At 71.1% G+C, this 115,343-nt stretch carries 54 protein-coding genes (2 of these 54 only partly in view); 37 read left to right on the top strand and 17 right to left on the bottom strand.

Annotated elements, in window-relative coordinates; all coding sequences use genetic code 11:
* The 3 genes in view from ABEA24_RS08635 to ABEA24_RS08625 are tightly spaced (at most 3 nt apart) and all read left to right on the top strand, a layout consistent with a single transcriptional unit that may run on beyond the window.
* A protein-coding gene (locus ABEA24_RS08635; protein WP_345430149.1) for a PadR family transcriptional regulator crosses the window boundary here: on the top strand, window positions 1–372 show its 3' portion. Its footprint begins 300 nt before the window's first position; only the last 372 of its 672 coding nucleotides appear in the window; the start codon falls outside the window, past its left edge; it ends in the stop codon at window positions 370–372.
* On the top strand, window positions 369–1,349 hold the full coding sequence (locus ABEA24_RS08630) for an ATP-binding cassette domain-containing protein (RefSeq protein ID WP_345430148.1): 981 nt from the start codon (window positions 369–371) through the stop codon (window positions 1,347–1,349). Before ABEA24_RS08635 ends, ABEA24_RS08630 begins: the two co-directional genes overlap by 4 nt.
* Before the next feature lie 3 nt (window positions 1,350–1,352).
* Window positions 1,353–2,222, top strand: a complete 870-nt coding sequence (locus ABEA24_RS08625; protein ID WP_345430147.1) for an ABC transporter permease — start codon at window positions 1,353–1,355, stop codon at window positions 2,220–2,222.
* Window positions 2,223–2,280: 58 nt separating this feature from the next.
* On the opposite strand, the gene ABEA24_RS08620 is transcribed toward ABEA24_RS08625, so the two are convergent.
* A complete protein-coding gene (locus ABEA24_RS08620) occupies window positions 2,281–5,376 on the bottom strand; it encodes an AfsR/SARP family transcriptional regulator (protein WP_345430146.1) in 3,096 nt (1,031 codons plus the stop codon).
* Between ABEA24_RS08620 and ABEA24_RS08615 the strand changes: the two genes are divergently transcribed.
* Both ABEA24_RS08615 and ABEA24_RS08610 read left to right on the top strand, forming a co-directional pair.
* On the top strand, window positions 5,361–6,287 hold the full coding sequence (locus ABEA24_RS08615; RefSeq protein WP_345430145.1) for an AfsR/SARP family transcriptional regulator: 927 nt from the start codon (window positions 5,361–5,363) through the stop codon (window positions 6,285–6,287). The two genes, ABEA24_RS08620 and ABEA24_RS08615, sit on opposite strands and share 16 nt — an antisense overlap.
* Window positions 6,265–6,777 carry a flavin reductase family protein gene (locus tag ABEA24_RS08610; protein WP_345430144.1) on the top strand — a complete coding sequence of 171 codons (513 nt, stop codon included), beginning with the start codon at window positions 6,265–6,267 and terminating at the stop codon, window positions 6,775–6,777. Before ABEA24_RS08615 ends, ABEA24_RS08610 begins: the two co-directional genes overlap by 23 nt.
* Window positions 6,778–6,809: 32 nt before the next feature.
* On the opposite strand, the gene ABEA24_RS08605 is transcribed toward ABEA24_RS08610, so the two are convergent.
* Window positions 6,810–7,865 (bottom strand): LLM class flavin-dependent oxidoreductase, encoded by a 1,056-nt coding sequence (locus ABEA24_RS08605; protein WP_345430143.1) that lies wholly within the window; start codon window positions 7,863–7,865, stop codon window positions 6,810–6,812.
* Window positions 7,866–8,118: 253 nt separating this feature from the next.
* On the opposite strand from ABEA24_RS08605, the gene ABEA24_RS08600 reads away from it, so the two are divergent.
* The 8 genes from ABEA24_RS08600 to ABEA24_RS08565 all read left to right on the top strand — a co-directional run bounded on the left by ABEA24_RS08600 (window position 8,119) and on the right by ABEA24_RS08565 (window position 14,093).
* The gene (locus ABEA24_RS08600) at window positions 8,119–8,244 is read left to right on the top strand and encodes a lasso RiPP family leader peptide-containing protein (protein ID WP_345430142.1); all 126 of its coding nucleotides are present in this window, start codon (window positions 8,119–8,121) and stop codon (window positions 8,242–8,244) included.
* A 127-nt stretch (window positions 8,245–8,371) separates the two neighbouring features.
* Window positions 8,372–10,201, top strand: a complete 1,830-nt coding sequence (locus tag ABEA24_RS08595; protein WP_345430141.1) for an asparagine synthase-related protein — start codon at window positions 8,372–8,374, stop codon at window positions 10,199–10,201.
* On the top strand, window positions 10,198–10,455 hold the full coding sequence (locus ABEA24_RS08590; RefSeq protein ID WP_345430140.1) for a lasso peptide biosynthesis PqqD family chaperone: 258 nt from the start codon (window positions 10,198–10,200) through the stop codon (window positions 10,453–10,455). Before ABEA24_RS08595 ends, ABEA24_RS08590 begins: the two co-directional genes overlap by 4 nt.
* A complete protein-coding gene (locus tag ABEA24_RS08585) occupies window positions 10,452–10,895 on the top strand; it encodes a lasso peptide biosynthesis B2 protein (RefSeq protein ID WP_345430139.1) in 444 nt (147 codons plus the stop codon). The genes ABEA24_RS08590 and ABEA24_RS08585 overlap by 4 nt, the downstream gene beginning before the upstream one ends.
* An 8-nt stretch (window positions 10,896–10,903) precedes the next feature.
* Window positions 10,904–11,455, top strand: a complete 552-nt coding sequence (locus ABEA24_RS08580; RefSeq protein ID WP_345430138.1) for a MauE/DoxX family redox-associated membrane protein — start codon at window positions 10,904–10,906, stop codon at window positions 11,453–11,455.
* Window positions 11,456–11,475: 20 nt separating this feature from the next.
* Complete coding sequence (locus ABEA24_RS08575) at window positions 11,476–12,429, top strand: ATP-binding cassette domain-containing protein (protein ID WP_345430136.1); 954 nt, start codon at window positions 11,476–11,478, stop codon at window positions 12,427–12,429.
* Window positions 12,426–13,283 (top strand): ABC transporter permease, encoded by an 858-nt coding sequence (locus tag ABEA24_RS08570; RefSeq protein ID WP_345430134.1) that lies wholly within the window; start codon window positions 12,426–12,428, stop codon window positions 13,281–13,283. Before ABEA24_RS08575 ends, ABEA24_RS08570 begins: the two co-directional genes overlap by 4 nt.
* Before the next feature lie 210 nt (window positions 13,284–13,493).
* Complete coding sequence (locus ABEA24_RS08565) at window positions 13,494–14,093, top strand: hypothetical protein (RefSeq protein WP_345430133.1); 600 nt, start codon at window positions 13,494–13,496, stop codon at window positions 14,091–14,093.
* Between the two features lie 97 nt (window positions 14,094–14,190).
* On the opposite strand, the gene ABEA24_RS08560 is transcribed toward ABEA24_RS08565, so the two are convergent.
* Window positions 14,191–15,438 carry an ankyrin repeat domain-containing protein gene (locus tag ABEA24_RS08560; protein WP_345430132.1) on the bottom strand — a complete coding sequence of 416 codons (1,248 nt, stop codon included), beginning with the start codon at window positions 15,436–15,438 and terminating at the stop codon, window positions 14,191–14,193.
* 180 nt (window positions 15,439–15,618) lie between these two features.
* Between ABEA24_RS08560 and ABEA24_RS08555 the strand changes: the two genes are divergently transcribed.
* On the top strand, window positions 15,619–16,212 hold the full coding sequence (locus ABEA24_RS08555; RefSeq protein ID WP_345430131.1) for a hypothetical protein: 594 nt from the start codon (window positions 15,619–15,621) through the stop codon (window positions 16,210–16,212).
* Between the two features lie 6 nt (window positions 16,213–16,218).
* Here the strand turns inward: ABEA24_RS08555 and ABEA24_RS08550 are convergent, their stop codons facing one another.
* Complete coding sequence (locus ABEA24_RS08550; protein WP_345430130.1) at window positions 16,219–16,623, bottom strand: VOC family protein; 405 nt, start codon at window positions 16,621–16,623, stop codon at window positions 16,219–16,221.
* A 59-nt stretch (window positions 16,624–16,682) separates the two neighbouring features.
* Here ABEA24_RS08550 and ABEA24_RS08545 point away from each other — a divergent pair, with 59 nt between their 5' ends.
* A complete protein-coding gene (locus ABEA24_RS08545; RefSeq protein ID WP_345430129.1) occupies window positions 16,683–17,138 on the top strand; it encodes a MarR family winged helix-turn-helix transcriptional regulator in 456 nt (151 codons plus the stop codon).
* On the opposite strand, the gene ABEA24_RS08540 is transcribed toward ABEA24_RS08545, so the two are convergent.
* The 3 genes from ABEA24_RS08540 to ABEA24_RS08530 are packed head-to-tail and all read right to left on the bottom strand — an operon-like array spanning window position 17,125 to window position 20,524.
* Complete coding sequence (locus ABEA24_RS08540; RefSeq protein WP_345430128.1) at window positions 17,125–18,159, bottom strand: alcohol dehydrogenase catalytic domain-containing protein; 1,035 nt, start codon at window positions 18,157–18,159, stop codon at window positions 17,125–17,127. The genes ABEA24_RS08545 and ABEA24_RS08540 overlap by 14 nt on opposite strands.
* Window positions 18,160–18,199: 40 nt before the next feature.
* On the bottom strand, window positions 18,200–19,360 hold the full coding sequence (locus ABEA24_RS08535; protein WP_345430127.1) for an ArgE/DapE family deacylase: 1,161 nt from the start codon (window positions 19,358–19,360) through the stop codon (window positions 18,200–18,202).
* A gap of 39 nt (window positions 19,361–19,399) precedes the next feature.
* Window positions 19,400–20,524, bottom strand: coding sequence for a diaminopropionate ammonia-lyase (locus ABEA24_RS08530; RefSeq protein WP_345430126.1), 1,125 nt, complete (start codon window positions 20,522–20,524; stop codon window positions 19,400–19,402).
* Between the two features lie 100 nt (window positions 20,525–20,624).
* Here ABEA24_RS08530 and ABEA24_RS08525 point away from each other — a divergent pair, with 100 nt between their 5' ends.
* Window positions 20,625–21,557 (top strand): LysR substrate-binding domain-containing protein, encoded by a 933-nt coding sequence (locus tag ABEA24_RS08525; RefSeq protein ID WP_345430125.1) that lies wholly within the window; start codon window positions 20,625–20,627, stop codon window positions 21,555–21,557.
* Window positions 21,558–21,673: 116 nt separating this feature from the next.
* On the opposite strand, the gene ABEA24_RS08520 is transcribed toward ABEA24_RS08525, so the two are convergent.
* The 5 genes from ABEA24_RS08520 to ABEA24_RS08500 form a co-directional block, all read right to left on the bottom strand.
* On the bottom strand, window positions 21,674–22,699 hold the full coding sequence (locus ABEA24_RS08520) for a Gfo/Idh/MocA family protein (protein ID WP_345430124.1): 1,026 nt from the start codon (window positions 22,697–22,699) through the stop codon (window positions 21,674–21,676).
* 22 nt (window positions 22,700–22,721) lie between these two features.
* Window positions 22,722–22,844 carry a hypothetical protein gene (locus ABEA24_RS08515; protein WP_345430123.1) on the bottom strand — a complete coding sequence of 41 codons (123 nt, stop codon included), beginning with the start codon at window positions 22,842–22,844 and terminating at the stop codon, window positions 22,722–22,724.
* 86 nt (window positions 22,845–22,930) lie between these two features.
* Window positions 22,931–24,937: a beta-galactosidase gene (locus ABEA24_RS08510; protein WP_345430122.1), complete on the bottom strand. Its 2,007-nt coding sequence runs from the start codon at window positions 24,935–24,937 to the stop codon at window positions 22,931–22,933.
* Between the two features lie 252 nt (window positions 24,938–25,189).
* The gene (locus tag ABEA24_RS08505; RefSeq protein ID WP_345430121.1) at window positions 25,190–25,942 is read right to left on the bottom strand and encodes a FadR/GntR family transcriptional regulator; all 753 of its coding nucleotides are present in this window, start codon (window positions 25,940–25,942) and stop codon (window positions 25,190–25,192) included.
* A 151-nt stretch (window positions 25,943–26,093) separates the two neighbouring features.
* The gene (locus tag ABEA24_RS08500; RefSeq protein ID WP_345430120.1) at window positions 26,094–26,876 is read right to left on the bottom strand and encodes an SAM-dependent methyltransferase; all 783 of its coding nucleotides are present in this window, start codon (window positions 26,874–26,876) and stop codon (window positions 26,094–26,096) included.
* Window positions 26,877–27,025: 149 nt separating this feature from the next.
* On the opposite strand from ABEA24_RS08500, the gene ABEA24_RS08495 reads away from it, so the two are divergent.
* The gene (locus ABEA24_RS08495; RefSeq protein ID WP_345430119.1) at window positions 27,026–27,550 is read left to right on the top strand and encodes an ArsR family transcriptional regulator; all 525 of its coding nucleotides are present in this window, start codon (window positions 27,026–27,028) and stop codon (window positions 27,548–27,550) included.
* A gap of 23 nt (window positions 27,551–27,573) precedes the next feature.
* Complete coding sequence (locus ABEA24_RS08490; RefSeq protein WP_345430118.1) at window positions 27,574–28,467, top strand: peptidoglycan DD-metalloendopeptidase family protein; 894 nt, start codon at window positions 27,574–27,576, stop codon at window positions 28,465–28,467.
* A gap of 23 nt (window positions 28,468–28,490) precedes the next feature.
* Here the strand turns inward: ABEA24_RS08490 and ABEA24_RS08485 are convergent, their stop codons facing one another.
* Window positions 28,491–29,291: a class I SAM-dependent methyltransferase gene (locus tag ABEA24_RS08485; protein ID WP_345430117.1), complete on the bottom strand. Its 801-nt coding sequence runs from the start codon at window positions 29,289–29,291 to the stop codon at window positions 28,491–28,493.
* Window positions 29,292–29,343: 52 nt separating this feature from the next.
* Window positions 29,344–32,031: an ATP-binding protein gene (locus ABEA24_RS08480; RefSeq protein ID WP_345430116.1), complete on the bottom strand. Its 2,688-nt coding sequence runs from the start codon at window positions 32,029–32,031 to the stop codon at window positions 29,344–29,346.
* Window positions 32,032–32,124: 93 nt separating this feature from the next.
* On the opposite strand from ABEA24_RS08480, the gene ABEA24_RS08475 reads away from it, so the two are divergent.
* From ABEA24_RS08475 to ABEA24_RS08455, 5 genes are read left to right on the top strand one after another with little or no spacing between them, the layout of a single operon-like run.
* Window positions 32,125–33,426 carry an MFS transporter gene (locus ABEA24_RS08475; RefSeq protein WP_345430115.1) on the top strand — a complete coding sequence of 434 codons (1,302 nt, stop codon included), beginning with the start codon at window positions 32,125–32,127 and terminating at the stop codon, window positions 33,424–33,426.
* Between the two features lie 17 nt (window positions 33,427–33,443).
* On the top strand, window positions 33,444–34,901 hold the full coding sequence (locus ABEA24_RS08470; RefSeq protein WP_345430114.1) for an aldehyde dehydrogenase family protein: 1,458 nt from the start codon (window positions 33,444–33,446) through the stop codon (window positions 34,899–34,901).
* A 27-nt stretch (window positions 34,902–34,928) separates the two neighbouring features.
* A complete protein-coding gene (locus ABEA24_RS08465) occupies window positions 34,929–36,047 on the top strand; it encodes an alkene reductase (RefSeq protein ID WP_345430113.1) in 1,119 nt (372 codons plus the stop codon).
* A gap of 54 nt (window positions 36,048–36,101) precedes the next feature.
* Window positions 36,102–36,419: an ArsR/SmtB family transcription factor gene (locus ABEA24_RS08460; RefSeq protein ID WP_345430112.1), complete on the top strand. Its 318-nt coding sequence runs from the start codon at window positions 36,102–36,104 to the stop codon at window positions 36,417–36,419.
* Window positions 36,416–37,354: an SRPBCC family protein gene (locus ABEA24_RS08455; RefSeq protein ID WP_345430111.1), complete on the top strand. Its 939-nt coding sequence runs from the start codon at window positions 36,416–36,418 to the stop codon at window positions 37,352–37,354. Before ABEA24_RS08460 ends, ABEA24_RS08455 begins: the two co-directional genes overlap by 4 nt.
* Here the strand turns inward: ABEA24_RS08455 and ABEA24_RS08450 are convergent.
* A complete protein-coding gene (locus ABEA24_RS08450) occupies window positions 37,327–37,974 on the bottom strand; it encodes a spermine/spermidine synthase domain-containing protein (RefSeq protein WP_345430110.1) in 648 nt (215 codons plus the stop codon). The two genes, ABEA24_RS08455 and ABEA24_RS08450, sit on opposite strands and share 28 nt — an antisense overlap.
* Before the next feature lie 116 nt (window positions 37,975–38,090).
* Here ABEA24_RS08450 and ABEA24_RS08445 point away from each other — a divergent pair, with 116 nt between their 5' ends.
* The gene (locus ABEA24_RS08445; RefSeq protein ID WP_345430109.1) at window positions 38,091–38,327 is read left to right on the top strand and encodes a CsbD family protein; all 237 of its coding nucleotides are present in this window, start codon (window positions 38,091–38,093) and stop codon (window positions 38,325–38,327) included.
* 69 nt (window positions 38,328–38,396) lie between these two features.
* Here the strand turns inward: ABEA24_RS08445 and ABEA24_RS08440 are convergent, their stop codons facing one another.
* Window positions 38,397–41,714: a right-handed parallel beta-helix repeat-containing protein gene (locus tag ABEA24_RS08440; protein ID WP_345430108.1), complete on the bottom strand. Its 3,318-nt coding sequence runs from the start codon at window positions 41,712–41,714 to the stop codon at window positions 38,397–38,399.
* Window positions 41,715–41,872: 158 nt separating this feature from the next.
* Between ABEA24_RS08440 and ABEA24_RS08435 the strand changes: the two genes are divergently transcribed.
* On the top strand, window positions 41,873–43,096 hold the full coding sequence (locus tag ABEA24_RS08435; RefSeq protein WP_345430107.1) for a S8 family serine peptidase: 1,224 nt from the start codon (window positions 41,873–41,875) through the stop codon (window positions 43,094–43,096).
* A 319-nt stretch (window positions 43,097–43,415) separates the two neighbouring features.
* A complete protein-coding gene (locus ABEA24_RS08430) occupies window positions 43,416–44,027 on the top strand; it encodes a sigma-70 family RNA polymerase sigma factor (protein ID WP_345430106.1) in 612 nt (203 codons plus the stop codon).
* An 82-nt stretch (window positions 44,028–44,109) separates the two neighbouring features.
* Here ABEA24_RS08430 and eccCa read toward each other — a convergent pair whose 3' ends face one another.
* The gene (gene eccCa / locus ABEA24_RS08425) at window positions 44,110–48,048 is read right to left on the bottom strand and encodes a type VII secretion protein EccCa (RefSeq protein ID WP_425551167.1); all 3,939 of its coding nucleotides are present in this window, start codon (window positions 48,046–48,048) and stop codon (window positions 44,110–44,112) included.
* Between the two features lie 343 nt (window positions 48,049–48,391).
* Between eccCa and eccD the strand changes: the two genes are divergently transcribed.
* The 11 genes from eccD to ABEA24_RS08370 all read left to right on the top strand — a co-directional run.
* Window positions 48,392–49,789 carry a type VII secretion integral membrane protein EccD gene (gene eccD, locus ABEA24_RS08420; RefSeq protein WP_345430104.1) on the top strand — a complete coding sequence of 466 codons (1,398 nt, stop codon included), beginning with the start codon at window positions 48,392–48,394 and terminating at the stop codon, window positions 49,787–49,789.
* A 33-nt stretch (window positions 49,790–49,822) separates the two neighbouring features.
* The gene (gene eccB / locus ABEA24_RS08415; RefSeq protein WP_345430103.1) at window positions 49,823–51,358 is read left to right on the top strand and encodes a type VII secretion protein EccB; all 1,536 of its coding nucleotides are present in this window, start codon (window positions 49,823–49,825) and stop codon (window positions 51,356–51,358) included.
* Between the two features lie 161 nt (window positions 51,359–51,519).
* Complete coding sequence (locus tag ABEA24_RS08410) at window positions 51,520–51,846, top strand: WXG100 family type VII secretion target (RefSeq protein ID WP_345430102.1); 327 nt, start codon at window positions 51,520–51,522, stop codon at window positions 51,844–51,846.
* Between the two features lie 52 nt (window positions 51,847–51,898).
* Window positions 51,899–52,222 (top strand): WXG100 family type VII secretion target, encoded by a 324-nt coding sequence (locus ABEA24_RS08405; protein WP_252844808.1) that lies wholly within the window; start codon window positions 51,899–51,901, stop codon window positions 52,220–52,222.
* A gap of 124 nt (window positions 52,223–52,346) precedes the next feature.
* Window positions 52,347–52,811 (top strand): type VII secretion system-associated protein, encoded by a 465-nt coding sequence (locus ABEA24_RS08400; RefSeq protein ID WP_345430101.1) that lies wholly within the window; start codon window positions 52,347–52,349, stop codon window positions 52,809–52,811.
* 54 nt (window positions 52,812–52,865) lie between these two features.
* Entirely contained in the window at window positions 52,866–56,177 is a 3,312-nt protein-coding gene (locus ABEA24_RS08395; RefSeq protein ID WP_345430100.1) for an AAWKG family protein, read from the top strand.
* A gap of 53 nt (window positions 56,178–56,230) precedes the next feature.
* Window positions 56,231–56,701 (top strand): YbaB/EbfC family nucleoid-associated protein, encoded by a 471-nt coding sequence (locus ABEA24_RS08390; RefSeq protein ID WP_345430099.1) that lies wholly within the window; start codon window positions 56,231–56,233, stop codon window positions 56,699–56,701.
* Entirely contained in the window at window positions 56,694–57,053 is a 360-nt protein-coding gene (locus tag ABEA24_RS08385; protein ID WP_345430098.1) for a hypothetical protein, read from the top strand. Before ABEA24_RS08390 ends, ABEA24_RS08385 begins: the two co-directional genes overlap by 8 nt.
* A 9-nt stretch (window positions 57,054–57,062) precedes the next feature.
* On the top strand, window positions 57,063–114,494 hold the full coding sequence (locus ABEA24_RS08380; RefSeq protein ID WP_345430097.1) for a WXG100-like domain-containing protein: 57,432 nt from the start codon (window positions 57,063–57,065) through the stop codon (window positions 114,492–114,494).
* 8 nt (window positions 114,495–114,502) lie between these two features.
* Window positions 114,503–114,757, top strand: coding sequence for a DUF6406 domain-containing protein (locus ABEA24_RS08375; protein ID WP_345430096.1), 255 nt, complete (start codon window positions 114,503–114,505; stop codon window positions 114,755–114,757).
* Window positions 114,758–114,789: 32 nt separating this feature from the next.
* On the top strand, window positions 114,790–115,343 hold the 5' portion of the coding sequence (locus ABEA24_RS08370) for a type VII secretion system-associated protein (RefSeq protein WP_345430095.1). Its footprint extends 178 nt past the window's final position; only the first 554 of its 732 coding nucleotides appear in the window; its start codon is at window positions 114,790–114,792; its stop codon lies beyond the right edge, outside the window.

The following is a 115,343-nucleotide window of genomic DNA, read 5'->3' as shown; positions in this document are numbered from 1 at the left end:
GCCGAGCGCAGTCAGGGGATCTGGCGGCCGAGCCCCGGCTCGGTCTACCCGGCGCTGCAGCAGCTGGAGGACGAGGGGCTGGTCCGGTCGGAGGAGGACGGCGGGCGCCGCACGTACCACCTGACCGAGGCCGGATTCGCCCACGTGCGCGAGCGCAGCGAGGGCGCCGCCGACCCGTGGGAGGAGGTCGCCGACTCGGTCAGCGAGGAGATGGTGGACCTGCACCGCCAGCTGGCCCAGGTCGGCATGGCCATGCGCCAGGTGATGATGGCCGGCACTCCCGGCCAGCGCGACAGCGCCCGGAAGATCCTCGCCGACACCCGCCGTGCCCTGTACCGCCTGCTCGCCGAGGACCCCGAGGAGGATTCGTGACCTCGACCGACGGAAGAGGCCCCGCCGTCGCGGTGGACGGCCTGGTGAAGAGATACGGCGACCTCGACGCCGTCAAGGGCATCGACTTCGAGGTGAAGCCGGGGGAGGTCTTCGGCTTCCTCGGCCCCAACGGCGCGGGCAAGACGACGACGATCAGCATGCTGTGCACGCTCGTCCGGCCGAGCGGTGGCACCGCGCGGGTCGCCGGCCACGACATCGTCGCCGAACGCGACGAGGTCCGGCGCAACATCGGTCTGGTGTTCCAGGACCCCACCGTCGACGCCTACCTGACGGCGGAGCAGAACCTCCGCTTCCACGGCGAGCTGTACGGCGTGCCGAAGGAGGCGATGAAGGAGCGCATCACCCAGGTCCTCACCATGGTCGACCTGCTCGACCGCAAGGACGGCAAGGTCGAGACGTTCTCCGGCGGCATGAAGCGGCGGCTGGAGATCGCCCGGGGACTGCTCCACTCGCCGCGCGTGCTCTTCCTCGACGAGCCGACCGTCGGCCTGGACCCGCAGACCCGCGCCGCGATCTGGGGCTACATCAAACAGCTGAAGGACACCGAGGACATCACGATCTTCCTCACGACGCATTACATGGAGGAGGCCGAGTACTGCGACCGCATCGCGATCATCGATCACGGTGAGATCGTCGTCCTCGACACCCCGGAGAACCTCAAGGCCGGCGTCGGCAAGGACCGCGTGCAGATCACCACGGCCGACGACGAGGCCGCGATCGCCGCGCTCAAGGAGCGCTTCGCGATCGACGCCGGGATCCACGAGCGCACCGTCACCTTCGCGGTGCCCTCCGGCGAGGAGTTCGTGCCGCGCCTGTTCGCCGAGCTCGGCGTGCCGATCCGGTCGGTGCACGTCGCGCGCCCCTCGCTCGACGACGTGTTCCTCAGCTACACCGGCAGCACGATCCGCGACGCCGAGGCCGGTGCGAACGACTGGATGCGGATGATGAGGAGATGACCGATGGCCGTTGACACCCATCCGGTCGCCGACGTCGCCCAGGTACGGGTGGCGCGGCGCAGCATGCGCCACGACCTGCGCGCGGTCAAGATCGTGCTGCACCGGGAACTGCTCCGCTTCATCTACGACCGCACCCGCATGATCTCCCAGCTGGTCCAGCCGGTGCTGTGGCTGCTGGTCATGGGCACCGGCCTGTCCTCGCTCGTGGCGAGCGGCAACGGCGTGAACCTCAAAACGTTCATCTTCCCCGGCGTCGTCGCCATGTCGGTGATGTTCACCGCGATGTTCTCCGCCGCCTCGATCGTCTGGGACCGGGAGTTCGGTTTCCTGCGGGAGATGCTCGTCGCGCCGGTCAGCCGGGCCGCCATCGTCGTCGGCAAGGTGCTGGGCGGCGCGATCGTCGCGACGTTCCAGGGCATCGTGCTCCTCGCCCTGGCCGGGCTGGCCGGCGTGCCGTACGACCCGGCGATGCTCCTCCTGCTCGTGCTGGTGATGTTCATCGGCGCGTTCACGATCACCGCGTTCGGCGTGGTGCTGGCCGCCCGGATTCGGAAGATGCAGTCCTTCTTCGGCATCATGCAGATGGCGATGATGCCGATGCTGTTCCTGTCCGGCGCGCTGTTCCCGCTGTCGGGACTGCCGAGCTGGCTGAGCGTCCTGACTCGGATCAACCCCCTCACCTACGCCGTCGACCCGCTGCGGCACGTGGTGTTCGCCCACATCACCGCCAGCCCCGCGCTGCTGCACCGGTTCAACCCCGGGGTCACCTGGTTCGGCTGGCAGGTGCCACCCGCGCTGGAGGTCCTCCTCGTCCTTGCGCTGGGCGCGGTCCTGCTGGGCGCCGCCGTTCTGCAGTTCAAACGGACCGACTGAACGGCACCACGGAGTCGCCTTGGGGAGCAAAGAGTCCAGGCCGGCGCGTGGTCCCCTCTCAGAACTCCGGGCCGGGGCCGTCAGTGCCGTGATCGTTCTTCGGTGAGCGGAGCTCTTCGTAGAGCCTGAGGGACCACGCTCGGTTCTCCCGCGCGGCGTCGGTCTCACCGACGGCCTCGAGATGGGACGCCAGTGACTCAAGAGCTCGGGCCTGCCAGAGCGGGGTGCCGATCTCCTCGAAGATGGCAACGGCCTCGGTGAGCGCCCCGAGGGCCTCAGGGCGGCGCCCGTGTTCATGGTGGCATTCGCCGAGGGTGAGCAGAGTCCTGGCCTCGAGGAGGCGTTCAGCGGTATCGCGGGCGATCGACAGGGCTTCTTGGAGCAGCTTTTCGGCTTCGTCCAGAGCGCCCTGCCGATGGCGGACGTTGCCCAGTCCGTAGAGTGCGAAAGCCTCGCTTCGCGGGTCATGGTGCTCGCGTGCGACCTCTGCGAGCCGGTCGAACGACCGTTCGGCGCGCTCCACTTCTCCGCGATCCAGGTCAAGCTCGCCGACCAGGTGGATGAGCTGCGGATGGACGTGTTCCATCGGTTCGCCACCGGCGACGGCTCGCGCGGCCACGAGGTAGGGTTCGGCGAGATGCGGATGCCGCAGGTCGATGTGCACCTGACCGATACACCGCAGCACGATCACTTCGACGCCGCGGTCGCCGACCCGGCGCAGCACGTCAATGGCCTCTTCGTAGTCGGCCAAGGCGATGTCGTAACGACCGCCCAGGTGGCGGACGTACGCCAGCGCGGTCAGGGCGAGGGCACGGCCGTGGAGATCGGCGACCTCCGTGAACAGCCGCATCGCCTCCGTCAACTCGGCTTCGGCCCGCTCGTGCCGATGCCGGGCGATCCCGAGCAGACCCGACGCGGTCAGCATCGTCGCCTGCCCGCGGCGGTCGGCCACTCGCCGGGTGACGGCGAGGCCGTACTCGACGGTGACACGCCACTCGTCATGGTGACTGAGCGCTTCGAACAGGCAGACGAGCGTCCCTACGAGGTCCCAGCAGAGTTCGGCCATGTCCAGGCAGGCGGACTGGCGGACCACCGCGAGCAGTGCGGCGCGCTCGGATTGGTACCAGGCGAAAGGCTCGGTCTCCGCACCCGTGCCCTCATGGAGTCGCCGACGAGGAGCACTGCCGTGCACCACCGCGAAATCCCCCTCCCACACCGTGATGTGGGCCTGCTCGGCGAGTGCGAGCCAGGCACCGAATGCGCGGGTGAGGGCCGCTCGCCGGTCCTCCTCGCCGTCCTCCCGGTCGGCCAGTTCGCGGGCGTAGAGGCGGATCAGGTCGTGGAACCGGTAACGGCCCGCAGCCGCGCTGCCGATGATCCGGGCGTCGAGGAGTTCTCCGAGGTGGCGATCGGCCTGGGCGGGGGTGGTGTCGAGAAGGTCGACCGCTACCCAGGCGGCGAAATCGGGGGTTTCAAGCAGGCCGAGAAGCCGGAACAGCCGCCGGGCCCCGGGGGACAGCCCGGTGTAACTGAGGGCCAGGCATGCCCGCACGGCGAGGTCACCGGTGGCCAGTTCGTCCAGACGGCGTCGTTGGTCGCGCAGGCGCTCGGCGAGATCACTGAGCCGCCAGTCCGGTCGGGAGGCCAAGCGGGCGCCCGCGATTCGAACGGCGAGCGGCAACCTGCCGCACAGTTCCACGATCTCGGCCGCCGCGTCGGGCTCGGCCTCCACCAGGTCCGTCCCGGCGATCTGCGCCAGCAGCCGCACGGCCTGACGGGGTTCGAACACGTCCAGGTCGACCCGGTGGACGCTCTCGAGCCCGGACAGTCGCCGACGGCTGGTCAGCAGCACGGCGCACGTGGGGGAACCCGGCAGCAGCGCTCGCACCTGCGCCTCGTCATAGGCGTTGTCGAGCACCACGAGGATCCGTCGTGTGGCCAGCACGCTGCGGTACATGGCCGCACGCTCGTCGAGCGTCTCCGGAATGCTCGAACCGTCGACTCCCAGATCCCGGAGGAAGCGGTCCAGAACCCAGGTCGCCTCCAGCGGCATCTCGGCACCCCCTAGATCGACGTACAGCTGGCCGTGCGGGAACTCCTCGATCAGCTGTGAGGCCACGTGCACGGCGAGTGTCGTCTTGCCGATACCGCCCAATCCCGCGATCGCCGAGATCACGATCGCCGGGCCGCCGTCGGCCAGCACCCGAGTCAGCTCTTCGACATGGGCCTCGTGCCCGGTGAAGTCCGCGATGTCTCTGGGCAGCTGCGCCGGACCACTCGGCATGCGCGGGACATCGAGCTCGGGATCCGGGACATCGAGCTCGGGATCTCCCGCCAGAATGGCCTCCTCGATGCGCCGGAGGTGCACCCCTGGATCGACGCCCAGCTCGCGCTTGAGCAGCTCACGTCCGTCGTGGTAGAGCTCGAGGGCCTCGGCGGATCGTCCGCATCGGTGGAGCGCGAGCATGAGGTGGGCGCGCAGGCGTTCGCGAAACGGATGCTCGGTGACGAGAGCCGACAGTTCACCGATGAGCTCGGTGTGACGCCCCATGGCAAGTTCGGCCTCGATGCGTTTCTCTGTCGCCACCTGGCGGAGCTCGGTGAGACGAACCGACTCCTCATGGACTAACGAGATCTCATCCTGGTCCTCGAGCATGGGACCGCGCCACTGTTCGCCCGCCTGACGAAGCAGGTCTGCGCCCTCGGTGAACCGCCCCTCGGCGACCGCCCGCGTGCCCTGCTCGAAAAGCTCCTCGAACCGAACCGCGTCCAGTTCACCGCATCGCACGGCCAGCAGGTAACCGGGCGGGCGGTGGGCGATCCGCCCCTCGTCCCTCAGCGCCCTGCGCAGATGGTGGACGTAGCCCTGGAGGGTCTTGGCGGCGGTCCGCGGTGGGTCGCCGCCCCACAACGCATCGATCAGTTGGTCCGCCGAGATGACGCTGTTCGCCCTACAGAGAAGGGTGACGAGAAGCGCTCGGAGCTTTGGAGGAAGATCAACAACACACTCATCAACGCGGACCTCGAGCGGCCCGAGAACGCGGAACTCGACAGACTCCCCCATAGCTGCCCTTCCTCGCAGGTCAACCAGTCCGTCAGGACAAACGTCAACCACTTCTAAACCGTTCCACAACTTCGATGCGTACGGTGGCACAGGAGTCACAAGGGAAGGTAGAGAGTTCGGCTTTTTCGGTAATCTTTCGAGGGCAGATTCCGATGAATCGAGTGTATTTTTTCCGAAGAAGCACCAACCGCGTCCAGTTCCAGGTCCTGGGCCCGTTGGCCATCACCGTTGACGATCGTCCGATATCCCTACCAGGGGGTAAACAACGAACGCTGCTCGCCGCGTTGCTGCTCAATGCGAACAGGACCGTGACGAATGAGGAGATCATCGAGCAGGTGTGGGGTGAGATCCCGCCGCACCGGCCACGCAACGCGCTGCACACCTGCGTGGGGCGTCTCCGTCAGGCACTCGCCCGGCAGTGTGGCGACGCGCACCGAATGCTGCGGACGTCGGCGGCCGGCTATGAGATGAGGATCGACACGGAATGCCTCGACCTCGAGCGGTTCCGCGCCCTCGACAGAGCGGCGCGGAAGGCGGGCGCGCGAGGAGATCTGGCCGCGGAGGCGGCGCGACTGTCCGAGGCGCTCGCGTTGTGGCGCGGGCCGGCGTTGCCCGACGTGCGCTCCGAGGTGCTCCATCGGGACTTCGTTCCCGGGCTGAACGAGGAGCGGCTGCTGGCTCTCGAGCGCAGTCACGAGGTCGGCCTGGCGCTCGGCCGTCATGACGAGCTGGTCGGCGAGCTGCGCATTCTCACCGTGAGGCATCCGTTCCGCGAGCGGTTCTGGCGGCAGCTCATGCTCGCGCTCTACCGCTCGGGCCGCCAGGCGGAGGCGCTCCGGGCGTACGAGAGGGTGAGTGTCCGCCTCCGCGACGAGCTGGGCATCGATCCGAGCCCCGAGCTCCAGCGGATCCACCTGGCCATGTTGCGCAGTGAGCCGGGACTACGCCTGGCGGAGACCGGAGCGAGAGGAGGCGAGAGTGCAGTCCTTTCCGGCTACTGACGCACACGCGTTCCGCCGGGTCCTCGGTCACTTCTGTACGGGTGTCACCGTCATAACGACGTCACTGCACGGGGACCCTGCGGGGTTCACCTGTCAGGCGTTCAGCACTCTCTCCCTGGACCCGCCGCTGGTGCTGTTCTGTGTCTCCACGGCTTCGACCACGTGGCCGAAGATCCGGGACGCCGGATTCTTCTGCGTCAACGTCCTGGCCGCCGGTCAGGAGGATCTCGGGCGGCGGTTCGCCCGGCGCGGGTGCCGGCGCTTCGACGGAATGGTCAATGCCGAATCGCCCGGTGGAGCCCCGATGATCTCCGGTGCGGCGGCCTGGATCGACTGCACACTTGAAGACCGCCATGAGGCGGGAGATCACAACATCGTCATCGGTAAGGCACGCCACCTGTCGACGGATACGGCGAAAGAACCGCTGCTGTTCTTTCGCGGGGAGTGGGCGACGCTCGGCCCCCTTTCAGGCCGGGCGGCCGGCCGCTGAGGCGGTCTCGCCGTATCCGCCGCCTCCCCAGGTCAGCGCACCCCTGCGGAGCCGGAGAGCGATTCGGGATCCGCACACGCCACGGCGTCGGCGAGGATCTCATAGGAACGGACGCGGTCGCTCAGGTCCTGGATCAACGTGATGGCCATGAGCTCGTCGGCGCCGGTCGCCCGGAGGAGTTCGGCCACCCTGCCGCGTATCGTCGCCGGTCCGCCGATCAGATGATCGCTGAGCCCCTTTCGTACACGCGCCCGCTCGGCCTCGGAGTAACGGTAGACCGCCGCTTCGCTCGGCGTGAGGTTGGGCCGGTTCCTCCGTCCTTCCAGCGACTCGTGGATGATGACGCCGACCGGTCCGGCGAGCCACTCCGCGTGATCATCGCTGTCCGCGGCGATCACGGACGCGGCGACCATCGCGTACGGCCGGTCGGACCAGGCGGAGGGACGGAACGCCTCCCGGTAAGCGGCCATCGCGGAGACCGCGTTCTGCGGTCTGACATGGTGGGCGAACGCGAACGGTAGCCCCAGTGAGCCGGCGAGCCTGGCGCTGTGGGCACTCGATCCGAGCAACCAGATCTGCGGCCGGTTCTCTTGGGCGGGCACGGCGACGACCGTCTCCGCCGTCCCGGCGTCACCGGACCGCTCGAAATATCCCACCAGCTCGGCGACCATTCCGGGGAAGACGTCCGATCCGGGAGGACTGCTGATGCGGGACAGGGCGCGAGCCGTCGTAAGGTCGGTGCCCGGCGACCGGCCTATCCCAAGATCAACGCGCCCTGGATTGAGCGCCTCGAGAGTGCCGAACTGTTCGGCGACCACCAGGGGTGCGTGATTGGGCAGCATGACGCCGCCGGATCCGACCCGAATCGTCGAGGTGACGCCGGCGATCTGGCCGGCGAGCACCGGCGGCGCGCAACTCGCGATGAAGGGGGCGTTGTGGTGCTCGGCAACCCAGTAACGCAGATACCCGAGCGCTTCGACCCGGCGAGCCAGTTCGAGTGCGCCGCGCAGAGCCGCGGTCGGTGAGGAACCCTGCCATACCGGCGCGGTTTCAAGTACCGAAACCGCGCACGTACGCATGTGGGACATCTTCTCTCCTTTGGGTTTCGGGATCACCTTCGTCGATCCATACTTCGGCGGCCCCATTGGAGTTCGACTCTCTCCCGACCGGCGAAACAATGCAAGACCGGAACGTATTCATCGCCATTGATGAGAGCAGATTGGAAGTGAAGTGTGAGTGCAGTGTGAGCGGTCGGCGTTAGCTTGAACTCGTTGGTCGAAGACCCCATGAAATTCGTCACGGGGACTTCAGAGAATCGTTTCGAGAGGGAGGTGTTCGCAAATGCAGAAGGAGACCGTCACGTACGAGCCCCCGGTGCTGGCCGAGGCGGGTGACTTCGCGGAGGTGACCCTCGGCCGCCCCAATTGGGGCTTCGAGGCCGACTGGTCATGCGTGATGCTCTGCTGATCGTTCAGACGGAGTGCCACATCGCTCGCAAGCAGATGTGACACGCATCGCATCAGAAGGTGTGCCGGCACCGGTCCCGACCGGTGTCGGCACACCTTGACTTTGCGCCGAAAATACGGAGAACAACGTGCAATTCCTGGTGTTTCCGGACTCCGTGGCGGGTGCGGCCGTCGCAGACGCCGTTCCCGACCGAACGCACCAGACGGTGATCGTTCATCCTTCGGGACGTCCGTGGATCATCGGCCGGTGGCGGGACGGGGAGATCGTCCTCGCCGCCGAGGGGCCGCGACGGCTGGCGCTCCTCGGCCACACCTCGGTGACCCCGCAGCGGCTCTCCACATCGCTCCAACGCATCCGTACGGTGAGCGATCTCGACGCCCTGGCCGGGACCGTCCCGGGCAGCTTTCACCTCGTGGCCGCGCTGGACGGCGTGGTGCGGGTCCAGGGCAGTATCTCGAGCGCGCGCCAGGTCTTCTACGGCTCGATCGCCGGGACGACCGTGGCCGCGGACCGACCGCAGTGCCTGTCCGCGCTCACCGGATCGGGCATCGCCGAGGAACTCCTGCCGGTGCGCCTCCTGGCACCGTGGCCGCCGTGGCCGCTGAGCGAACGGTGCCTGTGGCGAGGGATCGATGCGCTCGGCATGGGCCACTACCTGGAGATGTCCCAGGACGGCCGCGCGCGAACGGTGCGGTGGTGGTCGCCGCCGGAGCCGAGCCTTCCTCTGGAGGCCGCGGCTGAACGCGTCCGTGCCGCGCTGAGTGACGCCGTCGCCGCGCGCGCCGGGTCCGCCCGTACCATCAGCGCGGACCTTTCCGGAGGCATGGATTCCACCAGCCTCTGCTTTCTGGCGGCCGATCGCACTGATCACCTGGTGACGACGCGATGGGAGGCAGCGGATCCGGCGGACGAGGACCAAGCGTGGGCCGGCCGGGCCGCCGCCGCGCTCCCGGACGCCCGGCATCTCGTACTGGCCCGGAGCAGCGCGCCCGTGTGGTTCGCGGGACTGACCGAGCCGGACCCGGACATCGAGGCGCCGTTCGCCTGGATCCGCACCCGCGCCCGGCTCGCGTACATGGCCCGGCAGGTCGCCGAACATGGATCCGCGACGCACCTGACCGGTCACGGCGGAGACGAACTGTTCTCCAATACACCTCTCTACCTGCACACGCTGGCCCGGACGAATCCCCTGCGGGCCGTCCGATACCTGAGGGCCAACCGGGCCATCTATCGTTGGCCGGCTGGAGCCACCGTCCGCGCGCTCCTCAACCGGTCGTCCTTCGGACACTGGCTGGCCACCTCGGCGGAGTCGCTGATCGCACCCGTGCGGGAGTTCGGCGTGGCCCCCGAGTTCGGCTGGGGAATCAGCTATCGAAGCGCGCCCTGGGCGTCCGGCGACGCGATCGCCGCAGCCCGCCGTCAGCTGCGCGAGGCGGCGCTGAGCGACCCCGAGCCGCTCGCCCCGCTACGCGCTCAGCATGCTGCCCTGCAAGACGTCCGCCTGTGCGGAGACACCCTGCGCCGAGTCGATCGTCACACCTGCCGGTTCGGTGTCTCATGGCACGCGCCCTTCGTCGACGATCGGGTGGTCGAGGCCGCCCTGAGCGTCAGGTTCGAGGACTGCGCGATGCCGGACCGCTACAAGCCGGTGCTGACGGCGGCCATGCGCGGCATCGTCCCGGATCACGTTCTGGGACGTTCGACGAAGTCCGAATACAGCGCGGACGCCTATGCCGGTCTGCGCCGGCACCGCACGGAACTGCTCGACCTGTGCGACGACATGCGGCTCGCCCGCCTGGGCCTGGTCGACGCCCGCGTTCTCCGGTCCACCCTCGAAAGTCTCCCGCACTCATCGATCACCCTCATGCCCCTCATCAGCACCTTCGCCTGTGAGATCTGGCTCCGCTCGCTGCCGGCCACGAGCCGCGTGGCCGATTTGTCCGGAGGACGACGATGACCTTCTCTCTCGCCGCGAACGTGTCCGCGACCGACGCGGACGGCGGCATGGTCCTGCTCGACGAGCACACCGGCCGCTACTGGGCGCTGAACACCACAGGAGCGACCGTCCTGCGCGTTCTCCTCGACGGCGGAACACCCGAGCAGGCGGTCGAAGGACTGTGCCGTACGCACCCGTCGGCGTCCGCGCGAATACCCGCGGACGTCGCGGCGCTCATGCGATCGCTCGAAGACGCCGAGGTGGTCGTGTCATGACGATGCCCGTCACCCTCGAGCCGTCGGTCCGGGTGCCCTATCGCAGGCGCGTCGCCGCCCGGCTCTCCGTCGCCGCGGCGCGGATCCTCATCCGCGCGTCTCCCGGACGCCTCCGGCGGATCCTCACCGCGGCCGGTCGCGGTGCCCGCCCCGCCACGGAACAGGAGACGTTGACGGCACGACAGGCAGTGATCTCCGTAAGCGTTCAGTGCGCGGGCCAAGGCTGCCTGCAGCGCTCCGTCGCGACCGCACTGCTGTGCCGGCTGACCGGATGCTGGCCGACCTGGTGCACCGGAGTGCGCATGGAGCCGTTCCGCGCCCACGCCTGGGTCGAGGTGAGCGGCAGGCCGATCGGCGAACGCGATGAGATCCGCTTTTACAGCAAGGTCATGACAGTGCCTCCGTCGGACGGACGACGCCGCCGGACGGATCACGGATAGGAGGCGCAATGATCCACCTGGTGCTCGCCCAGAGATACTTCCTTGCCACCGTGTTCGCGATCGCGTTCTTTGGCAAGGTCCGCCACATTTCCAGATTCCGGCAGTTCACGGTCTCGATACACAAGCTGGCCATCATTCCGGAACGGACGGCGCGTTATGCGGCATCGGTCATCGTCGTCGGCGAAGGAACGGCGACCGTACTACTGATCCTGCCGTTCTTCCCGCGGGCCGGACTCGCTCTGGCGGCCGCGCTGCTGGCGGTCTTCGTCGGAGTGGTGATCCGTTCCGTCAGAGGCGGCATCTTCGCCGAATGCAGATGCTTCGGCGGGGCCGGAGCGATAATGAGCAATGCCATGATCGTCCGTAATCTGCTGCTGATGGCGTGCGCGATTCCCGGTCTCGTGATCGACTCGGCGTCCATGGTCACGCGTCCGATCATCGACATTCCGGTCGTGGTCTGTGCACTGGGCGCCGCCGTGGCATTCGTTCGTTACTACGATGTGGCCGTCCGGGCGCTGCTCGTCAGGTGGCGGACCTCGTCGGCGCACCAGCAGGGATAGGCGGCGAGATGCCGAAGAACATGATCGAAGTCGTCGGGATGAGCAAACGTTTCGGTCCGCTGACGGCGCTGGACGACGTCCACCTCGCGGCACCGGCGGGTGCGATCCTGGGTCTCCTCGGCCACAACGGGGCCGGCAAATCGACGCTGGTCAACATCCTCGCGACCCTCTCGCCGCCGAGCGGCGGAACGGCCACCGTCGCCGGTTACGACATCGTGCGCCAAGCCCGGCAGGTGCGCCGGAGGATCGGGCTGACCGGTCAGTTCGCGACCGTCGACCAGGAGATATCGGGCCGGGACAACCTCGTCCTGATCGCCAGACTTCTGGGTGCCGGCGCCCATGCGGCTCGGGCCCGCGCCCGTGAACTGCTGACGCTGTTCGGGCTGACGGACGCCGCGAACCGGCGGGTCCGTACCTACTCAGGTGGAATGCGCCGGCGACTGGACCTTGCCGCGAGCCTGGTGGGGCGGCCTCCGGTGCTCTTCCTGGACGAGCCCACCACGGGACTGGACCCGGTCAGCCGGCTGAACATGTGGCAGATCCTGAGGCGGCTCGTCGAGGACGGCACCACGGTTCTGCTGACGACCCAGCACCTGGAGGAGGCCGACCGGCTCGCCGACTCGATCGCCGTGCTGTCGGAGGGCAGAGTCATCGCCTCCGGCACACCCGCGGAGCTGAAGGCGCGGGTCGGTGAGCGCACGGTCACCGCCAGGCTCTCCGATCCCGCGGACCTGGCGCGCGCCGTCATGGCGCTGGACCGGGAAGGTCTCCGGCCCGTCCACGACGAGAAGGAACGATCGGTGACCGTCCCGGTCGCCGGATCCCGGGATGTCGCGGTGATCGTACGCCTGCTCGACGCCGTCGGCGTCGAGGCGCGTGAACTGACCTTCGCCGAGCCGGGCATCGACGAGGTGTACCTCACCCTCGTACGGCACTCGGCCACGCCGGGACTTGTGGGGAGCCGGGATACATGACGGCGACGACACGCACGACCACCGGCCAGAACGAGCCGTTCCGAAGGGCCGCGCCGCCTGACATCTGGAACGGAAGCACACCGGCGACGCAGATTCTCGTGCTCACGATGAGGTCGTTGCGAGCGCTGGTCATCGATCCTCGCATGTTGCTGATCAGCATGCTCGGGCCACTGCTCATGCTGGTGGTGTTCGGCCAGATCTTCGCCGGTATGGCCCATGCGCCGGGCTTCCCGGAGCACATGCGGTACATCGACTTCCTGGTGCCCGCGATCATGATGACGACCGCACTGCAGTCCGCGCTGAACACGGCCACGGGACTGATCCAGGAAATGAAGAGCGGCATCATCTCGCGCTTCCTGTCGCTGCCCATATGGCCCGGCTCGGTGCTTCTCGCGCGCAGCCTCGCCGACCTCACACGGACTTCGCTGCAGTTGTCCTTCCTGGTGCTCATTTCGTTCCTCGCCTTCGGATTCACGCCTCCGGGCGGGGCGGTCGGAACATTCGCCGCACTGGGAATGGCGCTCATCGTCGGCGGATGCCTCGGCTGGATCTTCATCGCCCTCGCCTGCCACGTGCGCAGGGTCGAGGTGATGCAGGGCATCGCCGGCCTGGTGACGTTCCCGCTCATGTTCGCGTCCAACGCGTTCGCGCCGGTGAGCGGCCTTCCGCCCTGGCTGCGAGCGGTGGCATGCGTCAACCCCATGACGTATGGGATCGACACGGCCAGGAACCTCACGCTCGGGCGGCCGGTCGGCGGGAGCGCGATCTCCGCCATCTCCATCAGCCTGGCGATCGTGGTCGTCTCGGTCATACTCGCGGTCAGCGGCTTCCGGCGGGCCGGCGCCCCGCGATGACGCGATCGGAGCGCCCGGCCGCGGACATCGCAGGACCACCCCCTGGCAGTCCTTATCGTCCTGGCGCCGGGAACGGTCTGCTGGGCGCGGCGGTCGCCCAGTTCCGCCGTACCGACTGACCGGACACCGGGATCGCCGCCGGCCGTAGGATGCCCACGGCCGGCGGCGACCCGTCCCCGCCGGTATAGACGGCACTTCCGGAAGGACGAGATGTCAGAGACAGGAGCCCGGCCGGCCGCCGTCGAGATCGGCTACACCTGGCGAGGTCTGCGGGATTCGGCCGTCTTCGCCCTGATCGCGATCCTCGTGACGACCTCTCTGGCGTTCCGTGCGACGGATAAGGGAAGCTTCCATCAGATCCCTGCGGTGATGTCCGTCGTCTGCGGTCTGTGGACCGTATGGCTGGGCGGGCTCGTCGTGCGAGCGGCATGGCGCGCCGCGCGGCGGCTCCCTTTTCTCACCCTGGACTCCGACGGGGTAATGCTGCACTCGGCGCGAGTGGCGCTGCCGTGGTCGAACGTCGCCGAGGTCCGGATCGTGAGCCGGTCGCCGGACGGCCGGACCGCGAAGCTGATCGTCTTCGTGCCCGTCGACACCGACCGGGCCGTCGCGGGACTGCGCGGCATGCCCCGCCGTTTCGCCCGTAGCGGCATCAAGCGCGTCGGCGGTCCGATCTTCGTGCGCCCCTACGCCCTGGCGATGCCGTTCGAGGAGGTCCTGGCCACCGCCCGGACGCTGACCACCGTTCCCATCCGCCCCGCCGTCGATCCGAGGTCGGGGCCGCCGCGATCGTGGTTCCGGCACTCCTGATACAGGACGTCGGTGGCACGCAGGACGACCGCTTTCGGCCCCCGCGAACGGGGGCATCCCCGCAGGTGATCACGCCCTCCCCGCAGCCATCGTGCATTCACTCTTCGGTGGCCGAGGCTTGCGGGGTGAGCCGGTGGTGACGGCGCACGTCGTAGAGCAGCCAGTGGTACGGGGAGTTCTCGTCAGCGGGGTCGAGGGCACGCAGGATCTCGTCGCCACGCGGATCGTCGCGCAGCGCCAGTTGCGCCGCAGCCGTGACCCGTACGTTCTCGTCCTCGTCGGAGAGGCATGCGGCAAGCGCGTCCAAGGCGGCCGTGGATTGCGTCGGAGTGGAGGCGAGCGCCGTACAGGCCGCCCGACGGACCGCGGCGTCCTCGTCCCGGGTGCGCTCCATGACGGCGACCAGCGCCTCGGAGTTCCCCGCCCCGACTGCACTGTGCAGGCCGGAGACCGCCCGCTGCCGGACTTTGCCGTCGCGGTGGCGGGTGAGCGCCGGCAGCGGATCCTCTGCGCGGGGGTCCATGGCGTCGCTCAGTCCGGCGGTGAGAGTCCATGTCACACGCGGATCCGGCTCCCGCGCCACCCAGGGCAGGAAAAGGTCGACGAGTAGCCTGTCGAACGGCGCATCGTCGCTCTCGTCGAAGAGGTTGACCAGGCGGAGCACCTCCGCACCGAAGTACCGTTCCAACGGGTCCTGCCTGTCCCGAAGGGCGGCGGCCGCCTCCCAGATAGCGGGATCGTGGCGCTGCTGGAGCACGGACGTCGTCACCCACCACACCTCGTGGTCGACGTCCGGTTCGGCCAGGGCACGGGACATCAACTCGTCGAAGGATGGCGTGATCCCGTACCGTGGCTCCAGCGCGGTGAGGATCGCAGTATGTCCGGTCCGGACGGTCAGGCCGCCCAGCGACAGCTCCTCACAGGTGATCCCGAACTCGCTCCGGACAGTCTTACATTCGACCGGCTCCGACACCCCACTCCTGCGACGCAACTCGGCCACGACGCCCGTCTCGTGCCAATGCCGGGCGAGCGTCAGGGCATCACGCCCCTGGGTTACCGTGAGCCACAGCTTCGCTCCGTGGTTGATGAGCGCGTCCGTGATCTCGTACGCGCCGCGGTCGATCGCGCGCAGCAGGGGGGTACGGCCGTCGGCGGCAACGCAATCCAACTGGGCCGACGCCATCAGGACCTCGACGACCGGCAAGTCGAAGGCATCCACCGCCAGGCACAATACGGGCGTGCCGTCCCCGTCGACAGTGTCGGGGTCAGCGCCCGCTTCGAGTAGCGCGGTCACCGCCTTCACGTCTCTGCTCTGTACCGCCGCTATGAGTGGCTCGCTGCCCATGTCCCTCTCCCCGCTCCGCACACCGCACCGCCGACTCGTCGAGTAACGGGACAGGCCGAGGGGAGCGTAATCGAACAGGTCGAGATCAGCCCAGCAGGGGCACCTGCGTCGGCCGTAGGATGCGCACGGCCGGGGGCGGTCCGCCCTCGGCGGTGAGGACGGCACTCTCGGAAGGACGTCATGTCGGAGACAGGATTCCGGCCCGCCGCAGTCGAGATCGGCTATGCCTGGCCGGGGCTGCGCGAGATCGTCGCCCTCCCCCTGATCGGGCTCCTCGCGACGGTCTGCCTGGGGCTCTGGGCGACGAACGAGGGCAGCGCCAACCTCATCCCCGCGGTCCTCTGCGTCTTCTGCGGAGTGGGGACCGCGTGGCTGGGCGGGAGCGTCGCGCGGGCGGCGTGGCGCGCCACGCGAGGGCGCCCCCTCCTGACCCTCGACTCCGAACAAGTTGTGTTGCACTCGGCGCGGGTGGCGCTGCCGTGGTCGAACGTCGCCGAGATCCGGATCGTGAACCGGTCGCCGGACGGCCAGACGGCGAAGCTGATCGTCTTCGTTCCCGTCGACGCCGACCGGGCCGTCGCGGGGCTGCGCGGCATGTCACGCCGGTTCGCCCGTAGCGGGATGAAGCACGTCGGCGGTCCGATCTTCGTCCGCCCGGAGGACATGACGTCGCCGTTCGGCGAGTTCCTGAACGCCGTCCGGGCACTGACCACCGTCCCCGTCCGCCCCGCCATCGATCCGCGGACGGCCGGCCGGATCATCGGGCGGCGCTGACCGGCGTCAGTAGGACTGCAGCTCGAGCAGGGTGCCGTCCGGGTCGCGGACCAGGGCGTTGCGGAGGGTCGGGCCCCACTCCGGGCGGTCGGCCGGGGCCGACACCGCCTCGGCGCCGTGGCGCAGGCAGAACGCGAACGCCTCGTCGACGTCGGTGACCCGGCTGACGAACATGGCGCGGTCCTGGGCCGGCGCCTCGGCGGGCAGCCCCGCGGTGCCCGCGGCGGCCGCCATCGCGGCGCGGTCGAAGAGCGCCAGCAGGCCCTCCTCGCCGACGTCCCAGCTCGCGTACGGCCCGGTCGCGCCGCCGCGCGCCAGTCGCGCGCCCGCCAGTTCGGGGAGGACGGCGTCATAGAAGGCGAAGCACTCGGCGAACCGGGTCACGAGCAGGCGCGGATGCAGGACGTCCATGTCTTCTCCAATTCATAGGTGCAAACCCATTATTGGTGCAGACCTTACACTGTGGTGGCATGCACGAGACCCCGCCCAGCCTGCTGGCGCTCACCACCTACCTGCTGTCCCGGGTGGGCAAGACGGCGCGCACGCGCATCACCGAGCGGCTCGCGGCGCGCGACGTCCGCCTGTGGCACATGGCCGTCCTCGCGGCGCTGGCCGACTTCGGCCCGCACGCCCAGCGGGACCTCGCCGCCCGGCTGACCATCGATCCGAGCGACGTGGTGAAGATCCTCGATGAACTGGCCGCCGCGGGCCACGTCGAGCGCGCCCGCGACCCGGCGGACCGGCGGCGTGTCGTGGTCACGATCACTTCGGCGGGCCGTACGGCCCTGGCCGATCTGACCACCGACGCGTCGGCCGTCCAGGAGGATGTCCTCGCGCCCCTCGACGAGGAGGAACGCGCCCGGCTGCACGACCTGCTGCTGCGGTTGTTCGCCCACCTGCACGAGGGAACGGTCAGGGAACGATGACCGTGGCCCCCGCCGGCGGCGCGGTGCCCATCGCCGCCAGGGCGGCCGGGGCGTCGGCGAGGCCGATCGTGCGCGTGATGAGCAGGTCGGGCCGCAGGGTCCCGGCCGCGACCATCGCCATCATCGGCCCGTAGGCGTGCGCGGCCATCCCGTGGCTGCCCACGACCTCCAGCTCCAGGGCGATGACGCGATGCATCGGCACCGCGGCCGGGCCGGCGGCCGGCGGCAGCAGGCCCACCTGGACGTGACGTCCCCGGCGGCGCAGGCTCTCCACGGACGCCGCGCAGGTCGCCGGGCTGCCGAGCGCGTCCAGGGACACGTCGGCGCCGCCTCCGGTGATCTCGCGTACGGCGTCCGCCACGCCGTCCGGGCCCTCGACACAGGCGGCGGCGCCGAAACGACGGGCCAGGTCCAGCGCGGCGGGGGAGACGTCGACGGCGACGACCCGCGCCCCGCACGCCGCGGCGATCATCACCGCCGACAGGCCGACCCCGCCGCACCCGTGCACCGCAACCCACGCGCCCGGCCCGACGCGCCCCTGCGCGGTCACGGCCCGGAACGCCGTCGCGAACCGGCAGCCCAGCGCCGCCGCCGTGGTGGCCGCCAGGTCGTCGGGGAGGGCCACCAGGTTGACGTCGGCGTCGTCGATGACGACGTACTCCGCGAACGAACCCCAGTGGGTGAAGCCGGGCTGGGTCTGGCGTTCGCAGACCTGCTGGTCACCGGCCGCGCACGCCGCGCACCGGCCGCACGCGCACACGAACGGCACCGTCACCCGGTCGCCGGGCCGCCACCCGGTCACCTCCGGTCCGGCGGCCGCGACGACACCGGCCAGCTCGTGCCCCGGCACGTGCGGGAACCGCGTGATGTCGGGGTCGTGGCCCATCCAGCCGTGCCAGTCGCTGCGGCACAGCCCGGTCGCCTCGACCCGGATCACCACGCCGGCGCGCGGCGGCTCCGGATCGGGCACCTCCCGCACCTCCGGCATCCGCCCGAACCCGTCGTACACCACCGCCCGCACGGCCCGCTCCTTCCGTCAGCTCGGCCAACCGTATCGGCGCTCAGGAACAGAAGTCGGCCACGGTGCCGGTGAGGATCCGCGTGAGGTGGCGCAGCGAGGCGATGTCGGCCCATTCGGTGGCCGCGTGGGCGCCCTCACCGGCGACGCCGAAGAGCAGGCAGGGGATGCCCGCGCGGGCGAAGAGGGCGCAGTCGGTCCAGAACGGCTCGGCGCGGATCACGGGCGGGTGCCCGAGGACCGGTTCGGCGTGGCGGGTGAGGGTGCGCACGATGGGCGTGTCCGGGTCGGCCTGGAAGGGCTCCCGGTGCAGGCCGGGGATGAGACGGTAACGGAAGTCCGTGACGGTGGCGGCGAGGTCCTCGAGGACCGCGGTCAGCTCCGTGTGGACGGTGCCCGCGTCCTCGCCGGGGACCGTGCGGCGCTCCAGCGTGATCCGGCAGCGCGCCGGGTAGGTGGAGGGCTCCTCGCCGCCGTGGATGACGCCGGCGTGCACGGTCCCGGTGCCCAGGAGCGGATGCGCCGGGCCTCCGGCCAGACGGTGGCCCAGGTCCTCCAGGGCGACGAGGAAGTGACCGGCCTTGGTGATGGCGTCGACACCCAGGTCGGGGCGCGAGCCGTGGGCCGCCCGCCCCTCGATCTCCACGTCGAACCAGGCGAACCCTTTGTGGGCGAGAGTCAGCTGCAGCTGGCTCGGCTCGGTGACGATCGCGGCGTCGGCGCCGAAGGACCCCAGGACCTCCTCGGTGCCGAGGCTGCCGTGCTCCTCGTCGGCGACGCAGGCCACGAGCACGTCTCCGCGCAGCGGCCCCCGCCGTGTGGCCCGGGCCGCCGCGACCATCATGGCCGCGACGCCGCCCTTCATGTCGAAGGCCCCACGCCCGAACATCCTGCCGTCGCTGATCCGCGGAGCGAGCGGATCACCGTCGTAGCCGGCGAGGCCGACGGTATCGAGGTGACCGTTGAGCATCAGTGAGCGGCCGCCCCCCGTGCCGCGGGCGATCGCGACCAGCGAGGGACGACCCGGGCGCTTCTCCAGCCGGTGCACGTCGAAGCCGTGATCGGTCAGCCACCGGCCGCAGAAGTCGGCGATCGCGGTCTCGCCCGCGCCACCCGGGATGAGGCCCGGGTTGACGGAGTCGATGGCGATGAGCTCGCCCAGGAGCTGAACCGGGTCCAGAGATTCGGGCGTTTCGTCGGGCATGGCGACCTTTCGCTGGAGATGCGCTCGGGAACGGCGTCGTCAGATGTCAGGGTGTCCGGCGACCGGAGCCGGGTTGGCGTCGGCGCCTTCCGTACCGAGCAGGACGAGGGCCGATGCGGGGCCGAGCCCCAGGGCGGTGCGGCGCAGGGCGGCGCCGTCGCCGGTGAGGGCGGCGCGGACTCCCGCCAGTGCCGCGGCGCCGCACGGCCCGCAGGACACGCCCAGGGCGGCGAGGTCACCGGCGGCGCGGGCGCTCTCGGCGTCGGTGACGACGATGGCGGCGTCGAGCCCGTCGCGCAGGAAGGGCCACGCGAGGCCGGACGGGGTACCGCAGTTCAGGCCCGCCATGATGGTCTCGCCCGTGGTGACGCTGACCGGCTCGCCGCCGAGGAGGCTGTCGAGGACGCAGGGCGCGGCCTCGGGCTCGACCGACAGCAGCGCCGGCGCCCGGTCGGTGACGCGGCTGCGGTAGTGGGTGACGGCCGCCTGGGCCAGCGAGCCCACGCCCACCGGCACGGCGACGAGGTCGGGCAGGCCGGTTCCCGCCGCGGTCAGCTGGGCGTCGATCTCGGTGAAGAGGGTGGAGTAGCCCTCGACGATCCAGCCGGGGATCCGTTCGTAGCCGGGCCAGGCGGTGTCCTGGACGAGGACCGCGCCGGGCGCGGCGGCCGCCTCGGCCGCCCGGCGGACGGCGCCGTCGTACGGGCCCGCGACCTCGGTGACCTCGGCCCCTTCGCCGGCGATGGCGGCCACGGCCAGCGGGTGAACGCCCTCAGGCACGAAGACGTGGGCGCGCCCGCCGGCCAGGCGTGCCGCGCGGGCCAGGGCCCGGCCGTGGTTGCCATCGGTGGCGGTCACGAACGTGAGCGGACCGGACGGCGCACGGCCGTTCGCCGCCCGCTCGGCCAGAACGCGACGCACCGCCCAGAACGCGCCGAGCGCCTTGAACGCCGGCAGTCCCAGACGCGACGACTCGTCCTTGACGAAGACCCGGCCCACCCCCAGCTCGGCGGCGATGGCGGGGACCTCGGTCAGCGGGGTGGGCGCGTAGCCGGGCAGCGCGGCGTGGAAGTCCCGCACTTCGGCGGGCGCGGGTGCGCACGTCCACGACCGGTCCGCCGGCCGGGAGAACCACGGCACCGTACGCGCAGAGGAATCAGGCATGGAAACCAGCGTGCTGCACCGCGTTCCATCGGTCCAGCGAATGTTTTCAACGTATATTCGTCGGAAAAGCCGACCAATCGCCACGTGAAACGGTCCACCGATGTTCGACCTTCACCGGCTGCGCCTGCTGCGCGAGCTCAAGCACCGGGGCACGCTCGCGGCCGTCGCCACGGCCCTCTCCTACAGCCCCTCGTCCGTCTCACAACAGCTCTCGCAGCTGGAGGCGGAAGCCGGCGTCCCGTTGCTGGAACCGGTGGGCCGCCGGGTACGGCTCACCCCCCAGGCCGAGATCCTCGTCGCCCACACCGAGGCGGTACTGGAACGCCTGGAGCGCGCCGAGGCGGACATCGCCGCCTCACTGACCGACCTGACCGGAACCCTCCGCATCGCGTCGTTCCAGACCGCGGCTCTCGCCCTGATGCCGACGGCGCTGAGCCTGTTGCGCGACACCCACCCCGGCCTGCGCGTCCACGTCACCCAGATGGAGCCGGAGGAGGCGCTTCCGGCCCTGCAGGCGCGTGACTTCGATCTGGTCATCGCCGAGGAGTACCCCGGCAACCCGAACCCTCGCGCCGCCGAGCTGGAGCAGGAGGACCTGCTCGAAGACCCATTGCGCCTCGCGCTGCCCGAGCCGGACGACGGCACGACGGGACCGACGGCGGCGCTGCGCACGGCGGCGGGCCGCCCGTGGGCGATGGAACCCGAGGGCACGGCCGCCCGGCACTGGGCCATGACGTTGTGCCGTGACGCCGGCTTCGAGCCCGACGTACGGTTCGAGTCCGCCGATCTCCTGCTCCACCTGCGCCTCGTCGAACAGGGCCACGCTGTCGCCCTGCTGCCGGACCTCATCTGGAGCGGGCGTGAACCGACCGTCCCCCTACGGCTCCTTCCCCGGGGCCGGCGGGCGCGCCGGGTCTTCACCGCGGTGCGCCGGGGCCGCGGCCCGCATCCCGCGATCCAGGCCTGCCGCCGGGCGCTCCGCCTGGCCGCCGGCGAGCGGCACCCGGCCGACGACGCGACCCCGGACCGCTGACGGACATCGGCACACCCAGGTCACCGACCGGAGAACGCGCTGCGGGAGCGGCCGGCCGACGTCGCCGTGCGGTCGGCCGGTCGCCCTCGCACGGGAGTGCGCCGGGTACGCGTCGTTCAGGACAGAGGGACGACCTGACCACCCGTCGCGCTGGTGCGCGCCGCGTCGAGGACCGTCGCGGTCGCGACCGCGTCCCAGGGGTCGACGGGCAGTGGTCCGGTCCCGCGCACGGCCGCCGCGAACGCCGGGTAGAACAGGTCCCACCGGCCGCGCTCCGACGGGACCGGCTCGGCGTGGTCACCGCGCTGCACCTGTCCCCAGCGCTCCTCCGGCTCGGTGCCCCAGCGGTCGCCCTCCGAGGCCGGGGAGGCGCCGGCGATCAGCAGCGCCTCCTGCCCGTCCACGCCGTCGACGACGTACGCGCCGGCGGTGCCGCTCGCGCGGAATCGTGGGCCCGGCGCTCCCTGCCGCCAGCTGCCCGACAGGTGGGACCGCGCACCGTCGCGGTGGGTCAGCGCGACGAACACGTCGTCGTCGAGCCCGCCGTCGCCGACGTGCCATTCGGCGTACACGCTCTCGACCGGGCCGCACAGGACGAGCGCCTGGTCGACGAGGTGGCTGCCGAAGTCCAGCAGCGTGCCGCCGCCCGCCGCCGGCGGCCCCGGGTCGGGCGCGAACCGCTCGAACCGCGACTCGAACCGCGTCAGCGTGCCGAGCGTCCCCGCGTCGACGAGCCGCCGCAGCGTACGGAAGTCGGAGTCCCAGCGGCGGTTCTGGTACACCGTCAGGGCCACACCGAGCCGTTCGGCCAGTTCGACGGTCTCCCGCGCGGCGTCCGCGTCCAGCGCGAACGGCTTGTCGCAGACCACCGCGAGGCCGAGTTCGAGCGCCTGCCGCGTCAGCGGGATGTGCGTGTCCGCCGGTGTCGAGATCGCCACCGCCTCGGCGCCGGCGGCGGCCAGCTCCTCCAGCGAGGCGAACGCCGGCCGGTCCAGCTCGGCGGCGACCTGTTTCCGGCGTTCCGGGGAGGCCGTGACGACCCCCAGGAACGCGCACTCCGGGGCCGAGGCGAGCAGCGGCGCGTGGAAGTACCGGCCGCCGAAGCCGTATCCGACGAGGCCGATGCGCAGCGGTTCGGTCATCGTGGGTCCGTCCTTTCTCGGGTCACTGGAAACGACCGGGGCGGAACGCCTCGAGCAGAGGGTGGGCCTCCCCGGTCACGATCTCGTCGGCGAACAGCTCACCGGCGATCAGTCCCAGCGTCGCACCACTGTGCGTGAACGCCACGCGCAGGCTCTGAACCTGGTCGAGCTCGCCGAACGGCCACCGGCCCTCTCCCCGATTCGGGAGAGGGCCGGTGGAAGGCCGTGTCGTCAGCCGGCCGGGCGGAGGACCGCGACGCCGCGCGGCGCGAGCCGTACGGTACCGGCGGCGTCAGCGCCGCCCAGGAGGTCGGTCATCGGGCCGGGGAGATCGACCGTCACGGGGGTGGTCCGATGGTTCAGGAGGATGTAGCACGGCCCGTCGCCGGTGACCCGGGCCCGCGCCTGGACGCCCTCCGGCAGCCCCGGCAGGACTGGACGCGCGCCCGCCTCCTCGCGGATCCGGTCGATGAGGCGGCGCATCGTCGCCGGGTCGGGCCGGGTGGCCAGGTACCACGCGGTGCCTCGGCCGAACCGATGCCGGGTGACCGCCGGCCGCCCGGCCGGCTCGCCCGTCGTGAAGTGCTCGACGGCCTCGGCGCCCTCCAGGTGCACGTCCTCGGACCAGACGGTGCCGGTGCCCTGGGACAGCCCGATCGTCCCGGACTCCGGCAGCGGCCGGAACTCCTCGACGCGCAGCCCCAGCATCCTCCGGAACGGAGCGGGATAACCACCGAGGTGGACCCGGTCGCAGGAGTCGACGATGCCGGAGAAGAACGACATCACCAGCGTGCCGCCGTCCTCCACGTACCGTTCGAGGCCCCGCGCGGCCTCCTCGGCGACCAGGTAGAGGTTGGGAACGACGACGAGCCGGTAGGCGGACAGATCGGCGTCCGGGCGGACGACGTCGCAGGCGACGCTCGCGTCGTACAGCGGACCGTGGAGCGCCCAGGCGGCGTCCAGGAACCGTACGTCCGCGCTCGGGTGGGCGTCCTGCTCGAGCGCCCACCAGTTCGGCCAGTCCAGCACCATGGCGACGTCCGCGCGCGGCGCCCGTGCGCCCGGCAGCGCCGTCGTGGCGGCGAACTCGTGCCCGAGCTCACGGACCTCTTCGAAGACGCGGCCGGTCGGCCCGCCGTGCGGGACCATCGCCGAGTGGAACTTCTCGGCGCCGCCCCGGGACTGCCGCCACTGGAAGAACATCACCGCGTCCGCCCCGTGGGCGACGGCCTGCCAGCTCCACAGCCGCATGGCGCCCGCGGGCTTCGCGGCGTTGCGGGCGCGCCAGTTGACCGCGCTCGGCGCCTGCTCCATCAGCAGCCAGGGCTCCCCGTCGCCCAGCGAGCGCATGACGTCGTAGGAGAACGCGATCTTGGCATCGGCAGCGGGGTCGAACGGGTCGGGGTAGGCGTCGTAGGCGACGACGTCCAGGTGCGGCGCCCACGTCCACAGGTCGGCGGGCCGCAGCGACGGCGGGAAGTTCGTGGTCACGGGGACGTCGGGGCTCACCCGCCGCAGGACCTCCTTCTCGACCAGGTAGCAGGCGAGCAGCTCGTCGGAGGAGAACCGCGCGTAGTCGACGGCGTGGGCGGGGTTGGCGAACGGCGCCGGGCTGCGCGGCGGCAGCACCTCGTCGAAGGAGGCGTACCGCTGCGACCAGAACGTCGTCGACCAGGCGTCGTTGAGGGCGTCCACCGAGCCGTACCGCTCGCGCAGCCAGCGCCGGAACGCGTCGGCGGAGACGTCGCAGTAGCAGGGGGCGACGTTGCCGTACTCGTTGCCGACGTGCCAGAGCGCCAGAGCGGGGTGGCCGGCGTAGCGGGTCGCGACCTGCTCGGCCAGGCCGGCGGCGTGCTCGCGGTAGACCGGGCTGGACGGGCAGTAGTGCTGCCGCCCGCCCGGCCACATGCGCGTGCCGTCGGCGCCGGTCGGCAGCATCTCGGGATGCCGTGCGGTGAGCCAGGGCGGTGGCGAGGCCGTCATCGTGGCCAGGCACGCGGCGACGCCGCTGTCGGCGAGCAGGTCCATGACGCGGTCCAGCCAGCCGAAGTCGTACGTGCCGGGCTCGGGCTCCACGGTGGCCCAGGAGAAGATCCCGACGCTGACCAGCGAGACGCCGGCCTCCTTCATCAGCCGGAGGTCCTCTTCCCAGACCTGCTCGGGCCACTGCTCGGGGTTGTAGTCACCGCCGTAGGCGATGCGCCCCAGACGGTCCCGGAGGCTGCCGATCCTGTTCACGTTCCCGCCGTTCCTTGTCGTGGTTCCCGGCCCGGCTGCCCGGCCGCCGTCTGCCTGTCACGACATGGGACGTCCTATCCGGACATAGGACGTCCCACGTCCGCGTAACATAACCGCAAGCCCAAAATGGGGTCAAGGGGTCCGGCCGCAACCGGCACCGGCGAGGCCCCGGTGCACGGGCCTGCCGGCCGATCCCGCCGGCGGTGATCCGCCGCCCGGGCCGGGGCCTCGAACTGCGGCCGCCCCGCCTGGTCAGCGGTGGTCGGGCTCGTCGGTGGGCCGGTCGCGGCGGGCGGCCTTCTCCACTCGGGTGTCGATGTTGCGGAAGTGCTTGCTCAGAGCCTGTTCGGCCGCTTCGACGTCCCGTCGCCGCAGCGCGGTGACGATCGCGCGGTGCCGCCGGACGGTGCCGATGGGGGAGGGGTCGTGGTTCCAGCCGCGGATGCCCGACACGCGGTCGAAGACCTTCCAGAACACCTCGAGGAACTGTGGGACGAGGGCGTTGCCGAGCGAGCGGTACAGCAGCTCGTGGAACTGCCGGTCCTCCTCCGCGAAGGTCTCGCCCGCCCGTGCCCGCGTCTCCATCCGGCGGACGACGGCGTCCAGCGCGGCGAGGTCGTCCTCGGGGATGGTGGTGGCGACGCGCCTGATCAGCCCCGCCTCGAGGATCTCCCGGACCTGGAGGATCTCGCTCAGCGCGCGGACGTCGCTGCCCAGCTCGTGCAGCGTGCGGAAGGTCAGGCCGTCGGCGAGGGGGGTGAGCGACAGCTGCCCGACGTAGGTGCCGTAGCCGTGGCGGACCTCGACGATGTCGAGCGCCTGCAGGCCCTTCAGCGCCTCGCGGATGGAGTTGCGGCTGACGCCGAGCTCCTCCATCAGCTCCGTCTCGGTGGGGAGAGGGTCGCCGGACCGCAGGCGCCGGTCGAGGATCAGCTGCATGATCTCATGCTGGACCTGTCCGCCGACCCGCCGCGCAAGGCCGCGCGGGGCCTGCCTGTCCGTCACTCGCACCTCCCGGCAACGCGCGGGATCATAAGCTCCCACCCTACGTCCGGATGTGCCCGTCGCCGCGCCCTCCGGAGCATCGTACGCGTCCTGTCGTCGTTACATCCCACGTCCGACCTTCCCACCATGGCGCGATGATCGCGGGGTGGCCTCACAGGCGCGCCACGCCGCCGAGTACCCGCAGCGGGCCCGGGGTCCGGGGCTGCGCGGTCCGCCAGCAGGCGACGTCGACCAGTCCCGGGGGGAGCGGCGTCCGGCCGCGGAACGCCGCCTCGATCTCCTCGGGCGTGCGCGTGATGAGCGGTGCCGGCGCGTCGGCGTACGTCCGGGCGAGCCGCTCGCGGAACGCGGGGTCCATGTCCGCCGAGGTGGTATGGGCGATCACCAGGTGGCTGCCGGGAGGCAGCGCCGCGATGAGGCGGTCGACGATGCCGCGCGGGTCCTCGGCGACGAAGTGCAGGACCGCCACGAGCAGCAGCGCGACGGGCCGGTCCAGGTCGAGGAGGCTCCGCGTGCGCTCGATGATCGCCTCCGGCCGGCGGACGTCCCCGGAGAGGAAGACGGCGTTCGGATCGCCGTCGAGCAGGACTTCCGCGTGGAGCCGGACCGTGGGGTCGTTGTCGACGTAGACGACCTGGGCGCGCGGGTTCGCCCTGCGGGCGACCTGGTGCACGTTGTCCGCCGTCGGCAGGCCGGCGCCGATGTCGAGGAACTGGTCGATCCCGGCCTCGTCGGCCAGGAACCGGACCGCGCGGATCAGGAATCCGCGACTGTCCCGGGCGAGTTGCCGCGTCTCCGGCGCGACGCGCCACACCTCCTCCGCCGCCTGCCGGTCGACCGGGTAATTGGCCGAGCCGCCGAGCGCGTAGTCGTACACGCGTGCCGGGGACGGTCGGGTGATGTCGACGCCGGGCGGCGCGGACTCGAGTGCCAAGGTCTGTCTCCTCATGGGGGCGGAAGGTCCGACGATACGGTCCAAGATCATCAAATGCGCGCATCCAGGCCTCGGGTCGGGGGCGCTCGGCGACGGTGAGAGTTCTATATCGGATAGACGTAATTACGTTCTTTCGTAATAATCGCGGTATGAGTGATGAGTCGCTGGAAGAGCCCTCCCTGGCCGAGCGGCTGGCGCGGCTCGAGGAGCGCGTGGCCCGGCTCGAGGAGGGAGGGGCACCCGTCGAGCCGGTCGGTGCCTCCGCCGAAGCCGGCGCCCTGTGGGCGCTCGCCGGGCTGAAGGACCGCATGCCGGCACCGGGCGCGGTGCTGTTCACCGGCACCGTCGACCTGCCCACCGGCGAGCACTACGAGTGGCAGGAGGGCAGGACCACCGAGGACCTGATAGGAGCCGACTGGACGCAGGGCGCGGCCGCGCTGGCCGCGCTGGCGCATCCGGTCCGGCTGCTGCTCCTGCGGGAGGTCCTCCTCGGCACCCGTACGACCGCCGCGCTGGGCGAGCACGAGCAGCTCGGCACCAGCGGGCAGCTGTACCACCACCTGCGGCAACTGGTCGCGGCGGGCTGGCTGCGCGCCGAGGGCCGGGGGGAGTACGCCGTCCCCGGTGAACGCGTCGTGCCGCTGCTCGCCCTGCTCCAGGCGGCGCGCCGGTGACCCACGACGACAGGGAGGATGCGATGTCGACGGGAGTGCGGCGCGTCGTCGCGCTGTGCCGGTTGTTCGTTCTGCCCGGGACGGTGCTCATGCTCGCCGGGGGGTTCACGGACGCCGACGTGCTGTTGCCGATCGGCCTGGCCGCCTGGCTCGCGGGCGTGGCCGCGCTGTTCGTGCGCGTTCGTCCCGCCGAGCGCGAACCGGTCGAGGTGAGCCCGCCGGTGCGGGGGAGATGGGTCGCGGTGAACAGTCCCGCCGACCGGGTCCCGAGCCACGGCGTGCACGCCTACGGCCAGACGTACGCCATCGACCTGGTCCACCACCCCGACACCGAGCGGGAATGGCAGGGCGTGCGGGCCGCGTGGCCGCCGGCCCGCCGCCCCGAGCGCTTCCCCGGCTTCGGCCGGCCGGTGTTCGCGCCGGTCGACGGCGTCGTGGTGCGGGTACGCCGCCGAAGCCGCGATCACTGGAGCCGCGACTCCGTGCCGGGGGTCATCTACCTCCTCGTCGAAGGCATGGTCCGGGAGCTGTTCGGGCCCGGCCGGCTCCTGGGCAACCACATCGTCATCGCGATGGACGGCGGCGGCTACGCCGTCCTGGCGCACCTGCGCCGCGGGTCGGCCCGGGTGACCGCCGGGCAACGCGTCACGGCCGGGGAGCAGATCGCCGAGTGCGGCAACTCGGGGAACTCCAGCGAGCCGCACGTCCACTTCCAGCTCATGGACGTCCCGCACTTCCTGGGCGCGGTCGGCGTGCCGTTCCGATTCGACCGCTTCGAGATCGACGGAGGCCCCGAGACGGGGATCCCCGGCGGGCGGCGGCCTTTCACCTACTCCTCCGGAGGATGCCCCGGCCTTCAGGCCGGGGAGGAATCCGGACTCCGTCAGGAGCGGCCCGGCGTAGCCGGGACGGCCTGAGAGCCCGTGTGGAAGCCCTCGGCTCAGCGGACGCCGCGTGCCAGCAGCGCGTGCGCGGGCACGCGCACCGTCCCGTTCCCGGCGGCGTACGGGCGGAGGATGCGGTCGTAGGCGTCCTTGACCCGTGCGATGGTCGCCGGGTCCTGGCGCGCGAGGACGACGCCGTTCGACCCGACCCTGGCCAGCGCCCCGGTCCGCCACCAGTCCTCCGGCTCGAACTCGAACTCCCAGTCGAGCTCCTCGACCGACGCGTCGCGGAACACTCCGCCGACGAGAGCGCCGAAGGCGTCCGGCCGCCCGTACTCCATGAACGGGCCCACCGGAATATCGTCCGGCCAGGGGACGCCGACCTCGTCCATCGCGTCCCGGACGAGAGCAAGCACACCACTGCCGGGCATCGTCCAGCAGGTCAGCGCCAGGACTCCGCCGGTCCGCAGCACCCGGCGCAGTTCCGCGAGGGCCGTCTCCGGCTCGCCGACATGGTTGATCACGAAGTTGCCGACCACCGCGTCGAACGACGCGTCGCCGTAGGGCAGGTCGGGCAGGACGGCGACGCGTACCTCGGCCTCGGGCACGTTGCGGGCCGCGGTCTCGGCCATCTCCGGCTCGGCGTCCACGGCCGACACCTGCGCGCCCCGCCGCACCGCCGCGGCGGACACGGGACCGGGGCCGGTCCCCACGTCGAGTAGCCGGTCGCCCGCTCGCACCCCGGCGGCGTCCAGCAGCCGCTCGACGGTGCACCCGGACAGCCGTGCGAAGCCTCGCTCGTACGCCTCGGCTCGTCCCGCCCACAGTTCGCGCTCGTACGCGTCGAAGGTCGTCATGTCCCGAAGCGTACGCACCGGCGGAGTCCGCGGCCGCCGCCTTCGCGGAGGGTCACAGGGCCGCCGTCACCAACTCGGCCCGCGAGGTGATGCCCAGCTTCTGGTACGCCTTGCTCAGGTGGTAGCCGACCGTGCGGGGGCTGAGGAACAGCCGCGCGGCGATCTCCCGGTTCGACAGTCCCTCGGCGGCCAGCCTGGTGATCTGCCGTTCCTGCGCGGTCAGTCCGGGGCCGGCAGCCGCCTCCGGTGACCGGCGCGCCTCGGCCGCGCCGAGTTCGCCGCGTACGCGTTCCGCCCATGGCCGCGCGCCGAGCGCCTCGAGCGCGCCGAGCGCGGCGGACAGGTACGGCCTGGCCTCGGCCTTACGGCGGCTGCGGCGCAGCCATTCCCCGTACAGCAGGGAGGTCCGCGCCTCGTCGAAGGGCCGCAGGTCCGCCCGGTGCAGTTCGAGGGCGGCGCGGTAGTGGTCCTCCGCCTCCGCGCCCGGAGCCGTCAGCGCCCGGCACCGCAGGACCAGCGCGTCGGCGCTCGGCCGGTGGACCTGTCCGGCCCACTCCTCCAGCCTGGCCAGCGGGGCCGCGGTGTCCGCCGGCCGCCCGGCGCGCACCAGCGCCTCGATCACGTCGGGAATGCCCCGCATGATCGGCGGGCCGAACCGGACGGGCCCGGTGGCGGACACGTCCAGGCGGCCCGCAGCCGACTCCGCGCGGCCGGCCCCCAGGTCGAGCAGGGTGAGGGCCCAGTGCGCCCAGGTCCCGCCCGGCGACGTGAACTCCGAGACCGGGCCGCCCAAGGCCTGGGCGGCGAGAGTCCGGCAGCCGTCGTCGTCGCCTTCGACGGCCGCGAGGTAGGCGAGGATCCCGGCCGAGTGCCGGATCCAGCGGACCTGCCCGGTGTCCGTGGCGAGCCGTAGCGCCTCCTGCGCGCTGGTGCGGGAGTCACGGTGCTCGCCGAGGAGGGTCTCGGCCGCCGCGCGCAGGCTGAGCATCGCGGTGAGCCAGCCGAGCCGCCCGCGCATCCGGCTGTCGGCGGCCATGGCCTCGGTGATGTCGCGCGTCTCCCGGTCGTGTCCCGCCGCCAGGCCGCCGATGGCGATGAGCGACAGGTCGTGCGGGCAGCGCACCGACGCCTCCCGCGCCTCCGCGACGACCCGGCCGAGCGGTGGCAGTTCGCCGCCCGGACGGTCCAGCGCGAAGGAGGTCATCCAGACCAGGAAGGCGCGCACCGGCGTCATCGGGTCGTCCGGCGGCAGTCGCAGCGCGTCCAGCCGCGCGGCGGTCGTCGCGAGCAGGCTCGCGTCGTCGGCGACCCACGCGGCGTTCACGGCGGTGAGCTGCATCCGCAGCTCCTGGTGCGGGTCGGCGTCCGCGATCCGGTGAGCGCTCTCGGTCAGCAACGCGTGGGCCGAGCGCGGACGTCCCTGCTTGAAATCGGCCGTCGCGCGCACCCGCGCGATCCTCGCCGCCAGCGTCGGGTCGCCCGGCAGCCGGGCGGCCTGTTCGGCGGCGGTCCGTGCCTCGTTCAGCCGGGCCGTCTCGGCCGCCATCTCCCCGGCCAGCACCAGCCGCCGAGCCTGATCGTCGAGGGCGGGGCTGAGCCTCGCCGCCTGCGCGTAGGCCGCGAGGGCGGCCTCGTAGCCGCCCCGGGCCCGCGCCCGGAGCGCGGTCGTTTCCAGCTCGGCCGCGACCTTCTCATCCGTCCCGCTCGCGGCCTTGGCGAGGTGCCAGGCCCGGCGGTCGGCGTCCTCCGGATCCGTCAGGGCGTCCGCGAGCGCGGAATGGGCGGCGATCCGCTCGGATCGCGTCGCGGACTGGTACACGGCCGCCCGTACGAGCGGATGCCGGAACGCGATCTCCGTCTCGGTGACGCGGACGAGGGCGGCCCCTTCGGCGGGTTCCAGGTCACCGAGGGACAGCGCGTGACCCGCCACCGCACGGAGCACGACGCCCAGGTCACCGGTGCCCTCGGCCGCCGCGAGCAGCAGCAGCCGCCGGGTCGTGTCCGGCAGCCGCCGGACCCGGCCGAGGAAGGCTTCCCGGAGCCGGTCGGTCAGCGACAGGGCGTCACCGTCGGGGCGCACCTCGAGGAGGGCCAGTGGATTGCCGGCCGCTCCGGCCACCAGACGCTCCCGGTCCGCGCCGGACAACTCGGTGCGCGCGGCCCGTACCAGGATGTCCGCGGCCTCCCGGTCGAGACCGTCGAGCCGCACCGTGCGCAGTCCCGCGGCGGGGAAGGCGTGCGTCTCGTCGTCGCGGACCGCGAAGACCATCGCGATCGGCTCCGCGTGGAGGCGGCGGGCGACGAACAGCAGCGTCTCCGCCGACACGTCGTCCAGCCACTGCGCGTCGTCGATCAGGCACAGCAGCGGGCCCTCCGCGGCCGCCTCCGTCAGCAGCGACAGAGTGGCCAGGGCGACGAGGAACCGCGCGTCCGGATCGATCGCGCCCAGGCCGAGGGCGGCGCGCAGCGCGTCCCGCTGGGTCTCGGGGAGGCGGTCCGTCAGGTGCAGGACCGGCCGGAGGAACAGGTGCAGGCCCGCGTAGGGCAGATCGGTCTCGGTCTCGACGCCGCCCCCGCGGATCACCTGAGCGCCCGACGCCGCACCCGCGGCGTGGTCGAGGAGGGCCGTCTTGCCGATTCCGGGCTCGCCGCGCAGTACGAGGACGCCGCTGCGCCCGCCGAGCGCCGTTTGGACGAGTTCGTCGAGGACCGTCTGCTCGGTCCGGCGGCCGTAGAGCACGGTGCAGATCATACGGAACTACCTAATGCATGACAGATTCGAGTTGATCATGCGATTCGTAGCTTCGTGACCAGCACGAGGAAAGGATCGTTCATGGTCACTGAGGTCCGTGTGGGGCCCGCGACCCGGCGGATCGGGCTGCCGGGCACCGTGGCGTTCTGGTCGCTGGCGGCGATGCTGTGCCTGCTGCAGTTCGCCTCCGCCGCACCGTCGCCGATGTACGGGGTCTACCAGCACGCCTGGCACTTCTCCCCGGTCACGCTGACCGCGGTCTACGCCGCCAACGCCTTGGCGCTGCTGGTGACGTTGCTGTTCGTCGGCTCGCTGTCGGACCATGTCGGGCGGCGTCCGGTGCTGCTCGTCGCGGCGCTGACCGAGGTGGCGGCGATGACCGCGTTCGTCATGGCCGACGGCGTCGGCTGGCTGGTCGCCGGGCGCGTCCTGCAGGGCGTCGCGACCGGGACGGCGTCCGGCGCGATCAGCGCGATGCTGATCGATCTGCAGAGACCCGGCTCCCGCCTCGGCGCGCTGATGACGAACGTGGCCGCCTCGGGCGGGATCGCGCTCGGCGCGCTGGGCTCCGGCCTGCTGGTGCAGTACGGGCCCGCGCCGACCCGGCTCGTGTACGTGCTGCTCCTGACGTCCTTCGCCGGGTTGCTGCTGTTCGTTCTCGCGATGCCGGAGACGGTGACGGCCGACGGCGCCTGGCGGAGTTCGCTGCGGCCGCGGGCGGCGGTGCCGCCCTCCGTCCGCGGCGCGTATGTCGCGCTGCTGCCCTCGATCGTGGCCGCCTGGGCGCTCGCCGGCCTCTACCTGTCGCTCGGCCCGTCCGTGGTGGCCACGCTGTCGCACTCGACCGACCATCTCGTCGGCGGACTGGTCATCGGGGCGCTGAACGGCACCGCGGTGGTGCTGTCCGTGCTCGGCCGAGGCTGGTCCGCCGAGCGTGCCCTCTACCTCGGCTCCGGCCTCCTGATGGCGGGCGTCGCAGTCGCCATGCTCGCCCTGAACGCACACGTCACCGCGCTGTTCTTCGCCGGAACCATGGTCGCCGGGGCCGGATTCGGGCCCTCCTTCTCCGGGGCGCTGCGGACCCTGACCGGTCTCGCCCCCGCCGAGCGGCGGGCCGAGGTCGTCACCGCCATCTACCTCGCCGCCTACCTGGGGCTGAGCGTCCCCGCGGTCGTCGCCGGCGTCGCCGTGACCCACGCCGGCCTGTTCGCCACCGCCTACGGATACGGCGTCGGCGTCATCGCGCTCACCGGCCTGGCGGTCCTCGCCTCGCTGCGCGGTCGTCGCCGCGCGGCGGCCGCCCGGGCCGCCGCCCCGCTGAGCCCGCACCACCAACTTCCTCCGTGCCCGGGCGGAACCCCCGCCCTGGCCCGGCACCGCTGAGACGACAGGAGACGACGATGACCGTCAAGCGCGCACTTCTGATCGACGGCCGTGACGTCCCGGCACGGTCCGGCCGTACGGCCGAAGACCGGAGTCCCTACACGGGCGAGGTGTACGCCCTGGTGGCCGCGGCGGACGCCGAGGACGTACGGGCGGCCGTCGGCGCGGCGCACGCGGCATTTCCCCATTGGGCCGCGACACCGCCTTCGGCCCGCCGCGCCCTGCTGATGAGGGCCGCGGACCTGCTGGAGTCCCGGCTGGCCGAGTTCTCCGACGTCATGCTGAACGAGACGGGCGGCACCCGTGCCTGGGCCCGCGTCAACGTCAAGGTCACCGCTGACCAGATGCGGCAGGCCGCCACCGCGGCCATGGCCCCGGCCGGGCACCTGCCCGCGACCGACCGGACCGGGCAGTGGTCCCTCGCGGTCCGCGAACCCGCCGGCGTGGTCGCCGCCGTCGTGCCGTGGAACGCCCCGCTCATCCTGTGCGCCCGCACCATCATGGTCGCGCTCGCGGTCGGCGACACGGTCGTGCTGCGGCCGAGCGAGGACGCCCCGATCACCTCCGGCCTGTTCCTGGCCGACGTGCTGCGGGACGCGGGGCTGCCCGACGGAGCGCTCAACGTGGTCACCAACGACCGCGGCGACGCGCCCGCCGTCATCGAGGCGCTCATCGCCGACCCGCGGGTACGCCGGGTCGCCTTCACCGGCTCCACCGCGGTCGGCCGAATCGTCGGACGGCTGGCGGGGGAGTACCTCAAACCGGCCGCCCTCGAACTCGGCGGCAAGAACCCGATCATCGTCTGCGAGGACGCCGACCTCGACCACGCCGTCTCCGCGATCGCGTACGCGAAGTTCCAGAACTCCGGGCAGGTCTGCCTGGCGGTCGACCGCATCATCCTGAACCGCGCGATCGCCGGGGAGTTCACCGCCCGGTTCGTCGAGAAGGCGGCGGGCCTCCGGCAGGGCGATCCCGCTGATCCGGCCACCGTCGTCGGACCGTTGATCAACGAGCGCGCCGTCGAACGGGTCGCCGCCCTCGTCGACGATGCCGTCGGCAAAGGAGCTCGGATGCTGCTCGGCGGCGGGGCCGACGGCCGGAACCACCCGGTGACGGTCCTGGACGGGCTGACGCCGGAGATGCGGGTGTACCACGAGGAGACGTTCGGCCCGGTCGCCTCGCTCTACACCGTCGCGGACGACGACGCGGCGGTCGCGCTCGCCAACGACACCGGCTACGGCCTCACCAGCGCGGTCTTCACGCGGGACACCACCCGCGCGCTGTCGATCGCCCGCCGGCTGCGCCACGGCTCCACGCACGTCAACGCGCACACCATCCAGGAGGAGCCGCAGGCCCCGATCGGCGGGATCAAGGACAGCGGGTTCGGCGCCTTCGGCGGCCCCCAGGAGATCGACTTCTTCACGCAGACCCGCTGGATCACCCTCGCCGAGCAGCCCGAGCCCCTTCCCTTCTGACCCCGACGAACCGAGAGGCGAACGCCCATGTCCTTGTACGAACCGTACGATCTCGGCTCGCTGAGGCTGGCGAACCGGATCGTCATGTCCTCGATGACCCGCAACCGAGCGCGCTGGCCGGAGGCCACGGCGACCGAGCCGACCGCGGAGTACTTCGCGCAGCGCGCCACCGCTGGGCTGATGGTCACCGGCTCCACCGCGGTCTCCCCGCAGGGCCGCGGCTACCTGTGGACCGAAGGGCTCCACACCGACGAGCAGGCCGCGGCGTGGCGGACGGTGACCGACGCCGTCCACGGGCGTGGCGGGCACATCGCCGTCCAGCTCATCCACACCGGCCGGGTCTCCCACGCCTCTCTGCAGCCCGGTGGCACGCCGCCTCCCGGGGCCAGTGAGGTCCCCGCGCGCGCCGAGGTGCTCGCCTGGACCACGGACGGCACCCCGGGGCTGGTCCCGGCCGGAGCCCCCCGGGCCATGACCACGGAGGAGGTGCGGTCGGTGGCGGCCGACTTCGGCGCGGCGGCCGAGCGGGCGGTCGCGGCCGGCTTCGACGCCGTGGAGATCCAGGCGGCCAACGGGTTCCTGTTCGACCAGTTCTTCGACCCGAACGTCAACGACCGCACCGACGCGTACGGAGGGTCGGCGGCGAACCGGATCCGCCTCCTGCTGGAGGTGACGGAGGCGGCCGCCGAAGCGGGACTGCCGGTCGGCGTGAAGGTCACCCCGAACGGCGTCGTCAACGGCGCCGCGCCGTTCGACGACTGGCGGCCGCTCTACCTTCGCGTCGCGGCGGAGCTGGCCCGTCTCGGGGCGGCGTACCTCAACGTCACCGCGCAGGCGAGCTTCCGTGAACGCAACGGGCTCGGTCCCGCCTTCGGCGGCGACTTCCTCGCCGACGTCCGCGAGGCCTACCACGGCACGCTGATCCTCGGCGGCGGGTACGACGGCCCGTCGGCGGAGAAGGCCGTCGCGGACGGCACGGCGGACATGGTCGCTTTCGCCCGTTCCTATGTGGCCAACCCGGACCTGGTGGACCGGCTGCGCACCGGTCATCCGCTCGCGGAGGCGGATCTGACCAAGCTGTACGGCGGCGGCGCCGAGGGGTACACCGACTATCCGACCATGGCCGAGGAGGCGGCGGCCCACTGAGCGATCTCGCTGTATTCCTTGACGGCAATATGCAGCTATGGTTATGTTCCCAGCGTGACCACTACCTTCGACGTACTGGCGGAACCGGCCCGCCGCCGCATCCTCGATCTGCTGCTCGAGCGCCCCCGCCTGGTCGGCGAGCTGACCGAGCAGCTCGGCCTGACCCAGCCCGGCACTTCGAAGCACCTTCGGGTCCTGCGGGAGGCGGGCCTGGTCCGGGCGCGCCCCGAGGCGCAGCGGCGGTGGTACGAGCTCCGTCCTGAGCCGCTCGCCGAGATCGACGCCTGGCTGGCGCCCTACCGGAGGCTGTGGACGGACTCGCTCGACGCCCTGGAGCGTCACCTGGACACGATGGAGGACGACGAGGAATGAACCCGACTCTGGACACCGCCGACGGCCGCAACGTCCTGCGGATCGAGCGCCGGTTCGCGCACCCGATGGAGAAGGTCTGGCGAGCCCTGACCGACCCCGTCCACCTCGCCCACTGGTTCCCCTCGCCGGTGGAGGAGATCGACCTCCGGCCCGGCGGGAAGATCCGGTTCGGCGGGACGCATCCGGAGCTCCCGATCGGCACGGGTGAGATCACGGAGTTCGATCCGCCACGCGTGCTCGCGTTCACCTGGTACGACGATCCGCTGCGCTGGGAGCTGCGCCCCGACGGGCCGGGCTGCGTCTTCGTTCTCACCCACACCTTCGCCGACCGGCCCATGGCCGGCAGCTTCGCCGCCGGCTGGGAGAGCTGCCTGTCGGCGCTCGAGTCGGCCCTGGCCGGGAACCCGACGGAGCTGAAGCCGGCGCCCGACGGCTACGCCGGGCGGCACGACGCGTACGCGGAGGCGTTCGGCCTGGACGAAGGCGAACTGAGCGAGGACGCCGACGGCTGGACCATCCGGTTCGAACGGAACATCCCGCATCCGATCGAGAAGGTCTGGCCGGCGCTCGGGGGGTCCACGGCGCCAGAGGCCGGCGGCTTCCCGCCTCCCGGGGCGGTCGTCGACGCGGTGCCCGCCGGCGAGGTGACGGCGGTCGCCGCTCCGGAGCTCCTGGAGTACGCCTGGCCGTCCGGCGGCGAGCCCCTCGGGCGGGTGCGCTGGGAGCTGACCGGGGGCCATCCGGCGGGCACCCGCGTGGTGCTCACCCAGACCGGCTCGGCAGGGGAGCGGGAGCGGTGCGCCGCGGCCCTGACCGCCTGGCACCTGCGGCTGGAGCTGCTGGCCGACCGGCTGCGGGACGCCGAGCGTCCCGATCGCGGCGAGCGGGCCGCGGACCTGGAGCGGCGTTACGCGGCGCGCGTCGAGGCCAGGTAGACGACGTCGGGTTCGCCGCGGGCCACCTCGACCGGGCAGGCGCCGACCTCGGCGAACCTCTGCCGCAGCCGGTCCTCGAACGCCGGGACGGCGGCGGCGCTCCACACCGCGAGGACGCCGCCGGGCCGCGTCCGGCGGGCCAGCAGGTCCAGGCCCTCGTCCCCGTACAGAGCGGCGTTCGCCTCGCTGACCGTCCAGTCCGGCCCGTTGTCGATGTCCAGGCACAGCGCGTCGTACGCCTCGGGCGTCTCACGCAGCCAGGCGAGGAGGTCGGCGCACTCCACGCGGACACGCGGGTCGTCCAGCGCGCCTTCGGAGTAGGGGCGCAGCGGGCCGCCATGCCAGTCGATCACCGCGGGCTCGCACTCGACGACGGTCACGCGGCGCGTGTACGGGGAGCGCAGCGCCTCGGCGAGGGAGAAGCCGACGCCGAGCCCGCCGATGAGCACGTCGGCGGGCCGGGCCAGCCGGTCGAGCGCCGCCCGGACCAGGAGCCGCTCGGACGCGCCGGCCCGGGTGTCCATCAGGAACACGCCGTTGCTGATGATCTCGTAGTGCTCGCCGTCGCCGCGCAGCACCAGCTCCCCGTGCGGGCCCCTCCGCTGATCGAGAACCTCCACGGGCCGCCAGCCTACCTCTTTCAAGATCGTCACCGGGCGCGAGCACCCGTGAATGCGATGTCACCGAGGGTGATTTCCGGAGGTCCGGCGGCCGAATAGGTCGTCAATGAAAGGGAATGACCAGCCCGTACAGCTTCGTACGGAAGGGGGAGCCGATGGGTCTCCTGGACAAGCTGAAGAACAGCATGCAGAAGGCGAAGGGCCGCGGCAAGGAGGCGGCGGGCCGGTCCGCCGGCGACCCGTACCTCGAGGGTGAGGGGCGCAAGGACCGCATGGCGGGCGGCGCCAAGCAGGTCGGCGAGCAGGCCAAGGACGCCGCGAAGGAGGTCCGTCGCACCTTCGAAGACCGGTAAAGACAACCAAGGGAGGCCGCCGCAGACCGCTGACGGCGGTCTTCCCTACGCCACCTTCAGGCGGCGGGCTCAGCGTGCGCTGGGGGTGTTCGCCCGAGGCAGATCCCCGGGCAGCAGGAGGCGCAGGTCCGTCACGCCGGGCGACCGCATCGTGCCGAGCCGTCTCGCCTGATGCGTGATCATCGTCTCCAGCAACTGCCGGACGAGACGCGCGTTGCCGAAGGTCCGGTCTCGTGGCAGGGCATCGAGGTGCTCGCGTAGCACCGCGAGCGTCTCGGGAGCGCACTCGTAGCCCGCGGCGGCGGCCTGGTTGCGCATGATGGCGACGAGCTCGTCGGTGCTGTAGTCCTCGAACTCCACCTGCCGCGAGAACCGGGAGTCGAGCCCGGGGTTGGAGGCCAAGAACCGTCGCATCTCGTCGGTGTAGCCGGCGACGATGACGACGATCTCGTCGCGGTGGTCCTCCATCAGCTTCAGCAGGGTCTCGACCGCCTCCTGACCGAAGTCGTTGGACGCCCCCTCGGGGGTCAGGGTGTACGCCTCGTCGATGAACAGGACGCCGCCCAGCGCGCGCTGGAAGATCTCCTTGGTGAGCTGCGCCGTGTGGCCCACGTAGCGGCCCACGAGGTCGGCGCGCGCCACCTCCACGAGCTGACCGCGCGGCAGCACGCCCAGGCTGTGCAGCAGCTCCGCGTAGAGCCGGGCGACGGTGGTCTTGCCGGTGCCGGGCGACCCGGTGAAGACGAGATGCCGGCTGAGCCGGGGCACGGGCAGCCCGGCGGCCTCCCGCTGCCGGGCCGTCGCGAGGAGGTCGACGATGTCCTTCACCTCGCGTTTCACGCCGGCCAGGCCGATCATGTCCGACAGCCGGGCCAGCAGCGTCTCGCGCTCCTCGCCCACGGCGCCGTCCGTGGCCGCGGCGTCGCTGACGTCCTCCGGCAGCAACAGGCTGAGGTCGCTCTCCGCCGGGTCGATCATGGACGCGAGCCGGAACGCCTGCCGCTCGATCATCTCTTCGAAGACCAGGCGCGCCGTACGGCCGTTGCCGAAGGTGGCGTCCCGCGGCATCCGCTCGTAGTGCGCGGCGAGCGCCTGACGGGTGGTCGGGTCCAGTTCGTAGCGGTGGCTCTCGCATATCTTCTCGGTGATCGTGACGAGCTCGTCGACCGAGTAGTTGGTGAACTCGATGGTCCGGCTGAACCGCGAGGCCATGCCCGGGTTGGCGGACAGGAAGCCCTGCATCTCGGCGGTGTAACCCGCCGCCACCACGACGACCTCGTCGCGGTGGTCCTCCATCAGCTTCACGAGGGTGTCGATGGCCTCGCGGCCGAAGTCGTGTGAGCCGCCCTTGCCCTCGGTGACCAGGGTGTACGCCTCGTCGATGAACAAGACGCCGCCGATCGCCTCGTTGAACGCCTCCGTCGTCTTGATGGCCGTGGCGCCGACGTACTGGGCGACCAGGTCTGCGCGGGAGACCTCCACCAGGTGCCCGGAGGGCAGCAGACCGAGGGAGGCGAGGATCCCGCCGTACAACCGGGCGACCGTGGTCTTGCCGGTGCCGGGCGGGCCCGCGAAGATCAGATGGCGGCTCATCGGGGGTACCGGCATGCCGAGCCGGGCCCTGCGCTGCGAGAGCTGGTTCAGGTTGACGAGCGCGCGCACCTGGCGTTTCACGCCGTCGAGGCCGATGAGGGACTCCAGCTCCTCCAGCGGGCCGGCGGACGCGGGCGCGCGGGTGCCCTTGCCGTCCGGCGCGCCGGCGGCCTCCACGGCGACCTCGTCGCCCCAGGAGTCGGGGACGGCGTTCCCGGAGCCGTCCAGGTCGCGCACCGTCAGCCGACCGCCGGGGCGGGACTGCCGCAGCCCGGCACCGCGGTTGTCGCGCACGGCACAGCCGGTGACGGAGACGGCCTCCGCGGTGTCGACCCGGACGCCGTCGCCGGCGCTCCCGGTGATCTCGCAGGCGTCGAGCGTCGCCCGCGCGCCGGCCGTGAGGAGCACGCCGTGGGCGCCGGAGCCGCTGATCCGCGCCCGGGTGAGGTTCAGGTCGCCGCCCTCGCGTACGACCACGCCGGAGGCGTCGCTCCCGGAGATCGCGCAGTCCTGCATCGTGGCCATCCCGTCGGAGTCGACGGCGACCCCGGCGTCGCCGGGGGAGCGGAGTTCGCAGTCGCGGAAGGAGACGTTGGCCCCGCCGGCGATGCGCACGGCGGCGCCGCCGGCCCTCTCGACGACGCAGTGCTCCAGCCGCCCGCGCCCGTCCTCGGTGACCTCGACGCCGGTCCCGCCGGGCACGGTGACCGTCGCGTTGCGGACCAGCGGGTTGGCGCCGGTCCGGATGGCGATCGCGGTACCGGCGGCGTCCACGACCTCCAGCCGGTCGAACTCCGCGACGGAGTCCTCCGCCAGCAGCACGGACGCGGACGCGTCGGCGCACTCGCGCACCGTCGCGCCGATCAGCGTCGGCGAGCTGGTCCCCACGACGCTGATCGCGGGCGCGGCCGACCCGGCGAACTCGCACTCCTCGAAGGTGCCGCGCGAGCGTTCGGTGACGGACAGCCCGCTGTCCTTCGTACGGGCCGTCCGGCAGCGCCGCAGCAGCGGATCCGCGCCTCCGGCCAGCACGATGCCGGAACCGGCGGTGATGTCGGTGACCGAAACCTCCTCCAGCGTAGGACGCGACCCGCTGGTCACGTACACGCCGACCGCGCAGTCGCGCACGCTCGTCCGCACGATCCGGGTGGCGCTGTCGCCCTCGAGGGCGATGGCCGGCTTCGAGGTCGTGGAGATCTCGCAGTCCTCGATCGTGCCCTGGGCCTCGCCGTTGGCGAGCACGCCGTTGCCGCGGGCGTCCCGCAGCCGGCAGCCCCGGATCGTCGACCGGGACTTCTCACCGAGCACGACGGCGGAGGTGCCGAGGTTCTCGATGAGACAGTCCTCGACGACGCTGGCCGCATCCGCGGTGTCGACGATGCCCGCGCCCTCGGCGTTGGTGATCCGGCAGCCACGCATCGCGAGCGAACCGGACCCGCGGGCCAGCACGGCCGTCCAGCCGGAACCGGCCACGGTGCAGCCCTCCATCGCGACCTGCCCGCGCGCCGCGTCCACGACCGGCACGTCGTCGCCGCCACCGCGCAGCGTGAGGTCCGTGAGCATCACGGCGTCCGCCACGAGCATCACCGCGGTACCGCTCCGCGGACAGATCTCGACGCTGCCCCGGTCCCCGTCGGCCACGATCGTGACCCGGGTCCGGATGAACAGGCTCTCGGCGTACCGGCCGGGCCGGATACGGATCACCGACCCGGTACGTGCCGCCGCCAGCGCCTCCTCGATTGTCCGGAAAGCGCCTGGCTCTTCCGGGGAGACCGTGAGCAACTGCCGAGACACGCTTGAACCCTCCTCGGGTCGGTGGGGGTGCCGACGAGACATCCATCATGCCGTTCGCGCGGGCCGCTTGACACCCTTGCCCGCAAGGGCTCTGACCAGCGGGGACCCTTGTCCCGGACGACAAGAGAACGACAAGATCGGGTCTCTACGCTGAGCGCATGCGACGTGTCCCCCGGCGCCTGCGCGCCATGGCGTCGGTGGTCGCCGCCACGGCCTCGTTTCTCGTCTCCGGCCTCCCCGGAGCCGCAGCGGCCACGGCGTACGAACGGCCGCCCGGCGCCGCACCCGGCCCTGTGGGCCTGCCCGTCATACCGTCGGCGCTCGCGTCCGGCCGATCGTGCACTGGCTCGTCCTCCACCGCGGCCCGTGCGCAGCCGTGGACGGTGAGCACGCTCGGGATGTCCCGGGTCCGCGAGCTCAGCGACGGCGCCGGAATCACGGTCGGCGTCGTGGACACCGGCGTGGCCGCGAACGTTCCCGCCTTGGCCGGCCGGGTCACCGCGGTTGCGGACGCCGACCAGGACTGTGTCGGGCACGGCTCCTTCGTGGCCGGCCTGATCGCGGGGCGTGCCGAGGACGCGACCGGCGGCGGGATCGCGCCCCGGGCGCGGATCCTCGCGGTACGCGGCACCGGCAAGAACGGCGTCGCCGCACCCCGAGAGGTCGCGGCCGGCATCCGCACCGCCGTCGACCGCGGAGCCCGCGTCGTGTACGTCGGCGCGGCCCTGACCGAGGGCAGAGCGGAACTGACGGCCGCGGTCGGCTACGCCACCCGCAAGGACGCCGTCGTGGTCGCGCCCGCGGCGCCGGACGCCGTGCCCACCTCCGCCGGCGCGGCGGTCTCCGCGCCGGCCGCGCGGCCCTACTTCCCCGCCTTCATCCCGCAGGTGGTCGCGGTCGAGGACTACGGGCCGGACGGCTCACGTCCGCAGAACGCGCCGAACGTCTTCGCCACCGATCTGGCCGCGCCCGGCGACGCGGTCGTGAGCATCGGCCCCAAGGGCTCCGGGAACTACATCGGCTCCGGGTCCTCGCTGGCCGCGGCGTTCGTGGCCGGTACGGCCGCCCTCGTGCGCGCGTACCAGCCCCGGCTGACGGCGGCCGAGGTGGCGAACCGGCTCGTCGCGTCCGCCTACCCCGCGGAGAGGCCCGTCCTGGACCCGTACGCCGCCGTGGCGGCGGTGTCGTCCCCGGTGACGGCTCGGCCGACGCCCTCGGCCGCCATGCGGATGCCGGCCCGGACCGCGCACGGCGCCCGTACCCGAGCGTTGATCATCGCTTCGGTCGGGGGCGGGATCGTGGCCCTCATCGCGTGCGCGGCCGCGATCGTCCCGCTCGGCCGGGCCCGGGGCTGGCGGCCCGCCGGGGACCGGGCCGCCTAGGACGTGCCGGGCGCCGGTGGTCCCTCGAGAGAGCCACCGGCGCTTGTCCACCGCGGGGTGACGATCTCCGTACCGGCCGGTCCGTAGCGTTCTGCCCGGGCGGCCCGGCACCGAGCAGGACCGTGAAGAGGGACGACCTCGGTGAGGAAACACGGCAGGGCGTTGGCCGGCGTCCTGACTCCGCGGGTCACGGTCGGCAAGCCGGCGGCAAGGGCTCGCCAAGACCACGGCTTGATAGTTGAGCCTTCATTAAGGGCCAAGGTCAAGTAGCGCCGTGGCCGGCCCGGAACGACGAATCGTGAGAATGAGGTCGCATTCCATGACGCGCAGCCGAGTGCTGTACCGGCCGCCCGCGGCCGCCCGGAGCGTAGCCGTGCCGCGGCGGTATGACGCCCCGCGTGTTCCGGCCCCGCAGCACGATCCGGCGCGCGACGACGCCTTCTCCCGCGCACTCTACGAGCGGCACGGCACGGTGCTGCTCAACTTCGCCCTCCGGCTGTGCAACGGCGACCGGCACCGGGCCGAGGACATCGTTCAGGAGACCGCTGTACGGGCCTGGCAGCACCGCGAGATCCTCGACCCCACGACGGACCGGGTCCGCACCTGGCTGTTCACCGTCGCACACCGGCTCGTGGTCGACCACTACCGCGCCCGGCAGGCCCGGCCGAACGAGGTCGGCGACGGCGAGTCCGAAGAACGCGCCGTGCCGGATCCGGCCGAGCGCGTCGTCACGCTCCGTGCCGTGCTCGAGGTCATGAACGAGCTCACCGAGCAGCAGCGCGAGGTCCTCATCTACACCTACTACCTCGACCACAGCGTGGAGCAGACGGCCGCCGTCCTCGGCCTCGCTCCGGGGACGGTCAAGTCGCGCGCCCACTACGCCATGCGCTCGCTGCGCGCGTCCCTGCGAGACCGTGCCGTGATGGACTGAGCGGTGCCGCTCCGGTCCTCCCGGGGGTAGGCCGGCCCAGTGGGCCGGCTCCGGATCGAACGGCACCGCTCGTGCTCCTGCCTCAGTCGAGCATGGCCGTCTGGATCTGCACGGCCTTGCGCCGGGCGATCCGGATCGCCCGGCCGGGCGGCAGGATGCGGCCCTTGACGTTGCCGAAGAGGTATCCCTCGTCCGGCGGGCAGGACATCAGCAGGGACGGCGTGTTGACCTCCTGCAGGCGGCGCATCATCATCTCGCCCATGCCTCGGCCGGCGCCCGCGGCGGAGCGGGCGACGACCATGTGCAGCCCGACCTCCCACCCGAGGGCGAGGTGGTCGACGATCGGGTCGAACGGATGCTGCATGGGGCTGGCGCCGACCATGTCGTAGTCGTCGACCAGGATGAACAGCCGGGGCCCGCTCCACCAGTCGCACAGCTTCATCCGGGCCGGGGTGATGTCCGGCCCCGGCACGCGCGCCTTGATGGCCTGCCCCGCGCCGGTGACCAGCTCGCGCAGCGCGTCGATGGCGACCGCGTGCCCGAGGCGGTACTCCTCGGGCACCGCCTCGGCCAGCTCACGGCGGTAGTCGACCACCATGATGCGCGCCTCCGCGGGCGTGTACCGCTGGGTCACGGCCCGGGCGACCAGGCGCAGCAGGTTCGTCTTGCCGCTCTCGGTGTCGCCGACGACCACCAGGTGCGGGGTCTCCGCGAAGTCGTGCACCACGGGGGAGAGCCGCTCCTGCTCCAGGCCGATCGGCACCCGGAAGTCGCCCTCGGGCGCCGGCAGCTCCCGCACGCTGAGCCGGGCCGGCAGCATCCGCACCGGAGGCGCGGCCGGACCGGCCCAGCTCTCCCGCACCGCGGCGACCAGGCCCGCGATGCCGTCGGCGAGGTCGCCGGCGCTCTCCACCGAGTCGATGCGCGGCAGCGCCGTGAGGTAGTGCAGCTTGGTGTCGCGGGTGATGCCGCGTCCGGGGACGCGAGGCACGCTCGCCGCGCGGCGGGTGTCGACCTCCGAGTCCATCGGGTCGCCCATCCGCAGCTCCAGGTGGGTGGCGGCCTGGTCGCGCACGGCCGCCGTGAGCTCCACCCACCGCGCGGTGGTGACGATGAGGTGGATGCCGAAGCTGAGGCCGCGCGCCGCGATCGCGCTGAACGTCTGGATGTACCGGTCGAAGTCCTGGCGCACCGTCGACCAGCCGTCCACGACGAGGAAGACGTCCCCGTGCGGCTGGTCGGCGAACTCCCCGGCCGCCCGGCGGCGCCGGTAGGTCGCCATGGAGTCGATGCCGTTGAGGAGGAAGAACTGCTCGCGGTCGGCGAGCAGCGCGGTGACCTCCGCGATGGTGCGGCTGACGCGTTCCTCGTCCAGGCGGGTGGCGACCCCGGCGACGTGCGGCAGGCCGGCGATGCCGGCGAGCGTTCCGCCGCCGAAGTCGAGGCAGTAGAACTGCGCCTCGCGCGGGGTGTGCGTGAGCGCGAGGGCGGTGATCAACGTGCGGACGAGCGTGCTCTTGCCGCTCTGCGGGCCGCCGGCGATGGCGACGTGCCCGCCGGCCCCGGACAGGTCGACGACGAGCAGGTCGCGGATCTGCTCGAAGGGCCGGTCGACGATGCCGACCGGCACCGTGAGCCCGCCGCGCCGCTCCCAGTCGACGGTCGTCAGGCCGTACTCGTCGTCGGGTGCGAGTGGCGGGAGGATCTGGTCGAGGGCGGGCGGCAGGTCGAGCGGCGGCAGCCACACCTGGTGGGCCGGCGGCCCGGCGTCGCGCAGCCGGTCGACGGCAACCGACAGCAGGGTCTCGGCGGTCTCCTCGGGCTCCTCCGGCGTCTCCTGCACCGGGACGGGGTCGACCTGGACGACCCGGGAGGCGGACCAGGGGACCACCTGGCTGGCCACTCGCGCCTGGTCGGCCTTGCCGCGTCGCCGGTAGGGACCGGAGGAGTACGCGGCGCGGAACCGGGTGAGCGCCTCCACGCCCGTCTTGAGAAAACCGGCGCCGGGCTGCGGCGGCAGCTGATGGGCGTCGGGCACGCCCAGCACGCCGCGACTCTCCATGGCCGAGAACGTGCGCAGGCCGATGCGGTAGGACAGGTGGCTCTCGAGCTGGTGCATCCGGCCCTCGTCGAGCCGCTGGGAGGCCAGCAGCAGATGGACGCCCAGGCTCCGGCCCAGCCGGCCGATCATGACGAACAGCTCCATGAAGTCGCGGTGCGCGGCGAGCAGCTCACTGAACTCGTCGACCACGACGAAGAGGCTGGGCAGCGGCTCAAGCGCCGCCCCCGCCGCTCGGGCCTTCTCGTACTCCAGCGCGGAGACGTAGTTGCCCGCGGCGCGCAGCAGCTCCTGACGGCGCATGAGCTCACCGTGCAGCGCGTCCCGCATGCGCGCGACGAGGGACGCCTCGTCGGCCAGGTTGGTGATGACCGCGGAGACGTGCGGCAGCTCGTCCAGGCCGAGGAAGGTAGCGCCGCCCTTGAAATCCACCAGGACGAAGTTGAGCGTCTCGGAGGAGTTGGTCAGCGCCATCGCCAGCACGAGGGTGCGCAGCAGCTCGCTCTTGCCCGAGCCGGTGGCGCCGATCAGCATGCCGTGGGGGCCGGTGCCGCCCTGGGCGGACTCCTTGATGTCCAGCTCCACCGGCTTGCCGTCGGCGCCGACCGCGATCGGCACCCTCAGCCGCTCCGCGGCGGTGCGTTTGCTCCAGAGGGTCTGCGGGTCGTGCCGGTAGAGGTCGGTGACGCCCAGGAGGGTGCCCAGGTCCGTGGTGGCCGACAGCGGTTCGGTGCTCTCGGCCCCGACGCCGAGCCGGTACGGCGCGAGCCGCCGGGCGAACGCGGTCGCGGTCCGCACGCCCAGGGCGTCGGGACGGCCGAGCGGGGTCAGCTGCTCCTTGCGCTCCCGGTCGGTACGGACGAGCTGGAGCTCGCCGTCGTTCACGTCGAGGCGGAGGGTGGTGCGGCCGGGCCGCCACGTCAGCGCGCCGGACAGGTCGAGCACGACTACGTTGCGCATGCCGGGGCCGTCCAGCGCGTGCCCGGCGGGAACGGTGCCCCCGTCCACGACGAGCACCGTGAAGGGCTCCTCCCGGGCGGGCATGGCCTCCGGGTCGTACGCCGGCCGCTCCCAGAACTCCGCGCCGAGCATGCCCTCCAGCTCCGGGAAGTCCGAGGCGATCATGCGGACCTGGCCGGCGGCGTCGTTGTCGTGCGGGTTCAGGTTGTGCGGCAGCCACTTGACCCACTCCCACTCCGCCAGGCGGTCCGGGGCGACGCAGATCGCGATCCACAGATCGTCCGGAGAGTGGAAGAGGGAGAGCTGGGCGATCAGGGCGCGGACGGCTCCACGGATCTGCGTCTCGTCCCCCCGGAACAGCACGCGCGCCCAGGACTGCAGGTAGACGGCGGTGGGCTGGTCGGGCACCGTCGAGTAGGCCCGGACGAAGCCGCGCAGCGCGTGCGCGGTGAGCGGCTCCAGATCCTGGACCGGCTTCGTCGAGGTGGGCGCCAGCCGCAGACCCAGCTTCTGGTCGCCGACCGCCAGCCGTGCCTCGCCGAAGTCGGGGTCCGAGGGCCGGCGCTCCCACATCCGGGTCGTGCCGACCATGGACCACAGCGTCTGCGGCGCCGGATGCCGCCAGGCCAGGGCGCGCTGCTGGTCCCGTACGGCCGTGCGCACCTTGCGCCGGGTCTGGGAGAGGTAGCGCAGGTAGTCCCGGCGGGCGCCCTTGAGCTTCTCCTTGCGCTCACTGCTCTTGCGCATGCCCTGCCCGACCAGCATGCCCCCGGCGGCGAGGACCATCAGGCCGAGGGCGAGCGGCAGGAAGCCGTTCCCGGCCCCGCTTCCGCGCGTCATGTACATCATCACCATGGCCACAGACATCAGTGCCATCGGAAGGTACGTCCAGACGGCGGAGTTGTCGGGCACGGTCTCGGGCAGCGTCGGCGGCTCCTGAAGGGTGAGCTCCCCCTCGGGCATCTCGGGCGGACGCCGACGCATCGGCCTGCGGAACAGCACGAAACTCAACGAACGGCCTCCTGGCGTGTGCGACGAAGCGCCGCGCCGGCGGACGGTGGTCGCCGGGCGCGCTCGGCGGAGTGGAGAGCCGCGGAGGGGACCTGCGGAGCAGGCCGGTTGCGTCACTGCGAATCGTACAGGCGGGACGCCCTCGGCGTCCCCGTTCACACCCGCACGGCACTTCGTACGGATCATTCGCGAATCGGGGTGAACCATGTGGCGACCGCGTCCGTATGCCTCGAATGGAGAGCACTGCGCAGACGGACCGACGTGGAGTAACAACCCATTCACGCGCCCCCGCCCGGCAGGCGGCGGGCGTGCGTGAAAAGAACGAGTGAGCCCAATGAGCAAGAGACCGGCGGCGGACCTGTGCCGGCTGACGGTACACGCCCCCGCCAAGACCATCGACCTGGCCGTACCGGCCGACGTCCCGGTCGCGGACCTGCTCCCCGCCGTGCTCGGCTACGGCGGGGACGATCTCGGTGAGAGCGGGATCGAACACGAGGGCTGGGTGCTGCAGCGCCTGGGCGGACCGCCGCTCGACGAGGACGCCACCCTGGAGTCGCTCGACCTGAACGACGGAGACACGCTCTACCTGCGGCCCCGCACCGAGGCGCTGCCCGAGGTACGGCTGGACGACCTGGTGGACGGCATCTCCACCACGATGAAGGACAGCCCGTACGGGTGGAGCCCGCAGGCGAGCCGGCGACTGCTGCGCGGCCTGGCGGTGTTCGTGATGATCGCCGTCCTGGCGGTGCTCGCGCTGCCGAGCGGACCGACCGAGCAGCGGGCCGTGACCGCCGGCGCCGCAGCGCTCCTGCTGCTCGCCGGGGCCGCGGCGGCGAGCCGCGCGGTGGGCGACGCGGCGTCGGCCGCGCTCCTGGGCATCATGGCGGGTCCGTACCTCATCCTGGCCGGGTGGCTGCTGCCCGGAGGCCGGCTGTCCGGACCGGACGGCTTCGAGGTGGTGGGCGCCCGGCTGCTCGCCGCGTCCGCGGCCGAGGCGGGCGGGGCGGTGCTCGCGCTGGCGCTGGTGGCGGCGTACACGTCGTTGTTCGTCGGCGCGACCGTGCTGGCCTTCGCCGGCGCCCTCGCGGGGGCCCTCATGATGGTCGCGGGCCTCCCGCCGGAGGAGGCGGCCGCGGTGGTCGCCCTGCTCTCGGTCGTGTTCGGCGCGTTCGTGCCGGCCTTGTCGTTCCGGCTGTCCGGGCTGCGCATGCCGCCGCTGCCGACCACCCCCGAGCAGCTCCAGGAGGGCATCGAACCGCGCTCGCCGAAGGCCGTGGCCGCCCGCGCGGTCCTGGCGGACGGCTGGATGACGGGGCTGTACGGCACGGTCGGGCTGGCCTGCACCGCCTGCCTGACCACACTGGCCCACCACGAGGACCTGGCCCAGCTCGTGCTGGCATCCGCGCTGTCCCTGCTGCTGGTGCTGCACAGCCGCGGCCTCGGCAACGTCTGGCAGCGCCTGTTCCTGGCCCTGCCGGGAGTGTGGGGAGCGGCCACCATCGCCGCCGTCGAGGTCGCCAGGAACGGACCGACCGGCCGGGTGGTCATCGCCGTGGGCCTGATGGCGGTCACCGCGATCCTCCTGATCGCCGCGTGGACGGTGCCCGGCCGCCGGATGGTGCCGTACTGGGGCCGCGCCGCCGAACTCCTGCAGAGCCTGGTCGCGATCAGCACGCTGCCGCTGACCCTGTGGGTCCTCGGCGTGTACGGCGAACTGCGAGCCATCGGCTGACCAGGACACGAGAGCACGACGGAAGAGACGACGATGCAGTCCCGCCGCGACCAGGTCCACGCCCACACGTTCGTCATGGGCCGCATCACCTCGGGGATGCTCCGGGCGGATCCCGACGCGCCGGAGAGCCCCCAGGGCCGTACGAACCGGGGGGTGATCATCGGCATCGTCATCGCCGTGCTGCTGTGCGGCGGGGCGTTCGTCTGGGGCCTGATCTCGCCCGGCCGGTCGGCCTCCTGGCAGAACCCGCAGAGCCTGATCGTCGACCAGGAGACCGGCGCGTCCTATCTCTACGTGGACGGGCGGCTGCGCCCGGTCCAGAACTACGCGTCGGCGCGGCTGATCGGCGGTTCCAAGCTGACCGCGCACCACGTCCGGACCAAGTCGCTGGACGGGACGCCGCACGGCCAGCCGGTGGGCATCGTCGGCGCGCCCGCCGCGCTGCCGCCGGTCGGCGGTCTGGCCCAAGGGGCGTGGGCGGTCTGTTCCGGCACCGGTGTGGCGGGCTCCGCGGCGCCGGTCACGACCCTCGCCATCGGGGTGGGTGACGCCGACGGCGACGGCGCGCTCACGGCCGGTCAGGGACTGCTGGTCACCACGCCCGACGCGCACGTGTACCTGGTGTGGCAGGGCAGCAGGCTGCGGCTGGACCCGAAGGGCGGAGCGGCGACGGCCCTCGGCTACGGGGGCCGGACACCGAACCCGGTGTCGGCCGCGTTCGTCGACGCGCTTCCGGCGGGACCGGACCTGGCCGCCCCGGTCGTGCCCGGCATGGGCCATGCCGGGCCATCGCTCGACGGGCACGCGACCCGCGTCGGGCAGGTCTTCAAGATCGGGGTGCTCGGTTCGAAGCCGCGGTACTACCAGCTGCGCCAGGACGGCCTGACGGAGGTCAACACGACCGTCGCCGCCCTGGTCCTGGCCGATCCCGCCGTACGCGCCAAGGCGTACGGCGGGAGGACGCCCGACGCGACCGGCGTCGCGCCCGACGCCATGACCGGCCGGCTGGCGCCGGACACGACCGCCGCCGGCGCGCTGCCCGAGACGCCGCCGCGCCTGGTCGACCCTCAGCCGGACCAGCACTCCTGCGCCCGGATCCAGCCGACCGCCGTGGGGCCCCGGGTGAGCGTCGCCCTGCAGGACCCGGCCTCGCTCGGCACCGTCGCCCAGGCGGCGACCGCGTCCGCGTGCACGCCCGTGGACCGGATCACGGTGCCGCCCGGAGGGGGCGCGCTGGTGCGCGTCCTGCCGGCGGCGGGCGGCACGGTCGGCGGCGCGACCTACCTCGTGACCGACACGGGCACCAAGTACCGGGTGGCGTCCGCCTCCGACCTCGCGGCGCTCGGGTACTCGTCCGGCCAGACGGTGGCCATGCCGTCGCCGCTGCTGACCATGCTGCCGACCGGACCGGACCTGAGCGTGGCGGCCGCGCAGGCGGGCGTCTCATCGAGCACCGCGCCGCCCTGCGCGGCTCCAGGCAAGACGACGACAACGGATCCGGGCGGGGCGCCGACAGCGGTTCCGGGCAGGGCGGCGAAAACCGGTCCGGGCAAGGCGACGACAAGGTGACGGCAAGTCGGGGTGACTACCACGGAGTACGGAAGGAGACGCGAACCGGTTGGCGGTGGCGCGCGCCGATGGCGGTGCCGACCGAGCGAACCTCGACGCACGATCTCGCTCTCGGTTTCCCGTGAGCACCGAACCAGAGAGGCAGGCGCAGCATGGCAGGCATGCAGCAGTCAGAGGTCAGGTCGACGAAGAACGGCGTTCAGGCCCTGGAGATGGCGTACACCGGAATCACCAAGATCAAGCAGGACGTCGAGTCCACCCGCTTCAACCTGGCCTCCGGGTACAAGGGCTCGGACGGTCAGGCGTTCCAGGACCTCGTCAACTCCTGGGAGCAGCAGGCGGACGTCATCCTCAAGAACCTGCAGGACATGGTCGACAAGCTCAACCAGACCCTCACCTCGCAGCACCAGCAGCAGGGCTCCAGCAACGACCAGATCAACCAGGGCTACCAGCAGGCCCAAGCCGTTTTCAACGCCCTCCACGGCTGATCCCCCAGAACGATCCCGGCCCTTCTCCTCCTGACGCGAAACGAGGACATCGATGAGCGAGGACTTCACCGACGGTTTCATCTACGTCGACTACAACCACATGGGTAACGCCGCCGACGACCTGGTCTCCCAGACCAAGGCCATCGCGCAGACGATTTCCAACATGGAGATGGAGCTCGCCGAGCTCAAGAAGCAGTGGATCGGTGACGACGCCCAGGTCTACAACCAGAAGCAGCAGGCCTGGGACAACGCGATCAAGAACATGGAGCAGATCCTCACCAGCCACTCGCAGCTGCTCGACGAGATCTCCGGCAGCTACAAGTACAACGAGAACAGCCTCAGCCAGATGTGGTCCGAGGTGCGGATCGGCGGCTGACCGCCCGCCTTCGGCCGCCCGTCACGTGGGCGGCCGAAGACGGTCGGCATGCGGACATCGAAATCCCCGGCCGTGAACCGGACCGGCCGGCAGCGGAACTGACAGACCTCGGAAGAGCGGAGCCATGGCGGACAAAACAAAGCTGGCGCTGGACAAGACCTCGCTGCAGAACTTCGTCAACCACGACATCGCCAACTTCAAGGACTCCCTCGGCAAGGTCGCGAACAAGACCGACACCGAGGGAACGCCGCCGATCGACTTTCTTCTGGGCAAGGGCGAGAGCACCGCGGAGAACGATTTCTATCGGATCCACGCGCCGCTCGCGATCGGCGGGCTGGCCAAGGACTCGGGGACCGGAGGCAAGGACATCGTCGAACACATCACCGCGTCGGCGGGGTCCATCTCCGACATCTACAAGAAGCAGATCACGCTCTTCACCGATCTGGAGAAGTACCTCAACGTCACGATCACCAAGCTCATGGACGGCCAGCACGACTCCCTGACGAAGATCGACGGCAAGGCCTTCCTGGACGGCCTGGGCACGGTGCCCAGTGACTTCGAGTCGACCGGAGGCGGCCAGACCACCTGACCGTACTGACTCCCTTCCCTCTTCCGACGCCAAGCCTTCAATGGAGAGCCGATCATGGCGGACCCCGCAGGAGACAAGCCTCCAGCCTCTTCGACGAATGATCATTGGTACGACGCCATCACGCTGCTCACCGGCTACAAGCCGAGCCTCAAGCGTGGCGAGATATTCAAGAGCCTCTACGGCAACAATGACATTCCGCTGATGAAGGTGGAGATCGACACCTCGGGTGCCTTGCCGACCAACGCGGAGTTGGAGGCCATCAATGACATGTCCTGGCGCGCGCGGAACTCCGGCTGGCGTATCAACGACACCGACTTCGTCGTCCCCTTCTTCGGCCCGACCAACGACTCGTCGGCCAGTACCCTGTCCAAGGGAACGAAAGTGCACATGCGCAGGGCGCGCATCACCCTGCTCGGCACCGATTCGGCGCACACCGTCCCACACGGGGGTGTTTCCCTCGGCGCGAAGTTCGGGGCGGGCTCGCACCTCATGCCGGACGGTTTCACAGGGTGGGACTCCACGCCGCTCGCCCAGTACAGCTACGGCGGTGGCCTCGCGCTCGAAAAGCTGATGTACGACCCGTACACCACCCGGGGCTTCTCCTTCAACGACGCGACCGTCGCCGATGACGACGCCGTCGACCTCAAGGCCTTCGACAAGGCCGCGCTGGCTTTCAACCGGGCGGCGCTCTTCTTCTCCAACGCCAGGGCCACGATCCAGCAGTGGGAGGACGCGCTGGGATCGGAGGACGCCGCTTGGCGCGGACAGGCGGCCGGCGTCTTCTGGGACATCATCCATCAATTGGGCATCAACTATCAGAAGTACACGGATGCTCTTCCGGTCGGTGGTGTTGGTGGTTCCAAAGTTGCCGCGAGCCTGTTGAACGCGAAGTCGGGTATCCAGAAGGCGATCGAGAATCTCTATTGGGTCTGGAGCGACTGGGCGCTCCGGTTGGGTAACCCGCTTCGGTGGCTGTTTGACATCCTGTTCGACATCACCGATCAGATCTGGCTGAACAACATCACCAAGGTCCGATGGCACAAAAGCTACGGCTATCGATCTTATAGCAGTTGGAACCAGATTGATGAGGACGGGTGGAGCGGTGACGCGACGACGAAAATCGGTGCGAAGAATTACGGCCCCCTGAACTCCCTTACCACGTGGAAGGCGATCGGCGAGGAGGCCATCAAACGCTGGCAGGATTCCACGAACGACTACCTGGGGAAGGCCGCCCAGGAGGCGCTGCTCGCCATCAATAACTCCTGGACCCATGTTCCCGACAGCATTCCCAAGCTCACGACCGTCAACGTCAACCTCGCCGCGGACCTCCAAGCCGACAAGGCGCAGGCCGCGCAGGACAAGGCGGACAAGGCCGCCGCGGACGCCAAGAAGAACCAGGATGACTGGAACAAGAAGCAAGAGCAGTGGCGCGATGAGGACAAGAAACACCAGCAGGAGCTGGAGGACGAGCAGAAGAAGCAGCGCGATGAGGACAAGAAACACCAGCAGGAGCTGGAGGAGCAGCAGAAGAAGCAGCGCGATGAGGACCTGAAGCACCAGAGGGAGCTGGAGGACGAGCAGAAGAAGGAGCGCGATGAGGACAAGAAACACCAGGAGGAGATCGAGAAGGAGCAGCGCCAGCAGTATCAGCAGCAGCAGGACGAGGCCAAAAAGCAGTACGAGGAGCAGCAGAAGCAACAGAAGGAGCAGCAGGACGAGCAGAAGAAGCAGTACGAGGACCAGCAGAAGAAGCAGGAGGAGCAGGAGAAGAAGCAGGAGGAGCTGCAGAAGCAGCAGCAGGACGAGGCCAGGAAGCAGAACGAGCAGCAGATGGCGCTGCAGATGCAAATGCGGAAGGAGGATCAGCAGAAACAGGAAGAGCAGGAGAAGAAGCAGGAGGAGCTGCAGAAGCAGCAGCAGGACGAGGCCAGAAAGCAGTACGAGGACCAGCAGAAGCAACAGAAGGAGCAGCAGGACGAGCAGAAGAAGCAGTACGAGGACCAGCAGAAGAAGCAGGAGGAGCAGGAGAAGAAGCAGGAGGAGCTGCAGAAGCAGCAGCAGGACGAGCAGAAGAAGCAGTACCAGGAGCAGCAGAAGCAACAGCAGGAGCAGGAGAAGAAGCAGGAGGAGCTGCAGAAGCAGCAGCAGGACGAGCAGAAGAAGCAGTACCAGGAGCAGCAGAAGCAACAGCAGGAGCAGGAGAAGAAGCAGGAGGAGCTGCAGAAGCAGCAGCAGGACGAGCAGAAGAAGCAGTACGAACAGCAGCAGAAGCAGTACGAGGAACAGCAGAAGCAGCAGAAGGACATCGCCAAGCAGTACCTGCAGCCGGGGTCCCACGAGCTCTTGCAGCCGGGCTCGCAGCTGCAGCCCTCGCAGCTGAACAGCCACGTGGTTCAGAACCCCGACGGCAGCCTCACCACCGTCTACGGCGACCACAACGGGGTCGGCTTCGACTCGCAGCCGGGGCATCTCCAGCCCGGCCAGGTCCAGAGCCACTCGACCCTGAACCCCGACGGCACCATCACCACCGACTACAGCGACGGCAGCTCGACGACCGTCAACCCGCACACGGGCCTGGAGACGACGACCCACCCGGACGGGTCGACCACCACCGACCACCTGACCCACGGCCACACGCTGACCAACCCGGACGGCAGCCAGACGACGGTGAACCCCGACGGGACCGTCACGACCCGCTACCCGGACGGCAGCTACACCACGGTCAACCCGAAGACGGGCACCGCGGTCACCCACGAGCCGAACGGCCAGACCATCACGACCCCGCTCGACCACGGTGGCGCGTCGCTTCCGTACGCGGGAGCGCCCCTCGGCAACGGTGCGACGGCCTCCTACGAGGCCGCCCTGCACGACCTGCCGAGCTCCGGGAGCCCACTGGGCGCTCCCTCGGCGGCGCTCGGCGGCCAGACCGCGAACCCCACCGCCTTCCCGGTCGGCCAGTCCGGCGGAGTGCTGCCGCCCGCCACGCGCATCGACGGGACCACCACCGGCGGTATGCCCGCCGGAGGGGCAGGGGCGCCGATGATGGGCGGCATGGGTGGCATGGGCGGCATGGGCGGCGGTGACAAGAACGGCAACGGCGAACGGGTGCGTCAGGTCTACGAGGACGAGGACATCATCCCCACGGACGGCGGGTCCCTCGGCCGACGCGCTCGCAGGGGCCGCGGCTACGAGGAGTCGGTGCCGGGGGGAAGCCGCACTCCCACCAGCTCCGCCTACAACCCGTACGGGGGAGGCGAGGATCGCCGCCAGACGGAGAGCGGCGACCGTGAGCGCGAGGCGTGGGTGCCGGAGGAAGAGGACGTCTGGGGCACGGACGAAGGCGGAGCGCCGGCCGTCATCGGCTGAGCACGGCGGAGTCGGGCCCGGTGGTGACCCGGTACAGGGGAGGAGAACGGACGATGGAGACCGAAGAGTCGATGGAGAAGCTCCTCGCGGAGGCGAGGGAGCGTCTCGAGTCGACGAGAGCCGCGGTGGCCCGGGCACGGGCCGACCTCAGCAGCTCGTCATCGACCGCGCGGTCCAAGGACCGCTCGGTGGAGGTGACCGTCGGCCCGCAGGGCGAGCTGCAGCGGGTCAAGTTCCTGGACGAGAACTTCCGGACGATGGAGGCGTCGCAGCTGGCCGCCTCGATCGTCGAGGCCGCGAACAAGGGCCGGGCGACCATGGCACGGCGGGTGATCGACACCTTCTCCGCGCTGACCCCGCCCGCCGACGACGCGCCCGACGGCCTCCCCGGCTTCAAGATCGACTTTGAGGAGATCTTCGGGTCGGCCCTGGCGGCCGGGCGGCGCGGACGGGGCACCGCGCGCGGCGGCAGGCCGTCCGCGAACCTGCGTGACGAGATAGTGGAGGACGGCAACGATGGGTGAAGGCAAGTACACCGCGGACCCGGGGAAGGCCGAAGCGGCCGTCGAAGCCATGGAGTACCTCGGGAACTACGTCTACAACATGGCCACGCGGTTCCGTAACGGCGTCAACTTCGAGCTTCTCGGGAACGACACGGCCTTCGGCCTCCCGGCCAAACGGGCGGCGATCGATCTGGTCGACCAGATCGCCACAGGTGTCGAGGCGGCGGGTCGGATGCTGTCGGCCGTCCCGACGGCGCTGCGGACGAACCAGAGGAGCGTCCTGAACCAGCAGTACCGGGCGCTCACCGCCGTCCAGGACGCCAAGAGCCGGGGCGGCTGGCGGACGCCGGGAAGCTTCGGCGGCAGGGAGTAGACGCCGACCGTGTCCGATGAGCCGTGGGGCGGGTTCGTCTTCAACGAGGACGAGCGCAAGCTGTTCCTTTTCCTCATGGGGATGGAACCGCCGGAGGCCAATCCCGGGCAGGTCTTCGGCCTCGCCCGGGCCCCGGAAGACCTGGCCGCCGAGTTGGACGGTCTGGCGCGGCTCATCGAGGACACGCTGGCCAAGGTCGACGGAGCGCTGCCCGACGAGGTCATCGCGCAGTACAAGGCGATGCTCCGGGAGCTCACGGGCTCGAACGGCTACGGCAGCCACATCGACGAGATCAGAGACGGCGCCCTGGCCACGGCGACGCAGTTCGGCAACTGGGCGCGAAGCCTCGGCCAGGCGCAGATCCAGATCATCTCGACGCTCATCGCGATGCAGATCCAGCTCGCGATCATGTCGGCGATGGCCTTCTTCACCGGCGGGGCCACCCTGGGCGAAGAGGCGATCGCCTACAACACCGCGCGCCTGACCCTGACGATGATCCTGCAGCGGCTGGCGGGTCTCATCGAGTTCATCGTGCCGACCGCGATCCAGGCGGCCATCGGCGCGCTGATCATGATGGCGGCGAGCCTGATCTCCACCGCGCTGGGCTACGGCGACCCGAACAAGCCGATCAACTGGACCTGGGTGGCGGAGGGCGCGGTCGGCGGCGCTCTCGCGGACCTCGGAATCCGCGGCGCCGGCGCCGGGCTCAGCGGCCTGGGCAAGTGGTTCGACGGGCTCGTCGGCGACAATTTCAAGAAGTACCTCGACACCAACATCGTCACCGAGCTGAAGAACATCGGCGGCGACTTCGTGAAGATGGGGGTGGGCTCGGGGATCGCCGGGACGCTGGCGCCCGGGCTCGTCGAGGGCTACTGGCACTTCGATCCGATGATGATCGTCGGTGGCGGCATCGGCGGCGCCCTGTTCGGCTCGATCACTCGGGGCGTCCATCTGGGCGCCGGCGGGTACAACATGAAGAAGATCGGCGGCGGTGTCTCCGAGCTGATCGCGGAGGAGCGCCTCGGCGACCCTCCCCCCGAGCCCAGACCCGGCGATGAATTCGGCCCCGGCGGTCGCGGCGGCGGCGGACGGCCGACGCCCGTGCCGGAGTCCTCCCTGGAGGTGCCGCCGCCGCAGACCCTGCATCCCTCACCTGCGCCGCGTCCGACGTCCGTCGAGCCTCCCGAGCGGATCGGTACGGTCGGGGAGAACGACCCGATCCTGCGGACCGGCCTGGAAGACCCGCCGATCTTTAACGGTTCCCACGCCCCGGAACCCTTCCGCGAGGTCCCGCCCCCGTCGCCGAGCCGCAACCTTCCGCAGTCCGTCGATCCGGCGCTCTCCGAGAGCCCCCTCCCGATCGGCGAGAACCGCGCGTCGCTCCCGCCGCCCGTCCCGGCCCCGGTGTCCGAGCACACGCCGATCACCACTCCGCCGGTACGGCCGGAGCCCCCCGCACCGAACCCGGCACGTTCCCCACGGCTCACCCCGCCGCCGGAGAACCTCGAATCCCGCCCGGATCCCGTGTCCCCGGTGGAGAGCCTCGCGCCCCGCTCGGACCTGACGCCGCCCGCCGAACCGCTCGCCTCGCGGAACCTCACGACGCCGGAACCCGACGTTCCGCTGCCCTCGCATAACGAGGCGCCGCCGTCCCGGCCGCAGACCACGTCGACGACACCGCCCGGGACGCCACCGCGATCGGAACCGGACCCCCGCGCCACCGAGCCGCCCGCACCCGTACGGAACGCGCCCCCCGGCGGCGCCCGCCCGGCGCCCGGGACCGTACGGCCGAACGAGACGACGACGCGTCCGGGTGATTCCGAGGTGCCGACGGAGCCGCCCGCCGAGCCGCTCACGAAGCCGCCCGCCGAGTCGCCCGCCGTGCCGGCCCGGACGGAGTCCGGAAGCTCGCCCGCGGCCGGTGAGCGGGCGGCCGGGCCGCAGCCCGGCAGAGGCCCGGGCACGCCCACGGGCACCGGTCCGCGGCCCGAATCGGAGACGCCGCCCACGCCCGTACGCACCGAGACCGGCTCCACGCCCAAGGCTGCGGGTCCCGGCGAGCGTCCGCAGACCCCGCCCCCGGCCACCGGCCGGGACCGTCCCGTGCGCGACACCCCGGAGCCGGGACCGCAGGGGCGGGTGGACCGGCGCGCGACCGTGGAGGACGTTCCCGAGGAGGGAGAACCGCTCACGACGCCGCGCGAGGCGAACACCCCCGCCACCGAGGCGCCCCCGGCACCCGTACGGACGGAGTCCACGTCGGGGGAGTCGGCGCGGCACGACGGAGCCGCGCAGGACCCGCCCCCGGCGCCCGAGCGCGAACACCTCATGTCGGACGACCCGCCGCCCGCGGGCCATCGGCCGGATGACGTCCTGGTGGATCTGGAGGCCCTCGGGCGCGAGGACGTCACGCCGAACTTCGGGTTCGACCCCACGGATCCGGCGGCGACGGAACGGCTGCACGCGGGCGAGGCGGAGTGGAGGGAGCGGTACGCCGGGCGGCCCGAGGACGATGACCCACGCTCCATCGGGCGGCCCGTGGAGGAGAACGGCCGACGCTTCGGGCGGCTCCAGGAGGAGAACCGCCGGTACTGGCAGCAGCGGGCGGCCGACGACCAGGTCGACGCGGCGATCGTCGCGTACCACGAGTCGAACACGCACGGCGTGCCAGGCCGGGGGGCGAACGCCGACCCGGCGATCCGCCTCCGCGAGGCGGGGTTCCCTGACAAACTCACCCGGCCGGTCACCGAGGCCTACCGCGCCGCGCTCGCCGAGGACGAGAATGAGCGGGCTAAGCCGCCTCGAATCGTGCTCGAGGGACAGGCGCTGGTCGACCGGCCCCCGACGCTGCAGCAGCGGCTCACCGCCAAGCTGGAGACGGTCTTCGAGACCAACGAGTACTCCGCGGCACCGCACGAGGTGGCCGAGCTGCTGCTGCGACGGGACCAGGCTTCGGAGCCGGAGGGCCGGGCGCGGAAGGCGGGCGTGCCGGACGACCTCGCGGAGACGGTCTTCGAGACCAACGAGTACTCCGCGGCACCGCACGTGGTGGCCGAGCTGCTGCTGCGACGGGACCAGGCTTCGGAGCCGGAGGGCTGGGCGCGGAAGGCGGGCGTGCCGGACGACCTCGTGGAGACGGTCGCCGAGGGATACCGCACGGCCCGTGCCGAGCACAACCGGGCCCAGGACCAAAAGGAAGAGGTCCGGCCCTTCGAGGAGCACCTGGCCGACGTGCTGGAGTCCCGGCTCGGCGGTAGCGACCACGGACTGAACATCCCCGCGGTGGCCGACCGGCTGCTCCGCGAGCAGGCGCGCCTCGACGCCGACAAGACGCGGCCGTGGACGTTCGAGGTCCGGGACCGGTTCGACGCGCGCTGGAAGTTGGAGTTCGACCGCTACGTGAAGGGCGAGCTGACCCGGGAGCAGTTCCAGCAGCGGTTCGATGACCTGGTCGCGGGGCTGCATGATCAGCTCGAGCTGGAGGCCGCGGTGTCCTCGGTGCGCATGAGCGCCGAGGGGGCGTTCGACGCGGTCGGGACCGACGCGCGGTACTCGCCGGCCGAGGAGTCGCGGCTGCGGGCGCGGTTCCTCGCCGAGACCGAGGCCGACGTGCGCCGCATCGCCGAGCGGCTCGGCATCAACGGCGAGCGGGTGGACGAGGGGCCCGCGCAGTTCCTCGCCGTACGAGAGGCGGCGCAACGCCTCCGGATCGGCCCTGCGGAGATGGAGAGCCTGCTCGACGGCGGCAAGGTCAGGTCGGTGACGACCGGAGCCACGCGCCGCGTACCCGTGGACGCCCTCGCCGAGCACGTCCGCGGCGACGGGCCGGCGCAGCGCCTGACCGTCAGCGAGGCGGCGCGACGCCTCCGGATCGACCGTGCGCAGATGGACCGCCTGCTCGAGAGGGGCGAGGTCAGGTCGGTGCGGACCGGGCGCACGCGCCGCGTGACCACGGACGCCCTCGCCGACTCCGTCGGCCGGCCTCGCGAAAGCGGCCCCGGGGCCTGGGACCTGTTCCACACGGAGGCCAACACGCGCGCCGTCGAGCTGTCGCGGGGCCTGCCCACCCGGCTGGAGCTCGAACACGAGGCCGACCTCCACTTCCGGCGCACCGCCGAGGCGGCGGGTCTGGACCCCGCCTCCGAGCAGGCCCGGGACCTGCGGACACAGTACGGCGCGGAGTTCGAGGCCCGTACGCGGACCCTCCCCGACGGCCGGGAGACGCGCACCGTCGAGTACGCCGACTTCGAACGGCAGGCGACGGAGTTCGGGCCGGCGCTGCGGGACCTCGACGAACGCTGGACCGCCCGTCTCCGCGCCAGGATGACCGAGGACGCCCTGGTCGACCGCGCCCAAGAGGAGGTCGGCGACCACGAGATGTACTGGCGGGAGATGTCCGATCGCCCTCGCGCGGAGCGCGACGGCGTCGACTACGAGGCGGTGATCGAGGGCTTCCGCGCCGACCTGCGGGCCGAGAGCACCCGGCTCCTCGGCGGCCGCTCGCCCGCGGAGCTGACCGCCCGCGACTGGGAGAACCACGTCCAGGAGCTGGCCGCGGCGTACGAGCGCCTGGCCGAGCAACTGCCCGCGCGGCTCGACGAGCAGGCGGGCCTGTCGGCGATGCTGCGCCGGGTGGACCAGGCGCTCGACGGCACCGGCAGGCCGGAACAGCACGTCGAGCGGGTCCGCGCGGACGCCCACACGACCCTGACCGACGCGTACCGGTCCGTGGTCGGCCGCCCCGAGGAGGGTCTCTGGTCCGGCGACGAACTCACAAGCCGCGAGGAGGCTTTCTACCGGGACCATTTCCTGCCCTACCGCGCCTCGCTGAACGATCGGCTGCGGTTCGAGGCGACCGTCGAGCAGAAGCTCGGCGAGGCGGGCCGCGGGTTCAACGAGCTGACCGCCGAGGTGAGCGAGCTCACCGGCCGGGCGCAGCGACGGTACACGATGACCGAGGCGACGTTCGAGGCGGTCTCCAACGACGCCCGGGCCGACTGGGCGAAGCTCCAGCACGAGGTCATGGGGCCGCGCGACCGAGACGTGGCGAAGTGGCTGGAGCTGGAGCGGTCCGGCGGCGACGCCTTCGGCAGCGCCCACCGGGAGAGCTGGGAGCAGTTCCAGAAGGAGGCCGACGCGCCCAGGCTGGCCCGGCTGCGCGAGCAAGCGGCGGTGGAGAACGCCCAGGCGCGCGAGCGGCTGATGACCATCTACCGGGACCTGATCGCCCGGTCCGAGGCGCGGGAGGCCCTGGATCGGACCTTCCAGGAGGAACGCCCGGACCTGCGGTCCCCGCACGCGCTCGCCGACTACCGGACCGGCGAGGAGTCGCTAAGGGCACGCCTTCGCGCCGAGATGGAGGCGGCCGCGACCGAGGAGACGCGCGCCGCGGTTCTGGCCGAGGCGCGCGAGGGCCTCACGGCCCTCCGCGAGCAGGTCGACGCCAAGGAACAGGTGTACCGGGACTGGAGCCGGAACCCCGAGTGGACTCTGGACCTCCGGCAGCTGGAGCTGACCCGTACCCCGCTCGAGGAGTACGAGCGACGCGCCGGGCTCGTGCCCGAGCCGGCGTCCGAGCCGGCGCCGCCGGCTCGCCCGGAGCCCGTGCCCGCCGTCTCGGAAGGACCGGCGGACCGGCGGGCGTACGCCGAGGACGTCCCGGACGAGGCGAACGCGCCCGTCGAGCACCTCGAGATGCTGCTCCTGGAGACGTCGTCGGAGGTCCGCGAGGAGCCGGCGACGCCGCGCCCGACGGCGCCGGAGGCCGCCCAGACCCGGACCATCGAGGGCCTGGCCCACCTGCGCACGCAGGTCGAGCAGCGCGACCACGCGTACGTCGAGTTCGACGGGTGGTCGGCCGACCACCCGGAGCACGACGTCCACTTCGCGGCGTTCGAGCAGTTCGCCGAGGCGCGTGAGTGGTTCGTGGCGCAGCGGACCGGCCCGGAACCGCAGAGCCTCGGCGCGCTGGAGCCCGAGCTCGTCCGGCGGCTGGAGGCGGCGCGGTCGGTCGCCGACGCGCGCGACGCGTTCAGCCGGGAGGTCGTCCCCTTCTCGCGGCCACGGATCACCACCATCGACCCGGCCTTCCACCACGGCCCCCAGGCGACCGCGCTGCGGGACGAGTTCGTCCGGGAGATGACCGGCGGACCCGCCCCGGCGGAGGATGTACGGACCCGGCTGGTCGAGGAGTTCCGCGGGAAGTACGACCGCGCGGTGCTCGAGTGGCAGCGGCAGCAGCGCGCGAACCAGGCGACCGAGTCCGCGCCGCCCACCCGGGAGTCCGCGCCGGCCACGCAGGATCCGCAGGGCGCCGGCGACCAGGACCGCGGCGACGTCCCGCAGCACGAGGCGGTGCCGGAAGGCCCGCGCGAGGCCCCCACCGGCCGCCCGCCGAGCCTGGAATGGACGCCGGAGGTGGCGTCCTGGTACCGGAACGAACAGGCCGAGATCGCCAGGCGGTTCGGCGACTTCACGGCCGGCCGGAAGTTCGACGAGCGGGCGCAGGTCCGGCTGGAGTCCGACTACCGGCGGCTCCTCGACGCGCTGTACGACGTCGCCGAGCGCCGCGACGTCGCGCAGCGGGAGTTCACCGAGTTCCTGTCCGAGCAGAGCGAAGGCCAGGTGACGCTGCGGTCGTGGGGCACCGCCGCCTGGGTCCGCAGCCACCTCGACGTTCTCCGCAGCCAGGTCGACGGCCTGCGCGATTCCTACGTCGACGACCACCTCACCGCCGCCGCCGAGACCGAGGCGCGACAGCACGGTTGGCAGTTCGTCGACGCGCCGAACCACGCGCGGCCCGGCGACTGGCTCACCCACGCCTCGCGGGACATGCAGGCCGGGCTGTTCACGAAGTACGGGAACGTCCTCGCCCGGCAGAAGCTCTTCGAGACGTGGCTCGCGGACAACGTCGGGGAGGCTCAGGGCGAGCACCTGGACGCGATCCGGGACCGGGCGGAGGAGGCGTTCGACCACCGGAACTTCCACTTCGGTGACGGGCAGCCGCCGGAGAACCTCGACGGCCTGCGGGAGGCGCTGGACCTGGAGGCCGCCCAGCAGTTCGCCGTGCAGTACGGGCTGGGGAGGTACGAGCAGAGCTTTGACAGGTGGTTCGCGGACCGGAGCCGGCGCTTGGACGACTCGCAGGACTCCCCGCTCACGGCCGCGGTCACCGAGACCGTCGCCTCGTCCGTGCGCGAGGGACAGCTCGGGGAGTTCCGGCAGAGGTGGCAGAGTGTTGTATCCGAGCTCTTCGACGGCGTCTCGAACGTCCGCGCCCGCCTGCCCGAACTCGTCCCGGAGCTCCAGCGCCGGGCCGACGAACGCCTGCGGGAGCTCACCGGCGACGACCTGTGGAGCGCATTCGACCGCCGGGCCCTCCACGCGTCCGAACGGGAGCGTCTCAGCGAGCTCCTCTCCGTCACCATCGACTCCTTCAAGGACCACCTGTCCGAGCCCGACCAGGAGCTGCTGGCCGCGTTCGGCACCGAGAACGCCATGCCGTCGCAGCCCGGGCGGAACCAGGTTTTGAACGACGCGTGGCGTGAGCTCGACACCGCGTACCCCGAGACGTTCCCGCCCGGAACCGAGATCACCGCCGAGATGGAGCAGCGGTGGCGGACGGCGTTCGACACGGTGGCAGAGTCGCTGCCGTCCCGGCTGGCGCTGCAGACCGCGCGTGAGGGCGCGCTGACCCGCACCCTCGGCGACGTGGACACCGCGATCGACGCGTGGCGGACCGCGGCGCCGGAGGGGCTCGAGGAGTTCCGGGAGCGGTTCGGCGTCCAGTTCGGCGGCGAACTGCCCGGCGGCGTGCGGCGCTCGCTGGAGCAGTCCGTCGCCCGGTCGGTGAACGACCGGTTCGGCGAGCTGTTCATCGGCGAGCAGAGCGGAACGTCGGCGGAACGGCTCGAACAGTGGCGGTCCTGGTACGGCGAGACCACCGGCGACGACCGGATGCGTGCGTTGATCGCGCGTGAGACGGCGCGGCAGGGCGTGGCCGCGAAGGCCCGGCAGGCCGTCGCCGGGGCGTACGCGAACTGGCGGCAGGACCATCCCGAGCAGGCGCTGTCCGAGGACGACCTCGACCGCGTGGGCACAGGCCTGACCGAGCGGATGATGACGACCTATGAGGGGGCCTTCGGCGGAACCCTCGAGAGGCCGGAGGACCTGACGCGCCTCGCGCCGGACTGGGACCGGCAGGTGGAGCGCCTGACGTCCGAGCTGCCCGCCCACCTCGACTTCGAGGCCACCGCCCCGGCCGCGCTCAGCGGCGCGGGTCGGTCCTTCCAGGCGCTCGGCGAGGGCCACGACCTGAACGACACGGCCCGGCAGGACCGGACCGCGGCGTCCTTCCGCGAGGAGTTCTTCGACGGATGGCGCCTGCTGTGGGCGCCGCGCGACCTGTCCTCGTCCTGGTCCGAAGACGAGGCGATGACGACCGACGCTTTCGGGACCGGCCGCACCGAGGCCATGGCCGAGGAGCGGCCGGCCATCGTGACGGAGACGTCGATCCCCACCGACCTCGACGAGACGTCCCCACCCGTCCACGAATCGGGTGACGCGCCGCTCGCGAGCGTGGCCGACGTCCGGCTTCCGGAGCCCGCCGAGACCACCGAGGCCGAGCACTGGGCGCTGATGTCCCCAGAGGAACTGGCGACCCAGCGTCGGCTCCTGAGCTTCGGGCAGCACCGCCCGGACGACTCTGAACTCGACATCCGGGAGTACCGAGACCCGTCCGACGTCCCGCCGGATCCGCCGTCGCCTCTGGCTCAGCGGCTGATGGACATGTCGGCGCGGGAACGGGCGTCGGAGCTGCGGCTCATGCCTGGTCGCGAGCGTGCCGAGCTGGCGCGGGATCCGGCGTTCGTGGACACCTTGCGTCTGGGGCTGACGGCGGATGAGTTCGCGTCGGTCGCGGCGCACCTGCTGGTCGAGGTGCCGGAAGCGGTCGAGCGGCCGGCGACGGCGCGGGCGCGGTTGCAGGACGTCCTGGCGCGGATGCTGGTGAACAAGCTGGTGGCCAGGGAGGTCCTGCTGTCCGGCGCGCGGGTGTGGGTGATCCCGCGGAATGGGCGGTTGACCGACCTGCGGCCGTGGGGCGATCTGGCGCCTGGCGGGCGGATCTGGGTGATGCCGCCGGGTGGGCGGTTGAGCCTCTTGCCTCCATGGCGCCCCGTCGACGCCGCCCGCGGTGACTACTGGGACGGGAACGCGGCCGTCTCCGAGGAGAACCTGCTCGGCGAGGAGCCGCTGGTGGGCTCCGGCCATGTGGACGGTCATTCCGCGGTCACGAACTTCATCGCGGCTCTCATCTTCGACAAAGGGCTGGACGAACAGCGCCGGCAGAGAATCACGACCCGGACCGTCGAGATACTCACCGAGCGGCGCGCGGATCTGCCGACCGTGCCCAGGGGCCGCTTCGAAGCCGCCCCGCCGGCCTCCCAGCGGCGATCCCGCAGGCCGGTGACCTTCGATGACATCTGGGCTTCGGGCGCGGTCGGGCCGTCGTCGACGGTTCGGCGCGGCGGTCATCGTCTCGGGAAGGGAGATCCGAGGGATGAGGTCATCCCCGGTGTCTCGGGCGAGGAACGTCATCGTCAGGTGACCGATCAGGCGGAGCGGTTCCGCGCCGGGGGTGCCCCCGCGGACGCCGCAACGCCGGCACCGACGCGTCGTGGCCCTGGGTACGACAGGCCGGCGACCTTCGACGACCTCTGGAAGCCGGAGGTCTTCGCCCGCAAGATGAGGCTCCACGCGACCCAGTTCTTCGCCACGCTCGCGCAGATCCACCTGGGCACGCACATGGAGACCGCTGAGGGGACGGGCCTGTCGTTCGCCACCGACCCGCACCTCATACGACGGCGTCATCCGCACATCGCCGAGATCCTGAACTGGGTCTTCGGCGAGCCGGAGCCGGTGGAGGGCGCGAATCCGGTCGAGGCGACCCGGGCCGCGAATGAGGTGGATCGGGTATTCCGGGAGTTCTGGTCCGCGATCGAGTCTCCCGGGCACCGTCTCGGAGGCGAGTCCTTCGTCACCGCGACGCCGGCGCAACTCGAGCAGCACACGGTTTCTCCGGCCTTGGATGACGCCGAGTCATCCGCGGTGGAGGCGGACACGACGCTGTACGAGGCGGTTCGGCACCTGCTGCCGGACGGGACCCCGGTCCCCGGGACGGACGGCGTCTCATCGGTGGAGATCCCGGCTTCGGTGGTGCGGGAGCACGCGCGGGCCTGGTGGTCGGCGATGGGCGAGGCGCCCGAGACGACACCCGAGATGCTCGAGCGGATCGTACGGCAGACCGCCGAGCGGGTGGCGCGCGGCGAGGCGCCGGTGCCGTACCTGCTGGAGGACGCGACCGGGGGCCTGGCCGACCCGATGCGGGGCGGTCTCACCTTCGGGGTGGAGATCGAGTTCGACCTTCCCGAGGGCCTCACGGACGCGGAGACGAGAGCCGTATATGCGGCGATCGTCGCGGATCTGAGAGCAGCCGGACTGTCCCGCCAGACAGAGATCGGCGGCTACCACCAGGTGGTGGATCTGGGCTACAGCGAGGCTCGGGACTGGTGGCGCCTGGAGAAGGATCCCACGGTGGGCGCCGAACTGGTCTCTCCCATCATGAGGGACACCCGGCAGACGTGGGAGGACCTGCGGGTCGCCACGGACATCGTGGACAGGCACGGCGGCCGCATCACGAAGCGGACGAGTTCGCACGTGCACGTGGGCACCGCTCAGTTCGGCGACGACGTCCGGAACTATGAGGCTCTGCGGGCTCTGTACACCGGCCATCAGGATCTCCTGTTCCGTCTGGCGATGAATCCCCATGCCGACGCCCATCGCGGTACCAAGGAGTCACAACCGCTCCCCGCACAGCACGACGGGTACCTGGCGGTCTGGGACACCCCGAGCGGGAGGGACAAGGACGCGCTGAGCTTCCGGCGTGTTCAGGGGCGTGGCTCGGACCATGTGGAGTTCCGGCAGCTGGACGGGAGTCTGGACGTCGGAGAGATCCAGCAGAACGTCAACGAGGCGCTGGGGCTGGTGTACGCGGCTCTGCGGCTGGCCGCGGACCCGACCTGGCAGCCGCCCTCTTACGAGGAGGTCGGCGTGCACGCGGGAGTGGTGCAGCGGGTGCACCGTGCTGCGGACGGGCCGGGGGCGGTCACGGTCTTCGAGCCGGACGCGCCCGAGGTGACCGCACCTCTGCGTCACATGCTGGACACGGTCTTCTGGGGCCCCGCACAGCGTGAACAGGCCATGTCGCGCTACGCGGTGACCTCCTGGCACGGCGGCCGTGGCGCCCGGCAGGCCGATGACACCTCCTCCGGGCTCCTGGACCCGGCCTCGGTTCCCGGCCTGGCGGAGTTGGCGTCTCTGGGCAGTGTCTTCGTGACACGGTCGCCGGGAGCCGCGCTGTTCCGCTCCTCCGACGGCGTGGTCGACCGCGGGGAGGCCGCGCTGGCGGACCGGCTGCGCGCCATGGTCCCCGGCGGTGATGCGTTCGTCGGGATGGTCGCCTTCGACCGCCGGCCCTTCGTACCGCACCTGTTCGGCTTCGGGGGGAGCAGGCGGATCGAGGTCGCGGAGTTCCTCGCGACGCTCCGTCACCTCGGCTGGTCGCCCGGGACGCCGTTGGTGATCGTCCACCCGTTCGAGGACACGCCCGCGTCGCTGGTCGCCTGGGGTTCGGACCTGGCCACCGAGGCGGGAGAGCCCGTCTACATCCCGGCCAGCGGCAGTGAGTACGGCGAGGACGTCGAGATGCCGTCCCGGCGCTTGGCGGATCTGTCGGGCGTCGAGGTCTTCGGGCCGCCCGGCGGTGCCATCGAGGACGACGGCGAGCTGCTCGTCCTGCCGGGGACCGCGTGGTTCCGGGCGCTCCCAAGGACGACGGCCGGCGGAGCGGGGCGGGAGGTCGGCGAGCCGCCCGGAACCGGCTACGTGCGCTACGGCGCGATCGGCCGTGAGACGGTCCCGAGCCCCGCGGACACGGTGTCGAGCGGGCCCGGCACCGGCGGGGACGGACCCGTCGCGCGTACGGACGTGGCCGAACAGGTCCGCTCCGCCCTCGCGGGCGATGACGAGTTCGGTCCCGCCGCCGCGCCGCCGGTGGGGCCGGATGCCGACGCCGCTCCTCCGGGCTCCGAGGACGTACGGCTCCGGCCGAGCGATGAGAACGCGGCCGTTCCGCCCGTCGCCGGATCGAAACGACGCGCCGCCGACGCGGACGAGCTCCAGCCGCCGGCCAAACGCGCGCGCACCTCCGGCCCTCCCGCCGTTGATGACGTCGTGATGACCGATCGCCCCGCCCCCGAGGTGCGGGCCCCGGAACCGGTGGCCGTGCGGGAGGCGAGGCGCCTGGCGGCGCTGTCACCGGACGACCGGTACGCGGATCTGGCCGTCATGACTCCGGAGCAGCGGGACGGCCTGGCGCGCGACCCGGTCTTCGTACACCGGATGCGTGACTCGTTGCACCCGGCGCACTTCGCGGCCATGGTGGCGCAGCTGATCACCCGCGTACCGCCGGGTGTGGAGCGACACGCGATGGCTCGGCAGACGCTGCACAAGATCATCACGCGGATGCTCAGCCACAACCCGGCTCTCGCGGAGCGGGTGATCAACAAGGGCAGAAAGGCAGTGATCATCCCGCGCACCGCGGAACTCACTTCTCTGCCCGAATTCCGGCAGTACGAGGGGCGGAACACCGCGGACGGCAGGCCGTGGAGCAAAGTCCGCGGGGTATATGACCGCGGCGTCGTCGCGCTCGCGGAGGAGAACATCCTCGGCGAGACGGGCCTGGTGGGCGCCACCTACAGCAGCGGATACTCCTCCGTGACGCATGAGGTCGCGCACCTTGTGCACGACCTGCTCGATGACACGGACAAACAGCTCATCACGCGGCGTTTCAGGACGAAGCTGCAGGCCGGATCGGCCGTGCAGTGGCCGGACGGCGCCTTCTCGAATCCGAACCGGCCCGGCCGCAAGAACTACTCGGCGCAGGACGAGCGTGAGTACTGGGCTCAGCTGACCAACGTCTACCTGGGAACGAACGCCGGCCTCGACCTCTACACCGGCCTACCGCGCCACAACACGCTCAAATACATCATCGAGCATGAATCGTCGATGCTCGATCTGCTTCAGCGGCTCTATGGGCCGCCCGGAGACGTCGAGGGAGCCAACCCCGTCCGTCAGACCCACGCTGAGGAACTGAGGGACATGGGTTACCGGATGTTCCTGGTGAACCTCCGAGGCCTCAGGCGAGCCGCCCTCACCGGGCAGGCACAGGGGACCCAGCGGCCCTCCCCGGCCGGCGCGCAGGTCGGTGCCGATCCCGAGCGGACGATGGCTCTGATCCGTAACGATGTCCCCATCGTCGTCGGCGAGTTCGATCCCGCGACGCGAACGATCTCCTTCCCCCGGAATCCCCACGATCCGTCCTCGGTCGCGTACCCGCACGACCCGGAGCAGACGGCGCGCTGGATCACCCGCCACCACACCCTGACCGGCAAACCGGCCATGGTGATGGCGACCCGGCAGGAGGCCGGCCCGCCCTCGGTGGGGCCCGGCACGCCCGGCCCGGCGGGGGAGCCCTCCTACGCCGACGCTCTCGCCGCACACCTCGGCGGGCCGGTGGTCGTCGTCGACCCCTTCACGGGGGCGCAGACCGAGCACCTGCCCGCCGCCGACGGACAGGTTCCCGTCCCACACGGCGCACCGGCGGGCCTGCGGACGGCCGGCGACGGTGCGGAACTCGGGGAACCGCCGGCGAGCGACGAGCCTGACGTCCACGACGTTCCTCCGGTCCCGTCGGAGCATCAGCACGAGCCGGACGAGGAGGTGACGGCCGCCGTTCCTCCTGCCGACGCCGGTGCGGTGGGCGGATCGGTGGCGCTGCCGGGTATGGCGGCACGTCTGGTGGCGATGTCACCGGAGCAACGGGCGTCGGAACTGCAGTCCATGTCGGATGAGGACCGCGCGGCGCTTGCGCGGGACGAGGAGTTCGTGGGCGCGCTGCGTACGGGCCTGCGCGCGTGGCCGGAGGCGTGGCCGGACGTGGAGACGTCCGCGTCGGCCGCGGAGGGATTCGCCGCGGCCGCGGAGCAGTTCGCCGCGGTCGCCGCGCAGTTGCTGATCAAGCTCCCCGCGGAGGTGGAGCAGCCGGTGACCGCCCGGTCGGTCCTGCAGGGGCTTCTGACGCGGATGCTGCTCAATCCGGATGTCGCCGAGCAGGTGGTGACCAGCGGCGCGCGGGTATGGGTGATCCCGCGGAGCGTGCCCATGACCGCTCTGCCGCCCTGGAAACACCTGGCGAACAACTACATCCGCGGGCGCGGGCCCTGGCGAGAGGTCCGGGGTGCCTCCAACATCAGCACCGGGATGACCGGGGTGGCGGAGGAGAACCTCCTCGGGGAGAAGGCCCTCGTCGGTAAACCCCAGCCGGAGGGCTATTCGTCGGCGGTGCACGAGATCGCCCACCTCATCCACAACGTCGGGTTGACGGATCAGGACCGGGACGTCATCGACGACTCGTACTCGAAGAGATGGCGTGCCACGAAGTTCGGCCTTCCGATGCCGTGGCCGGACGGGCACGGCCTGAGCCACTACTCGGCCACGGACGAGCAGGAGTATTTCGCGCAGGCGGTGAACGTCTACCTGCAGACGAACGCCGGGAATGACAAGGAGACCGGGCAGCCGCGTAACAATGTCGCGAGCTGGGTCGCGGCGAACGCGAAGCCGCTGCTGCCCATCATGGAGAAGGTCTTCGGTAAGAACCCGACCGGCTTCGAGGGGACGAACCCCCGCACGAGGACCGCGCAGGACAACGCGGCCTACAGGGCGTTCCACGACCTGTTCGAGCTGGCCGACCCGGGCGCGCGGCTGGCACGGATGGCACCGGAGGAACGCGCGGTGGCACTGCGGTCGATGTCCAACGCCGAACGCACCGCGCTGGCCAAGGACCAAGAGATCGTCGCGACCCTGCGCGACAGGCTCCCGGCGGAGGAGTTCGCGTCGGTCTCCGCGCACCTGCTGATCCAGATGCCCGAGGACATTCGGCAGCCGGCGACGCCGCTCCAGAACGTACAGGCGGCCTTCACCAGGATGTTCTTCACGTCCAAGGTCGTCGAGCAGCCGGGGATGGACGCGGCCCGCGACCGGCTGCAGGCGATCCTGAGCCGGATGCTGGTCAATCCGGACGTGGCCGAGCGGGTGCTGACCGGCGGCATGCGGGTGTGGATCATCCCGCGGGACGTGCCGCTGACCTCCCTGCCCGACTGGCGCTATCTCGCCGGGAAGGCCGACTTCGACACCGCCCGGAGTGCCTTCAGCACGGTCAAGGGAATGACCGCCGTGGCGGAGGAGCACCTCCTGGGCCAGGATCCGCCGGCGGACGGCGCCCCCGGGCAGCTCCACAGTGACTCCCCGGTCGTCCACCGGCTCGCACGTCTCGTCCTGACCGGCGGACTGACGGACGCGCAGAAGCAGCAGGTCACCGCCCGGTTCGAGCGCAAGCTGGCTCTGGAACGACGCGGGGTCGCCGTGGTCTGGCCTCCCGGCTACGAGCACCCCAATCCCACCACTGGTGGCCGGTGGCGCTCCCTCGCCCCGGACCCCCGTGGTTACTGGGCCCACCTCGTCGACGGCTATCTTGCCGCGACCCTTTCCCCCGCGGATCGGACCGACGTGCCGCAGGAGGATCTCCTGGCCGAGGTGTGGGAGTCCGCTGGTCCGCTGGCCCCCCTCCTGAGGGAGATCTTCGGACCGCCCACTCCCCGGCAGACCGGCGGGTCCGGCGAGGGGACGCAGGTCACCGCGCGGCCTTCGCACGGTTCTCCGCCGGAGGCCGCCGCGCCGGAGCCGGCCGACGAATGGGACGGCGTCACCGCCCTCGCCCCGCCGGAATCATCCGAGGTCGCCCCGCTCGCGGGTTCGAAGCGGCGTGCCGGCCTCGACGATCTGGACCGGCCCGCCAAACGCCCGGTGCTCGACCCCATGGATGTGGACGGGACCGCGTTCGAGGCCGGACGCGGCATTCAGGCGAACGACGCCTTCCGCGCGATCGCCGGCAGGCCGTCGATGATGACGGCCGAGGAGTATCAGAGCTTCCTGCGGCGGATGGTCGCGAGCCGGCGCCCGGTCTCGTACGTCGTCAACATGATCATGCGGGCATCGGACGTCCGCAGGATCCCGGACGTCATCGACGCGGTGCTGCGGGGCTACACCGGGGAGCCCGGACGCGTCGCGTTCGTTTTCGGCGCCAACCAGCAGGGTGACCCGGAGGCCGGCCTGCCGCAGGAAGTCAGGCGCGAGATCGAGCTGGTGCTCGGCCGGGTCGATCACCCGGTCGCCGTCATGGAGATCGCGTTCAGCGGTGAGTTCAAGCCGGGTTCGATGCGCAACGTGGTGCTGCACGGGGCCGCGACCCGGGCTGCGGTGGCCGGGCTCGTCGAGACGGGGACCTTCCCGTACATCTCCGTCCAGGACTTCGACACCGGCGGACGGCTGGTGCCCTCCGGGATGCACGTCTTCCAGCACTTCGCCGACGAACTCGAGACCTACGATCCCTTCGCCGACGCGATCCAGGCGCCCTCCGGCCGGCCCATGCGCCCGCTGCTGATGGCCGGTGGTTATCGCGTCGACCCGGAGGCCGAGGTCCAGCCCGGCCTGCGTGAGGCCATCGAGGAGGACATGCAGGCGCGGGACCGGCAGACGGCCGTCGGCCCGCTCTTCCCGTACACGCCCGAGCCGAATCTGTTCATCGACGGCACGCTCCTGCTGAAACAGGACCACGGTGTGGAGTTCGGCGACGGCGGCGCCGAGTTCGGCAGGCTCGCCGAGACACTGAACGCCGCCTACGCGGCGGAGCTGTCCCTGTACCACGGCTCGGCCGGGGAGGACGCGTTCTCGGACACCGAGTCCGAGGACGGCTTGTCCGATGACGGCTCGATCGCGGTCACCGAGTCCGAGGCGGCGCGGCAGGAGGCCGCCCGGATCGAGCTCGCGCGGATCGGAGAGGACGACCCGGCGGAGGTCGCACGGACTTTCGGTGCGAACAACGCTCATCCGGTGCGCGGGCAGGCCTACCTCACCGACTTCGCCGAGGGCGCGACCATCACCGAGCTGGACCGCTTCGACGAGGCCTACACCGGCTCGCGCGGATCCTTGCCGCAGACCCACGCCACGCCCGCGAACTGGCGCAACCAGTTCTACCGGCCGCCGCGGTCGGTGCAGAGCGGCACCTCGTTCGGCAACTACCGGGACGGTCTTCAGACGCGCTACCTGAACCTGGGCCCGGGCGATCAGGGGGACGACCCGCTCGGCATCCAGCGGGGCGAAGACGAGCAACCGGGCGGAAAGCAGCGGTGGTTGCCGGCCGGCCGGCTCGACCGAAAGTACATCAACGCCGCGGGCAAGCTGAACCTGCGGCTGTCGGCGCCGTTGAGCGGTGAGGCGGCGGGCGGCCCTGGTCCTGCGCGCAGGACGTCGGCGGGCGTTCAGCCCGACGAGGCGGTGCTGGCCGCCCACACGGCGGCGGCGTCGGACACGGTGACGTCGCTGTTGCGGAACCTGGTCGTGTTGAAGCGCGATGTGCTGGACCGGAATCCACCTCCGGTGGCCGAGGGGACCCTGTTCCACGCGGTGAGCCGGGTCGCCGGTCGGGGAGACGCCGGGGCGCTCCGCACTGGGGCACTGGAGGCCGCTCACGGGGCGGTGGCGGCCACCGCCGGTTCGTCGCGGATGGACGAGCAGCCGGTCGTGTCGCAGACGGTGCGGCAGCCCTTCGGCCAGGGCGACTTCGTCAACGCCTTCGTCCAGCACCAGGTGGTGAGGCACCTTCCGGTGCCCGACAGCGGGCGCCGACCGGGGGACAGGTCGGTCGAGCATCGGGAGAACCGGCGCGCGGACAACGCCCGTGACCTGGCAGGACGGGGCCTCGCGACGTACCTGGGCCAGACCGTGGTGATCCACCCGATCAGGGCGGACGGCCGCGAACCGATCCGGCTCACACCGTTCCGGGACAGGGACGACGGGACCATCGAGATCGATCTCCACGTGATCGACGGCCGACAGGTCTTCACCCCGCACGGGGCACCGGTGCCACGGAGCCTCGCGCCGGCCCGGCCGGCCGACGCGATCACGAATCCCCACGGCGACGTGGTGATGCCCGACGCGACGACGGATCCTCATGGCGACGTGGCGATGCCCGACGCGATAACGCTCGGGAGGTCGACGGGCGGCCTTCGCGGTGGGTCGCGGGACGACGGGGTGGATCCGTTGGCGGCGGGCCGGCCGATCGGCGGGGAGCTGACCGTCGGGACGCGTCGTTTCGGCGGCCTCAGGGTGGTGCCGGCCGATCAGGTAGCGGCGGCGGAGGGCAAGGCGGCGGAGCAGTGGCACCGCTACTCGCGCGTGCTGCGCGGCGCCGGGCCCGGGCGCGGGTCGACCTCGACGCCGCTGACCTACGAGGTCAGCGACACCGGCCGGATCGCGCTGCGTCTACCCGACGGCCGGCCGCTGACGCTCGCCCCGGAGGGATGGAGGCGGTTCGGCGATGACTTCTTCCACGAGCCGACGGGTGCCCTCCTGCGCGGTGACAGTGGCTGGATCGGCCGGGCCGCCAATGCCGAGCAGCTGCGGAACGTCCCGCGTGCGCCGGGGGAGGCCGTGCCGTACTCCCTCGTCGGGAGACCGTCGGGTCTCTACCTGCGCCGGGTCGGGGCCGAGAGCGAACCGGCCGTCCACATCCCGCTGTCCGATCACGCTCCGGAGTCCACCGCCGAGTCGATCGCCCGGCTGACCGACACTTCGCCGCTGCCCGACCCGTTCGAGCTGGCGGAAAGCCTGGTCGCCATGATGCCTGAGGACCGGGCGTCGGCGTTGCGGCTCATGGAGCGCGAGCGCGCGACGCTGCTGTACGACGGGAGTTCCGAGGGCTTCCTGTGGAAGGTGCGGTTCACGGGACGGCTGCGTTCGAGCCTGCCGGCGCGAGAGTTCGCGGCGGTGGCGGCGCAGCTGATGATCGAGGTGCCGGAGGACACCGAGCGTCCGGATGAGGCACGGCAACGGTTGCAGGACATCCTCGCGCGGATGCTGGTGAACCCGATGGTGGCGGACCGGCTCCTGCTCGACGGCGCCCGCGTGTGGGTGATCCCGAGGGGTAAGCCGCTGACCTCCCTGGATCCCTGGAGCGATCTCGCCGGTCAGGAGAAGTTCGACAACCTCCGCGGAATCGCGAGCTTCACCACCCCCGACGTGGGGATAGCCGAGGAGAACCTCCTCGGCGAAGAATCGTTGATCGCGCCGCAACAGAACGACTATGTCGACGGTAACGGGATAAGCGTCCACGAGATCGCTCATCTCATTCATCAATACGCGCTCACCGGCAAGCAGTGGGACAGGGTCGAGGCGTGGTTCAACAAGAAGCGGGACGCGTCGCAGCGGGGAGAGGACGTTCAATGGCCGGACGGCCCCTACCGTAATCCTGAGCACGGTGATGACGGGCCGGAGAACTACTCGGCCACGAACGTCTATGAATACTTCGCCGAGCTCGTGAACACCTATATGGGGGTCAACGCCGGCGAGGATCCCCATACCCTCCTGCCCCCCAATAATGGACCGGATCATGTCAAGGTCCACGAGGGGCCGCTCTATCCGCTTCTGAAACGCCTCTTCGGAAAGCCCGCGGTTCTGGAGGGCGTGAACCCGGTCAACGCGACGCGGGCGGTGAACCACGGCTCGCGGGCGGCGCGTCTGGCGGCGATGTCGCCGTATGGCCGGGCGTCGGAACTGTGGTACATGTCGGGCGACGAGCGCGCCGCGCTGGCGTCGAGTCCGGTGTTCGTGAGCAGACTGCGGGAGGCCCTGTCCGACCGGGAGTTCGCGTCGGCCGCCGCCCGGTTGATGATCGAGGTGCCGGCGACCGTGCGGCGGCCGGCCGCCGCCCACGAGTCGCTGCAGGCCGTCTTCGCGCGGATGCTGGTGAACCCGGACGTGGCCGAGAGGCTGCTGCTCGGCGGTGCGCGCGTGTGGGTGATCCCACGGGCTCAGCGGTTGACCTCTCTGCCGCCGTTCCACGATTTCGCCGAAGACTTCGACGCGTTCCGCGCTTTCGCCGACGAGAACAGCGGAATCGCCGCCGTGGGCGAAGAGATCCTCGTCCGGGAGGACCTGCCGGGTGACGCGGACCTGGACAACGGCGAGGATGCCTCGCACGCGCTGGCGTATCTCATCTACGCGAAGGGGCTGGCCGAGGACCAGCGAGAGCACGTCGCCGCGCGGTTCACCGCCAAGCTGGCCAGACAGCGAGCGGGAGAGGAGCTGGAATGGCCCGGTGGCCGGTACCGTAACCCCGCGCATCCTGATCCGGAGATGCGTGACGCGACGACCGCGTCCGCCAGGAACGCGACCCTCTTCTTCGCCGAACTCACGAACGCCTATCTCGGCGCGAATATCGGCCACGACGCCGACACGGACCTGCTCCGCAACAACGGTTCCGAATATGTGAGGACTCACGAGGAGCCGTTCGTCGACATCTTGGAGACGCTCTACGGGGCTGAGCCGGACGCGTTGCGGGACCTGGAACCGGCCGAGGCGAGCCGGGCGGACGATGACCTCTACCGTGCCCTCTGGGGAGGCGGCGGCAGGTCCGCCGGTTTCCAGGTGCTGAGGAGCCAGGCCGAACCGCCCGTCGAGCGCGATCTCGAGTCATCGACCGACGGCGCCCAGGGTCAGGCCGTCGGGGCGAGCATGCGGGCGAGCCGGCCTGGTGGCGTGGTGCCGACGTCCCATGCCGCTCCGCCGACGTCGTCGGATGAGGCGGTGTTCGTCCACGTCCAGACGAATCGCGCGTTCGACGCGATGGTCCGGACGCCGCCGGAGATGACGGCCGAGGAGTACCAGGGATTCCTGGAGGCCATGGTCGTCCCGCAGCGGGACGTGTCGTACGTCGTCAACATGATCCTGCGGGCCTCGCAGGTGGACCGGATCCCGGACATCGTCGACGCGGTGATGCACGGCTACACCGGAGACCCGGACCGGGTCGTGTTCGTCTTCGGCGCCAACCAGCAGGGCGATCCGGAGATGGGCCTGCCGGACGAGGTCAGGGCCGACATCGCGTGGGTCCTGCGGCAGGTCGATCACCCGGTCGCCGTGGTGGGCACCGCGTTCAGGGGCTCGTTCAAGCCCGGGTCGATGCGCAATAAGGTCCTGCACTCGGCGGCGACCCGGGCGGCGGTGGCCGGGTTCGTCCAGGAGGGGACCTATCCGTACATCTCGATTCAGGACTTCGACGACGGCAGGCGGCTGACTCCGTCCGGCCGGCACGTCTTCGAGTATTTCGCCGACAAACTGCTGGTCGATGACTTCCCGGCCATGCGTCCGCTGCTCATGGCCGGTGGTTACCGGGTCGACCCGGGAATGCAGGCCGGGCCCGGGCTGCGGGAGGCCATCGAGGAGGACATGCAGACGCGTGATCGGCTGGCGGCCATCCACCCGCTGCTGCCGTACACGCCCGAGCCGAACCTGTTCATCGACGGCACCCTCCTGCTGAAGCCGGGCCGAAGCATCGAATTCGGTGATGGCGGCGCCGAATTCGGCAGGCTCGCGGAGACGCTGAACGCCGTCTACGCGGATGAACTGCTCTCGCAGTACGGCTCGGCGGAACAGGCGCAGGTCTACGGTGCGAACAACGCCCATCCGGTGCGCGGGCAGGTGTACGTCACCGACTTCTCCGAGGGCGCGACGATCACCGAACTGGACCGGTTCGATGAGGCGTACACCGGGTCGCGGGGCTCGCTGCCGCAGTCTCACGTGACCCTCGGGGACGTGCGGAACCAGTTCTACCGGATGCCGCGGTCCGTGCAGACCGGAACATCCTTCGGTAACTATCGGGACAGCCTCCAGAAGCGTTATATCGACCTCGGTCTGGGCCAGGGAGACGAGAACCCGTTCGGCATCCAGCAAAGCGGCGAAGGCGAGTCCAGCACCGGTCAGCGGTGGCGGCCGAGCGGCACCAAGGACCGCAAGTACATCAATGCCGCCGGGAAGCTGAACTCTCGGATCTCGGCACCCTTGGGCGACGCGGCGGGCGGCCGCGCCCGTGCTCACGCGCCGCGGCCGTCGGTGGGGGTTCAGCCCGACGAGGCGGTGCTGGCGGCGCACGCGGTGGCGGGGTCGGACACCGCGACGTCACTGCTGCAGGACATGGTGGCGCTGCAACGAGATGTGCTGGACCGGAATCCTCCGCCGGTGGGGGAGGGGACGCTCTTCGACGCGGTGAGCCGCGCGGTCGGTGAGGATTCCGCGGTGCTGCGCGCGGGTGCGCTGCGGGCGGCGCATCAGGTGCTGGCGGGGACCGTGGGCTCCTCGCGGATGGACCAGCAGCCCGTGGTCTCCCAGGCGGTTCGGCGGCCCTTCAGCCGGGGCGATTTCGTCAACGCGTTCGTCCAGTACCGCCCGGTGAGGCACCTGCGGGTGCCCGGCGCCGGCGGCCGGGGCGCGGAGAGGTCGGCCGAGTACCGGGAGAACCGGCGCGCGGACAACGCGCAGGACCTGGCGGGGCGGGCCCTCGCCACCTACCTCCGTCAGGACGTCGTCATCCACCTGCCGGGCGACGCCGCCGGGCAGGTCGTTCACCTGCGGCCGTTCGACGGGAACGGCCGGGGGACGGTCGAGGTCGATCTGCACGTGATCGGCCGTCGGCAGGTCTTCACTCCGCACCGCGCGCCGGTGCCGCGGGCCTTCGCACCACGGCCGGAGGAATTCGGTCCCGGCCGGCCGGAGGGAGCGGCAGCTTCGTCGCGTGACGGGTCGGTCGACCTCATCCTGCAGATCGTCGACGCGCCTCCAAGCCTGGCGCGCGGCGTTCCCGCTTGGGAGATCTTCAAGGCGACGATCGATTCCCTCCTGATCGCCGTCAAGCGTTCGCCCGAGCGGACCGGCGACGCCGGTGACGCACTGAAGCGGCTCAGCGACCGGATCTACAACGAGGACTTCCTCGGCGAACGGCTGACGCACGCCGAGATCAAGGCGTTCCTCTTCGGGAACACCGAGCGGTTCGCACAGATCCTTCCGGGTGGGCCGGTCGCCCCCGTCCTGATGTACCGGATCGTCTCGCTGCTGACGATGGCCACCACCGGAGCCGACCAGGCGGACGCCAACGAGTGGGCCACCGGCATCCTCGCCCAGGTCGCCGAGCGGGACACCCGGCCGGCCGGCACCGACACCGTACGGGGCGGCGACCTTTCGGACCTCGCGGACGCCGCGACAACGGCGGATCCCCACGGCGACACGCGGATGACCGACCTACCGGCTTCGCCGGCGGCCGAGGAGCGATCGTCGATGGCCCCCGGGACCCTGCCGGCGGCGGATCCGGGACACGCCCCAGGTGCCGCGAGCACCGCGCCGACGGCCCCCTGGGACATGGTGACGCGCCTGGCGGCGATGTCGCCCGACGACCGGGTGTCGGAGTGGGAGTCCCTGCCCGCGCACGATCGCGTACGGCTCATGTTCGACCGGAGCCCCGCGGGCCGCCTCGTGAGCCGGGCCTTCGTGACCGGGCTGCGTCGTGAACTGCCGGTGCGGGAGTTCCTGGATCTGGCTCCGCACCTGTTGCTGGAGGTGCCGGCGGGCGTCAGGCGGCCGGCGGCGACGCGTCAGGATCTGCAGGGCATCTTCGCGCGAGTGCTCGTGAAACCGGTCGTGGCCGAACGCCTGCTGCTCGCCGGTCCGCGCGTGTGGGTGATCCCGAGGGATGAGCCGCTCACCTCTCTGGAGCCGTGGCGCCATCTCGCCGGCGCCGGCGCCGGTGACTGGGACACGGCCCGGACCCACATCGAGGTCCACGGTGACCCGGTGATGGTCGTAGGCGAGGAGATAGTCCTCGATCCGGACGGCCTCTCGGTGGTCATCAACCAGATCGCCGAGCTGATGTACGACTCCGTGCTGACCGGGAGGCAGCGGGACGCGGTCGAGGACTGGTTCACCGAGAAGAGATACCTCGGGGAGGCCGTCCAGTGGCCCAACGGGCGCTACCGCAACCCGGAGCACCCCGATCCCCGGAAGCGCGATGACGTGAACCGTACTGCCGTGGACGTCCGGCAGTACTTCGTCGGGCTCGTGACCGCGCACATGAGCGCCAACGCCGGCTTGGACGCCAACACGCTCCTCCCCACCAACGACGGACCGCACTATGTGCGGGCTCACGAACGGCCGCTCTACGGGCTCATGAAGTGGCTGTTCGGAAAGGACCCCGCTCGGGCGACACTCGACCTGTTCGAGGAGGCCCCCGAGGAGAGCGAGACCTATCAGGGCCTCAGGCGGCTGTGGAATCCCGCAGCTCTGGACCATGCCGACCTGGTCGCGCGCCTGGTACGGCTGCCGGCCGATGAGCGGGCGGCGGAGCTGCGGTCCATTCCGGACGACGACCGCGTCGAGCTGAGGAGTAACGCGGCGTTCGTGGCGAAGCTGCGGAACGGTTTCACCGATCCGGAGGAGTTCGCGTCGGTCGCCGCGCAGTTGCTGATCAAGATGCCGCGAGAGGTGGAACAGCCGATCGCGGCCCGCCGTGCCCTCGTGGCGCTCATGACGCGGTTGCTCGCGGATCCGGCCATGGCCGAACGGCTGTTGCTCGGCGCCGGGCAGATCTGGGTGATCCCACGGGGCGAGCGGTTGACGTCCTTGGCCCCCTGGCGCCGGCGCGCCGGCCAGCCCATTCCCGGACGCGAGCCCTGGGACCAGCTCCGGGGCGCCCACCAGTTCGACACGGGAATGACCGCGATTCCCGAGGAGAATCTCCTTGGGGAAGAAGCCCTCATCGGCGGTACCGATCCGGACGGCTATTCCACCGCCGCCCATGAGCTCTTCCACCGGCTGCACGAGAACCTCTCCGAGGACGAGCAGCGTCTCATCGGGGAGAGGTTCCAGCGGAGGAAGAACCTTTCGGAGAGGTTCCTGAAAGCGAAGGGACCTGGTCGGGTTCCGGTCCCGTGGCCGGACGGTCCGTACACGCACCCGCAACGACCTGAGATCAAGAATTACTCGGCCCAGGACGAGTTCGAATACTTCGCGCAGCTCGGGGCCGTGGCGCTGGGGGTGAACAAGGGAGTCGACGTACGGACCGGCCTTCCGCGTAACAACGGGATGAAGTGGGTCGAGACGCACGAGAAGCCCCTGCTTCCCATCCTGAAACAGCTCATCGGGCAGCGGAGCGACCCGATCGAGGCCAACCCGGTCGGAAGGACACGGGTAGAGAACGAACTCTTCCGTGGCTACTGGGACCTATGGGCGCTGGTGAGCGAGTGGCCGGAATCCTCGTCGCCTCCGGCGAAGCGTCTGGTGGGGCTGTCGCCGGAGGAACGGGCGCGGGCGTTGCAGTCCCTGCCGGGTGACGAGCGCGCCGCGCTGGCGAAGGACCGGCGATTCGTGGGCACCCTGCGAGCGGCGCTCCGGTCGTGGGAGTTCGCGTCGGTCGCGGCGGAGTTGATGATCGAGATGCCCGAGGGCGTCGATCGGCCGGACCTGGTGCGCGGGCGGTTGCGGGCGCTCCTGACCCGGGTGTTCGTCAACCCGCTGGTGGCCGAGAAGGCCCTGCTGAGCGAGGCGCGGGTCTGGGTGATCCCACAGGGCAGGCCGCTGACCTCCCTGCCGCCCTGGCGCGATCGCGCGGGACGCGGTGACTGGGACGTCGTTCGCGGTGCCTCGAACGGTGAGTTCGACCGTGTCCCGGGGATGACCGCCGTCGCCGCGGAGGACCTCCTCGGCGGCGAATACTCCCGGGCCATGTCCCATCTCGCGAGCGTCATCAAGGTCACGGCGTTGACCAGCAAGCAGTGGTGGGACGTCGTCGAGTGGCATGGCGAGAAGCGCTTCGCGCAAACGTCGGGGCGAACCGTCGAATGGCCCCACGGTTACTCCGGGATGGTCGATTACCTCCGCGCCGATGCCGCCGACCGGGACCAGCGCGCGTACTTCGGCCGGCTGGTCGGCGCCTACCTGGGGTTGGAACCCGGAGCGGACCCTGCCACGGGTCTGCCGCGCAACACCGGCCCGGACTACGTGCGCCGGCACGAGGAACCGATGCTCCCGCTCCTGGACTGGACCTTCGGTGCTCCGGACTCCCTGAACGGCGCACCGCCGGTCGACGCCACGTCGCCGGTGGACGAGGTGACACGCGAATACCGGGAGTTCTGGGAGCACGCCGGCCGGTCGTCCACCGCACCGTCGAGCCCGGCCCACGTTCCGGCCGGCGACACCGCTGCCGCCGAATCCTCCCCGGCGCTCCACACCGTGGCACCGAATGAGGCGGCCTCGTCCGGCGATCCCACCGAGGTCGGTCACGGGAACGGGCACCGTCCGGACCATGCACTCGCGCCGCCGCCGTCGGAACCGGAGACGGCCCGCGACATGCCGGAGCCCAGGTCTTCCAGAAGGCGGGGGGCACGGCAGGGAGGACCGGTTCCGGGCCTGCAACGGCAGGGTGCGTTGCGGCAGGATCCTCGTGGCCGGGAGGTCTTCGCGCGGGACGTCCTCCGGCAGGCCGGCTTCGAGCGGGAGATCATCACCGAGCCCCTGCCGCCCGAGACCGTCGCTCGAGTGATGGGAGGCCGGCCGCCCTCGTCGCCTCTGGCCGAGCGCCTGGCGACGATGTCGGCCCAGGAACGGGAGTGGGTCCTGCAGTCCACGCCGGCCTCCGATCGGGCCGCGCTGGCGACCGACCGGGCGTTCGTCAGCACGCTCGCGCTGGCCGTGGGCCGGGAACTGACGGCGAGGGACTTCGCGTCGATCGCGGCGCAATTGCTGATCGAGGTGCCTTCGAGGGTCGAGCAGCCGCAGGCGGCGCGGCAGCGGTTGCAGGACTTCCTGGCGCGGGTGCTGATGAATCCGGAGGTGGCCCTGCGGGTGCTGGTGTCCGCCCCCGGCGCGCGGGTGTGGATCATCCCGCGGGGTGAGCGGCTGACCACCCTGCCCCACTGGCGCGATCGCGCGTCCGACACGAACATCTGGGTGCAACGGCCGGGCGGGCGGTTGACCGCCATGCCTCTCCTCAACCGCGCCGACCAGGCCCGCGGTGCGTTCGACTATCCGTCCGGGCACGTCGCCGTCTCCGAGGAGGACCTGCTCGACGAGGAGCCGCTGATCGACGGCGTCCCCGGTGGCCCGGACGGTCATCTGCTGGTCCTGAGGTACCTCTCGGTTCTCATCCTCGGGAAGGGGCTGACCCAGGAGCAGCGGGAGGAGGTCGCACGCCGGGCCGCCGAGGTGGACGCCGCCCGGCGGAACGGAGGGGCGGCGCCCTTCCAGGGCGACGGCCGTCGTCTCGGGGCGGGAGACACGAGGACCGGGGGAATCCCCGGCCTCTCGGCCGAGGACCGGCGACGTCAGCTGGCCCGGCAGGAACAGCGCTCCCGCGCGGGAGGCTCTTCCACGAACGGGGCGGTGCGCCGCGGTGCCGGATACGACAGGCCGGCGACCTTCGATGACCTCAGTGGTTCCGGTATCTCCGACCGCAGGGTAAGCGCCCAGATCGTCGACTTCTTCTCCAAGCTCGTGCGGGACTACTTCAACGCTCCGGAAGTCCTGCGGATGCGTGAACCCCGCATGGCCTGGCTTCTCGACCGGGTCTTCGGCGAGCCGCTCGTGGTCGGGCGCGCTGAGCCGGTACCGGCGACCCGCGATTCCTACCGGCCGGGCGGGTGGTCGCCGCCGGTTCGGTCCGTGCCGCTGCCGGCCGACGGGTCCGGGCCGTGGCGGACCTTCGGCTCCCCCGATCCCCAGGGGCTCCGGCGATTCGTGGGGCTGCACGTGTTCCCTCCGGCCGAATGGGCGCTCCGTGCGCCGGACTACGGCCGGTTGCGGGAGATGCCCGCGGTTCTGTGGCGCCGGTCGGAGGGGCGCCTGGAAGGTGCGCGGTTCACCCCGCCGTACCGGAATTCACAGTCGACCGCCTTCATCGCGGGGCACGGACGGAACCTCGATCCGGGTCTGGTCGGGGCGGCGGCGCGGTCCATCGCGGACCAGGGGTACTCGGACGTCGTGATCCTCGTCTGCCCTGTCGTGCGGGAGGGGGAGGACGTCGTGGGACCGCCGGTGTGGGAGACCGGTATGGTCTCGCATCGGTTCCTCACCCAGGTGGCGGTCACCCGGTCGGGGATGCACCTGGCGCCGCGGGCCGACGGCCGGCCGAGTGTCTGGCGGGTGGCCTATCCCGATGGCCGCCTGGTGGACTTCCCGGCGCAGGAGACGCTGACCTGGGACGTGCCGGCGTCGGAGTTCCCGGAGGAACGCTTCTTCAACGCGGGCAAGAAGAACGTCCACTGGGCCGACGACGAGGGCGGCAGCCTGGAGGCCCCGCGCTCCGGCCGGTCTCTGCCGAACGTGCGGTCGGCTGCGAGCCTCGCGAGGAGCGCGGCGGAGAACCGGGCTCTGCTGGACCGGGCGGCGGCGGCCCTGAGGAGGGCACAGCAGCTGAAGCAGCTGTCGCCGACCGAGCGGTTCGCGCGGCTGGAGTCGATGTCGCAGGAGGAGCGGGACGGCCTGGCGCGCGACCCGCAGTTCCTGGCCTCCTTGCGCGGCAACCTGCCCCCGGAGCAGTTCACGTCGGCGGTGGCGCAGCTCATGATCGAGACGCCGTCCGGCGTCGAGTCACCGGCGGAGGCCCGGCACGCGGCCCACAGGGTCATCACCGGGATGCTCTACCACCCGGATCTCGCCGAAAAGATGATCACCGACGGCGTCAGCGTGCTGATCATCCCGCGGGACACGCGGCTCACGTCCGTGGACGCCTTCAGCACGCTCGCCGGAGGACAGCAGAGAGCCCGGGTGGGGAAGACGCCGGTCAGGTACGACGAGGCGCGCGTACACCGGCAGGCCCGCACCATTGGGATCGGCGAGGAGCTTCTACTCGGCGCCGCGACCACGGGAGGCAGCGCCCCCCAGGACCTCGTCCGGCACTTCGGCAAAGCCATCGACGCCTATGGGCTCACCCGGCCGCAGAGGAAGCTCGTCGAGCTCGCGAACAAGGTGGCGGCGTTCTCACCGGCCGGCCGGTCCGCGTGGCTCCAGTCCATGTCCCAGGCGGATCGCGAGCTCATGGCGCGCGACCCCCACTTCCTCCGCACCCTGCGTGCCGCCTTGTCCTCGGCCCCCGAGGAGTTCGTGGCGGCGGCGGCGCATCTGATGGTGACGGTCTCCCCGGACGTGGCGGACGCCGCGACCGCTCGGCGGAACGCACATCAGGTCATGACCCGGATGCTCGCCAGGCCCGGTATGGCGGAGCGGATGGCGGTCGCGGGCGTGACCGTGGTGATCGTCGCGCGGAATCGGCCGCTCACTTCCCTGCCCCAGTTCAGGGCGTTCGCCGGGCGGAAGAAGGGGGACAGGCCATACGAGCAGGTACGCGCCGACCTCTACGGCCGCACCATCGGGATCGGCGAGGAGTGGCTTCCCACCGGCGCGGCGGAGGGAAGCGGCGACACCTCTGTCACCGGTCCCCTCGCCAGGTACCTCAAGCGAGCCATCGACGCCTACGGGCTGCCTCAGGCGGACGTGCGGCGGCCGGCCACCGCGCGTCCGGCCGCCGGCCTCGCCCCATCGACCGACCGGAGCTCCGCCCGGCTCTCCGCCCCCGACCCGGTGACGGCCGTGCGGCCCGCTACCGGCGGCGACGTCGAGATGGCGGAGGCTCCTCCGGGCGACGTCGAGATGACCGACGCTCCCTCACTGGAGGGCGCCAACCTCGCCCCCGCCCGCACACCGGCTTCGCCGGCCGGCGCGCCGCGTGCCGAAGCCGCCGGCTCCGAATCCTCGGCGTCCTCGCACTCGCAGGGTTGGAAGCGGCTGAGGGGCAGATTCCGGAACCTGGCGTCTTCGCTCGCCCGGCAGACGGTGCCCGTGCAGGCGGCCAGGGGACTGGCGGCGGTGCCGCCGGCCGTCCGGTTCGAGATGCTGGCGGAACTGCCGCCGGACATTCGAGGCTGGTGGGCCCGGAATTCGGAGTTCGTCGAGGCACTGCGCCGCTCCCTGCCCCAGGACGAGCCGGAGCTCTTCGCGTCCGTGGTGGCGCAGTTGATGATCGAGGTGCCGCCGGGTGTCGAGCGGCCCGCGATGGCCCGGCAGGCGCTGCACCACATCATCACCCGGATGCTCCGCCACAATCCGAAAGTGGCGGAGAAAGTGCTCACGGAGCAGAACGGAAGGGCGGTGATAGTCCCGCGGAACGAGTCGATAACGTCCTTGGACGACTTCAGGGATTACGCCGGGACTCGTCTCAAGGGCAAGCCTCTCGAGTATCACCGCGCGTTGGAGGTCGACGGTCTCGTCACGATGCCTGAGGAGAACATCCTCGGTGAGATCAGCGCGTTCTCTTCGCTCTACAACGTGTACTACTCCACCGTCACCCACGAACTCGCGCACGTCATCCACAAGGCGCTCGGTGACAAGGACAAGCAGCGCATCACCCGGAACTTCGCGGCCAAGAAGAAGGCCGGGGCCGGCGTTCAATGGCCGGACGGGCCGCTGACCAATCCGAACAAGCCGGGCAGCCTGAACTACTCGGCGATGGACGAGAAGGAGTACTTCGCCCAGCTGACGAACGCCTGGCTGGGGACGAACGGGGGGGTCGGGGCCGAGACCCTCCTGCCACGTAACAACGGCCCCGAATGGGTGCGTGCCCACGAGTCGACGGAGATGGTCGAACTCCTGGAGAGGCTCTACGGGCCGGGTGGAGGCCTGGACAAGGCCAATCCCATCTTGCGGACCTACGCGGAGGAGCGGAGTTACCGATCCCTTCGGGAGTTCATGGGGGAGTCCGGAGGTGAGCGACCTCGGGCTCCGGGTGCCGTGGCCACCCCGATCGTGACCGGAGAATTCGATCCCAGCACCGGGACCGTCTCGTTCGCCGGGTACGCCCGCGATCCGCGGCAGACGGCGCGCTGGATCGCACGGAACTTCGCCGACACGGGCTCTGATCACGTGATGCTGATGGCGCGCGGCGCCGGGACGCCCACCGCGGCCGGCACCCCCTCCTTCGCCGACCGGCTCGCCGCCCACGTCGACCGCCGGGTCATCGTGGTCGACCCGTACACCGGAGCCCAGACGGAGCACCGGCCGCCCTCGAAAGCCGCCGCGGCGCCGCCTTCCGGAACGTCGTTCGACGCGCACACGTCCACGGTGCGAGCCGGAGACACGACTCTCGGCGGGAACCCGGTGCTCACGGCACCGGGTCGGTTGGCCGCCGAGCCGAGCGCGAAGCGCGTCCGCTGGGCCGATGACGAGGGCGGCGACCTGGTGACGGAGGAGATCGCTCCGGTCGAACCACGGGAGACGCTGATCGTCCGTGGAACCTACGACCACGGCGACTTCACGCTGTTCTTCGAAGGAGGCCCGAGGACCCCCGAGGGGATCGCACGCTGGATCGGCAAGAACACGGCTCACGAGCCGGGTGATCCGCTGCTGCTCTCGGTACACGGAACGGCGACGCCGAGGCCCGACGGCGGCCCGTCGTTCGCCGACGAGCTCGCAGTCCGGCTGCGTGGCCCGGTCCTCACCCCCGAGACGGAGGACGTGTCGGCCGACCGCTGGATCGTTCACCAGCCGGGCGACGCGGCGTCGACATCGTCTGAGGCGCCGGAGACGGAAACGGCACCCGAAACGGTGCCCGTTTCCGTACAGGACGGTTCCGAGCCGGTCGGGTTCGAGCAGGCCGGGTTCGAGCAGGCCGATGTCGAGCAGGAGGACGGCGGTGAGTGGCCGCCCGCCGTCCAGCAGGCTCCGTGGTACATCGAGACGGACGCGCTGGGAGAGGCGACGTTCACCGGCGTCGACCCGTGGTCGGCCGACCAGGTCCAGTTCTGGGCGCACCACGTCGGCAGTGTCGCCAGGCACGCGGACGACAGCCCGAAGCTGGGCGCGGCGATCCAGCAAGGGCTGCGGGACCTGCTCCGGACCGATGACCCCGAGGATTGGCGGCTCCTCTTCCAGAAGGGGCACCTGTTCGTCGCCGACGGCCGTCTCGTCTGGCTCCGGCCCGTCCTGCGCGACGTGACCCTGGGGACGCAGCCGAGCGGCGGCGTACGGGAGTTCGCGGTGTCCTTCGCCTCGCTGTCGTCGGGCGGGAAGACGGCCCGCGAGGTGTCCACGGGTCTCGACGGGATGCTGCTGACCTTCATCAGCCTGGGCACGGCGGTGGCATCGGTGTTCATCCCCGGTGTGCCGATGATCGGTGCGGGCTCGGCCCACGCGCGAGAGGTGGAGCGGGAGCGGCAGCTCATCGCCGGCCGGAAGCTCTACGTGGCCGAGAACACCCGCTTCCGCGGCGGCATGGCGGTCCGGGTGTTCGTGGACGGAGAGGAACGTCCGAACGACGTGGTGCTGCCCGCGCGCTTCGACGTCGACTTCCCCGAGCCCTTCACGGTCACGGACGCCCCGCGTCCCGACCGTACGGCGCCCAGGACCGGTGGAGGACGGACGGGGCAGCGCCCGTCCCAGGCCACCGAAGTGATCAACGCGGTCGACACGATCCCGGCCGTGTCGGCGCTGCAGCGCCGGCTCCTCGGAGCGCAGATGCCCGCCAAGTCCGTGCATCAGGTGATGACCGAGGTTCTGGAGCACCTCACCGAGTCGTCGGCCCGCAACCGCAGCCGGCTGTTGCTGAGCAGTGGCATCCCGACGAAGCAGCTCCGCGTGAAGATGGCGAAGGGCTTCTTCAAGGGGCACTTGTCGATCGGCGCGCGGATCGGCAGCCTCCAGTACGTCGGCGACAGCGACGTGGCCGTACGGTTCGACACCGGTGCGGGCCTGTCGATCAAGCCGGGCCGGCTCGCGGAGAGCAAGGCGTTCATCGGCTTCGACCTCAGCTTCGCCGGACTGGCCGACCCGAGCCACCACGACGACGGCGAGAAGGGCTTCGTCCACGGGCCCGCGGTCGCGTTCGGCTTCTCACGCGGTACCGGGTACGGCGCCACCGAGCAGGCCCTCGGCCACACCGTCCTGAACACGACGGGCCCGCAGTCCCGCTACCGGTCGGGGCTGGAGCTCACCGTGGACGTCCGGTCGACCACCCACGACCTCGAGCCGGTCAGCACCGTGGTCGAGTCGGAGGTCAGCGTCGCCCAGCGGGACGCCGCCGACTTCGAGCAGCGGCTGACCGGCGCCGTTCAGACGCCGGAACTGCGTCCGCAGCCTGCGCAGGACGGGACCGAGATCTCGCCGTTGGCGCAGGACGGCGTCCACACCCCGACGGTGGCGCAGGAGGACGTCCACACCTCAACTGTGGCGCAGGACCGCGCGGGACAGGACACGGCGGCGCCGGCGTCGGCGCGGCCGAACGTCGGTGTGCTCGAGCCGCCGCGGACCGGTCTGCCGCCGCGGTCCGCGTACGTCCGGCCGAAGCGGCTGGGCCGCACGATGAAGGTCGATCCGAGCCACCTCGAGCCGCTGGCGCTCGCGGCGCGCAAGGGCATCGGTTTCGGGATGGGCGTCACCCTGCCCGGCTCGGAACTGGTCCACGAGCAGTTGCGGGCGGTCCTCGCCAAGCTGCACCACGACTCACTGTCGGAGCGGCAGCGGAAGCAGAAGCCGGACTGGTCCAACGTCGACCTGGAGATGGCCACCTGGTACAGCCGGCCGGCGCTGGAGTCCGATCTCAACCCGCTGATCGCCGGGATCGAGCACACGGTGACGCTCGGCGGCCGGAAGTACGTGCTCAGGGCCAAGGCCTACCTGATGGAGCGGCTGAACCGGGACGGCGTCTACAAGATGACCGTCAATGGCCGGGCGCTGATGGCGGCCTCGGCGGCCGGGCACCGCAAGACCGAGCTCGGTGTGAGGGTCGCGGCCGGTGCGGGTCTGCGGGTCAGGGCGTTCGACTGGCTGCGGGTCGCGATCGGCGCCGGTGGCGTGCGCGGCGGCTACGCCTACACCCCCAAGAAGGACTTCTCCGGGGGCGCCAAGTCCTACCGCCGTACCGAGACCACCGAGAACGTCGACGAGCACAACTACAACGTCATCTACGAGCTGTCCGTGCGGGCGGTCGGCGGTCACGCCGAGCCCTGGTTCATCGACCGGCCGAACGATGTGACCGCGCGGGTCGTGGTGCCGCACGAGCACCGGCCCGCCGTGCCGCTGACCCTGGAGCAGATCCGGGCGGCCGGCCGGGCCACCGCGATCCGGTACTGGCCGCAGGAGCCCAAGGCCGACTTCTGGGCCGGCGGGACGTCCGGGCTGTACCCGTCCTTCTTCGTCATCCCGCACCTTCCCCGTCTCGCGGCCAGGATGTACGCGAGGGCGAACGGCCTGCCGGACGACTGGCTCGCCGATGAGGCCAACTGGCCCCTCGAGCTCAAGGAGATGGCCCAGCCGGACAAACTCGCCGCCTTCTTCCCCGCGCTCGCCGGGACGTCGGGCCGCTTCGTCGGCCTGCCGCGGGGCGCGGACGGGATGAAGCAGGCGCTGCGCATCCGGCTGCGCGGCTACCGGCCACGCCACGTGAACGCCGACGACGGCACGGAGATCGAGCAGTACGCGCAGGGGTCGACCCTGCACAAGGCCTCCAGCGAGCACAAGTGGGGCGGCGGCCCGATGTTCAGCGCGGGACCGCAGTTCCGGCTGGGCGCCGAGGCCGAGCCCCCGCACTCCCTGAGCCCCGAGGACGGCCTGTTCGGCGACGGTGGGCCGGACCTGGCGGGGGGCCAGGACCACACCGGGGGCGCGGACTCCTCGGTGGAGAAGGACCATCCCCTCGGCGCGCGCGTCCAGGTCACCGGCCACGGCGGGGCGCAGTGGGAGAGCAAACGGGAGAAGGGCAAGGAACGCGGCCCGATCGACATCAGCCGGGCCACGTACGGCGGTAAGACGCACACCTACCGCATGGACCCGGTGTTCGAGGTCACGCTCTTCCGGTGGAAGGGCAGGTCCCGCCGGACGATGGGGACCCGCTACCTGCGGGTGACGGACGCGATGGACCTGCTCGTCCCGGAGCGCCGGATCTTCGACCTCGGACTGACCGCGCCGGGAGTGACACCGCCGGTTCCGCGGCCGCCGACGAGCCACGTACCGCCCCCGCTACTGAAGGGAATGTCCTACCCGGAGACCCTCAACGGAGAGGACGTCCTCGACCGGATCAAGGAACGGCTGCGGGAACGCGGCCTCCTGCGCGCGTTCTTCGACGACGAGGAGCGGCCGAACCTGCTGTGGCGCATCATCGAGTCGGCGTACTCGTCCGACGGGCTGCGCAACCAGTACAACGGCGAGCTGACCGGGTCGGGCGTGACCCGCTGGGTGCCCCTGCCGCTGCCCTTCGGCACCACCCGCTACCTCTGGGTACGCGTTACGGCGCGGACCGGCGTCGCTACGGAACAGCTCGATCGGCCGGAGGTGAAGCTGACCCTCCGCAACGAGGGGCAGGCGGAGCTGACCGAGAGCGAGGGTTCCTCGTTCGGGTGGGACCTCGGCTTCGACCTTCGCGCCCGGGTCGGCCGGGAGGGCCATGGCCAGGGCCACGCCGGGCCGGAGATCGGCGGCGGCTACGAACGCAGGTCCGGACACGGCTCCGAGGAGAGCGAGAAGAAGCTCGAGATCTACCGCGCCGGCACCCGGGAGGGCTCGCAGGAGTACAGGCATCCGCTGGAGTTCCGGCTCGAGATGGGGCTGAGCGTCGAGCCGCCGGAGATCCTGAACGTTCCGGTACGCAGCGCCAAGGGGCTGGTCACCGGCCTCGGCTGGCTCACGCAGGCCCGCGAGCTCGGTGATCTCTGGTACGACCTCCGGCCGTTCGTCTGGCACCACGTGGACGAACCGGGTCCGGACGGCCTCAAGGGCGACGTACGGCTGCTGGTCCCGAACCACATCGCCACGCTCGACGTGCCGGCGGAGCCCCCCGCTCCCGTCCTGGGGACCGACCCGCAGTGGGTCGAGCACGGGCCCTGGCAGGGACAGGACCCGGACGCGGTGAACGCCCTCATCAAGAACCTGCATCCGTGGGGCGTCCCGTTCGCGGGCGCCGTCGAGCGATGGGCCGGAGCGGTCGCCTCACCGTACGGGGGGCCGCGGGACCTGCGGGCTCCCGGCGCCTGGCGGGTTCCCGGCCTGGACTTCACGACGATCGCCGGCCTGCACTACCAGCACTTCACCGGGCAGGGCATGCTCCGGCCCTACATCAAGCACGTCCTGGCCAACGCGTACCAAGTGCCGGTCTTCTGGCGGAAGGCCATCGTCGGAGCGGAGATCACCCGGGCGGAGGTCATCGGCCCCGTCGACGGCACACCGTTCAAGGGACGGATCTACACCCAGGAGAGCGAGGCCGGCAAGGAGAAGCACGAGGAATCCGCCGGTTGGCATCTGCGATTCGGCCCCGAGATCGGCGGCGAGGCCGGGTCGGCGAAGATGCTCGGCATCGGCCTCGGCGAGTACGGCCGGGAGCACTCGGAGGAACAGTCGGGTGAGCTCGGCGCGACCGAGGAGCGGAACAAGGAGGCCACCCGCAGCTACCGCCATTACAAGTTCGGCGTCGACGTCTTCCTGTCCGGGCCTCGTGGCATCATCCGGGTGCACGCGCCCGACGGCCTGTACGGCATGCTCCCGCTCGAGGACGACCCGGCCGGAGGCCGGCGGCTGGCCGACGATCTGGAGACGCGGCTGCCCCACCTCTTCGGCCCGAACCCGGAGACGGCGGAGCCGGTCGCGGGCACCTCCCTGAAGCGCCGCTGGTACGAGCCCAAGCGGATCCGCGCCTTCGTCCACATGAAGATCGAGAACCTCAGGCACCGTTCCGCAGTCCCCGTCACGTCCGGCGACCAGACGCCGGTCACGTCCGGTGACGCCACGCCGGCCGCGACGAAGCGCTGGTACAAGGCGCCGGCGCTCCGCCGCTTCGCCCGTAAGCACTTCGCCTCGCTCCGGTCGCGTTCCGCGGCCCCGGCGGAGAATCAGCAGGACGAGGCGGCGACGAGCTCCACCTCACGTCCCCCGGTGCTGCCGGACCTGCCACAAGGACTGGGCGATTTCACGCCCGACCTGCTGGGCCGGAGTGACACGACCGTTCCGCTCAGCGCGCCGGTCGAATCCACGGTGCCCGCTCCGCAGGTCGAGACGACGGTTCCCGCTTCGCGGACCGAGACGACGGCTCCGGCTCCGCAGGTCGAGACGACGGCTCCGGCTCCACAGGTCGAGACGACCGCGCAGGTGACGCGCAAGGGGACCGAGCCGCCGGTGCGGCCGGTGACGAACTCGTCTCGGACCGACCGGACGTCCGCTCCTCCCGTGCTTAAGCTGCCGGAACGGGCCGGGAGCTTCGTATCCGACCTGATGGACGCGCTCGACGAGACCGTGCCGCCGGTGCCGCGCGGGCCGAGGCTGCGCGCCGGCCGGTTGCCTTCTCTGCAGCCCGTCGGCGATGAGCCGCTGACGCCGGAACGTCTGGCCGGCCAGTTCGGAATGTCCGAGGCCGAGCGGCGTCGGTTCCAGAACTTCGTCGACCGGTTGAACGTGGTGCTGGACATTCGCCCGAAGGACCCGGTGGCGGCCCGTCGGCTGGCGGAGGGGGCGCGTCCCAAGCCCGCCGAGATCAAGGCGAAGACGATCAATGAACTGGACGTGCACCTGGGCGCGTCGAGAGACGAGATCGGCCATGTCGGCTTCTTCGAGCCGCGCATGCCGTCCGAGGACGACCTCGGCCGCGTGACCCAGGCGCAGCGCCGGCGGATCGAGCAGCGCTTCGAGCGGAGACGGAGCGAGTACGCCGAACTGTCCGCCGAGATGGCCGAGTACGCCAAGGAGGGGAGGTTCCGGGTTCGGGACGGGCTCGTCGAGGAGTTCGACCCGGCGGACGGCGAGTATCGCCTCCTGGCCGCCGACAACGACCTGTACCACGTCCGGTTGCTCGACGACGGCTCCTACCTCTCGGAGGAGGGCTACAACGACGTCATCTGGCTGCTGACTCACATGAACGTCGGAGTTCGGCACGGCGCGCACATGTACTGGGAGCCGGACGGCGCCTTCCAGCAGCAGATCTTCGACGAGATCGTGTCGCGGCATCGATGGGGCGTGGAGAGCGCCGTGCCGCTGATCCGGTTCGCGCCCGGTGAAGCCCCCGTACTCGTGTTCGGCGACGAACAGAGTAGGCGGAGCGGGTCGACCGGGTCCGCGACCCTGAGCCCCCGGACTCAGACGACGCCGCCGGCGTCCATCGATGAGGTCGAACGGGAGGAGGGAACGCCGTCCGTCCCGTCCGGTGCCGAGGACCGGGCCGGTGGTCCGGTGACCGGCGATGAGGCGGCGGCGGTGCGGTTCACGCGCCCCGTCTGGTCCGACGCCGAGGCCGAGTCCCGGGCCGGCGGATCCGAGAACCCGGCCGAGGTCGAGCCGGCGCTGGAGCCGGAGCCCCGCGCACCCGTGCCCGTCGATGAGGCCGAGTCGGCGACGGCTCTCACGCCGACCTCCTCCGATGGTGAGGAGCCCGCCTCACGGCTTCGCACGCAGAGCGGCGGCCTCCGCGGGGGATCGCGGGACACCGGGGTCGATCCGCTGCTCGCGAACCGGCCGATCGGCTACGAGGTGACCGTCGGGGGACCTCGTCGTGGCGGCCTCACCCGCGTGCCCGCTCACGAGGTGCCGGCCCGTACCGGCAAGTCACGGGAGCAGTGGTCCACCTACAAGCGAGTGACCGCGTCGAGTTCCGAACCGCTCTCGTACAAGGTCAGCGACGCGGGATCCATCGAGCTTCCCGACGAGACGGTGCTCTCCCCGGACGGCTGGGTGAGCTTCGGCGACGACTTCTTCCATGAGGAGACGGACGCCATCCTGCGGGGCGACAGCGGCTGGATCGGCCGGGTGAAGAACGCCGACCGGCTGCGTGAGCTCATCCATCGGTCGGTCGGCGAGGGCACACGCCACACCCTCGTCGGCGGCCGGTCGGGCTTCTACCTGACGCCGACGTCGACGGCTCAGGACGGACGGGCGGTCTACATCGGAACCGGCTGGTCCGTCGACGGAGCGCGGCCCGGTGCCCCGCGGGTCCGGTGGGCCGACGAGACCGAGGCCGGCGCGGGGCTGCACCGGGTCGACCACGGCGGCAACCCCGAGTCCGCGCGCGGGGACGCGCCGATCGGCTCCGCGCTTCGGCACCCCGCCGGTCCGCCGGCCGTGCCGATGAAGCTGGCGGACGTGCTGGAGCGCGTCGAGACGCGCTCGGCCACGGACGGACGCCCGGTGGGCATCTGGTTCCCGGAGGCGCCGGCGGGCCTGTCCGCCCTCGACGACGGGACCGTCCGGCGACTCGGCGCCATCGTGCCTCCGGACACCGTGTTCGTCATCGCCCGGATTCGGAACGGCGACGTCGTGATCGGCGACAAGGTCGTCCCGATCGACGTGCTGACCGCCGTCCTGGCGGCCAAGGCGCCGGGGTACCAGCCGTTCCTGCTGGACGCCGGCTCGGCGTCGCTGGCCCGGCGGCTCGCGGAGGCGACCGGCGGGCCGGTGCCGACCGCACCGTACGGCGTGGACTACGACCACGAGAGCGGCACGCTGACCGCCCGGCCCGCCGGCGTCCGGCGTCCGGGCAAGGGCAAGAGCAAGGCCGCCCTCGCCGGTGACGGTGCGTCCCGGGACGACGCCGGGACGGGGCGGTTCCGGTTGTACGAGCCGGACACGCCGGTCGGGACGCCGGTGCACTCCGTACTGACCCCCGAGCCCCTACGGGACGCGCCGGCCGGGACGCCGCCGGCGCCGCTCGGGCTGCCGCCGGCGCCGTCCGGCCTCGCCGGGATGGCGCCGAAGGACATCGACCCGATGGCGCGGTCCCGCGGCGTCCCCCGCGAGGGCCTGCCGTACATGCCGGCGCTGCTCAGGGCGGTCACCGCGGAGCTCGCCGACCGCGGGGTGACGGTTCCGGACACCGAGCTGAGCGTGCTCGTCAAGCAGCTGCTCGGCAGGTACCCCTACACCGTCGGCGACAGCAGCGACGACGCCAACACCAGCGGCCTGATGGTGCAGTTGGGCAAGGCGGAGCTGCTGGTCACGTTCGACCCCCGTGACCCGCACGTCCGCGACGACACGGCGGAGTCCACGACCGCGTCCACGACGCCACCGGCGCGGCAGGGACAGTCGGAGGGAGAGCCGGAGGGCTTCGAGACGATCAACGCCACCTTCGCGACCGGGACGCACGTCGACACGTTCACGGGGCAGACGGGGCGGACCGCAGGTGCCCTGTCGGCGTCGTTCGGGATCGGCGTGGGCGCGGGCATCAGGGCAGGGGTCGCGGTCAGGGGCGTCGCGAACCAGTCCAACCGCAGCACCAGTCACCTCGTGGACGCCGAGAGCGGCCACGTCGAGGACAACCGGATCACCGAGACCCTGGTGACCTACCGCCCGAACCTCTCCTTCAAGGTCCGCACGGCGTCACCGGACGGGAGGACCCCCGACTGGAAGGACATCAAACCGGTCAGGATCGCGGATCCGGGCGCGGAGAGCCTGAAGTTGTGGCTCGCGGACAACTACCTCGAGGATCCGACCGGGAACCAGGTCACCGCGACCGGCGACGGCGTCAAGGCCGACCGGCTGCCGCCGCACTTCTTCGCCTCCGGCCTGACGAGACTTCCCGAGCTCTTCGACCGGATCGTGCACACGCTGGAGTCGCAGGGCCTGACGCTGAAGATCGGCGGCAACGTCCGGAGCGAGCTGTACCAGAAGGTGCTCCACACCAACACCCACCTCGCCAAGGCGGTCAACGACAAGAAGGGCGGTTACCGCTTCACGGTGCACGACGACCACGGCCGTACGGTCGCGTCGGTGCGCATCCGCGGCGTACGCCCGCCGCAGGAGACGCGGCAGGTCGGAGTGACCAGCGACAAGCGGCACATCGAGGACGTCGGCACCGCGATCGACGGCACCAGCGGAGCGCACAACCTCACCAACAGCAGCACGGTGACCCCGCTGAGCGTGGAGTTCGGCCTGCTGCCCCCGGGCCTCTCCGACGTGGGCCTGGCCCTGAGCGTGAGCGGGTCCTACACCGAAACGAACGTCGACGCCCTGTCGGCCGGCCGGGTCGGCCTGCTCGTCCAGGTGCGGCGCTGGGTGGGCCACGCCGGCGCGTACGACGTCGAGCTGCTGCTGCAGGCGGAGGCGAAGGCCCGCGGCGCGAAGACGTCACCGGGCACGAAGACGGTGACGGAACCGGTGGTGAGCCGGGGGCTGATCAGCGCGCCCGAGCCGCAGGCCTTCGAGCACGGCCTGCCCGTGGACCGGGAGGCGCTCAGCCTGAAGACGCCTCCCACCGGCGACACCGTTCCGTACAATCCGCGGCTGGTACGCGGGACCGGGGACGACGTCGCGCGGAAGGGCGCCGTGCCGGACGAGGGCGCGGGCCGGGACGTCGCCGAAGACGACGCCGACGCGGAGTTCTTCAGGCTGGCGCGGATCGAGCCGGCGGAGGACCAGCGCCCCGGGCCGGTTCCCGCTCCCATCCTGCGGGGCAAGGGCATCCACTTCGGCCTGCTCTTCCCGGAGGAGTCGACCGTCGAGGAGCTTCGCCGCATCATCACGGACGAGGTGCGGCCGTACGGCTTCCTGCCGGAGGACGACGACGATCCGTTCGCCGGAGAGCACTGGTACACCCACGGCAACAAGCTCGAGAGCCGCTGGAAGAACCAGGACCTGCTCGAGAAGGAGGTGTCCGAGCAGGGCCTGTTCACCAACTACGACCTGATGAAGCAGGACGGTCTGGAGTTCACGTTCAGGCTGCGCCACGGCGGCGCGGGCGTCGATGTGGACGTCGACTCGGCCAAGGTGACCATCTGGGCCAGGAGCCGCGCGGACGCGCCGCCGGAGTACCTCGACACCACCGACGCGTTCCACCTGACCAACCTGCCGATGGGCATGGACACCGCCGGGTTCTCGACGACCCACTCCCGGAAGATGGCGCTGGGCTTCAAGTTCAAGGCGATGTACCACTACCTCAAGGCGGCCCTGGGGGGCGCCGAGCTGCAGCGGACCGTCGGCGCCATCGACGCGATCGGCCTCCTGCACAACCGGCCCGAGCTGCTGGACGTCAGCGGCAAGGCGCTGAAGCTGAAGATGACCGACGACTACATCGTCCAGATCGAGTACCAGCATTCGGGGCTGAGAGGCAGGGGCGCGAAGGGTCGGCGGGACCGGGTGCTGCCGCCGCTCGAGCGGCAGACGGCCGAGGCGTACGTGCCCCCGCTGGGGATCAAGAGGCATCCGTCGCTGCCGCCCGCGATGATGTCGGTCGCCGAGCTGCTCAACACCGAGAGGCACACCCCGCCCGCCGTCCTGGACCAGGCGGTCGTCTTCGGCGTGGACGTCACCGGCCTGCGGGCGGCGGCGGCCCGGATGCTGCCGGACCTGGTCGGCCCGGCCGGACCGGCGGACGGAGACGTGAGCGCGTTCGCGGGGCTCACCGTGGTCCGGGCGCACCTGAAGGAGATCCTGAACCGGGAGTACACGACCGACCGGCCGTTCGACCCCGGCCTGATCCGCGACACCTTCGGCGCGCTGGACATCTCCGGCGCGATGGGCCCCGCGACGTTCGTCGACGCGACCGCCGACCCCTTCGTCCTCGGCCTCATCACGCTGGTGCTGCTGGAGAGCCGGCTCACCGCGTTCAAGTCCTGGGGCGTCACCTGGGAACAGCTCGACGCCATCCTCGGCGACGTCGCCGGGCAGGCGAACGTCGCCGGTGAGTTCGACCTGAGCCGGCGCTGGCAGCACAACACCGGCCGGACCCGCGGCGTGAGCGGCGCGCTCGAGATGATCAGGCTCAAGATCGACCGGGCCTACCTCTTCGAGGCGCCGGTGGACTTCACCGTCCAGGGCCGGCAGGAGAAGCACGCGAAGCTCCTCCCCGCGAGCATCGACCTGCGGGACCCGCAGCGGCTCGAGGACCGCACCGTGTGGTTCCTGCTGGCGGAGCAGGACGCGCTCCGGCAGTACGCGCTCCGGAATGTGCCGCTGTCGGACCGTCAGCTCACCGATGTGACCACCCGCTGGCGGGACGGAGAGCTGACCGTGACCGGCGACGTCATGGCGGGTCTGCTGACCCGCTGGCGGATCGACGTCGCGGGACGCACGCAGATCCCGCACAGGCGGCTCGCCGTCATCGACGAGCTCGGACGGGACCTGGCGCGGGCGCACGAGCTGGGCGGCCTCCGGGTGCTCGACGCTCGCGTGCGCCGCGAGTTCGGCGAGGCATTCGGGCGGAGGCGCTCCGACCCGCCGCCTCTGGACCCGTACGTCGCGGCGCCTCAGAACCATCTGGAGTCTGTCGATGGCGCCGACGACCGCGTGGCGGCGGAGCACCTGCCATCTGTTGAGTTCGATACCGAGGGGATGCCCGTGCACGCGGCGACCGACGCCGAGGGCACCGATCAAACCCGCACGCCACCGGGCGAGGGGGCAGATGCGCCCTCCGACCCGCCGTCCGACACGTCGGAGGAGCCGGCCCCGGTCCGGGGGCTGCCCGTGGGGCTGGCCCTTTCCGGGCGCTTCGGGGAGGCGGGCAGGATCGGTGATCTGGAAGGCCTGATCGCCGAACTGGACACGGTCATACGCGATGCCGTACGGCAGCTGCCGCTTTTCGACACGGACGTCGAAGAAATCTCCGATACGGACGTCGACGAATTCGTGAACATCGCCCTGGAAGAGCTGGCCAAGACCCGGCAAGAGGTGGGGGACCAGGAGTGGGGCGACTGGCTCGCCCACGGTGGAGTCGACGCCATCGCCAAACTGCCCGGCCGGGACGACTTCTACCGCGTCAACGTCACGCTGGAACTGCCGCGTGAGGGCGTGCGCGAGACCGCCCGGGTAGCCGGCCCGGATAATCCGAAGGAGGGAGAGAAGTGGGGGGTCGCCTGGGACCCTGAGACGGACCTCCGCGTCACCGCTTCCCAGGCTTGGTCGACCTCCTGGAGCGGGGGAGTGTCGACCGCGCCCATCGCGTCATTCGTCGGCATTCCCTTTCTCCCCGGGGGTTCGGTGAACGCCGGGAGCGAACGGAGCCATGGCCTCGCGGAAACGTCGATCAGCGTGGGACGGCGGACGACCCCGACGGGAGATGCCGTCTGGTTCATCCACACGGGCGCCCGCCTGAGGGCGACGGTCGGTCCGTACAAGGGTGCCGCCGAGGCCGCGCCGCCGGTGCGTTCGGAGCCGCTGGACGTGAAGGTGGGCTTCCCCGACTCGCACGTCCCGCAGGTGCCCGCGGACCACGGGCTGCCGGTGCGCCCGCAGCGGGAGCGAGAAATCACCCTTCATGGGGAGAAACCGGACGACGTCTTGTGGACGTATGTCTCCCTGGAGGCGATCGACGGTCTGGAGCGTCTCTGGGGGAAGCTGGAGACGTTCCTGCTTGAGCGGTTCGGCGCGGATGTCATCGCTCGCAGTGGCGAGACGATGCGGCAGATCCGGCTGTTCCTGAGCGAACGCCACCAGATGCGTCTGTACACCCACCACACGGGTCTCGGTCTTCCCTCGCAAAAGTTCACGTTCGAGGGGATCGACGGACCGATTGGTCTGGTCCTGAAGAGCGAACTCGAGTCGGTGCACCGTCTGCAAGGCGCGGATATCGACATGACCACGTGGATGCAGCAGCGCTCCATCGAGGTGAACAGCCTCTACGGGAGCACGGGGGGGAGTTCGGCAGGCGGGTTGACGATACCTTTCGGCCCGTCGTTCATCGTGGGGGGCAATGCCAAGGGCAACGCCGGTGGCGGCTCCTCGCGGAGCCTGGGAGTGGACCGGGGGGTCATGCTATGGCAGAAGCTCCTGACGGAAGGGCCCACCGTCGCCTACGAGCTGGGCCAACGGTTCACGCTTGAGCTGGTTTCCGACCTGTCGATAGTGAACGACGCTCCCCCGTTCCAGGAGTCGGGGACCGAGTACGGGCGGGTGGCGAGGGAAGACGTTCCGGCGTTTGAAACGGAGCTCGAAGGCACCGGCTCCCCGCGGCCGGGTCTCGTCGCACCCGACCACCCCGCCGCGGAGCAGCAGGAGGCCGCGGAGCAGGGCACGCCCCTCTACCACCCGCATCTCCATGAGAACCGCGGTGCCGGCCCCGGCTACGTCATGCTGGACGGAAAGTCCGCTCGTGAGATCGCAGAGGCGGTGATGGGTCTCAGCAAGGAAGCGATCAAGCAACGCGGCCTTCCCCCGTTGACTCCCATGCAGAGGCACGAGCTGCACCGGCAGATCGTGGTCGATTTCGGGTGGGACGGTGCCAACACCCAGAGTCGCCGGGTGCTGAGGTCTCGGGGATTCCGGCGCAAGCTGCAATTGCCGAATGGCCACAGCGTGACGATCCAGCTCACCGGCCGCCGTAGCGAAATGCTGTCCACCGGCATCCGCCGCGACCGTAAGGTGGAGGTACTCCGGGGCACGATGATCGCGTCCCCCACCGCGCAATCGCTGACGGGAGCGATGAATCTCGGTGCCTCCGCATCCGCCGGGTTTGATCTAGACGAGGCTACCGGCGGTGTACTCGATGCCACTGGTCTTAAATTCAAATATAATCATGGACGCCAACACATCGACCGACTGGGCAGCTCGTCCCTGAGCGTGGGTGGCGGGTTTCCGACCATCGATGGCCCGAGCCGATGGTACAAGCATGGGGTCGACCTTGAAATCACGGCGACTCTCGATGCGATAACCGTTTCCCGCGATATCGAGAATGCGGCGATCACCTCCTGGTTGCCCGAACAGTTGCTGCTCCCCAGGGTCGCCGCCAGTGTCGGCGACGAGGCGAGCGGAGTCCGCGTCAGCCACGACCGCGGGGAATTCCGGGTACCGAGGGAGGAAAGAGAGCGTCTGCAGCCGGACGACCGATTGCTCGGCCTGGCGGTCCCGGATGAACTCGATGACGAACTGTCATCGATGCTGCTGGACACCGAAGTCTTCCCTGCCGACCGTCTGGAGACGGTGCTCGATTGGGTCATCGACGACGGCCGTCTGCTCGGCCTCATATCGCACAGCGTCAACGGCCGCTATACCGAGACCGTATCGTGGCGTTTCAACGGCCAGCCTCTCGTATTGCGCCTGACGCTCGAGACCCAGATCTCGAATACCCAGAACCCCAATCATGTAAGAAGCGGGATGCTTGATTTCTGGGAGCAGACGCCCGCGCTGGAGTATGGGCCGCAGAAAAAAGGCGCGCACTCGCTGAGCTTGGGAATCAATGCGGGCATCAAAAAGCATTTCGGTGCCAGCGCGGGTCGGTCCTTCGGTTCCGGATGGGCGCGGAGGGAAGCTCAATATGACAGGGCGACCTCGGGTAAGATCAGTTTCGTCGCGCCTGCGAATCACGGTCATCTGTTCAGGGATGTCATCGTCACTCTTGAGGTCGAGTACCAGCGTAAAGGGTCGTATGGCCTTTCGGCGAAAATGCGGGACGTTCGCCGCATCAAGATGACGGACGCGCTCGAACTCCTGCGGTGGGTGTCGAACTCCGCATCGGGGCGGCTCGGTCCTCAGTCCGTCGACCCTCGATGGCTGCGGATGTTCGGACGTACGCAGTCGTTCGCCTTCTCCGATGACGGAACACGGGCCGACAATTCACAACAGAACCCACTCGTGGGCGCGGTGATCGACCTATTTCGCGCTAATGAGCCGGCGGTGTTGGGGCGGGCGGGGAATGAACCCCTCTCTGAGCTTCCGCTGTCGATGGAGGGTCGCTTTACGAAGCCGATGAGCGAGTTGCTGAGCCCCAAAACTCTGCTCAGCTTGGAATCAAGGCTGATGAGCACCGGGCTACGACTGATTCCAGTGGGAATCGACTCTACTTACTATGTGTTCATCAAAGGCACACAGCAAGAGGACTTCCACTATGACGAAGCGCGCGACGAGCTATCGGGCGGGCGGTACACCAACCCCTTCTACTGGAGCATCAAGTCGTCCGGTCGCTCCTCTTCGAGGGGCTTCTGGTTCGATATCCTGGGCATAACTCCCGGTGGGCTCGGGGTCAGTGATGTCCACCCCGAAGTCGGCTACTCCCGAAGCCGTACGCGTGGCGGCTCCGCTGCGCGCACCGGTGGGCCCAGCAAATTCGACCTCGTCGTATTCAACGGCGGGTCCCAGCTGTACAAAGGGAAATTCAGGCTCGAAGTATCGCTCCGGCGGGTAGTCCAGGTCCCCTGGTTCATCAACAACCTTCTCCTGGGACTGCCCGGCCGCGTCATGGCGGCTGTTCACGGCGTCGGCACCGGCAAGACGGCCGATACCCGTCAGGTCGAGGCGGAGCAACGGGTCGCGGTCTCTAACCAGCTGTTCGGCCCGTCCGGCGCCATGACCACGGAGATCGCCCAAGACCGCAGGGTCGTCAAGGTGCCGCCCTTCGACCCGGCGCTCCGGCCGGTCGACGACCAAGGCCACGCATTGCGGCCGTTCGCCGTCACCCCACAGATGATGGGGGAAAGCGACGTCGTCCTCGTCAATGTCGACGACCTCGCAGTCGGCGAGTTGTACCAACGCTTCCTCGAGGAGTTGAGGGAGCAGGGCGGTAGTTGGCTGGGGCTCCGGTTCAGCGGGCCAGAGCTGCTGGCCGAATGGGGCACCGAATCAGCGGAAGCGCTGAGTGATATCTTCTCCTCCGACTTCCTCAAGGCATTTTTCGATTCCACGTTGGACGGATATGAGCCCCCGCCGGTCGCGCGGCCTGGTGGCCCCGTGACCGACACCCACGGCCGCATTACCATGAAGACGATTCCAGTCGAAGCCGAGGCCGTACAATGGATAGATAGCTCGCACGAGTTCGAGCGAAACCTCCGGGCGCGGCATGCCAACAGTTCCACCGTGACCGTTTCCAGCGGGCCATCGGGAGACGTGACCGAGTCGGCGCTGACCTCCCCGAACCAGTCAGGCGGCCGAACCAAGTCGCATTCGGTCGGAATCACCGCGACGAGCACCGGCCTGGTGGGCGGCGGAACATTCCTGCAACGTCCCGACCAGCGCTACCTCCTCGCCAAATCACATCTGATCAGCCACATCACGGTGGAGTCGGTCGAAGAGCGCGGCGGCACGATCAGCTACGGACGCCAGAAAAAGCATTTCTATTTCCTCGTCCGGGATGTTGCGACGTTCCTGGTCCACCCGGATCTGCTGGCAGCAGATGAGAACCTGCGGAACTCCCTGAACCTGGCGAAGATCACCGAATCGTTGCCGAAGGAGCCCCGACCGGACGTCGACGCCTCCGGCCGTGAAACCATGCTCGAAAAGCGGCGTGCGGTGGCCGAGCAGGAGCGCTCCCCGTGGACGCTCGCCGACCCGCCGCCGCTGGACCCGTACGTCGGGGTGCCCCGGGACCTGGTGGAGTACGCCCGCGGCGGCCCCACGACGGTGGACGGGGCACGGCTCGCCGAGGCATTCGTCGGCTGGGGCGACGGTACCGAGGCGCCACCCGACGAGATCGTCGCGGGGATCATGCTGCGCTGGTACGCCGAGGGCGGCCCGACGCTGAACGACGCCTGGCTCGCGGAGAACCTCGCCGCCTGGCGCGACGGTGGACGGGACCGGGCGCTCACCGGTGACGTCGTGGCGGGGGCCCTGCTGCGCTGGACCGCGGGGGTGCCCGACCTCGGGGCGACGCATCAGGTCGACCGCGACGGCCTGGTCGCGGCGCTGTCGAGTCGGCACGCCCAGGGTGTGGCGCCGATCCGCGACGAGGAGCTCCGCCACCGGTTCAACGCGACCTTCGGCCGCAGACTGCCGAGACCTCCGGTCCCCATCGAGGACGTGGAGCTTCCCGAGTACCTCACCCGGGAGGACCGGGGAGGGCGCTTCCTGGGGACGAGCGGCATCGAGAGCTTCGAGCACCAGAACGGCAAGTCGACGTACCAGCTGGTCAAGGAGCAGGTCGACAAGGTCGCGCCGGGGCTGCTCGCCTCCGGGGTGGAGATCTGGAACCAGGACCGCAAGGTCATCGGGCGGATGCAGGGCGGGGTCGACGCCCTGCAGGGCCTGCTCGCCAAGGGCCGGGACCAGACGATGCTGAACGAGTTCCTGGCCGAGGGCGGGTACACGTTCTACCTGACGAACCCGGTGGGCTGGTTGCTGTCGGACGTCGTCGAGGTCAACATCCCCAGCGCTCTGATCTCCGACCCGCGCGTCGGGGAGTTCGTGCCGAACACCGGGCTGGAGGTCTACGGCTACGGCGGCACCGGGACGTCCACCAGCACCTCCCGGGACGGGTCGCAGGCCCTCACCTTCGCCAAGCTCAGCGCGAGCGGCGTGCAGAAGCCCACCGCGGGCGGCGCGGGGGACCTGAAGGTCGCCGACGGCCACCACCGGAGCACCACCCGCTCCGACACCCACACCAGGGAGCAGACCGAGTACGCCGGATATGACGGCCACTGGCTCGTCGAGTTCGACGTCGAGACCTCGGTGACCGCGCGGCGCCTGGACCCGACGCACCGGCCGCTGAACAACCGGCTCAACCACATGTTCGACGGCATGACGCGGCACAGCGCCGCGAGCAGCGTGACGGTCCGGGGCTCCCTGGTGATCGAGGTGACTCGCGCGCTAGCCGAGGCAGGCCGGATGTACGGCCCGTATCCGCTGCCGGACCTGGCCCCGCTGCCCAAACTGCCGGGCGACTCCCTCATCACCGGCCTGGTCTTCGAGGACACGTCGCGGATCGCCCGCTCGCTGCTCGAGCGGATGTTCCCGCCGGGACTGGTCGACCGGTTGGTCAGCCCGCAGGCCACCCACGCGACCGACGACCCGCACAAGCGGCCCGTTCTGTCCCTGCCGGTGTGGATGTCCCGCATGCACCTCGGCAACCACCTGTGGGAGGCGACCGGAGGCGACACGTACGCGCTGCCGGGAGGCGTCTTCGAGCCGGGCGACTCCCACCGGCGAGCGAACATCGAGCTGTGGGGCGACTTCTCCGACCTGCAGGTGATCGGGAAGATCAAGGGCAGCGGCGTCGGCCGCTACAACAAGTTCCAGAGCGGCACGGCCGTGGGCGCCGGTACGGACCACGGGCGGGTGACGGCCGACGCCGACCTGTCCGGGAGCGGAGCGATCGGGGATTCCACGTCACCCCACTCCTGGTCGGGCGACAGCCCCGCGGGGCGCGCCACGGCCTTCGGCGACAGCACCGCCGGCAACGTCAACAAGCGCGACGAACAGCACGGCAAGGCGAAGGCCACCGACAAGGGGCCGCTGTACCTCATCCGGCTGCGGTTCCGCGGCAGGCTGGTCGCGGAACGCTTCAAGCACCACCTGTTCCGCGACGAGACGCCGACGGGCCGCTTCGAGAGCGACCCGATCACCGGCGAGGCGTACGCCAAGCTGTACCAGGACCAGATCGACGATCTGCTCCGGCAGGTGGAGGCGCTCAAGAGGGCCGCCAAGCCCCGGCTGAAGCCCTGGCCGGCCATGGACGGGGCGCCGCGGGTGGACCTGATACCGCTCCTGGAGGACGCGGCCCAGGCCCGTCTCGACCCGATCCGGATGTACCGGGGCGTCGCGCGCGGAATCCGCGCCCAGGCCGGGACCGAGCGGCCGGTCGTACTGACGGTCGACTGGACCGCGCTCGCCGCCCGGAGCCACGACGCGGTGCTGCGCTGGGCGGTGCGCACGATGCGGGCCGACGTGACGGCTATCCGGGAGGCCTCTGCGGACTTCGAGACGCCCGCCGCGCTGCGACGGTACGAGCTGCTCCCGGCCGCCCACGGCTCCGCCGAGGCCATCGACGCGGCGACGACCGCCATCATCAACGCGGTCAACGAGCTGCACGCGCTCCGGCCGGACAACCCGAACGGCCGGCCCGCCGTTCTGCCGCGGGAGGTCGCGGCCTGGGACCTGCACCCGGCCACCGTCGGACGCGACGTGGCGCACACGCTGAACGCGCACGTGCGGGTGGACGTCACCGGCCCGGACGGGCGTGTGCGCCAGACCTGGGTGGACCCCGACGGCAGCGTCTTCACGTTCGACCCGGCCCGCGCCCGCCGGGAGATCGGCGGGGCGCTGTGGTTCTCCGACCCGGTCTCTTCGCGGAACCGATACTTCACGGCGGCCATCGCGCAGCGGGACGGTCTCCTGTCGGAGGCCGGGCGCGCCGAGGTCGACGCCTACGGTCTCGGGTACGCCGACATGGGCCGGCTGTACCTCGCCGCCCAGGCACGCCGGCAGACGTTCGAGCAGGCCGTCGCCGAGGAGCTCACGACCAGACGGGAGCGGCTGAGCGCCGTCCACGCCGATTTGCCGGGACTGCTCATGCGTGCCGCCAGGGCCCGCGCCTTCTGGAAGGAGACGGCGGAGGGGCTCCGGCGGCGGCTGAACGAGGACTGGCTGGACGCGTCCGTCGAGTTGTCCGAGTGGACTCACCGGGCGGAGTCGAACGAGGAGAGCAGCGCGGAGATCCTGCGGACGCTGCGGACGGCGGCCGAGGACGGCTCCGGGACCCCGGCACTCGCCGAAGACGACGTGCGCGGCATCGTCGGCCGGCTCGACCGGATGGCCGTGGAGCGGCTCTCCGAACCGGTGCCGCGGGGCCTCGGAGCGCAGGACCGGAGCACGGCGCCGCAGACGACGGCAACGACGACGCCGCCGAGTCCGGTGGTGACCTCCGTCGACGTCGTCGCGAGGGCGCTGGAGCTCCGTCTGGTCCGGGTGCTGCCGCCGTACGACGGATCGGCGCGGGACTGCGTGCCGCGGCTCGAGATCGTGCGGCGGGAGTTCTACGGGGCTCCGGCGGTGTCGCGTGACGACTCCTCGGTCGGCAGCGCGCGTCCGGAGGAGGCGCTCGCGAGGGCGCTGGGCGGTGACTGGCGCCCTGTCGGCGACTCCGAGGCGGAGATCCTCGTGCCGCTGACCGCGCTGGGAGACGGGGCGATGGCGTTCGTCCTGACGTCCGCTCCGTCCGACCCGTCGGGTCCGGGGCACGCCTTCGCGTACCGCAACGAGGGCGGGATCCTGTTCCTGCTGGAGAGCCAGGCCAGGCCGGGGGCGCGGATCCGTCCCGTCGACGACCTCCCGGAGCTGCCGGCGGGCGACCTGCGGGTGATCGTGGTGGATTCCCACGGCCGCGCGGTGGCACCGGACGCGCTGCCGAAGGCGCCGAACCCCGTCGACGCCCTGACGCTCGCGTCGAGTGACGACAGCTACGGCGCGCAGGGCCAGGAGTACGAGATCGACTTCGTCGTGCACGTGCACGACGACGTGGACCTCCTGGACGACGAGGGCGTTCTCGTCTGGAATCCCGCGACCGGTGTGAAGGTCACGTACGACAAGTGGAGGCTGTACCTCGCCGGCGGCCGTTCCTTCCAGACGCGCGAGGCGGCCGAGGCGTCGCGGCTCGGGGGCGTCATCCAAAGCGGATCCCGGTTCATCGCCGGCGGCCGCTACTTCGCGTCGCCGCGTGCGGCGGAGGCGTCGAGGCTGGGGAACGTCACTCCGGTGGCCGTCATGATCACCGAGATCGTCACCGACCACCGTTACGCCCCGGCGGTGGTCGACGCCAGTGTCCGCGACGTCAAGAGACGGCTCATGAGGGCGGTCGCCCTCCGGAACGGTGAGGGCGGTCCGGGCTTCCGCGGTTCGTCGCTGCGACAACTGTTCGGGGATCACCCCTCCTACCGCTACGGGCCGAATGCCGACCGGGTCAGCATCATCCGGCCGCCCGGATTCGCGGGCAAGGTGTACGCCCACCTCACCGAGGACGTCCCGACGACGTTCCTGCCGTCCTTCCTCTCGGGAACCCGGGAGTTCGCGTCGGCCAGGAACACCAAGGCCTATTTCCAGGCGGGGGCGCGGTTCGGCGACGACGTGACGCGACGTTACCTGAGCGCACGGCTGGGGCGGCGCGTCGGCCGGTTCGCCGTTCCGGCGATGGAGCACGTCCCGGGCACCGCGGAGGTACGGGCGGCCACGACGTTCCTGAACACGCACGCGTTCGCGGCGGCCCACGCATTCATCGTCAGCCATCAGCAGCCGAAGAAGGTCCTGCACGGGGCCTCCCGGGACGCCTTCGCCGCGATCCGCGCGTCGCTGGGCGACGGCGTCCGCCGTTTCCTCAGGGGGGATCGCGACCGGATCCGGGCCATGCTCGTCGAGGACTTCCGCAAACGGCTCGCTCACGCCATCAGCACCTACGAGCGGCGGGAGCGCGCGGCCGGACGGCGGCCGCTCGGAGTGCTCGACTACCTGCTGTGGAACGACTACAACGCCCTGGGTGACTACGTCGACAACATGCTCCTGCCGAGAGAAGAGCTGCGCGCCTACGTCGACGAGGACGACGCGATCGGTGTCCGGACCAACTTCCACGAACTCGGCGCCCGCGGCACGGTCCGGGTCGAGATGCGCGACATCGGCCCGCAGGCGCAGAGCCTCGACGCGGCGCAGCGTACGGCCGGGCGGATCGCGGCCTTCTCGCGCCGGCTTCAAGCGATCGCCGATCGGGCCGCCCGCAACAACGCGACTCCCGAGGGCCAGGGGTACAACACGAGGTTGACGCAGGCGGTGCTCCGAGTGAGCGAGTACCGGCCGTCCGATCCCGACGTCGTCACCGACGTTCGCGCCTTCCTGGACTCGGTGGCGCGGCACGCTCCGGACGTGGTCCGTGAGCCGATCTTCCGGGGCAACACGACCAGCAACCTGCAGGCCGACGCCGTCATGGCACTGCACCACCTGATGGTCCACCGCGATGCGACCACCGCCCGGGAGGTATGTGGTGCCATCGAGGCGATCCGGTGGGCGATCGGCCCGGCACGGGACGCCGTACGGTCCAGGCGCGGCCACGAGGCCGAGCTCCTCCGGCGCGCCGACGGGCTGATCAGGGACCTGCGCGGCTACACGCACCGCTGGTTCCCGCGCTTCGAGTACGTCAACGACGCGGGGACCGCCGTGGCCGAGGCCGCCCCGGGCGGCGAGTTCCGAACCGCCGGCAAGGCCGTGCCGGGTGCGCCGGCCGGCCGGCCGCGGTGGCGCGAACTGGTCTCGTCGGAGGGGCGGACCACCGGGCGCGCGTTCTTCGACGACGCGGATTGGGGTCTCCGGGCGCCGTTTTACGGGGATCTGCAGCGCGCGGAGTTCGTCTCGTGGTCGGGGGCGTCGGGTCGTGAGGTGAGTGCGCCGGTGGAGGTGCCTCTCGGTGACCGGGCCGGGGTGGCCGTGCTGGCGTGGCATGGCCGGCAGGTGGCGGATGCGGTGGGTGTGGTCAGGGCGAGGGCTCGGGAGATCGTCGGGCGGGGTTTCGCGACGTTGTTGTTGCTGCGGTGCAGTGACGAGACCGTGCCGCCGTCCGTCGAGATGGGTCGGGTGGCGCGTGACTTCGGCTTGACGATCGTCGAGGGGACCGGCAGGGTCGCGCCGACGCCAGGCCGGATCAACCTGCTGCCGGACGCCGCCGGCCGGGCCACGCTCGTGCGGTCCTACCGCTCTGACGGAGGCGTCGACCACTACGGCGCCGCGCCGGAGGACACCGTTCGCGGGAGCCGTCCGACTCCAGAGCCGCCGCGGCGCGCGGTCTCGTCGCCGGCCGGTGACGGCCTGATGGAGCTGGCGGTCCGGCCCCAGGAGAAGGAGACGTTCGCCCGTGCGCTGGAGCGGGCCCTCGACGGCGCGTCGCCGCTGCCGGTCCGGGACGAGGCGGGCACTGACGGAACACCGGCCGGCGGCCCGTACGAGCGGCTCGTCGGCGGCCTGACGGAGGAGGACCTTCCCGCCTCCGCGCCGCTCATCGACGAGACCGAGCAGGTTCAGATCGAGGTTCTGGACCGCGTCGGTGTCCAGTTGAGGACCGAGGACCGGACCCAGGCGATCCTGCAGGGCGGCCGGCTCACCGTGTCCTCCCTGAACGGTCTCGACCGCGTGCAGCGGTTCCGGCTGGCGATGGAGACCACGCAGGCGACCCCGGAGACGCGGGCGGCGATGGCGGCGGCGCTGGAGACCGCCGCCCGGCACATGGGCCTGCGCCTCGTCGCCGACGCGACCGCGGACGGAGGGATCGGCCGGGCGACCGCGGCCGCGGTCGCCGAACGGCCGGAGCCGCCCGCACCGGAGTTCTGGAACGGACCGGCCGCCCTCGAGGCGCCGGGCGATGCGGTGGTCCGCGTCGAGCGGCCGGACTTCCAGGACCCGGATCTGGCCCGTACCGCGCCCGGCCTGGTCCCCGACCGATACGGGACGCCGCTGCGGCAGGCGGACGGGACTCTCGTCCCGCTGTTCGGCGAGGGCCCCACCCGGAACCAGACCCAGCAGGGCTCGCTCGGTGACTGCTCGCTGATCAGCGTGTTCGGTGGCGTCGCGGGGCACCGCCCGGAGCTCATCCGCGACGCGGTCCGCGAGACCGGCGACGGGAACTACGAGGTACGGCTGTACGAGGCCACGCAGGTGACCCCGAGGCGGACGAACCCGACCGGGCGCAGCGTGAGACTGACCGTGACGCCCGACCTTCCGGTCTTCGCCGACGACCCGGGCAAGCCGGCATTCGCCGATGCGCCTGGGGTCGCGTGGCCGGCGATCCTGGAGAAGGGCTTCGCCGGAATCGATCAGGTCTGGAGCGCGGAGCGGCGCGACTCGCTGGGCGGCGCCGGCGGATATGTGCGCGTCGGCCGCCGCAACAGACTCGAGGAGCTGGCCGAGTCGCTCACTCAGCTGACCGGCCTGCCGGCGCGGATAGGGAATTTCCCCACGGGCTCCCTCCGCTCATTGAGGACCACCGAGCAGCAGCTTCGTCACACGTTCCGAGAGCTGCTCCGCGCCGGAAGCCCGATCTTCGTGGGCACGCGCGATCTGCGTGCGGGCGAGGCGTCGCTCGGCAAGGACCTTCAGGAGCACCACGTTCACGAGATCACCGACGTCGATGGAAACGGCCTGTTCCATCTGCGCAATCCCTGGAACCGGATGCATCCCCGGCCGCTGACGGCCAAGGAGGTCATGGCCGACCTCCTGCACTACTACGTCACGTTCGCCGAGCCGATGGACAAGGGGCCGCAGTGGCGTCGGCTGGTCTCGTCGGAGGGGCGGGACTCCGGGGACGTGTTCTTCGACGACGCCGACTGGGCGCGGCGGGCGCCGTTCTACGGGGATCTGCAGAGCGCGGAGTTCGTCTCGTGGTCGGGGTCGCCGGGCCGTGAGGTGAGTGCGCCGGTCGCGGTGCCGCTCGGCGCCCGAACCGGGATGTGGGCGATGGCCTGGCACGGCCGGCAGCTGCCGGACGCGGCGCGCGTGGTCCGGGCCAGGGCACAGGAGGTCGCCCGGCAGGGCTTCTCGACGTTGTTGCTGCTGCCGTGCAACGACGAGACCGCGCCCCCGTCGGCGAGGCTCGGGCGGGTGGCTCGGGACGTCGGCCTGACGGTCGTCGAGGGGACGGGGCGGGTCGCGCCGACGCCGGGCCGGATCAACCTGTTGCCGGACGCGGCGGGCCGGTCCACGTCCGTACGTGTGTACCGCCCCGACGGGCGTGTGGACCACTACGGCGCCGCGCCGGGGCCCGCCGGCGAGGCCGCGAACGTCGGGGCCGACCGGCCGGACTACCCGAGGAGGGAGTTGTGGAACGCGCCGGGCGGCTCCCGCCACTCGGCGGTCCTGAACAGCCCCGATCTGGTGGGCCGGGTGGACTTCCTCGAGCTTCCCTTCACCCAGGAGAACGTGACGTGGGGGACACCGCTCCAGCAGGCGGACGGGAGCCGCGTCCCGCTGTTCGGCAGGCGGCCCGCCCGAGAACAGGCCGAACAGGGCGGGATCGGCGACTGCTTCCTGATGAGCGTGTTCGGCGGCGTCGCGGGACACCGCCCGGACCTCATCCAGAACGCGATACGAGAGACCCGTGACGGAGACTACGAAGTGGTCCTGCACGCCACGGCGCTCTCGGACGACCAGCCCTTGGCCTACCCGACCGGACAGCGCATGAGGCTCACCGTGACTCCCGACCTCCCGGTCGCCGCCGACGACCCGACCAGGGCCGCGTTCGCCCAAGTACGCGGCGCGTCGTGGCCGGCGATTCTGGAGAAGACGTTCGCCGGAATGGACGGCGCGTTCGATACGGGCACTGATTCGGATTCGTTCGGGGCCGGGGCCGGCGGATACGAACGCTACAGCCGACCAGGGTCCCTGTTCGATGTGGCCGAGGCGCTCACGCGGCTGACCGGGATCCCGGCGATGGGCTATGCCTTCCCCGAAGCCTCCAGGCGCTCACTGCAGAGCGCCGACCGGCGGCTCATCGATCGGTTCCGAGAACTCCTCAACGCGGGAAAGCCGATCTTCGTGGCTCCGGAGCCGCTGCCGCCGGGCAGCGCGCCATTCCCCAAGAACATCATCGACGGTCACACGTATGAGGTCGTCCAGGTCGATACGAGGGGGACGATCCGCTTGCGCAACCCCTGGAACACGACGCATCCCGATCCCCTCACCACCAAGGAGCTGAAGACCTACTTCCAGCACCTTTACGTCACCTTCGCGGATCCGGCCGGATCGAGCTCGCGCTCCCGGACGAGATGAGGATGATCATGGCGATCGAAGAGATCCGTCTGCAGCGGGGTCGACAGCGGAACACCGCCATCGGTAGCTTCGGCGTGATCTACGTCGACGCGCGTGAGGGCCACCCGCTCACCGTGCGCCTGGGAGTCGCCGCCGAAGAGGAGAACCGCTACACCCTCCGTCCCGGCGACACGTTCCCCGTAGGCGACCAGACGTGGCGGCTCGACCGTGTGGACGACCCCGGCGGGCGGGACTGGACCGTTGTGCTGACCAAGGTCGGATAGCGCCGACCTCACCGGACATGGAGCGAGGAAGAGTGACGACCGAACAAGGCGACGTGCGCGAGGAACCGGCCGCGGCGATCGCCGGCGCCGAGACGATCCAGGGCGCCAGCGAGAGGATGCCTCCGGTTCCGGACTCCATCCGGGAGGCGGCACGGCTCGCCCCCGACCACTGGCTCGGCATGGTCGACCCGGCGTGGAACGAGGATGCCGAACCTCCCTCGTGGGCGGTGATCGGACAGTGGCGCTCGAGTCCCGAGGGCGAGATCGTCGAGTGGCGCGACAACGAGGACTACCGGCCGTCGCCGTCGGCGCTGGGCTGGCCCGAGCCGATCGATGACGTCGACGAGGCCGTCCAGCTCGCCGCGACGGGCTACGGTCCCGGCGAGGCCGTCGTCGAGGCGCTGGCCGCTCTGCCGGAGGCTGCGGTGTTCGTCACTCCCGAGGGCGATCCGCTGCCCGCCACCGCGCCGGACGGCAGGACGCGAGTCGTCCCGGTCTTCACCTCTCCGGCGTATCTGCAGGCGGCGGGCCGGTTGGCGTTCGAGGTGATGGGCGTAGGGGAACTGGCCGACCGGCTGCCTGCCGG

The sequence above is a fragment of the Actinoallomurus vinaceus genome (genome assembly GCF_039542055.1).
Classification (GTDB): domain Bacteria; phylum Actinomycetota; class Actinomycetes; order Streptosporangiales; family Streptosporangiaceae; genus Actinoallomurus; species Actinoallomurus vinaceus.
Note: the sequence above shows the minus strand (reverse complement) of the source record. Positions and strands in the feature narration are given on the sequence as shown.

What these genes read in the sequence shown, in the direction of transcription:
- ABEA24_RS08625 (WP_345430147.1), top strand. Translation starts at nt 1,353, where the DNA reads ATGGCCGTTGACACCCATCCGGTCGCCGACGTCGCCCAGGTACGGGTG.
- ABEA24_RS08615 (WP_345430145.1), top strand. Translation starts at nt 5,361, where the DNA reads ATGCGTACGGTGGCACAGGAGTCACAAGGGAAGGTAGAGAGTTCGGCT.
- ABEA24_RS08605 (WP_345430143.1), bottom strand. Translation starts at nt 7,865, where the DNA reads ATGTCCCACATGCGTACGTGCGCGGTTTCGGTACTTGAAACCGCGCCG.
- ABEA24_RS08600 (WP_345430142.1), top strand. Translation starts at nt 8,119, where the DNA reads ATGCAGAAGGAGACCGTCACGTACGAGCCCCCGGTGCTGGCCGAGGCG.
- ABEA24_RS08590 (WP_345430140.1), top strand. Translation starts at nt 10,198, where the DNA reads ATGACCTTCTCTCTCGCCGCGAACGTGTCCGCGACCGACGCGGACGGC.
- ABEA24_RS08585 (WP_345430139.1), top strand. Translation starts at nt 10,452, where the DNA reads ATGACGATGCCCGTCACCCTCGAGCCGTCGGTCCGGGTGCCCTATCGC.
- ABEA24_RS08580 (WP_345430138.1), top strand. Translation starts at nt 10,904, where the DNA reads ATGATCCACCTGGTGCTCGCCCAGAGATACTTCCTTGCCACCGTGTTC.
- ABEA24_RS08575 (WP_345430136.1), top strand. Translation starts at nt 11,476, where the DNA reads ATGATCGAAGTCGTCGGGATGAGCAAACGTTTCGGTCCGCTGACGGCG.
- ABEA24_RS08570 (WP_345430134.1), top strand. Translation starts at nt 12,426, where the DNA reads ATGACGGCGACGACACGCACGACCACCGGCCAGAACGAGCCGTTCCGA.
- ABEA24_RS08565 (WP_345430133.1), top strand. Translation starts at nt 13,494, where the DNA reads ATGTCAGAGACAGGAGCCCGGCCGGCCGCCGTCGAGATCGGCTACACC.
- ABEA24_RS08560 (WP_345430132.1), bottom strand. Translation starts at nt 15,438, where the DNA reads ATGGGCAGCGAGCCACTCATAGCGGCGGTACAGAGCAGAGACGTGAAG.
- ABEA24_RS08555 (WP_345430131.1), top strand. Translation starts at nt 15,619, where the DNA reads ATGTCGGAGACAGGATTCCGGCCCGCCGCAGTCGAGATCGGCTATGCC.
- ABEA24_RS08550 (WP_345430130.1), bottom strand. Translation starts at nt 16,623, where the DNA reads ATGGACGTCCTGCATCCGCGCCTGCTCGTGACCCGGTTCGCCGAGTGC.
- ABEA24_RS08545 (WP_345430129.1), top strand. Translation starts at nt 16,683, where the DNA reads ATGCACGAGACCCCGCCCAGCCTGCTGGCGCTCACCACCTACCTGCTG.
- ABEA24_RS08535 (WP_345430127.1), bottom strand. Translation starts at nt 19,360, where the DNA reads ATGCCCGACGAAACGCCCGAATCTCTGGACCCGGTTCAGCTCCTGGGC.
- ABEA24_RS08530 (WP_345430126.1), bottom strand. Translation starts at nt 20,524, where the DNA reads ATGCCTGATTCCTCTGCGCGTACGGTGCCGTGGTTCTCCCGGCCGGCG.
- ABEA24_RS08525 (WP_345430125.1), top strand. Translation starts at nt 20,625, where the DNA reads ATGTTCGACCTTCACCGGCTGCGCCTGCTGCGCGAGCTCAAGCACCGG.
- ABEA24_RS08520 (WP_345430124.1), bottom strand. Translation starts at nt 22,699, where the DNA reads ATGACCGAACCGCTGCGCATCGGCCTCGTCGGATACGGCTTCGGCGGC.
- ABEA24_RS08495 (WP_345430119.1), top strand. Translation starts at nt 27,026, where the DNA reads ATGAGTGATGAGTCGCTGGAAGAGCCCTCCCTGGCCGAGCGGCTGGCG.
- ABEA24_RS08490 (WP_345430118.1), top strand. Translation starts at nt 27,574, where the DNA reads ATGTCGACGGGAGTGCGGCGCGTCGTCGCGCTGTGCCGGTTGTTCGTT.
- ABEA24_RS08485 (WP_345430117.1), bottom strand. Translation starts at nt 29,291, where the DNA reads ATGACGACCTTCGACGCGTACGAGCGCGAACTGTGGGCGGGACGAGCC.
- ABEA24_RS08475 (WP_345430115.1), top strand. Translation starts at nt 32,125, where the DNA reads ATGGTCACTGAGGTCCGTGTGGGGCCCGCGACCCGGCGGATCGGGCTG.
- ABEA24_RS08470 (WP_345430114.1), top strand. Translation starts at nt 33,444, where the DNA reads ATGACCGTCAAGCGCGCACTTCTGATCGACGGCCGTGACGTCCCGGCA.
- ABEA24_RS08465 (WP_345430113.1), top strand. Translation starts at nt 34,929, where the DNA reads ATGTCCTTGTACGAACCGTACGATCTCGGCTCGCTGAGGCTGGCGAAC.
- ABEA24_RS08455 (WP_345430111.1), top strand. Translation starts at nt 36,416, where the DNA reads ATGAACCCGACTCTGGACACCGCCGACGGCCGCAACGTCCTGCGGATC.
- ABEA24_RS08445 (WP_345430109.1), top strand. Translation starts at nt 38,091, where the DNA reads ATGACCAGCCCGTACAGCTTCGTACGGAAGGGGGAGCCGATGGGTCTC.
- ABEA24_RS08435 (WP_345430107.1), top strand. Translation starts at nt 41,873, where the DNA reads ATGCGACGTGTCCCCCGGCGCCTGCGCGCCATGGCGTCGGTGGTCGCC.
- ABEA24_RS08430 (WP_345430106.1), top strand. Translation starts at nt 43,416, where the DNA reads ATGACGCGCAGCCGAGTGCTGTACCGGCCGCCCGCGGCCGCCCGGAGC.
- eccD (WP_345430104.1), top strand. Translation starts at nt 48,392, where the DNA reads ATGAGCAAGAGACCGGCGGCGGACCTGTGCCGGCTGACGGTACACGCC.
- eccB (WP_345430103.1), top strand. Translation starts at nt 49,823, where the DNA reads ATGCAGTCCCGCCGCGACCAGGTCCACGCCCACACGTTCGTCATGGGC.
- ABEA24_RS08410 (WP_345430102.1), top strand. Translation starts at nt 51,520, where the DNA reads ATGCAGCAGTCAGAGGTCAGGTCGACGAAGAACGGCGTTCAGGCCCTG.
- ABEA24_RS08405 (WP_252844808.1), top strand. Translation starts at nt 51,899, where the DNA reads ATGAGCGAGGACTTCACCGACGGTTTCATCTACGTCGACTACAACCAC.
- ABEA24_RS08400 (WP_345430101.1), top strand. Translation starts at nt 52,347, where the DNA reads ATGGCGGACAAAACAAAGCTGGCGCTGGACAAGACCTCGCTGCAGAAC.
- ABEA24_RS08395 (WP_345430100.1), top strand. Translation starts at nt 52,866, where the DNA reads ATGGCGGACCCCGCAGGAGACAAGCCTCCAGCCTCTTCGACGAATGAT.
- ABEA24_RS08390 (WP_345430099.1), top strand. Translation starts at nt 56,231, where the DNA reads ATGGAGACCGAAGAGTCGATGGAGAAGCTCCTCGCGGAGGCGAGGGAG.
- ABEA24_RS08385 (WP_345430098.1), top strand. Translation starts at nt 56,694, where the DNA reads ATGGGTGAAGGCAAGTACACCGCGGACCCGGGGAAGGCCGAAGCGGCC.
- ABEA24_RS08375 (WP_345430096.1), top strand. Translation starts at nt 114,503, where the DNA reads ATGGCGATCGAAGAGATCCGTCTGCAGCGGGGTCGACAGCGGAACACC.